This window comes from Methylomagnum ishizawai, from assembly GCF_900155475.1.
GTDB classification, from domain to species: domain Bacteria; phylum Pseudomonadota; class Gammaproteobacteria; order Methylococcales; family Methylococcaceae; genus Methylomagnum; species Methylomagnum ishizawai_A.
Map to the genome: position 1 here is coordinate 579,033 of NZ_FXAM01000001.1, position 110,917 is coordinate 689,949.

Annotated in this window: 110 protein-coding genes and 1 tRNA gene (1 of these 111 running past the window's edge); 42 read left to right on the top strand and 69 right to left on the bottom strand. The window is 63.8% G+C overall.

Annotated features, from left to right (window positions below):
- On the bottom strand, window positions 1–1,121 hold the 5' portion of the coding sequence (tig, locus tag B9N93_RS02505) for a trigger factor (protein ID WP_085210586.1). The gene continues 196 nt to the left of window position 1, outside the view; only the first 1,121 of its 1,317 coding nucleotides appear in the window; the start codon lies at window positions 1,119–1,121; its stop codon lies off the left edge, out of view.
- Window positions 1,122–1,266: 145 nt separating this feature from the next.
- Window positions 1,267–1,351, bottom strand: a tRNA-Leu gene (locus B9N93_RS02510).
- A gap of 224 nt (window positions 1,352–1,575) precedes the next feature.
- Here B9N93_RS02510 and B9N93_RS02515 point away from each other — a divergent pair.
- Genes B9N93_RS02515 through B9N93_RS25280 form a run of 3 tightly spaced genes read left to right on the top strand, consistent with a single transcriptional unit; the run spans window position 1,576 to window position 2,263 of the window.
- Entirely contained in the window at window positions 1,576–1,944 is a 369-nt protein-coding gene (locus B9N93_RS02515; RefSeq protein WP_085210588.1) for a cupin domain-containing protein, read from the top strand.
- The gene (locus tag B9N93_RS25215) at window positions 1,941–2,108 is read left to right on the top strand and encodes a cupin domain-containing protein (RefSeq protein ID WP_139826509.1); all 168 of its coding nucleotides are present in this window, start codon (window positions 1,941–1,943) and stop codon (window positions 2,106–2,108) included. The genes B9N93_RS02515 and B9N93_RS25215 overlap by 4 nt, the downstream gene beginning before the upstream one ends.
- Window positions 2,105–2,263 carry a DUF7230 family protein gene (locus tag B9N93_RS25280; RefSeq protein ID WP_176225100.1) on the top strand — a complete coding sequence of 53 codons (159 nt, stop codon included), beginning with the start codon at window positions 2,105–2,107 and terminating at the stop codon, window positions 2,261–2,263. Before B9N93_RS25215 ends, B9N93_RS25280 begins: the two co-directional genes overlap by 4 nt.
- A 27-nt stretch (window positions 2,264–2,290) precedes the next feature.
- On the opposite strand, the gene B9N93_RS02520 is transcribed toward B9N93_RS25280, so the two are convergent.
- The 3 genes from B9N93_RS02520 to B9N93_RS02530 all read right to left on the bottom strand — a co-directional run bounded on the left by B9N93_RS02520 (window position 2,291) and on the right by B9N93_RS02530 (window position 4,246).
- Window positions 2,291–2,962: an HAD family hydrolase gene (locus B9N93_RS02520; protein ID WP_085210589.1), complete on the bottom strand. Its 672-nt coding sequence runs from the start codon at window positions 2,960–2,962 to the stop codon at window positions 2,291–2,293.
- Window positions 2,959–3,237, bottom strand: a complete 279-nt coding sequence (locus B9N93_RS25285; protein ID WP_085210591.1) for a hypothetical protein — start codon at window positions 3,235–3,237, stop codon at window positions 2,959–2,961. Before B9N93_RS25285 ends, B9N93_RS02520 begins: the two co-directional genes overlap by 4 nt.
- Window positions 3,238–3,301: 64 nt before the next feature.
- Entirely contained in the window at window positions 3,302–4,246 is a 945-nt protein-coding gene (locus tag B9N93_RS02530; protein WP_085210593.1) for a hypothetical protein, read from the bottom strand.
- Window positions 4,247–4,458: 212 nt separating this feature from the next.
- Between B9N93_RS02530 and B9N93_RS02535 the strand changes: the two genes are divergently transcribed.
- Window positions 4,459–6,417: a lytic transglycosylase domain-containing protein gene (locus B9N93_RS02535; protein ID WP_085210595.1), complete on the top strand. Its 1,959-nt coding sequence runs from the start codon at window positions 4,459–4,461 to the stop codon at window positions 6,415–6,417.
- Window positions 6,418–6,483: 66 nt separating this feature from the next.
- Here B9N93_RS02535 and B9N93_RS02540 read toward each other — a convergent pair whose 3' ends face one another.
- Together B9N93_RS02540 and B9N93_RS02545 are read right to left on the bottom strand one after the other, a co-directional pair.
- Window positions 6,484–7,389: an NAD(P)-dependent methylenetetrahydromethanopterin dehydrogenase gene (locus B9N93_RS02540; protein WP_085210597.1), complete on the bottom strand. Its 906-nt coding sequence runs from the start codon at window positions 7,387–7,389 to the stop codon at window positions 6,484–6,486.
- A gap of 148 nt (window positions 7,390–7,537) precedes the next feature.
- Window positions 7,538–8,443: an NAD(P)-dependent methylenetetrahydromethanopterin dehydrogenase gene (locus B9N93_RS02545; RefSeq protein WP_085210599.1), complete on the bottom strand. Its 906-nt coding sequence runs from the start codon at window positions 8,441–8,443 to the stop codon at window positions 7,538–7,540.
- Between the two features lie 183 nt (window positions 8,444–8,626).
- On the opposite strand from B9N93_RS02545, the gene B9N93_RS02550 reads away from it, so the two are divergent.
- A complete protein-coding gene (locus B9N93_RS02550) occupies window positions 8,627–9,631 on the top strand; it encodes a hypothetical protein (protein ID WP_085210601.1) in 1,005 nt (334 codons plus the stop codon).
- Window positions 9,632–9,636: 5 nt separating this feature from the next.
- Here the strand turns inward: B9N93_RS02550 and B9N93_RS02555 are convergent, their stop codons facing one another.
- A complete protein-coding gene (locus B9N93_RS02555; RefSeq protein ID WP_125468804.1) occupies window positions 9,637–10,614 on the bottom strand; it encodes a retropepsin-like aspartic protease family protein in 978 nt (325 codons plus the stop codon).
- A 319-nt stretch (window positions 10,615–10,933) separates the two neighbouring features.
- Between B9N93_RS02555 and B9N93_RS02560 the strand changes: the two genes are divergently transcribed.
- The gene (locus tag B9N93_RS02560; protein ID WP_085210605.1) at window positions 10,934–11,965 is read left to right on the top strand and encodes a cytochrome-c peroxidase; all 1,032 of its coding nucleotides are present in this window, start codon (window positions 10,934–10,936) and stop codon (window positions 11,963–11,965) included.
- A gap of 90 nt (window positions 11,966–12,055) precedes the next feature.
- On the opposite strand, the gene B9N93_RS02565 is transcribed toward B9N93_RS02560, so the two are convergent.
- The 3 genes from B9N93_RS02565 to B9N93_RS02575 all read right to left on the bottom strand — a co-directional run bounded on the left by B9N93_RS02565 (window position 12,056) and on the right by B9N93_RS02575 (window position 15,141).
- Complete coding sequence (locus tag B9N93_RS02565) at window positions 12,056–13,303, bottom strand: alpha/beta hydrolase family protein (protein WP_085210607.1); 1,248 nt, start codon at window positions 13,301–13,303, stop codon at window positions 12,056–12,058.
- Window positions 13,304–13,305: 2 nt separating this feature from the next.
- Entirely contained in the window at window positions 13,306–14,403 is a 1,098-nt protein-coding gene (gene nadA / locus B9N93_RS02570; protein ID WP_085210609.1) for a quinolinate synthase NadA, read from the bottom strand.
- Between the two features lie 93 nt (window positions 14,404–14,496).
- The gene (locus B9N93_RS02575) at window positions 14,497–15,141 is read right to left on the bottom strand and encodes a YceH family protein (protein WP_085210611.1); all 645 of its coding nucleotides are present in this window, start codon (window positions 15,139–15,141) and stop codon (window positions 14,497–14,499) included.
- Between the two features lie 142 nt (window positions 15,142–15,283).
- Between B9N93_RS02575 and B9N93_RS02580 the strand changes: the two genes are divergently transcribed.
- Entirely contained in the window at window positions 15,284–16,831 is a 1,548-nt protein-coding gene (locus tag B9N93_RS02580; protein ID WP_085210613.1) for an alkaline phosphatase D family protein, read from the top strand.
- 115 nt (window positions 16,832–16,946) lie between these two features.
- On the opposite strand, the gene B9N93_RS02585 is transcribed toward B9N93_RS02580, so the two are convergent.
- From B9N93_RS02585 to B9N93_RS02600, 4 genes are read right to left on the bottom strand one after another with little or no spacing between them, the layout of a single operon-like run.
- Window positions 16,947–17,237: a CCDC90 family protein gene (locus B9N93_RS02585; RefSeq protein WP_085210615.1), complete on the bottom strand. Its 291-nt coding sequence runs from the start codon at window positions 17,235–17,237 to the stop codon at window positions 16,947–16,949.
- A 35-nt stretch (window positions 17,238–17,272) separates the two neighbouring features.
- The gene (locus tag B9N93_RS02590; protein WP_085210617.1) at window positions 17,273–18,769 is read right to left on the bottom strand and encodes an FAD-linked oxidase C-terminal domain-containing protein; all 1,497 of its coding nucleotides are present in this window, start codon (window positions 18,767–18,769) and stop codon (window positions 17,273–17,275) included.
- 49 nt (window positions 18,770–18,818) lie between these two features.
- Window positions 18,819–19,541 carry a rhomboid family intramembrane serine protease gene (locus tag B9N93_RS02595; protein WP_085210619.1) on the bottom strand — a complete coding sequence of 241 codons (723 nt, stop codon included), beginning with the start codon at window positions 19,539–19,541 and terminating at the stop codon, window positions 18,819–18,821.
- 30 nt (window positions 19,542–19,571) lie between these two features.
- On the bottom strand, window positions 19,572–20,459 hold the full coding sequence (locus B9N93_RS02600) for a hypothetical protein (protein WP_085210621.1): 888 nt from the start codon (window positions 20,457–20,459) through the stop codon (window positions 19,572–19,574).
- Between the two features lie 313 nt (window positions 20,460–20,772).
- Here B9N93_RS02600 and B9N93_RS02605 point away from each other — a divergent pair, with 313 nt between their 5' ends.
- Window positions 20,773–21,486 (top strand): hypothetical protein, encoded by a 714-nt coding sequence (locus B9N93_RS02605; protein WP_085210623.1) that lies wholly within the window; start codon window positions 20,773–20,775, stop codon window positions 21,484–21,486.
- Complete coding sequence (gene topA, locus B9N93_RS02610; protein WP_085210625.1) at window positions 21,473–23,404, top strand: type I DNA topoisomerase; 1,932 nt, start codon at window positions 21,473–21,475, stop codon at window positions 23,402–23,404. Before B9N93_RS02605 ends, topA begins: the two co-directional genes overlap by 14 nt.
- A gap of 9 nt (window positions 23,405–23,413) precedes the next feature.
- Here the strand turns inward: topA and blaOXA are convergent, their stop codons facing one another.
- From blaOXA to B9N93_RS02720, 22 genes are all read right to left on the bottom strand, one after another.
- A complete protein-coding gene (blaOXA, locus tag B9N93_RS02615) occupies window positions 23,414–24,196 on the bottom strand; it encodes a class D beta-lactamase (protein ID WP_085210627.1) in 783 nt (260 codons plus the stop codon).
- A 15-nt stretch (window positions 24,197–24,211) separates the two neighbouring features.
- Window positions 24,212–25,033 carry a cyclase family protein gene (locus B9N93_RS02620; protein WP_085210629.1) on the bottom strand — a complete coding sequence of 274 codons (822 nt, stop codon included), beginning with the start codon at window positions 25,031–25,033 and terminating at the stop codon, window positions 24,212–24,214.
- Window positions 25,034–25,096: 63 nt separating this feature from the next.
- Window positions 25,097–26,386: a dicarboxylate/amino acid:cation symporter gene (locus tag B9N93_RS02625; RefSeq protein ID WP_085210631.1), complete on the bottom strand. Its 1,290-nt coding sequence runs from the start codon at window positions 26,384–26,386 to the stop codon at window positions 25,097–25,099.
- A 190-nt stretch (window positions 26,387–26,576) separates the two neighbouring features.
- Window positions 26,577–27,359: a ParA family protein gene (locus tag B9N93_RS02630; RefSeq protein ID WP_085210633.1), complete on the bottom strand. Its 783-nt coding sequence runs from the start codon at window positions 27,357–27,359 to the stop codon at window positions 26,577–26,579.
- Window positions 27,360–27,437: 78 nt separating this feature from the next.
- Complete coding sequence (lpxC, locus tag B9N93_RS02635; RefSeq protein WP_085210634.1) at window positions 27,438–28,352, bottom strand: UDP-3-O-acyl-N-acetylglucosamine deacetylase; 915 nt, start codon at window positions 28,350–28,352, stop codon at window positions 27,438–27,440.
- 170 nt (window positions 28,353–28,522) lie between these two features.
- Complete coding sequence (gene ftsZ, locus B9N93_RS02640; RefSeq protein ID WP_085210636.1) at window positions 28,523–29,668, bottom strand: cell division protein FtsZ; 1,146 nt, start codon at window positions 29,666–29,668, stop codon at window positions 28,523–28,525.
- Window positions 29,669–29,697: 29 nt separating this feature from the next.
- On the bottom strand, window positions 29,698–30,933 hold the full coding sequence (ftsA, locus tag B9N93_RS02645) for a cell division protein FtsA (RefSeq protein ID WP_085210637.1): 1,236 nt from the start codon (window positions 30,931–30,933) through the stop codon (window positions 29,698–29,700).
- Window positions 30,906–31,709, bottom strand: a complete 804-nt coding sequence (locus B9N93_RS02650; RefSeq protein ID WP_176225101.1) for a cell division protein FtsQ/DivIB — start codon at window positions 31,707–31,709, stop codon at window positions 30,906–30,908. Before B9N93_RS02650 ends, ftsA begins: the two co-directional genes overlap by 28 nt.
- Before the next feature lie 87 nt (window positions 31,710–31,796).
- Window positions 31,797–32,735, bottom strand: coding sequence for a D-alanine--D-alanine ligase (locus B9N93_RS02655; RefSeq protein WP_085210640.1), 939 nt, complete (start codon window positions 32,733–32,735; stop codon window positions 31,797–31,799).
- Window positions 32,732–33,661 (bottom strand): UDP-N-acetylmuramate dehydrogenase, encoded by a 930-nt coding sequence (gene murB, locus B9N93_RS02660; protein WP_085210642.1) that lies wholly within the window; start codon window positions 33,659–33,661, stop codon window positions 32,732–32,734. Before murB ends, B9N93_RS02655 begins: the two co-directional genes overlap by 4 nt.
- Complete coding sequence (gene murC / locus B9N93_RS02665) at window positions 33,658–35,103, bottom strand: UDP-N-acetylmuramate--L-alanine ligase (protein ID WP_085210643.1); 1,446 nt, start codon at window positions 35,101–35,103, stop codon at window positions 33,658–33,660. Before murC ends, murB begins: the two co-directional genes overlap by 4 nt.
- Window positions 35,100–36,194, bottom strand: a complete 1,095-nt coding sequence (gene murG / locus B9N93_RS02670) for an undecaprenyldiphospho-muramoylpentapeptide beta-N-acetylglucosaminyltransferase (RefSeq protein ID WP_085210645.1) — start codon at window positions 36,192–36,194, stop codon at window positions 35,100–35,102. Before murG ends, murC begins: the two co-directional genes overlap by 4 nt.
- A complete protein-coding gene (ftsW, locus tag B9N93_RS02675) occupies window positions 36,179–37,378 on the bottom strand; it encodes a putative lipid II flippase FtsW (RefSeq protein ID WP_085210646.1) in 1,200 nt (399 codons plus the stop codon). Before ftsW ends, murG begins: the two co-directional genes overlap by 16 nt.
- A complete protein-coding gene (gene murD / locus B9N93_RS02680; RefSeq protein WP_085210648.1) occupies window positions 37,375–38,739 on the bottom strand; it encodes a UDP-N-acetylmuramoyl-L-alanine--D-glutamate ligase in 1,365 nt (454 codons plus the stop codon). Before murD ends, ftsW begins: the two co-directional genes overlap by 4 nt.
- Window positions 38,740–38,746: 7 nt before the next feature.
- Window positions 38,747–39,829 carry a phospho-N-acetylmuramoyl-pentapeptide-transferase gene (gene mraY, locus B9N93_RS02685; RefSeq protein ID WP_085210649.1) on the bottom strand — a complete coding sequence of 361 codons (1,083 nt, stop codon included), beginning with the start codon at window positions 39,827–39,829 and terminating at the stop codon, window positions 38,747–38,749.
- Window positions 39,820–41,190: a UDP-N-acetylmuramoyl-tripeptide--D-alanyl-D-alanine ligase gene (locus B9N93_RS02690; RefSeq protein ID WP_368655803.1), complete on the bottom strand. Its 1,371-nt coding sequence runs from the start codon at window positions 41,188–41,190 to the stop codon at window positions 39,820–39,822. Before B9N93_RS02690 ends, mraY begins: the two co-directional genes overlap by 10 nt.
- A complete protein-coding gene (locus B9N93_RS02695; protein WP_085210652.1) occupies window positions 41,187–42,704 on the bottom strand; it encodes a UDP-N-acetylmuramoyl-L-alanyl-D-glutamate--2,6-diaminopimelate ligase in 1,518 nt (505 codons plus the stop codon). Before B9N93_RS02695 ends, B9N93_RS02690 begins: the two co-directional genes overlap by 4 nt.
- Complete coding sequence (locus B9N93_RS02700; RefSeq protein ID WP_085210654.1) at window positions 42,701–44,428, bottom strand: peptidoglycan D,D-transpeptidase FtsI family protein; 1,728 nt, start codon at window positions 44,426–44,428, stop codon at window positions 42,701–42,703. The genes B9N93_RS02695 and B9N93_RS02700 overlap by 4 nt, the downstream gene beginning before the upstream one ends.
- Before the next feature lie 15 nt (window positions 44,429–44,443).
- On the bottom strand, window positions 44,444–44,701 hold the full coding sequence (ftsL, locus tag B9N93_RS02705) for a cell division protein FtsL (protein WP_085210656.1): 258 nt from the start codon (window positions 44,699–44,701) through the stop codon (window positions 44,444–44,446).
- Window positions 44,698–45,633 (bottom strand): 16S rRNA (cytosine(1402)-N(4))-methyltransferase RsmH, encoded by a 936-nt coding sequence (gene rsmH / locus B9N93_RS02710; protein ID WP_085216145.1) that lies wholly within the window; start codon window positions 45,631–45,633, stop codon window positions 44,698–44,700. Before rsmH ends, ftsL begins: the two co-directional genes overlap by 4 nt.
- A 5-nt stretch (window positions 45,634–45,638) precedes the next feature.
- Window positions 45,639–46,097 (bottom strand): division/cell wall cluster transcriptional repressor MraZ, encoded by a 459-nt coding sequence (mraZ, locus tag B9N93_RS02715; protein WP_085210657.1) that lies wholly within the window; start codon window positions 46,095–46,097, stop codon window positions 45,639–45,641.
- 500 nt (window positions 46,098–46,597) lie between these two features.
- Entirely contained in the window at window positions 46,598–46,855 is a 258-nt protein-coding gene (locus B9N93_RS02720; RefSeq protein ID WP_085210659.1) for a YgaP family membrane protein, read from the bottom strand.
- Between the two features lie 79 nt (window positions 46,856–46,934).
- Here B9N93_RS02720 and uvrD point away from each other — a divergent pair, with 79 nt between their 5' ends.
- A complete protein-coding gene (uvrD, locus tag B9N93_RS02725; protein ID WP_085210660.1) occupies window positions 46,935–49,109 on the top strand; it encodes a DNA helicase II in 2,175 nt (724 codons plus the stop codon).
- 6 nt (window positions 49,110–49,115) lie between these two features.
- On the opposite strand, the gene B9N93_RS02730 is transcribed toward uvrD, so the two are convergent.
- Window positions 49,116–50,387: a PepSY-associated TM helix domain-containing protein gene (locus B9N93_RS02730; RefSeq protein WP_085210662.1), complete on the bottom strand. Its 1,272-nt coding sequence runs from the start codon at window positions 50,385–50,387 to the stop codon at window positions 49,116–49,118.
- Between the two features lie 426 nt (window positions 50,388–50,813).
- On the opposite strand from B9N93_RS02730, the gene B9N93_RS02735 reads away from it, so the two are divergent.
- From B9N93_RS02735 to hxlB, 3 genes are all read left to right on the top strand, one after another.
- The gene (locus B9N93_RS02735) at window positions 50,814–51,404 is read left to right on the top strand and encodes a hypothetical protein (RefSeq protein ID WP_085210663.1); all 591 of its coding nucleotides are present in this window, start codon (window positions 50,814–50,816) and stop codon (window positions 51,402–51,404) included.
- A gap of 466 nt (window positions 51,405–51,870) precedes the next feature.
- On the top strand, window positions 51,871–52,512 hold the full coding sequence (gene hxlA / locus B9N93_RS02740) for a 3-hexulose-6-phosphate synthase (RefSeq protein WP_085210665.1): 642 nt from the start codon (window positions 51,871–51,873) through the stop codon (window positions 52,510–52,512).
- Between the two features lie 9 nt (window positions 52,513–52,521).
- The gene (hxlB, locus tag B9N93_RS02745) at window positions 52,522–53,055 is read left to right on the top strand and encodes a 6-phospho-3-hexuloisomerase (RefSeq protein WP_085210667.1); all 534 of its coding nucleotides are present in this window, start codon (window positions 52,522–52,524) and stop codon (window positions 53,053–53,055) included.
- A 115-nt stretch (window positions 53,056–53,170) separates the two neighbouring features.
- On the opposite strand, the gene B9N93_RS02750 is transcribed toward hxlB, so the two are convergent.
- The 3 genes from B9N93_RS02750 to B9N93_RS02760 all read right to left on the bottom strand — a co-directional run bounded on the left by B9N93_RS02750 (window position 53,171) and on the right by B9N93_RS02760 (window position 55,357).
- Window positions 53,171–53,950 (bottom strand): endonuclease/exonuclease/phosphatase family protein, encoded by a 780-nt coding sequence (locus tag B9N93_RS02750; RefSeq protein ID WP_085210668.1) that lies wholly within the window; start codon window positions 53,948–53,950, stop codon window positions 53,171–53,173.
- Window positions 53,951–54,042: 92 nt separating this feature from the next.
- Window positions 54,043–54,735: a thiol:disulfide interchange protein DsbA/DsbL gene (locus tag B9N93_RS02755; RefSeq protein ID WP_085210670.1), complete on the bottom strand. Its 693-nt coding sequence runs from the start codon at window positions 54,733–54,735 to the stop codon at window positions 54,043–54,045.
- A 43-nt stretch (window positions 54,736–54,778) separates the two neighbouring features.
- Window positions 54,779–55,357, bottom strand: a complete 579-nt coding sequence (locus tag B9N93_RS02760) for a c-type cytochrome (RefSeq protein WP_254899321.1) — start codon at window positions 55,355–55,357, stop codon at window positions 54,779–54,781.
- Window positions 55,358–55,564: 207 nt separating this feature from the next.
- On the opposite strand from B9N93_RS02760, the gene yihA reads away from it, so the two are divergent.
- Together yihA and B9N93_RS02770 are read left to right on the top strand one after the other, a co-directional pair.
- Window positions 55,565–56,194, top strand: coding sequence for a ribosome biogenesis GTP-binding protein YihA/YsxC (gene yihA, locus B9N93_RS02765; protein WP_085210673.1), 630 nt, complete (start codon window positions 55,565–55,567; stop codon window positions 56,192–56,194).
- A gap of 340 nt (window positions 56,195–56,534) precedes the next feature.
- Window positions 56,535–56,954, top strand: coding sequence for a hypothetical protein (locus tag B9N93_RS02770; RefSeq protein ID WP_085210675.1), 420 nt, complete (start codon window positions 56,535–56,537; stop codon window positions 56,952–56,954).
- 3 nt (window positions 56,955–56,957) lie between these two features.
- On the opposite strand, the gene panC is transcribed toward B9N93_RS02770, so the two are convergent.
- The 5 genes from panC to B9N93_RS02795 form a co-directional block, all read right to left on the bottom strand.
- A complete protein-coding gene (gene panC / locus B9N93_RS02775; protein WP_085210676.1) occupies window positions 56,958–57,806 on the bottom strand; it encodes a pantoate--beta-alanine ligase in 849 nt (282 codons plus the stop codon).
- 33 nt (window positions 57,807–57,839) lie between these two features.
- Window positions 57,840–59,342 (bottom strand): AAA family ATPase, encoded by a 1,503-nt coding sequence (locus B9N93_RS02780; protein ID WP_085210678.1) that lies wholly within the window; start codon window positions 59,340–59,342, stop codon window positions 57,840–57,842.
- Between the two features lie 458 nt (window positions 59,343–59,800).
- Window positions 59,801–60,877 carry a DUF4124 domain-containing protein gene (locus B9N93_RS02785; protein ID WP_085210680.1) on the bottom strand — a complete coding sequence of 359 codons (1,077 nt, stop codon included), beginning with the start codon at window positions 60,875–60,877 and terminating at the stop codon, window positions 59,801–59,803.
- Entirely contained in the window at window positions 60,874–61,515 is a 642-nt protein-coding gene (gene pyrE, locus B9N93_RS02790; protein WP_085210682.1) for an orotate phosphoribosyltransferase, read from the bottom strand. Before pyrE ends, B9N93_RS02785 begins: the two co-directional genes overlap by 4 nt.
- A gap of 148 nt (window positions 61,516–61,663) precedes the next feature.
- On the bottom strand, window positions 61,664–62,668 hold the full coding sequence (locus B9N93_RS02795; RefSeq protein WP_085210684.1) for an AAA family ATPase: 1,005 nt from the start codon (window positions 62,666–62,668) through the stop codon (window positions 61,664–61,666).
- A 97-nt stretch (window positions 62,669–62,765) separates the two neighbouring features.
- Here B9N93_RS02795 and B9N93_RS02800 point away from each other — a divergent pair, with 97 nt between their 5' ends.
- Window positions 62,766–63,539 (top strand): hypothetical protein, encoded by a 774-nt coding sequence (locus B9N93_RS02800; RefSeq protein WP_176225102.1) that lies wholly within the window; start codon window positions 62,766–62,768, stop codon window positions 63,537–63,539.
- Between the two features lie 9 nt (window positions 63,540–63,548).
- Here the strand turns inward: B9N93_RS02800 and purD are convergent, their stop codons facing one another.
- The 4 genes from purD to B9N93_RS02820 form a co-directional block, all read right to left on the bottom strand.
- On the bottom strand, window positions 63,549–64,829 hold the full coding sequence (gene purD, locus B9N93_RS02805) for a phosphoribosylamine--glycine ligase (RefSeq protein WP_085210686.1): 1,281 nt from the start codon (window positions 64,827–64,829) through the stop codon (window positions 63,549–63,551).
- 128 nt (window positions 64,830–64,957) lie between these two features.
- Window positions 64,958–65,683: a 6-phosphogluconolactonase gene (pgl, locus tag B9N93_RS02810; RefSeq protein ID WP_085210688.1), complete on the bottom strand. Its 726-nt coding sequence runs from the start codon at window positions 65,681–65,683 to the stop codon at window positions 64,958–64,960.
- The gene (gene pgi, locus B9N93_RS02815; RefSeq protein WP_085210690.1) at window positions 65,683–67,323 is read right to left on the bottom strand and encodes a glucose-6-phosphate isomerase; all 1,641 of its coding nucleotides are present in this window, start codon (window positions 67,321–67,323) and stop codon (window positions 65,683–65,685) included. The genes pgl and pgi overlap by 1 nt, the downstream gene beginning before the upstream one ends.
- Before the next feature lie 152 nt (window positions 67,324–67,475).
- Complete coding sequence (locus B9N93_RS02820; protein ID WP_085210692.1) at window positions 67,476–67,883, bottom strand: bacteriohemerythrin; 408 nt, start codon at window positions 67,881–67,883, stop codon at window positions 67,476–67,478.
- An 837-nt stretch (window positions 67,884–68,720) separates the two neighbouring features.
- Here B9N93_RS02820 and B9N93_RS02825 point away from each other — a divergent pair.
- Complete coding sequence (locus B9N93_RS02825) at window positions 68,721–69,899, top strand: right-handed parallel beta-helix repeat-containing protein (protein ID WP_176225103.1); 1,179 nt, start codon at window positions 68,721–68,723, stop codon at window positions 69,897–69,899.
- A gap of 179 nt (window positions 69,900–70,078) precedes the next feature.
- Window positions 70,079–70,348: a hypothetical protein gene (locus B9N93_RS24390; RefSeq protein ID WP_125468805.1), complete on the top strand. Its 270-nt coding sequence runs from the start codon at window positions 70,079–70,081 to the stop codon at window positions 70,346–70,348.
- On the opposite strand, the gene B9N93_RS02830 is transcribed toward B9N93_RS24390, so the two are convergent.
- Complete coding sequence (locus B9N93_RS02830; RefSeq protein WP_085210696.1) at window positions 70,335–71,843, bottom strand: carbohydrate porin; 1,509 nt, start codon at window positions 71,841–71,843, stop codon at window positions 70,335–70,337. The two genes, B9N93_RS24390 and B9N93_RS02830, sit on opposite strands and share 14 nt — an antisense overlap.
- Before the next feature lie 162 nt (window positions 71,844–72,005).
- Here B9N93_RS02830 and xpt point away from each other — a divergent pair, with 162 nt between their 5' ends.
- The 15 genes from xpt (at window position 72,006) to moaC (ending at window position 86,746) form a co-directional block, all read left to right on the top strand.
- Window positions 72,006–72,575, top strand: coding sequence for a xanthine phosphoribosyltransferase (gene xpt / locus B9N93_RS02835; protein ID WP_085210698.1), 570 nt, complete (start codon window positions 72,006–72,008; stop codon window positions 72,573–72,575).
- A 248-nt stretch (window positions 72,576–72,823) separates the two neighbouring features.
- Window positions 72,824–73,324 carry a nucleoside deaminase gene (locus B9N93_RS02840; RefSeq protein ID WP_085210700.1) on the top strand — a complete coding sequence of 167 codons (501 nt, stop codon included), beginning with the start codon at window positions 72,824–72,826 and terminating at the stop codon, window positions 73,322–73,324.
- Between the two features lie 42 nt (window positions 73,325–73,366).
- Entirely contained in the window at window positions 73,367–74,050 is a 684-nt protein-coding gene (locus tag B9N93_RS02845; RefSeq protein ID WP_217807253.1) for a putative antibiotic biosynthesis monooxygenase, read from the top strand.
- Between the two features lie 133 nt (window positions 74,051–74,183).
- A complete protein-coding gene (argH, locus tag B9N93_RS02850) occupies window positions 74,184–75,581 on the top strand; it encodes an argininosuccinate lyase (RefSeq protein ID WP_085216147.1) in 1,398 nt (465 codons plus the stop codon).
- On the top strand, window positions 75,578–76,195 hold the full coding sequence (locus B9N93_RS02855; protein ID WP_254899322.1) for a histidine phosphatase family protein: 618 nt from the start codon (window positions 75,578–75,580) through the stop codon (window positions 76,193–76,195). Before argH ends, B9N93_RS02855 begins: the two co-directional genes overlap by 4 nt.
- A gap of 33 nt (window positions 76,196–76,228) precedes the next feature.
- Window positions 76,229–76,858 carry a Uma2 family endonuclease gene (locus B9N93_RS02860; protein WP_085210702.1) on the top strand — a complete coding sequence of 210 codons (630 nt, stop codon included), beginning with the start codon at window positions 76,229–76,231 and terminating at the stop codon, window positions 76,856–76,858.
- A gap of 113 nt (window positions 76,859–76,971) precedes the next feature.
- A complete protein-coding gene (locus tag B9N93_RS02865) occupies window positions 76,972–78,729 on the top strand; it encodes an ArnT family glycosyltransferase (RefSeq protein WP_085210704.1) in 1,758 nt (585 codons plus the stop codon).
- 2 nt (window positions 78,730–78,731) lie between these two features.
- A complete protein-coding gene (gene asnB, locus B9N93_RS02870) occupies window positions 78,732–80,585 on the top strand; it encodes an asparagine synthase (glutamine-hydrolyzing) (RefSeq protein ID WP_085210706.1) in 1,854 nt (617 codons plus the stop codon).
- 70 nt (window positions 80,586–80,655) lie between these two features.
- Entirely contained in the window at window positions 80,656–82,074 is a 1,419-nt protein-coding gene (locus tag B9N93_RS02875; RefSeq protein WP_085210708.1) for a DUF6513 domain-containing protein, read from the top strand.
- Complete coding sequence (locus tag B9N93_RS02880; protein WP_085210710.1) at window positions 82,071–82,652, top strand: DUF447 domain-containing protein; 582 nt, start codon at window positions 82,071–82,073, stop codon at window positions 82,650–82,652. Before B9N93_RS02875 ends, B9N93_RS02880 begins: the two co-directional genes overlap by 4 nt.
- Entirely contained in the window at window positions 82,649–83,326 is a 678-nt protein-coding gene (locus tag B9N93_RS02885; protein ID WP_085210712.1) for a (5-formylfuran-3-yl)methyl phosphate synthase, read from the top strand. The genes B9N93_RS02880 and B9N93_RS02885 overlap by 4 nt, the downstream gene beginning before the upstream one ends.
- The gene (locus tag B9N93_RS02890) at window positions 83,323–83,685 is read left to right on the top strand and encodes a hypothetical protein (protein ID WP_085210714.1); all 363 of its coding nucleotides are present in this window, start codon (window positions 83,323–83,325) and stop codon (window positions 83,683–83,685) included. The genes B9N93_RS02885 and B9N93_RS02890 overlap by 4 nt, the downstream gene beginning before the upstream one ends.
- A gap of 76 nt (window positions 83,686–83,761) precedes the next feature.
- Window positions 83,762–84,772 (top strand): quinone-dependent dihydroorotate dehydrogenase, encoded by a 1,011-nt coding sequence (locus B9N93_RS02895; protein ID WP_085210716.1) that lies wholly within the window; start codon window positions 83,762–83,764, stop codon window positions 84,770–84,772.
- A gap of 227 nt (window positions 84,773–84,999) precedes the next feature.
- Window positions 85,000–86,202 (top strand): methyl-accepting chemotaxis protein, encoded by a 1,203-nt coding sequence (locus tag B9N93_RS02900; RefSeq protein ID WP_085210718.1) that lies wholly within the window; start codon window positions 85,000–85,002, stop codon window positions 86,200–86,202.
- A gap of 64 nt (window positions 86,203–86,266) precedes the next feature.
- Window positions 86,267–86,746 (top strand): cyclic pyranopterin monophosphate synthase MoaC, encoded by a 480-nt coding sequence (moaC, locus tag B9N93_RS02905; RefSeq protein WP_085210720.1) that lies wholly within the window; start codon window positions 86,267–86,269, stop codon window positions 86,744–86,746.
- Between the two features lie 62 nt (window positions 86,747–86,808).
- Here moaC and B9N93_RS02910 read toward each other — a convergent pair whose 3' ends face one another.
- From B9N93_RS02910 to B9N93_RS02935, 6 genes are all read right to left on the bottom strand, one after another.
- Entirely contained in the window at window positions 86,809–87,441 is a 633-nt protein-coding gene (locus tag B9N93_RS02910) for an FABP family protein (RefSeq protein WP_085210722.1), read from the bottom strand.
- Between the two features lie 79 nt (window positions 87,442–87,520).
- Window positions 87,521–88,015 (bottom strand): dihydrofolate reductase, encoded by a 495-nt coding sequence (locus B9N93_RS02915; RefSeq protein ID WP_085210724.1) that lies wholly within the window; start codon window positions 88,013–88,015, stop codon window positions 87,521–87,523.
- Window positions 88,016–88,354: 339 nt separating this feature from the next.
- Window positions 88,355–89,263 (bottom strand): acetylglutamate kinase, encoded by a 909-nt coding sequence (gene argB / locus B9N93_RS02920; protein ID WP_085210726.1) that lies wholly within the window; start codon window positions 89,261–89,263, stop codon window positions 88,355–88,357.
- Window positions 89,263–91,794 (bottom strand): phosphomannomutase/phosphoglucomutase, encoded by a 2,532-nt coding sequence (locus tag B9N93_RS02925; RefSeq protein WP_254899323.1) that lies wholly within the window; start codon window positions 91,792–91,794, stop codon window positions 89,263–89,265. The genes argB and B9N93_RS02925 overlap by 1 nt, the downstream gene beginning before the upstream one ends.
- Window positions 91,795–91,925: 131 nt before the next feature.
- Window positions 91,926–92,387, bottom strand: a complete 462-nt coding sequence (gene dut, locus B9N93_RS02930; RefSeq protein ID WP_085210728.1) for a dUTP diphosphatase — start codon at window positions 92,385–92,387, stop codon at window positions 91,926–91,928.
- Window positions 92,388–92,873: 486 nt separating this feature from the next.
- The gene (locus tag B9N93_RS02935; protein ID WP_085210730.1) at window positions 92,874–93,335 is read right to left on the bottom strand and encodes a Spy/CpxP family protein refolding chaperone; all 462 of its coding nucleotides are present in this window, start codon (window positions 93,333–93,335) and stop codon (window positions 92,874–92,876) included.
- Window positions 93,336–93,517: 182 nt separating this feature from the next.
- Between B9N93_RS02935 and B9N93_RS02940 the strand changes: the two genes are divergently transcribed.
- Together B9N93_RS02940 and B9N93_RS02945 are read left to right on the top strand one after the other, a co-directional pair.
- A complete protein-coding gene (locus B9N93_RS02940; RefSeq protein ID WP_085210732.1) occupies window positions 93,518–94,195 on the top strand; it encodes a response regulator transcription factor in 678 nt (225 codons plus the stop codon).
- 4 nt (window positions 94,196–94,199) lie between these two features.
- Complete coding sequence (locus B9N93_RS02945; RefSeq protein ID WP_085210734.1) at window positions 94,200–95,564, top strand: HAMP domain-containing sensor histidine kinase; 1,365 nt, start codon at window positions 94,200–94,202, stop codon at window positions 95,562–95,564.
- Here the strand turns inward: B9N93_RS02945 and coaBC are convergent.
- On the bottom strand, window positions 95,559–96,764 hold the full coding sequence (gene coaBC / locus B9N93_RS02950) for a bifunctional phosphopantothenoylcysteine decarboxylase/phosphopantothenate--cysteine ligase CoaBC (protein WP_085210736.1): 1,206 nt from the start codon (window positions 96,762–96,764) through the stop codon (window positions 95,559–95,561). The two genes, B9N93_RS02945 and coaBC, sit on opposite strands and share 6 nt — an antisense overlap.
- A gap of 102 nt (window positions 96,765–96,866) precedes the next feature.
- On the opposite strand from coaBC, the gene radC reads away from it, so the two are divergent.
- Together radC and B9N93_RS02960 are read left to right on the top strand one after the other, a co-directional pair.
- Window positions 96,867–97,541 carry a RadC family protein gene (radC, locus tag B9N93_RS02955; RefSeq protein ID WP_085216150.1) on the top strand — a complete coding sequence of 225 codons (675 nt, stop codon included), beginning with the start codon at window positions 96,867–96,869 and terminating at the stop codon, window positions 97,539–97,541.
- 27 nt (window positions 97,542–97,568) lie between these two features.
- Window positions 97,569–98,234 (top strand): class I SAM-dependent methyltransferase, encoded by a 666-nt coding sequence (locus B9N93_RS02960; RefSeq protein WP_085210738.1) that lies wholly within the window; start codon window positions 97,569–97,571, stop codon window positions 98,232–98,234.
- Window positions 98,235–98,252: 18 nt separating this feature from the next.
- Here B9N93_RS02960 and B9N93_RS26160 read toward each other — a convergent pair whose 3' ends face one another.
- The 3 genes from B9N93_RS26160 to B9N93_RS02975 all read right to left on the bottom strand — a co-directional run bounded on the left by B9N93_RS26160 (window position 98,253) and on the right by B9N93_RS02975 (window position 99,418).
- Window positions 98,253–98,717, bottom strand: a complete 465-nt coding sequence (locus B9N93_RS26160) for a transposase (protein WP_085216151.1) — start codon at window positions 98,715–98,717, stop codon at window positions 98,253–98,255.
- Window positions 98,645–99,016: a transposase gene (locus B9N93_RS26165; RefSeq protein ID WP_085210740.1), complete on the bottom strand. Its 372-nt coding sequence runs from the start codon at window positions 99,014–99,016 to the stop codon at window positions 98,645–98,647. The genes B9N93_RS26160 and B9N93_RS26165 overlap by 73 nt, the downstream gene beginning before the upstream one ends.
- A gap of 72 nt (window positions 99,017–99,088) precedes the next feature.
- Window positions 99,089–99,418: a PilZ domain-containing protein gene (locus B9N93_RS02975; protein WP_085210742.1), complete on the bottom strand. Its 330-nt coding sequence runs from the start codon at window positions 99,416–99,418 to the stop codon at window positions 99,089–99,091.
- 343 nt (window positions 99,419–99,761) lie between these two features.
- Between B9N93_RS02975 and B9N93_RS02985 the strand changes: the two genes are divergently transcribed.
- Complete coding sequence (locus tag B9N93_RS02985; RefSeq protein WP_085210746.1) at window positions 99,762–101,645, top strand: sodium/proton-translocating pyrophosphatase; 1,884 nt, start codon at window positions 99,762–99,764, stop codon at window positions 101,643–101,645.
- 283 nt (window positions 101,646–101,928) lie between these two features.
- Here the strand turns inward: B9N93_RS02985 and B9N93_RS02990 are convergent, their stop codons facing one another.
- Genes B9N93_RS02990 through B9N93_RS03005 form a run of 4 tightly spaced genes read right to left on the bottom strand, consistent with a single transcriptional unit; the run spans window position 101,929 to window position 104,517 of the window.
- The gene (locus tag B9N93_RS02990) at window positions 101,929–102,519 is read right to left on the bottom strand and encodes a CPBP family intramembrane glutamic endopeptidase (protein ID WP_085210748.1); all 591 of its coding nucleotides are present in this window, start codon (window positions 102,517–102,519) and stop codon (window positions 101,929–101,931) included.
- A 6-nt stretch (window positions 102,520–102,525) separates the two neighbouring features.
- Window positions 102,526–103,071 (bottom strand): SRPBCC family protein, encoded by a 546-nt coding sequence (locus tag B9N93_RS02995; RefSeq protein WP_085210750.1) that lies wholly within the window; start codon window positions 103,069–103,071, stop codon window positions 102,526–102,528.
- A 41-nt stretch (window positions 103,072–103,112) separates the two neighbouring features.
- Window positions 103,113–103,589 (bottom strand): CYTH domain-containing protein, encoded by a 477-nt coding sequence (locus tag B9N93_RS03000; RefSeq protein WP_085210752.1) that lies wholly within the window; start codon window positions 103,587–103,589, stop codon window positions 103,113–103,115.
- 7 nt (window positions 103,590–103,596) lie between these two features.
- Complete coding sequence (locus tag B9N93_RS03005; RefSeq protein WP_085210754.1) at window positions 103,597–104,517, bottom strand: LysR family transcriptional regulator; 921 nt, start codon at window positions 104,515–104,517, stop codon at window positions 103,597–103,599.
- Between the two features lie 120 nt (window positions 104,518–104,637).
- Here B9N93_RS03005 and B9N93_RS03010 point away from each other — a divergent pair, with 120 nt between their 5' ends.
- The 3 genes from B9N93_RS03010 (at window position 104,638) to B9N93_RS03020 (ending at window position 106,967) form a co-directional block, all read left to right on the top strand.
- Complete coding sequence (locus tag B9N93_RS03010; RefSeq protein ID WP_085210756.1) at window positions 104,638–105,093, top strand: YybH family protein; 456 nt, start codon at window positions 104,638–104,640, stop codon at window positions 105,091–105,093.
- A 281-nt stretch (window positions 105,094–105,374) separates the two neighbouring features.
- The gene (locus B9N93_RS03015; protein WP_085210758.1) at window positions 105,375–105,956 is read left to right on the top strand and encodes a superoxide dismutase; all 582 of its coding nucleotides are present in this window, start codon (window positions 105,375–105,377) and stop codon (window positions 105,954–105,956) included.
- Between the two features lie 132 nt (window positions 105,957–106,088).
- Entirely contained in the window at window positions 106,089–106,967 is an 879-nt protein-coding gene (locus B9N93_RS03020) for a hypothetical protein (protein WP_085210760.1), read from the top strand.
- A 25-nt stretch (window positions 106,968–106,992) separates the two neighbouring features.
- On the opposite strand, the gene mepA is transcribed toward B9N93_RS03020, so the two are convergent.
- The 3 genes from mepA to B9N93_RS03035 all read right to left on the bottom strand — a co-directional run bounded on the left by mepA (window position 106,993) and on the right by B9N93_RS03035 (window position 110,202).
- The gene (gene mepA, locus B9N93_RS03025; protein WP_085210762.1) at window positions 106,993–107,811 is read right to left on the bottom strand and encodes a penicillin-insensitive murein endopeptidase; all 819 of its coding nucleotides are present in this window, start codon (window positions 107,809–107,811) and stop codon (window positions 106,993–106,995) included.
- A gap of 80 nt (window positions 107,812–107,891) precedes the next feature.
- Window positions 107,892–108,941: a hypothetical protein gene (locus B9N93_RS03030; protein WP_085210764.1), complete on the bottom strand. Its 1,050-nt coding sequence runs from the start codon at window positions 108,939–108,941 to the stop codon at window positions 107,892–107,894.
- Window positions 108,934–110,202 carry a hypothetical protein gene (locus tag B9N93_RS03035; RefSeq protein WP_176225105.1) on the bottom strand — a complete coding sequence of 423 codons (1,269 nt, stop codon included), beginning with the start codon at window positions 110,200–110,202 and terminating at the stop codon, window positions 108,934–108,936. Before B9N93_RS03035 ends, B9N93_RS03030 begins: the two co-directional genes overlap by 8 nt.
- A 140-nt stretch (window positions 110,203–110,342) precedes the next feature.
- Between B9N93_RS03035 and B9N93_RS25290 the strand changes: the two genes are divergently transcribed.
- The gene (locus tag B9N93_RS25290) at window positions 110,343–110,489 is read left to right on the top strand and encodes a hypothetical protein (RefSeq protein WP_176225060.1); all 147 of its coding nucleotides are present in this window, start codon (window positions 110,343–110,345) and stop codon (window positions 110,487–110,489) included.
- A gap of 7 nt (window positions 110,490–110,496) precedes the next feature.
- On the opposite strand, the gene B9N93_RS03040 is transcribed toward B9N93_RS25290, so the two are convergent.
- Window positions 110,497–110,916 carry a secondary thiamine-phosphate synthase enzyme YjbQ gene (locus tag B9N93_RS03040; protein WP_085210766.1) on the bottom strand — a complete coding sequence of 140 codons (420 nt, stop codon included), beginning with the start codon at window positions 110,914–110,916 and terminating at the stop codon, window positions 110,497–110,499.
- Window position 110,917 lies beyond the last annotated feature (1 nt).

Consider the following 110,917-nt stretch of genomic DNA (forward strand, 5'->3'; position numbering starts at 1 on the left):
TCTTCGACGGCGGCGCGAACGCGGTTGACATCCAGCTTGACGTTATAAGTCTCGATTAGCTTGTTCAGCACCAGGGCCAGGGTCACGCGCCGCCGCGCCACCGGTTCCAGTTGCTCCTTGAGCTTGGCCTCGTCGATGGCTTGCTTGCGTTCCTGGGCGGTTTCCAGATAGGGCCGGGCCAGGTCGTTGACCTCGTCCTTGACCAGCACGCCGGGCAGTTGGATGGGGTTGGCGGCGTAGAGCGCGTCCATGACCGAGGTTTTGGTCTTGGTGTGCAGGGCGCGGCGCATCTCGCGTTCCATGTTGCTGCGGATTTCGGCGCGGAAGGCGTCAAACTCGCCGCCTTCGATCCCGAACAGGCTCATGAAGTCGGCGTCCAATTCCGGCAGGCGGGTCTCTTCGACCTTGGCGACTTCGACCACGAAATGCACGGTTTTACCGGCCAGGTTGGCGGCGGGATAATCTTCCGGGAAGGCTTGGTCGAATTCGAGCTTCGCGCCCGGTGTGGCTCCTTTCAGATTGTCCTCGAAACCCGGCACCATCTGGCCCTCGCCCAGCACCACCGGGAAATCCTCGACCTTGCCGTTGGTGAAGGAGGCTTCGCCGTCGAAGCCCTCGAACGCGATAATCATGCGGTCGCCTTCGACCGAGGAACGTTCCACGGCTTCCCAGGTTTTACGCTGCTCGCGGAGGCGCTGGATCATGGCGTCCACATCTTCGTCGCCGACTTCCGACAGGTAGCGGCGGACTTCCAGGGTTTCCAGCGGCATCGGCACGAATTCCGGCATCACCTCGAAATTGGCCTCGTATTCCAGGCCCTGGCCCTCGTCGGCCTTGTGGGCGGTGATGGTCGGCATCCCGGCGGGGTTCAGCTTCTCGTCGCGCACGGCTTCGTGGAAGGTGTTCTGGATGATTTCGGTCAACACTTCTTCGCGGACCTGCTGGCCGTAGCGCTGTTTGATGACGCTGTGCGGCGCCTTGCCGGGGCGGAAACCGTCGAGCTTGACCTTCTGGGTGAGGGCGTTCAGGCGGGTGGAGACTTCCTTCTGGATTTTTTCTTCGGGAACCTGGACGGTCAGCTTACGGCTCAATTCGGATGTCGTTTCGACAGAAACTTGCATGGGTTACCTCGAGGTAATGGATAGCGATAATCGGGGCTGGTTGGTCGGGTGGTCGTCCGGGGTTGGCGGGGACGGACGGGCGCTCGTGCGGTGGTCGGCGTTCGGGGGCGGGCGCCCAACGCGAAGCATGAGGTCTGAGGGTAGGTGGTGCGAATGGAGAGACTCGAACTCTCAAGGGTTGCCCCACTGGAACCTAAATCCAGCGCGTCTACCAATTTCGCCACATTCGCAAACAATCTTCGGATTATACCCCGTTCGCCCTGGAATGCTGGATGCCACGCCACCGCCTCGAAGGTCGGTGGCCGGAATCCATGCGTGCGAACCATCCGCGTATTATAAATCCCTGTAATATTTTTTCATCTGTCATGTGGCCAATAACGCGGTTGCCAGGGGCCGGGCTTCCGAAAATCCACCGACGGCTGGATAATGGTCCGCTCCACCCTGGCCGTCCGCCATGACCACTTCCGATCCTCCGCTTTTGGCCCGTTTGCTCGCCGACCTGCCGGAAAGCCTGGATGCCGAGCGTTTCGAGACGGTGTTGGAAACGCCCGCGTTCCGCTTGGAGCGCATCCTGTCCTTGGGTCACGCCACGCCACCGGGCGAGTGGTACGACCAAAGCTGGGACGAATGGGTGATGCTGGTGCGGGGCGGCGCGGCGCTGGTGATCGAAGGCCGGGCCGAAGTCCTGGTTTTGAATCCGGGCGATGCGGTGTTATTACCTGCCCATTGCCGCCACCGGGTGGAATGGACCCGGCCCGGCGAGCCGACGGTGTGGTTGGCCCTGCATTTTCCCCATCCCGAACCCACGGGGGCGACGATATGAGCGGTATCATGATCGAACGGTTGGGCCTACACGGCTGGCCGGTGTGGAGCCAGGAACCTTCGGGATTCCCCTGGACCTACGACGAGACCGAATCCAAATCCAATATGGGGTCGGAAGCCCCGGCGCGGGCTAAGCGCCATTTATTGATCAAGAGGCGAATATGAGCAAGAAACCCCGGCCACCGGCCATCCCGGTGAACAATCCCGTCGCCAAGCACGCGGGCAAATTCAACCGCGCCGCCACCTTCCGCGACGCCCGCAGCTACCGGCGCAAGCCGAAACACCCGGGCCGAGAGCCCTTCCCGATCCGCGCCGCCTGATCGGAAAGGGCTTTCGACCTTCCCACCTCATGCCCCCCGCCTCCCCATCATCTCCACCACTTCCAGCAGCGAAGCGCAGGCATGGCGGGCCAAGCCCAGCGCTTGCGCCCGGAGATTGTCGTGGCGCTGCACCAAAACCGTAATCATCCCGGCGGCATTGGCGGCGGCGAGTCCGGTTGGCGAATCCTCCAAGGCGAGGCAAGCCGCCGGGTCCATGCCCAGCCGCCGCGCCGCCTCCAGATAAACATCCGGCGCGGGCTTGCCCAGAGGCACTTGGTCGCGGGTCACGACCACCGTGAAGGCATCCGCCAAGCCGGAGCGTTCCAGGCAGCGCCGGGCGTAGGGTGCATCGCTATTGGTGGCGAGCGCGAACGGAACCCCACGGGCGCGGAGTAGTTCCAGCAGGGTTTCCACGCCCGGCATCCGCGCCATGCCCTGGGTGTGGAGATGGGCGAACCAATGCCGCTCCGCCGCTTGATAGAAACGCTCCCGTTCGAAGCCGGGGCCGAATTCCCGCCACATCGCCGCTTCCACAGCGGAGGCGTGCTGGCCGAACAGGCTGTGGCAAAAGTCTTCCGCCAGCGCATAGCCCAGTTCGGCCGCGGCCAGCCGCCAAGCCGCGCAATAGGTGGATTCGGAATCGAGGACCAAGCCATCCATGTCGAGGATGGCGGCTTGGAACGGCGGCAGGGCGCTCATTGCTGTTGCTTCATGAGGACGCGGTCGCGGAACAGCCCGCAGGCCAGGACGCCTAGCGCCGCGCCGATGATTTCCAGCAAGAAGCCGCCGATCATGCTGCCATGGGTGAAGTTGATGCCCATCAGCGGTTTGAGGAACACGAAGGTCCATGCCGCCTTGGTGCCGTAATAGATGATCAAAGCCCCGACGATCCAGGGCAGGGGATTCAATTTCAGCTTATCCGCCGTCAGGTAGAACCAGACGCACACGAGGAACGCGATGACGCCGCCGAGCATGGGGGCAACTCCTTGGAAAGTGGGGGGAAACGCGGCGCACTGTAGCAAAGCGGGCCGGGCTTGCCTATGCGTCCGGTGCCCGCACGACCTTGATATATTCGCCCGGCGCTTCCCGGCTGGTGCCCACCACCAGATGGCGCGAACCCTGGGCCGTTTCCTCCAGCACGCCCGCGATTTCCACGGTTTCCCCGGCTTCGGCCTGACCGGCGTAGGTTTGCGTATGGGCATGGACTTCGGCGATATCGGGATGGTCCAGCCGGTAGACCGCCGGGCAGTCATAGGCGAAACCGGCGTCGAGGACGCGGGCGCGGAGGCGGGTCCGGCCCAGTTTACGCACCGGGCCGGAGTCGGGCACCGGCGCGTCTTCGCCGATCAAGCTGATATCGAACTTGGTGCCCGCGGCCATGCCTTTATTGAACTTGCGCCGCTCGTGCCACAGGTAGTCCTCGAACCCGAGGGCGCAGCCGCGCCGGGCGTAGGCGTCGCGCCAATCCTCCGGGGTCAAATCGTCCAACGCGCCTTCGGCCAGCGCCCGCCGGACCAGCGCCCTGGCCTGGAAAAACGCCGCCCGCCCATAGATCACCACATCCAAATCGGAAGCCGGATTTTGCGCTCCGATCAAGAGCGAGCCGGTGAGCCCCACTTGGTCCAGGTCCAGTCCCATCCCGGCCAATAGTCGCAGCAGGTGCGCGGCCTTGGCCTCGATGGCGTCGAGGTGCGCCGCGCCGAGCAATTCCCGCACCCGCGTCCGTGGCCGATGATGGCGGGCGATCCGCCCCAAGGGCACGCCGTGCAAAAGCGTGTCCAGCCGCCGCGAGGTGTAGAGGTAGTCCGGGGCGTGGGCGGCGAGATAGTCCTGGGCGGCGGCGGTGCGTAGTTTCTGGCGGCGGCCCTCGACCGGCGCATAGCGCAGCCAGCACAGCAGGCGGCCCGCCTCTATATGTCCGTCCACGACGGCGAAGATGAGCCCTTCCGGGGTTTGGATGAAATCGCGGGGTTGGTAAATCATGGTCGGGAGCGTTGCCGATGGCTGGAGGCGGCACAGGATGCCGGAACCGGGCGTTCCCGGCCAGTCGAAGCCGCGTAAAACTGGGGTCCAAAGCTGGCTTTGGACTCCAATCGCGTCGGATCGATGACGTGGAGCGGCGGGCGGGTAGGCGGGTCCGGGCGATCCTGGCCATAATACCGGCGTGGTGTCCGGGCTAACGGTTGTTAGGGAATATGTTGAAAAGACTGCTGTGGTTTTTCGCCTGGGTGGGCGCGGTGCTGGCCGAACCTGTCGGTCTTGAACCGCAAAGGGCGCTATTCCTCCAGGCCGAGCAAGCCCTGGAACAAGGCCGCATCGACGAAGCCCGCCATCTGCGCGATTCGCTCGAAGGCTATCCGCTCCAGGTTTATCTCGGCTTCCGCCTGCTCGACCACCGGCCCGGCGCGGAAGCCGAAATCCCGGCCTTCCTGGCCCACCATGGTCAAACCCGCTATGCCGCGCCCTTGCGGCGGCAATGGCTGGAATTCCTGGCCCGCAAAGAAGCCTGGGACGATTACGTCCGGGCCTATCAAGCTTCCGACGATCCCCAAGCCCAGTGCGATTATTATTGGGCGCTCCACCGCCTGGGCCGCGCCGCCGAAGCTTATGCCGGTGCGGCCAAACTATGGGATTCCGCCGAGTCCCGCCCGACCAACTGCGACCGCTTGTTCGCCGTCTGGCAAGCCAGCCCCGCCTTTACCCCGGAGCAGGTCTGGAAACGCTTGGGGCTGGCCCTCGACAAGCACCGCCTCCCGCTGGCCCACGCCCTGCGCGATTTGCTGCCCGCCCAGGAGGACCGCGCCACCGCCGATTTCTGGCTCGCGGTCCACGACAATCCCCGGTTGGTCGAGCAATGCGCCGGGTGGAAGCCCGCCGATCCCCGCCAGGGCCGGATTTTCGCCCATGGCATCGACCGGCTGGCGGGGGACGAGCCTTTGCGGGCGCTGGGTGTGTGGAACCTGCGCCGCGGCGAATTCCGTATCGAACCGGGGGAACAGGCCCGGATCGACCGCCGTCTCGCCATCGCGCTCGCCACCCAGCGCTATCCGCAGGCGGCAACCTATCTCGGCACCTTGCCGGACGGCGTGGCCGATGCCCAGACCCGCGCTTGGCGCATCCGCGCCGCCTTGCTGCGGCAGGATTGGCCCGGCGTGCTGCTCGGCCTGGAACAACTCGACGCCTCCGAGCGCAGCCAGAACCTTTGGCGCTATTGGCGGGCGCGGGCCTTGGAAGCCTTGGGCGATAACACCGCCGCCTTGGAGGTGTACAAGGCTTTGGCGGGCGAGCGGGATTTCCACGGTTTCGCGGCGGCGGACCGGGTGGGGGCGAAATATCCCTTGTCGTTCGAGCCGACGCCGGTCGCCGAGGCCGAGGTGCAACGGCTGGCCGCGACCCCGGCTTTCCGCGCCATCCAGGAATTCCGCGCCCTGAACCGGCCCGGCGAAGCGCAAAAGGAATGGTTGTACGCGCTTGATGCGCTGTCCAAACAGGACCGGCTCATCGCCGCCAAGCTGGCCCAGCAATGGGGCTGGGACCGGCTGGCGATCACCGCGCTGGCCAAGTCCGAAAACCAGGGCGATTTGTCCTTGCGCTTCCCCTTGGCCTATGGCGAGGCCATCGCCCAGGAAGCCCGCGAGCGCAATCTGGAGCCGGCGCTGGTTTACGGGCTGGTGCGGCGGGAGAGCGCGTTCGATCCCGGGGCCAAATCTAGCGCCGGGGCTTTGGGGCTGATGCAAATCATGCCCGGCACCGGCCAGGACGTGGCCCGCAGTTTGAACGAGGCGTGGACTTCGGAGCGGATATTGTTGGAACCGCGGGTGAACCTGCGCTATGGCTCGGCTTATTTCCGGGGTTTGTTGGACCGTTTCGGCAACCGTTTCGCCCTGGCCACCGCCGCTTATAACGCCGGGCCGAACCGGGTCGAGCGCTGGTTGCCCGCCTCCGGCCCGTTGCCCGCCGATATCTGGATCGAAACCATCCCCTACAGCGAAACCCGCCAGTATGTGAGCGCGGTCCTGGCCTATGTGGCGATCTACCGGGAGCGGTTGGGCGGGAATGCGGGCCGGATCAGCGGCTTGCTGACCGAGATCCTGCCGGGGAAGCAGGGGGTGGCGAAGCCGGACCGGCCTTTGGGGGTGGCGGTTTGTCCTTGAATAATGCGGCGCACATTATAGGCGGCGGACGGGGCGGGTCTTGACGCCCGCCCCGCGTGGCTGGGATTAAACCAACTCCCGCGCCCGCTCGAACGCCTCCCGGAAATCCAGGAATACCGGCTTTGCCGCCGTGAGCAGGTAGGCCAGCAAGGCGTGTTGCAATTTGTATTTCACATCGCCCACCGCCAGCGAGCCGATACCCACCGCGCCCGGCGAATTCACCGCGTGGACCAGGGGTTCGCCATTGTGCATCCGTTTCACGCCCTCGATGCCCAGGGGCGGCACCGCGTTGATATCGCCCGCCACCTTCAATTGCTTGGCATCGCCCAGGATATCGGCGTTCAACACCTGCACCCCGGCCTTGGCGGTGCAGAATACGATATCGGCATGGGCGATCAAGCGGGCCTTGTCGGCGTCGGAACTGGCGTAGGTGCCTTTCAACTTGGCCCCGCAACGGGCGTTGTATTCGTCGGCCTTTTCCAGGGCGGTGTTGATGTTGAAGGGATCGACGATCTTCACATCCACCCCGGCCAGCGAGGCGATCACGGCGGTGGCGATGCCCACCGGGCCGGTGCCGCCATAGACCACGCCGCACAGCCCCTCCAAGCCGACCCCGTGCTTGATCCGCAACTGCTTCTCGACGCAGGCGACCAGGGCGGCGGCGGTGGTGCAAGCCCCGCTGGGATCGGCCAGCACCGAGACCTCGAACGGCGGCACCATGGCGTTTTTGGCGATGTCCAGCATGTTGAGCGCCAAGCCCAGGTCGCGCCCACCGATAAACAGGCCGGTGCGTTTCACGCCCGCAGGGCCACGGGAAAAGATGGCGTCCTGCACCAGGCCGTTGACTTGTTCCAGGGCCACGTTGTTATAGGTGAAGATCGATTCGAAGCCCGAGTCCACCGCCATGTTGATATCGAAGGGACTGACATGGGGCATGGGGTCGAACATGTGGAGTACGGTGCGTTTTTCCATGGGGAAACCTCTTGCGATAGGGAATCGGGGCGTCCCACGCGGGGGCGCGGGGCTGCTGCGTGGCGACCTTGCGTCGCGGGGCCGTGGGGCGTTCCCGCATGGGCGCGGGAACGGGGCGGGGGGATGGGCGATGTCGCGGGGTCCGGGCTCAAAGCCGGGCGGCGATTGTGCGGGCCAGGGCGAAGGCGTCGTCGAAAGCCAGGTAGACCGGCTGGTCGGTTTCGCGCATCCGGGCCAAAAGGCCGCTTTGGGTCTTGTATTTGACATTGCCGATGGCGAGCGCCCCGACCCCGACCGCGCCGCTGTTCGAGCCTTCGATGGGTGTGCCCTGGTGGAAGGCGTCCAGCCCGGCGATACCGGAGGGCGGTACGGCGTTCACGTCGGCGGCGACCTTCAGCACGGGGGCGGCGGCGACCAGTTCGGCGCTCAAGACCTGGATACCGGCGGCGGCGGTGGCGAACACCACATCGGCGGTTTTGATGAGTTCGCCCTTGTTGGCGTCGGCGTCGCCCTCGATCTGGGTCGCGCCGCCGCCGAATTCGGCGTTGACCAGGGCGGCGACGGACTGGGCTTTTTCCAACTGGCGGCCGATGATCTTGACCTTGGCCCCGGCCTTGGCCGAGAGCGCGGCGGCGATCTGGCCGACCGGGCCGGTGCCGCCCAGGCACAATACATGCTTGCCTTCGAGTCCGGTGTCGAACTTCGTCTGCAACTGCCGCTCGACGCAGGCGACCATCGCCGCCGCCGTGGTGTAGGCGCCGCTGGGATCGGCGAAGGCCGAGACCTCGAACGGTGGCACCATGGATTTCTGGGCGGTCCTGAGCATGTCCACCGCCAGCTTGGCATCGCGCCCGCCGAAGAACAGGCCGGTACGCTTCACGCCCTTGGGGCCACGGGAAAAGATCGAGTCCTGCACCAAGGCTTGCACCTCGCCCAGTTCCACATGGAGGTAGGGGATGGCCGCGGTCCAGCCGGCGTCCAGGGCCATGTTGACATCGAACGGGCTGAGGTTCTTTTCGGGGGTGAACATGTGCAGGATATAAGGCTTTTCCATGGACGGCTCCATTTTGGTTATGGTGTATGGGGCGGAAGGCGATGGGGGGTCCGGTCGCGCGGACGCGCGAAGGATAGCATAGAACGCCTGGTTGCCGACCCGCCGGAATCCCGGTCCCATCAAGCCGCCCGCACCGGGTTTGGGTGCGGCGCGGCCCGTTCAATCCGTCGATAGGAAAACGCCATGTCCTTTAAAAAAGCCTTGTCCGCCGGGGCTGTCCTGGCGCTCCTACTGGGTGCCGATGCTTGCCAAGCTTTCTCGTTCGCCCTGATCGGCGACCAGGAATACGATGATTCCCAAGCCGCCCGCTTCCCGAACCTGCGCGAGGATATCAACGCCGATCCCTCGATAGCCTTCGTGATCCACGATGGCGATATCAAAAGCGGTTCCAGCCCCTGCTCCGACGCCCTGTTCCGAGCCCGCCGCGCCGAATTCGACGCCTTCGCCAAGCCGTTCATCTATGTGTTCGGCGACAACGAATGGACCGATTGCCACCGGGCGGGCGCGGGCCGCTACAACCCGCTGGAACGCCTGGCCAAGCTGCGCGCGATCTTCCATCCCTACGGCTCCCCCAGCTTAGGGGTCGAGTCCCTGTCCTTGGAGCGCCAGGGCCGGGATTATCCCGAAAACCTGCGCTGGACCCAGGGCGGCGCGATGTTCGTGACCCTCAACATCCCCGGTAGCAACGATGGTTTGGCGTCCACCGGCAATGCGGCCTGGGATGCCGCCAACCGCGCCGAGGAAGCTATCCGCAAACGGCGGAACCTCGCTTGGTTGCGGGAGTCGTTCGCGCTGGCGCAACGCGGGGGATTGGCCGGCCTGATGCTGGTCATCCAGGCCAATCCTTGGGATGCGATTCCCACGTCGGGCCTCACCGCCTACCAGGATTTCCTAGCCGCCCTGGCAGCCGAAACCCGCGCCTTCGGCAAGCCGGTGGTGCTGGTCCATGGCGACAGCCATTATTTCCGCATCGACAAGCCGCTGCCCACGGTGCCCTTCGACCCCAAGCTGCCAACCCAGCCCATGCCGTGGGAAAACCCCGCGCCGCGGCTGGAGAATTTCACCCGGGTGGAAACCTTCGGCACCGTCAACGCGCATTGGCTGAAGGTCACGGTGGAGCGGGACGATCCCGGCGTGTTCACCTTCCAGCAGCGCATCGTCCAGAAGAACGTGGTGCCCGCCCCTTAAAGCGGCTATTCCGCCGCCGACTCTCCGTCCTCGCCCCGCATACACCGTAGCACGCGGGCATTGACCACCTTGTCGCCGCCCATGCATTCGCTCACCGATTTCTTCAGCGCGGCGGGCGGCGCGGGCCGGGGGGCCGCCGCCTCGTCCGGGCCGGTGCCGGGCGCGACATCCTGTTGCAGGATCAACTGGCCGTTTTCTTGCTGCATCCGCAGTTCGCGCAGGGCGCTCATGCCCAGCAACACCACGTCGCCGGGCATCGGGGCAGTAATCAGTACCGCCTCGATATTCTTCAAGCGGATCGGGCCGAGTTTCAGGGCATCGACCTTGGCCGCGTACATCCCGGCCACGCCATTGGCGGTCATGGTCTGCACATACTGGCCCCGCGTCAGATTCAGGTTCCAACGCAGCTTGTCCGGGATCGAGACGAAACTGGCCCCGGTGTCCACCACGAAGGTGACAGGCTTCCCGTTGATCTCGCCCGGCGCGTAGAAATTGCCGTTCTTGGCCGGGGTGATCACCACTTCCGCGACTTGTATCGGGGCCGGGGATTCGGGCGCGGCGGGGGTTGATACTGGCGTTTCGGGCGGGGCCGCAGGTTCCGGGGCGGTGGCCGCGGTCGCTTCGGGTTCCGGTGTCGGCGCGGTTTCCGGCGGCGGTTCCAGTGCGGTGGGGGCCGCGGCTTCGACCTTGGCGGCGGGCGGGGACGGGCTGGCGGGCTGGCGGGTGTGCAATTGCTTGAGCAAGGTGGCAACCAGTCCCAGGATCAATAGCCAGGTGCCCGCCGCCACGAGCCGGGTGACGATGGCAAGCCGGTTGCGTTTGGGCGGGTATCCGGGTTTGTGGTAATGCACCACCCGCGAGGCGGCGGACGGGGAATCATCGGCGGTCGGCGGCGGGGCGGCGGGGCGGCGCCGGTTCGGGGGGGCTGGTTCATGGTGTGGCTCGGGCGCGATGGGTGTGCCGTAAAGTTTAAGTGAGTACACGGATTATTGTCCCGGAGCGCGTGAACCGTGCGGGCCATGGACGGTCATAGCAAGTGTTCTTCCTCTCTGTTGACCCACCTTCCGGTGGGTCTTTTTTTAGGGGCGGGCGGGTCGCCGGGGTTGGTTGCAATTGTCGGAGTATTTCACTATAAGGTGTCGCCCTGCCCGGATACGCAGCCTTTCGGGTTGACGCCAACAGCGCGTTTTCCACCATGCTTCCAGGGGCTTTTCCAAGCGAGTAGCGGGCGGTGCCCGCGGATCGACAATAAATCCTATGCCGAACAGCACATCAGCTGACTGATAAGAGGAGCAGCATCCCATGTTCAAAACCAAGCTCTTGATTGGCACGGTCCTCCTGGCGGCATCGCTGGGGACCATGGCCGCCGAATGGCAAGCCCTGCCCGGCAAAGCCCCCGAACCCGCCGACAATCCCACCACTCCCGCCAAGGTGGAACTGGGCAAGATGCTCTACCACGACACCCGCTTGTCCGCCAACGGCGTGTTGTCCTGCAACTCCTGCCACAATGTGATGAACGGCGGCGAGGATAACCGCAGCGGCTCCATCGGCGTCAAGGACCAGCGCGGCGGTCGCAGCGCCCCGACCGTGTGGAATTCCGCCTTCAACTCCGTGCAGTTCTGGGATGGTCGTGCCCCCAGCCTCGAAGCCCAGGCCAAAGGCCCGGTCACCAATCCCATCGAGATGGGCATGAAGAGCTGGGACGATGTGGTCGCCCGCTTGAAGGCCATGCCGGGCTACCAAGCCGCCTTCACCGCCGCCTTCGGTCCCGATTCCATCAGCGCCGACAACGCCGCCAAGGCCATCGCCGCCTATGAGCGCACCTTGATCACCCCGAACAGCCCGTATGACAAATACGTCGGCGGCGACAAGAGCGCCCTGACCGAACAACAGGCCCGCGGGATGCAGACCTTCGCCGACGTGGGTTGCGTGTCCTGCCATTCCGGCCCGGCCTTCAACGGCCCGACCCTGCCGGAAGGCACCGGCTTCTATCAGAAGTTCCCGGCCAACGACAATGGCGCTTTGGAAGCCATGTACAACTTCAGCGCCGACCTGGGTCGCCAGGCCGAGACCAAGAACGCCGCCGACGCGCACCTGTTCAAGGTGCCGACCCTGCGCAATATCGCCCTGACCGCGCCCTATTTCCACAACGGCAAGGTGCAGAACCTGGAGGACGCCGTGAAGATCATGGCCAAGTTGCAACTCAACAAGGACTTGACCGCCGAACAGAGCGCCGACATCGTGGCCTTCCTCAACGGCCTGACCGGCGAGTTCCCCAAGATCGAGATGCCGCGTTTGCCCGCTTACGCGAACAAGGCGTTCCCCGCCGAATAAGACCGCCCCGCTTTGGGGATGCGGAAAAGCCGACCTCCGGGTCGGCTTTTTTGTGGGTGGACGCGAACGATCCCGCCCGGCGATCCCGGTTCACTTGGCCTTCAAATCGCCATAGCGGCCCAACCACCGGGCAGCCCGTCCGCCGTCCAACCACCGCCGCGCGTCGGCATCGGACTTCAGTTGGGTGTCCAGGAATGCCGTGGTGATATCGCGCACCGCCGCCAGGTGTTGCGCTTGTGAACTGGGCCCATCCGGTCGGTGGAATCCGTCCGCCGCGCCGGGAGGACCACCGCCCGGCGGTCCGCCGCGTCCCCCGCCGCCGCCGCCGCCGCCGCCGCTACCACCGAACGCATCGGCCCGGAGCCGGTCGCCGCCATCCCCGGCTGGAAAAGGCCCGCCCCCACCGAAAAAGCCGTCCTGTCCGTCGTCCGGGCCGTCGCCGTCGGCACCTTCGTGCCGCTGTTCCGGCCCGGCCCCGCTTAGCCAACGGTGCGAGCCGTTGCGCAGCAGTAGGAGATATTTGCCTTGGGCGGGCGCGTATTTCCACAGGGCGGTACGGAGCGAGGGGCTGGTGATGCCATAGGGGTCTTCGTCGCCGCTGGCGGTAACGACCAGCAAGGGGGTTTGTATGTCGCTGTAATGGTGTGCCGGATTGCCCGCCGCCAAGTCCACCGAGGGGCTCAGGGTGATGGCGGCGCGGATAGCCAATCCTGGCAGGTCGGGCCGGGCCGCACCCAGTTTTCCACCTACCAGGGCCGTGACGGCCTGGGCACCCAGGTCGTAGCCGACCAGGGCCAACCGTTGCGTATCCGCGTGGGCGAACGGGGCGAGTCCGGCCGCAGCCCGCCGCCGGAATTCCCCCAAGGCCCAGACCAGATGGGGCAAGCGGTTTTCCAAGGCGGTCGCCGCGAAGTATTCCCGACCGATGGCGGGTAAATCGTGGTTCCGGCCTGGGCCGAGCGCCTTGAGCGCGTTGCCCACCGCCGCGGGTTGCGCCGTGAACACCACATAGCCCGCGTTGGCCCAAGCCTGCCGCCAGAGTCCGCCCGCCGTGGCGTCCTCGCCCAGGCCCGGAAAATAAACGACCAGGGGATAACTTCCCGGCTGATCCGGGGATAGCACCGAGATATCCAAGGCGGTCGGCCCATCCTTCCAGGTTTCACGCAGCGAGACCGTGGCGGGCGCGGTGGAATGGATATATCCACCCCGCGCCGAAAACTCCGCCATGGCCGCCTTGATCTCGCCCGGCGAAGGGGCATCCGGGCCGGTGAAGAACGAACAGCCACCGAGGGCGACCAATAGGCTGGCGAGTATCGCCTTGCCCTTGTGGTGGCGCATGGTCAAGTCACCTGCAACATCCGGTTCAAGGCCAGCCGCGCCGCATGGGCATCGCCATCGTTCACCTTGATCCGGTTCACCACGTTGCCCGCCGCCAGGTTTTCCAGCACCCACAACAGGTGCTGCGGGTCGGTGCGAAACATGGTCGAACACATGCACACGGTCGGCGACATGAAATGCACTGCCTTCCCGTGGGGCCGCACCTCGTCCGCCAGTCGGTTGACCATATTGAGTTCGGTGCCGACCAGCCAGCGGGTATTCGGTTCGGCTTCGCGGATGGTCTTGAGGATATATTCGGTGGAGCCGATATATTGGGCTTTCTCGCACACCTCGAACGAACATTCCGGGTGGGCGATGACTTGGGTATCCGGGTGGCGTTCCAGGAAGCGGTCGATCTGCTCGGGCCGGAACATCTGATGCACCGAACAAAAGCCCTTCCACAGGATGATGCGGGCGTTCTTGATTTGCTCGACGGTTAAGCCGCCACGGGGCTGGGTGAAATCCCAAGTGACCATCTGGTCCAGCGGGAGGCCCATGCGGTAGCCGGTGTTGCGCCCCAAGTGCTGGTCCGGGAAGAACAGCACCTTTTCGCGCTGATCGAAGCTCCATTCCAGGATTTTGCGGGCGTTGCTGGAGGTGCAGACGGTGCCGTTATGCCGCCCGCAGAAGGCTTTCAAATCCGCCGCCGAATTGATGTAGGTGACGGGCGTCACGCACTGGTCGGGATCGATGACTTCGGCCAGTTCGCGCCAGCAGCGCTCCACCGCCTTGAGGTTGGCCATATCGGCCATCGAGCAGCCCGCCGCCAAATCCGGCAGGATGGCGATTTGTTCCGGGCGCGACAGGATATCGGCCACTTCCGCCATGAAATGCACGCCGCAGAACACGATATATTCGGCCTCCGACTGGGCGGCTTCCCGCGACAGCTTGAGGGAATCGCCGGTGAGGTCGGCATGGCGGAACACCTCGTCGCGCTGATAATGATGGCCGAGGATCACGCAGCGTTGACCCAAGGCGTGCTTGGCGGCGAGGAGGCGCGCCTCGCATTCGGCGTCGTCGAGCAGGGCGAAATCGGTCAGGGCTAAAGCGGATGCGGACATGGCGGGAACCTAGAAATCAAAGGGATAGCGATCATAACATCGCGCCGGGGTCGGGAATAGGCGCGGGCCGGGGACGGCGGGCCGCCGCGGCCTTCACTCGAACAACTGCCGCAGGCGCTCGACCTCGGCGCGGAGTTCGGCCACCTCTTTTTCCAGCGCGGTGATGCGCTCGCGGTCGGAGCCTGGGTGATGGCCGCTGGCCTGGATTTCCGCCGGGCTGAAGAGATGGCTTGGGTCCGCGTCGCCCAAAAGATGCCGGTAGCGGATTTCGCGTTTGCCCGGTTCGCGGGCCAGGCTTTCCACCATCGGCGGGTCGCGCTGGGCCAGCCGGGCCAGCGCGGTTTCGACCTGGGCCAGATCGTTGATTTTGCACAGGCGTTCGGCATGGGTGCGGAGTTCCCCCGGTGTTTGCGGGCCGCGCAGCAGCAGTTCGCAGATCACGCCGACCTCGACCGGGTTGAGTTGCACATCGCCGAAGGCCGAATTGCAGAAGCGCTGGCGGTATTTGACCACCCGTCCGCCGGTCAGGGTGCTGACCAGATAGCGCTTGATGAGCCCATCGACCGTTTGTTTTACCGTGGTTTCGGCGAGGTCGAGGACGGGGTCGCGGTTGCTTTTCTGGTTGCAGGCGGCGGTCAGGGCGTTGAGCGACAGGGGGTATTGCTCGGGGGTGGTGATTTCCTTTTCGATCAGGGCACCGATGATGCGGGCTTCGTGGGGGGTGAGTTTTTGGTTCATGGTTCGATACCGCGCTGTGGAGTAGGGTTAAGTATCACACAGGCCGGGAGGGTCGATTCATCGACTTGCAACCGGACTTTCACGCGGAAACACACCTGGCCGCGGTTCACTACAACTTCCATATAACTAAGCGAGGATAACGATGAACCCACGCAACTTCCGCCTCGGCACCGCCTTGATCGCCTTGCCTTTGATGATGGGCTGCGCCAGCACCCAAGCCGTCGCCGCCGCCGGTCCCGCGATGGACCAGGGCGTCCAGTTCGGCGATTTGCAAGGCGGCAATGTCATCGTGTGGAGCCGCGCCGACCGCGAAGCCCGCATGATGGTCGAATATGCCTACAACAATAAATTCAAAGGTTCCAAGGTCGTGCGCGGCTCCTATGCCACGGCGGGCGAAGATTTCATCGTGCGCCAGGAACTGACTGGCCTGAAATTGGGCCAGGATGTCTACGTCAAGGTCTGGTTCGAGGACTTGACCAACGCCCGCAATCAGAGCGTGCCGGTGTTGGGCCAGTTCCACACCATCGCGCCCGGCGAGGCCATCCGCTTCGTCTGGGGCGGCGACACCAACGGCCAGGGTTGGGGCATCAACCTCGCCTTCGGCGGCATGAAGATTTACGAGGCCATGCGCCAGGTCAACCCGCAATTCTTCATCCACAGTGGCGACAACATCTATGCCGACGGCGTCATCCTGCCCAGCGCCACCGCCGAGAACGGCAAGACCTGGACCAACATCGTCACCCCGGAAGTCTCCAAGGTGGCCGAGACCCAGGCCGAATTCTGGGGCCGCTACAAATACAACCTCCTGGACGAGAACGTCCGCCGCTTCAACGCCGAGGTGCCGCAAATCTGGCAATGGGACGACCACGAGGTGGTGAACAACTGGTCAGATGCCAAAGACCTGAGCGCCGATCCGCGCTACACCGTCAAGGATATCCCGACCCTGGTGGCGCGGGCCGATATCGCTTTCCACGATTACGCGCCGCTGCGTCCCGAGGGCGCGAACGAGCCGGAGCGGGTCTACCGCAAGATTTCCTATGGTCCCTTGCTGGATGTGTTCGTCCTCGATATGCGGAGCTATCGCGGTCCCAACAGCGCCAACCTCCAGGCCGCGCCCGGCCCGGACACCGCCTTCATGGGCCGCAAGCAGGTGGCGTGGCTGGAAAACGGCCTGAAAAAATCCACCGCCACATGGAAGGTCGTCGCCGCCGACATGCCCATCGGCCTGAACGTCGGCGACGGCACCAATCCCGACGGCACCCCGCGTTGGGAAGCCATCGCCAACGGCAACAACGGCCCGGCCCTGGGGCGCGAACTGGAAATCGCCGGCTTGCTGAGCTTCATCAAGGCCCAGGGCATCAAGAACATCGTGTGGTTGACCGCCGATGTGCATTACGCCGCCGCCCACTACTACGATCCCTCGAAAGCGGCCAGCAATGACTTCCTGCCGTTCTGGGAATTCGTCGCGGGTCCCCTCAACGCGGGCAGCTTCGGCCCGAACACCAAGGACCAAACCTTCGGCATCCAGCCGGTGTTCGAGATCGCCCCGGCGGTCCAGAATTCCTCGCCCTACGCCGGCTACCAGTTCTTCGGCCAGGTCGATATCGACCCGGCCACCCAGGCGCTGACCGTGCAGTTCAAGGACATCAACGGCCAGCCGGTCTATGGCAAGCTGTTGAGCGCCGAGTAGGCCGGAGGCTTGGAGTCCAAAGCTTGCTTTGGACTCCAGCCGGGTGGGATGGATAAAAAGCGGCGCGGCGGGGGAAGCCACTTCCCCCGCCGCGCCGTTTTGGTTTTGGGTGGATTCAAAAATACAGCTTGCCCGCGATGGCCCCGATCCCGGCCACGACCGCCAGCAATAGCAGTTTGATCAGCGTCAATTCGCCCCGCAGCGCTTGCAACCGGGCGTCGATGCGGAATTCCAAATCCCGCACTTCTTGCCGGACCAATTCCAAATCGCGGCGGGTCGCGTGGTCGCGCCCGATTTCCAAGCTCCGCAGCGCATCGGTCAGCCCTTCGGCGTGGCGTTCGTCGAAGCCGGATTCCCTGAGTTTCCGGGCCAGTTTATGCGTGTCGAGCATCGCCACTTTTTTCACTCCCGTGTTTCCGGTCCATTCATGGGTTCACCCGATTAAAACCGCTCCAATTCGGGATGCGGCCAGCATCCGCCGTGGATATGTATGGCCCCGTATTCCGCGCAACGGTTGAGGCTGGGCACGCCCTTGCCGGGATTCAGCAAGCCTTGGGGGTCGAACACCTGTTTCACGGCGTGGAAGCGGGCCAGTTCCGGGCCGGAGAATTGGGCGCACATCGGGTCCAGTTTTTCCATCCCGACGCCATGCTCGCCGGTCACGGTGCCGCCGACTTCCACGCACAATTCCAGGATACGCGCCCCCAGGGCTTCGGCCCGCGCCAATTCGTCGGCGCTGTTGGCATGGTACAGGATAAGTGGATGCAGGTTGCCGTCGCCCGCATGGAAGACATTGGCGACGCCCAACCCGTATTCCCCGGAAAGCTCGCCGATCCGCCGCAGCACCCCGGCCAGATGGCGGCGCGGGATAGTGCCGTCCATGCAGTAATAATCGAAGCCCAGGCGACCCAGCGCCGGGAACGCCGCCTTGCGTCCGGCCCAGAAGCTTTTGCGCTCGGCTTCGCTCTGGGAGCGGCGGACTGCCACGGCGCCACCGGCCCGCAATACCGCCTCGGCTGTTTCAATATCGGCGGCGACTTGTTCCGGCAGCCCGTCAAGCTCGCATAGCACCAGGGCGGCGGCGTCCTCGGGATAGCCGGGATGGAGATAGGCTTCCACGGCGCGGAGGGTGGTGTTGTCCATCAGCTCCAAACCGGCGGGCAACAACCCCGCCGCGATTACTGCCGCCACCGCCGCGCCCGCCGTTTCGATGCTATCGAAGGCCGCCAGCACCGCCTGCGCCCTGGGCGGCAGGGGCAACAGCTTCACGGTGATTTCCACGATCACGCCCAGCAAGCCTTCCGAGCCGCAAACCAGGGCCAGCAGGTCGTAGCCCGGCGCGTCCAGCCCGCCGCCGCCCAGGGTGACGAGTTCGCCGTCCAGGGTGGCGAGCTGCACCGCCAGGAGGTTATGCACGGTCAACCCGTATTTCAGGCAATGCACGCCGCCGGCATTCTCAGCCACGTTGCCGCCAATTGTGCAGGCGATTTGCGAGGACGGGTCCGGCGCGTAATAAAGGCCATAGGGCGCGGCGGCTTCCGAGACCGCCAGATTGCGCACACCCGGTTGGACGCGGGCGCAGCGGTTGTCGGGGTCGATGGCGAGGATGCGGGTGAATTTGGCGAGGCTGAGCAATACCCCGTTTTCGACCGGCAGGGCACCGCCCGATAGCCCCGTACCCGCGCCCCGCGCCACCACCGGCACGCCGTGTTCCCGGCACAGGCGCAGCACGCTCAGCACTTGTTCCACAGTCTCGGGCAGGACCACCAACCAGGGCACGACCCGGTAGGCCGACAGCCCGTCGCATTCATAGGGCCGGAGGTCTTCCGGTTCGGAAAGCACGGCGTCTTCCGGGAAATGGGGCCGCAGCGAATCCAGGAAGCGGGCGCGGTCGGTGTGGTGGGCGATGCGTTCGGCGGGATGGGGCTGGTAGTTCATGGGCGGGTGGGTTCGTCAAATTAGGGGCGGGTGGCGGAATACGCTGTCGCTATTCCGCCCTACGGTCCCAGCGGGTGAAGGGCGAATCTTCCGGTTCGTTGCGCTCCGGCAGCAAGAACAGCCGGTACAACAACATCCCGGCGCTGAAACCGCCCAAATGTCCCCACCAGGCCACATCGGCGATGTGATCGCCCGTGGCGGCGGGCGTGGTGATTTTATAGAACTGGATGATGACCCATACCCCCAGGAAGGCGATGGCCGGCACCCGCACGAATAACGGCAGGAAGAACACCCAAATCACGATGCGGGCATAGGGGAACAGGAAGAAATAAGCCCCCATCACCCCGGCCAAAGCCCCGGAAGCCCCCAAGGTCGGCACCAGGGATTGCGGATTGAAATACACATGCAGCCCGCCCGCCACCAGCCCGCACAAGAGATAGAACGCCAAGAAACGCACCCCGCCCATGCGGTCCTCGACGTTATCGCCGAAAATCCACAGCATCCACATATTCGTCACGATATGCAGCCAACTGCCGTGCATGAAGATGGAGGTCACGAACGGCGTGTAATCCCCCGCCGGAAAACCGGCCTTGCCCGCCCATTCCGGGAAGGTATAGCGGGCCGGCACCAAGCCATGCAGATAGTTGAAATAGTTATGGGCTTCCAGCGGCAACCATTCGCTGTAGGCGAACACCAGGAAGTTCACCAGGATCAAGCCCCAAGTGATCCAGGGCGTATACCGCAGGGGAATCGTATCGCGGTAGGGAATCATGCGGGGCGGCTCCTGGGTGGCGGGATGGGTTCAGGTTGGGGGTGGGGCGGGCTGCTGGGCGCGGAAATCGACGAAGGCATCGATAGCGCCCACCAAGGCCAGCCCCGACAGCGCGAATTGCGGCCAATACACCAGCACGATGTAGACCGGCAAGGCCCAGCCCCGGTTCATGCCGCGCACTTCGATCACCCCATGGATCACGGCCAGCCCCACGAAGAAATACAGCATCATCGCCGCCATGAACAAATCGGCCAGCAAGACGGGGCTGAAATAGCCCGAGAGCCAGATCAGGGCGACGGTCACGAGCAAGGCCAGGCGCGGCAGGCGCAGCCGCCGGAATTCCGGGCCGAAGCCGCCGGGGTTATACATCAGGGATTGCAGCCAGCGGGCGAACAAGAGGCCGAGCATCAGACTGAGCCCGTACAGCACGGCCAGCAGGCCGTTCATGATGCGCAGGGTGTCGTTCTCTTCGAAACCCTTGACGGTCGCGCCCGGCACCGCCGCCACGGCGCGGTGCAGCCAAGCCTTCCAGAACGCGACCACATCCCCGGTCGCGAGGTGCATCGCCAGGATGAACAAGCCCACCCAGAGGCCCACCACCAGGAGGGCAGCGCCTTGGGATTCGGTGCGGCGCAGGGTTCCGGCGGCGAGCAGCAGCGGCGGCCACAGCGCGAACACCAAGGGGAAATCCAAGCCGGGCCGCGAGCCGAGCCAAAACCAGCCGCCCGCGACCACCAGCCCCGCGCCCAGCATGACCAGGACACCGGGCAGCCCGCCCTGGCGCAGGGCGTACAAACCCACCGCCGCCGCCGAGATCAGGGCGAAGGGCGGGATTTTCAAGGCCAGGATGCCGAACAGGCCCGCGATCAACACGGCGGCCAGCGGATGGCGCAGGATGAAATTGGCGAAAGAGCGCATGGACAAGTTTCCGGGAGGAGGTTGGAGGGGAAATCTAGCGTATTGAGGTGGGGGGTGGATAGGGGGCGTTGTAATTCCGGGACCGCATCCGCAGGAGATCGATCATGCCGACCTTGAGTCTTGGAATCCCTGCGGAGACCGCCGATATCTTGACCCAAACGTACCCCGAACAGCAGTGCTTGCTCGGATCGACTCTGTCTGGTAGTGCCGGAGCGCCACGCCTAACCCTTTGGATTGCAACACCGCCCGGCCAGTACCCGCCGCTTCAAGGTAAAATCCCCGCCCCGATTCCCAACCTCCCGGCGAACCCACCATGAAATGGCTGTTCTCTTTCGTTTTCGGCAAGCAAGCCGCCCGCGACGACGACCTCAGCGACCGCTACCAGGAAGTCCGCAAAGCCGCGGTTCAACTCAACTTGGCCCTCGCCAAGGAAGTGCCCAAGGCGGCGGTCCCGGAATGCGGTAAGAAACTGGGCCTGGTCAAGGCCGGCACCTTGATCCTCAACAACGACGATGAAATCGCCATCGTCTACGACTACTGCTTCCACCATTACCGCCGCGCCGACAAGAGCGTCCTCGACCGCCACCGCGAACAACATCCGCCCGCGCCCGGTTCCACCGAGGCCGCGCTGTTGGAAGCCATGGGCCGATCCCGCTATTCCTTGTTCCGGGTGGAAGCCATCCAGCATCGCCGCCGGGGCGCTTCGCTTTGCGACCTCTTGGGCGGCGAGCGCTTCGATTTGATCGATATCGCCTTGAGCGAAACCGCCGAACCGGGCTTGATCGTGGCCGGGCGTTTGTTGCCCTTGCCCGGATTCGCCATGTCCTCCGGCACCTTGATCCCGGTCGCCGAACCCGTGTACGAAGACAAGATGCGCCCGGTGATCCGCAAATATTATCCCGACCCCACCGCCGCCCGCCCGGCGTTCTCGGACGCGCAGGCGGCTTCCTTCGAGGCCCAGATCATCCGCATCGCGCTGCGGGAAGGTGGCGAGGACAACGTGTTCTACACCGATGCCGAACACTGACCGGCTGCTCATCGTCGAAAGCCCCACCAAGACCCGCAAAATCCGCAGCCTCTTGGGGCCGGGCTGGACCGTCGAAGCCAGTTGCGGCCATATCCGCGACCTGCCCGAACGCGAGATGGGCCTGGAACCGCCCGATTTCAAACCGCGCTACGTGGTGCTGGACCGCGCCAAGCCCCAGGTGCAAAAGCTCAAGGCGCTGGCGAAAACCGCCCGCGAGGTTTATCTCGCCACCGACCCCGACCGCGAAGGCGAGGCCATCGCCTGGCATATCCAAATGGCGGTCGGCCTGAAAAACCCGGCGCGGGTCACTTTCCACGAAATCACCGAGAAGGCGGTGCGGGCGGCGGTGCAGGCACCGCGCAAGCTCGACCTCAACTTGGTCGCGGCCCAGGAAACCCGGCGCTCGCTGGATCGCTTGGTGGGGTATTTGGTGTCGCCGGAATTGTGCCGCCGCATGGCGTCGCGGCTGTCGGCGGGGCGGGTGCAATCCCCGGCCTTGCGCTTGGTGGTGGACCGCGAGCGCGAGATCGAGAACTTCAAGCCCATCACCCATTACGGCGTGACCCTATATTTCGACGGGCCGCACGGCGATTGGCGGGCGCATTGGCTGCCCAAGCCGCTGTTGCCGGAAGACCAGGACTATTGGACCGATCTGGCGTTCGCCCAGCGCGTCGCCGCAATCCGCGCGGTGAAGGTGGTCGGCTTCAAGGATGGCGAGCGCCGCGCCGAACCGCCAGCGCCCTTCACCACCTCCACCCTGCAACAAGCCGCCTCGGCCAAGCTCAACCTCAATCCCAAGAAAACCATGGACGTGGCGCAAGCCTTGTTCGAGCAGGGCTGGATCACCTATATGCGCACCGACAGCCCCAATCTTTCGGACGAGGCCATCCGCGATATCCGCGCCTACGCCCAGGGCCAAAACTTGCCGCTAGCCCCGTCCCCGCGCCGCTGGCAGGCTAAAGCCGCCGCCCAGGAAGCCCACGAAGCCATCCGCCCGACTCATATCGAACACCGCGCCGCCGGGGGCGATGCCAGCGAACGGGCTTTGTACCAACTGATTTGGGAACGGGCCGTGGCCTCGCAATTGGCGGCGGCGGTCTACGATGTGCGGCAGGTGGTGCTGGAATCGGTGGAGCCGCTCGACGGCAAGACCATCCGCTTCGGCGGCAAGGGCGAAAAGCTCAAGTCCGCCGGTTGGCTGGCTTTGGCCGGTGGCGATGCCGCTGACGAGTTGGAAGCCGAGAACCGCGACAACCCGATCCCAGTCCTCAAGCCCGGCGATACGCTCATCGCCAAGGATGGGAAACTGATCCAGAAACAGACCGAGCCGCCCAAGCGCTATACCCAGGCCGGTCTGGTCAAGGCGCTGGAACGGCTGGGGATCGGGCGGCCCTCGACCTATGCCGCCATCATGGAAGGCTTGGTGCGGCGCGGCTATGTGGTGTTGAAAGGGAAGATCATGCACCCGACCGATATCGGCAAGGCCGTGGTGGATCTGCTCAAGCTCTCGTTCCGCTTCCTGGAATACGATTTCACCGCCCGCATGGAGGACCAGTTGGACGAGATCGCCCGTGGCGAGCGCCAATACCGCAGCGTGGTCGCGGCCACCTACGACATCCTGCGCCAAGAGATCGGCGCGTTGCCGCCGTCGGAAGGCGCGGCGCGGCGTTCCGGTGTGCCGAAAGCGCAAGTGGACACTACGGCCCCGACCCGCGCCTGCCCCGAGTGCGGCCAGCCGATGCGGCGGATCAATGGGCGCAATGGCTGGTTCTGGGGCTGTTCGGGCTATGCGGCGGGGTGCCGGGCGACCTTGCCGGACGAGGCGGCGGCGCGGGGCGGTATGGATACACCCACCGCGCCCAAGCGGCGGCGGGTCGAATCTTCGCCGAAGCGGAAGAAATCCGGCCCGCGCCGATGAACCGGGGATTCAGTCGGGTTTTTTCAGAATACCCTTCGCCGCCAGAACCTCGCGGGTGATTTTTTGGCGCAAGGGCAAATCCTGTTCCCCATGGATGTTCATATTCAGGGCGAATAACCATACTTCGCTCAGAGTCTCGACATAGCCCACATACCAGCCCACTTGGGGTTGCATCCGCGCCGCCCAGCCGGTTTTGGCGTACAGTTTGAAATCTGGGGTGGCTTCCGCCAGCATGATTTGCCGCAAACCCTCATAAGCCGCCGCGCCGAAAGGTAGGCTGCGCCGGTAGAGTTTTTTCAGGAAGGCGATTTGCTCCAGCGGGCTGATTTGCAAGGAGCCGTCCAGCCAGAATGTGGTGGTCTCGAACGGCGTTTGCAAATGCCCATAATCCATCCGGCGCAGATAATCCCGATATTGCTCCGCGCCCACCCGCCGCGCCAGTTCTTGATAACACCAGACGCAAGACACCTTGAACGCGCTAGCCAAGGTTTGATCGTGGTTCCAATCCGGGAAATCGTAGGTTTGTTCATTCCATTTGAACGTGTCGTCCGGGCCGGTGCTGGCTTTTGTTTCCAGCGCGATCAGGGTGTTGGGGATTTTGAAGGTCGAGGCCGGGGAAAACCGGCGTTCCGCCCGGATATCGTTATGGAGATAGGTTTTCCCGCTGTGCAGGGCGGAGAGGACGAGGGTGCCTTCCGCGTGGTATTGGGCGAAAATCCCGGCGATTTGCCGGTCTTCGGCGCTCGCCGCTAGGGGAAATAGCAGGAATAGGCGGGATAGGATTTTTTTCATCTTTATAAACCGCGATTATGGCGCAGGGTTGACGAGAGCCAAAACCCGCACCGGAAACCCCGTGCCCCGCGCCACATTCGGCCAAACCACCAGCGCTACCGCTCCGGCTTCCGGCACCGCGTCCAGATGGGCCAATAACTCGACCTGATAATGGTTGGTGCCCAGGACATAACTTTCCAGCGAATAATCATCCTTGGACGTCGAAAGCCCCGGATCGGTATCCGTGGTTTCATGGCCGGAGGCGGTGATCTTACGGGTTTCGTAGAGGTATTTCAGGGGTTCCAGCGACCAGCCCGGATAATGTTTGACGCCCTGGGCGTCGGCGTTCAGCATCTTGGCCTGGTCCGGCCAGCGCTTGGACCAGTCGGTGCGCAGGGCGACGAAGCTGCCCGCCGGCACCGGCCCGTGGCGGCGCTCCCAATCGATAATATCGGCCAGTGTCACGGTGTAATCGGGGTTGGCCGCGACTTGCCGATGCACATCGATCACCACCAGGGGCATCAGCATTTCACCGGCGGGGATGGCATCCAGCATCCGCAACTGGGCGAAGAAATGGCCGGGTGGGTCGATATGGGTGCCCCATTGGCCGACATGGCAGTATTGCTCGGCCTTGAAACCGGCCTGGGGATAATCGTACAGCGTGGTGCGGGTGGCGGGCGGAAAGCCGGACCAATGCGGAATATCGACCGCGAAGGGATGGGAAAGATCGACGAGCCGGTGGGTCCGCAAGGTGTCGAGGAGGGTGTGGGGATCATGGGCGCAGGCGGTCAGCGCGAGGCCGGCCAGGCCCGGCACCATGCGGCGGAACAGGGAGGTTGGGAGGATTTTGGGTGTCATGGCGGGTCGGACCTGGATGCCGGGTGGAGGAACGCGGGGGTTTTCCCGCTGTGGTCGGCTCGCTCAGCTTGGGCGGCGGCGTTCCCAGGCGTCGAGCAGGATCGCCACCAGCATATCGCTCAGCACGTTCACGCCCGAGCGTATCCGCGCGATGATCCAATCCACCGGGGCGATCAAGGGGATGGCGGCGGCGACCACCGCTTCCGGCAACCCCGCCGCGCTCAGCACCAAGGGCAGCACGATCAGCCCCGCCTCCGGGATGCCGGCGATGCCCGCCCCGGCCATCAGGGCCGAAAACACGATCACCGCCTGTTGCTCCAAGCCCAGGGCGTAACCCATGGCCTGGGCCAGGAACAGGGCGGCCATGGCTTCGTATAGGGTCACGCCGTCGTTGTTGAGGTTGGTGCCGGCGCAGGCGGCAAGCCGGGCCGAGCGGGCCGAGACGCCCATGGTGTCGAGGCAGCGCAGGGTGATGGGGATGGTGGCGAGGCTGCTATTGGTCGAAAGCCCGGTCAGCACGGCGTCGGCCCCTTGTTTGAGATAGACCTGGGGCGGCTTGCCCCCGGCCAGCCAGGCCATCAGCGGATAATAGACCAGCGCGTGCAGGCACAGTCCCAGGCTGATGATGCCCAGGAAGCCGGCCAGTTGCGCGAAGATGCCGACCCCGGCCTTGCCCACCACCTGCGCCACCAGCCCGAACACCGCGTAGGGCACCAGTTGCACCACCCAGCCTAGCGCCTTCACCAGGATTTGATAAACCGCCGCGATCAGGTTTTCCAGCGGGCGGATATCGGCCACATCGGTTTCGCCCTGGCGCTCTTTCAGCCAGCGCAGGGCCGCGCCGAACAACAGGGCGATCAACACCACCGAAATCACATTGTTGCTGACCAGGGGTTCGACCAGACTTTGCGGGATGTAGCCCGAGAGGTTCTTGAGCGGGTCGAGCGAGGCGTCCGCCGCCGCCTTGGCCTTGTCGGGGGCGCTGGGAACCTGGGCCGTGAGCTGTTCCATATGGCCTTGCCAAGCCCGGCCTGGCTCGAAGCTGTTCATCAGGGTCAGGCCGATGGCGAAGGCCACCGAGACATTGACCAGGCAGATGCCGACCAGCCGCGCGCCGCTCTTGGCGGTGATGGGCGCGTGGGTGAAGGCGTCGAGGATGGCGAACAGGATCAAGGGCACGGCCAGCGCCTTCAGCAGGCGGATGACCAGGAGGCCGAGCTGGCCTAGATGACCGGTGTCCAGCCCCCAGAGGAAAGGCCGGGTGCCGCTCCAAGCCCCGAGCGAAATGCCGAGCGTGACCGCGATCACGACGCGCAGGGAGAGCGGCAGCGGCCAAAGCTTGTTGCGGTGCATGGAAAGGCTCCAGGGGTTGATCGGGCGGGGGATTTGGGGTTCGCTTCCCTGGAGTGCGTGGCCCGGATTCCGTTTCGGTCGGTCCGGGCTAGGGCATGTTCGGTTTGGGTGTACGCTCAGCCGTAGGGTGGGCACGCACTTATGCCCACCGGGATAGCCCTACAGGCAATGTGAAAATGCGCCAGGGAGATCAAGCCTGCTTCTTGTGGATTTCCTTGTGCAAGGCTTTGAATTCCTTGGTCAGCTTGTGGTCCGGCGCGTAATGGATCAAGGGCTGGGATTGGCTGTGGGATTCGCGCACCTTGACCGAGGGGGAGAGCTTGGTTTTCAGCACCGGCTGGCCTTCGGACAGGAGGGCGTTCACCATCTGTCGGGGCAGGGTGGCGCGGCCTTGGTATTGATTGGCGATGATGCCCTCGATCTCTAGGCCGTTGTTGTGGTCGGCCTTGATCTCGGCGATGGCGGCGAGCAGGGTGTAGAGGGCGTCGCGGGAGAATTGGTCGCAATCGAAGGGGATCAGGCAGGCATGGCTGGCGATCAGGGCCGAGCGGCTGAAGAAATTCAGGATCGGCGGCGTGTCGATATAGACGCGCTCATAGCCTTGGAGCTGGTCCAGCGCCTCGCGCAGCTTGTAGATTTTGTAGCGCGATTCCAAACGGCCTTGCAGGGGTTCCATTTCCGGGTGCGAGGGCAGCACGTAGAGGTTGGGGAAGGGCGTGGCGTGGATGTTGTCGTCCAGTCCTTCCTGGCCCTTGCTGAACGGGTTGAGGCTGAGGGTTTCCTTGAAGAAATGCGCCAGGGTAGCGTCGGGGTCGGGCACCTTGTCGCCGAGCAGGTAATGGGTGGAATTGCCCTGGATATCCATGTCGATGACCAGTGTTTTCTTGCCCTCGGCGGCGCTGATGGCGGCGAGGTTACAGGTGATCGTGGACTTACCCACCCCCCCTTTCTGATTGAAAATGACCCTGCGCATGATGGTTTCTTATGGAATGGCTGTGTTGTAAGCGTCGGGGCGGGCGGCCGGGGCCGTCCCGCCGGGAATCACAGGCGGTCAGCGCGCCCCTTGGGCGAGCCGCATGAAATAGATCGGCAGCACTTCGTCGTCGTCGAAAGTGACCGCTTCCCAGGCGTCGGTTTGCAACAGGAGTTCGCGCAGCAATTGGTTGTTGAGGCCGTGGCCGGATTTGTGGCCGGTGAACGAGCCAATCAGGCTATGGCCCAGCAAATACAAATCGCCGATGGCGTCGAGAATCTTGTGCTTGACGAATTCGTCCGCGTAGCGAAGACCGTCTTCGTTAAGCACACGATAATTGTCCACCACCACGGCGTTGTCCATGCTGCCGCCCAGGGCCAAGCGGCGCTTCCTGAGCGCTTCGATATCGCGCATGAAGCCGAAGGTCCGCGCCCGGCTGACTTCTTTCACGAACGAGGTCGAGGAGAAGTCGATGCTGGCGGTCTGGGTGTCCTTGAGGAAGGCGGGGTGGTCGAAATCGATGGTGAAAGTCACCTTGAAGCCGTCGTAAGGCTCGAAGCAGGCCCATTTGTCGCCGTCCTCGACCCGCACCGCCTTCTTGATGCGGATGAAGCGCTTGGGCGAGTTCTGTTCCTCGACCCCGGCGGATTGGATCAGGAAGACGAAGGGACCGGCGCTGCCGTCCATGATCGGCACTTCCGGGGCGCTGACATCGACGTAGGCGTTGTCGATGCCGAGGCCCGCCAGCGCCGATAGCAGATGCTCGACCGTGGAGATTTTCACGCCGTCCTTGACCAGGGTGGTGGACAGCGTGGTTTCGCCGACGTTCTGGGGCCGGGCCTCGATCACCACCGGCTCGGGCAGGTCCACCCGGCGGAACACGATCCCGGTGTTGGCCGCCGCCGGGCGCAGGGTGAGATAAACCTTTTCGCCGGTATGCAAACCCACGCCGGTCGCTCTGATGACATTCTTCAGTGTTCTTTGCCTGATCATCCGGTTCACCTATTGGAAGTATTGGATGGAGTCCGTGTGGGTTAGGCCACCCACAGGGAGGAAGCTGCACGGCCCGTGCCACGTCCGGGCTGGAAAGATAAAGACCGTGCAAGGGGGGAATGGGCGGCGGGTCCTGGCCACCCATTCTGGAAGCGGGGGAAAGCGTCGCTTCAGTCGGCTTGGCGGCGCAGGAAGGCCGGGATGTCCAGATATTCCAGGTCCATATCCTTCTTGGTTTCGTTGCGCCCTTCGGATTTGGCTTCCTTGCGGAATTTGGCCGGGCGTTCGTAGGTGCCGTAATCGACCTCGCCGGAGGTATTGCGCACCAGCTTGATCGGGGCTTCGACCGCTTGGCGCTGGCTGGACAGGCCGGTGGCCACCACGGTCACGCGCACTTCGTCCTCCAGGGTCGGGTCGATGGCGGTGCCGATCACCACCACGGCTTCGTCGGAGGCGAATTCGCGCACGGTTTCGCCTACTTCGCCGAACTCGCCGATGGAGAGGTCTTGGCAGGCGGTGATGTTGACCAGGACGCCGCGGGCACCGCTCAGGCTGATGTCTTCCAGCAGCGGGCTGGCGATGGCCTTTTCGGCGGCTTCGCGGGCGCGGTGGTCGCCGAGGCCGATGCCGGTGCCCATCATGGCGATGCCCATTTCCGACATGACCGTGCGCACGTCGGCGAAGTCCACGTTGATGAGGCCGGGGCGGGTGATGAGGTCGGCGATGCCCTGCACCGCGCCCAGCAACACGTCGTTGGCGGCGGCGAAGGCGCTGATGAGGCTCACGTCCTTGCCCAGCACCGACAGCAGTTTTTCGTTCGGGATGGTGATGAGCGAGTCCACGAACTGGCTGAGTTCGTCGATACCCTTTTCCGCGAGGTCGCGGCGCTTTTTGCCCTCGAACGGGAAGGGCTTGGTGACCACGGCCACGGTCAGGATGCCGGCTTCCTTGGCGATCTCGGCGATGACCGGGGCCGCGCCGGTGCCGGTGCCGCCGCCCATGCCGGCGGTGATGAACACCATGTCCGCGCCTTCCAGCACTTCCATGATGCGGTCGCGGTCGTCGAGCGCGGCCTGGCGGCCGATCTCGGGGTTGGCCCCCGCGCCCAGGCCCTTGGTCAGGGCGTTGCCGAGCTGGATCACCGAACGCGCCCGGATGCTCTTGAGCGCCTGGGCGTCGGTGTTGGCGCAGATGAAATCCACGCCCTCGATGCTGCTGTTGACCATATGGTTGACGGCGTTGCCGCCACCGCCGCCGATGCCGATCACCTTGATGACGGCGCTCTGGCTGTAAGAATCCACGAGTTCGAATTTCATTGTTTCAACCCCACCGTAACTGTCTGTAATCAAAAATTGCCCGTAAACCATTGTTTCATCCGTGCCCACAATCCTTTGAAGCCGGTGCCCACGGCGATGTGCGGTTCGCTCTGGACGTGTTGTTGCTTGCCGAATAGCAACAGACCGACGCCGGTGGCGTAGATCGGATTGCGTACCACTTCGTTGAGTCCGGTCACGTATTGCGGAATGCCGAGACGAACGGGCATATGGAAGATTTCCTCCGCGAGTTCCACCAAGCCCTCCACCTTGGAACTGCCGCCGCTCAGGACGATCCCGGCGGCGATCAAGTCCTCGAAGCCGCTGCGGCGCAACTCCGCTTGCACCAACAACAGCAGTTCCTCGTAGCGCGGCTCCACGATCTCCGCCAAGTTCAGCCGGGAAATCTGCCGCACGGGCCGGTCACCGATGCTGGGTACCTCGATGGTGTCCTCCAGCTTGGCGAGTTGGGTCAGGGCGCAGGCCTGCTTGATCTTGATGTCCTCGGCGAACTGGGTCGGCGTCCTGAGCGCCACTGCAATATCGTTGGTCACTTGGTCGCCCGCGATGGGGATGACCGCCGTATGCCGGATCGCGCCGTGGGTGAACACCGCCATGTCGGTGGTGCCGCCGCCGATATCGACCAGGCAGACGCCCAAATCCTTCTCGTCCTCGGTCAGCACCGCCGCGCAGGAGGCCAACTGTTCCAGGATGATATCCTCGACTTCCAGGCCGCAGCGGCGGATGCATTTGACGATGTTCTGCGCCGCGCTGACCGCGCCGGTCACGATATGCACCCGCGCTTCCAGGCGGATGCCCGACATGCCGATGGGTTCCTTGATGCCTTCCTGCCGGTCGATGACGAATTCCTGGGGCAGGATGTGCAAAATTTTCTGGTCGGCGGGGATGGCGACGGCGCGGGCGGAATCGATCACCCGGTCCACGTCGCTTTGCACCACTTCCTTGTCCTTGATGGCGACAATACCATGCGAATTCATGCTGCTGATATGGCTACCCGCGATGCCGGCGTAAACCGAGTGGATCCGGCAACCCGCCATCAACTCGGCTTCCTCGACCGCCCGTTGGATCGACTGCACGGTGGTTTCCAGGTTCACCACCACGCCTTTCTTGAGGCCGCGGGAAGGATGGCTGCCGATGCCGATCACTTCGATATCGCCGTCCTCGCCGATTTCGCCGACGATGCAGGCGACCTTCGAGGTGCCGATATCCAAGCCCACAATCAGGTTGCGATCCGATTTTCTAGCCATTGAATCGTTGTTTTATCCGTTTGGGTCAGTCGAAACTTCGGTTCGAGGGTTGCTTCAGGTATCCGTGGGGCTTGTTCCAGCGCTCCGCCGGGGGGATTGCCGGTGGGCGGTGGTTCTGGTTCCAAGGGTTTCCAGATGACCGAGAAACCGTTGGGATAACGTAAATCCAATTTCTGGATGGCCGCGATACGATCTTCCCCCAAACGCGGCAGCAGGGATAGGGTGCGTTCCAAGGCCGCCAAGGGGTCTTGATGGCCGAACACGATTTCCACGCTGTTCTCCAGTCGCGCTACCCAGGCCCGGCGTTTGCTCAGGCTCAGGGTGACGATGCGTAGGTTCCGCCGTTCCAGCTTGGCGTTGAGCGCCCGCAAAGTGCCTAGTACCAGTTTTTCCTGGCCTTCCGGGCCGGATAGCCGTGGTAGATGTTGGTAATCCGCCACGCTCGGCGGGGTGAAGCGCTCGCCCCGGTCGTTGAGGAGGCTGTCCCCATCCCAGCGGGCGATGGGTTTTTGCTCTTCGATCCGCACCACCAAAGTATCAGGCCACAGCCGCTCCACCCGTACCCTATCCACCCAGGCGAAGGTTTTGGCCTCCGTTTCGATCCGTTCCATATCGGTCGAGAAATACCCGCTATGGGTATAGGGAGCCAGGGTTTGCTCGAAGGCGTCCATATCCAGGTTCCAAATCGAGCCTTCCACCCGGACATACTTCATGGGTAGATAAGTTTCCAGCCGGTTTTGGCTCAGTTTGGCGGCGACCAGCACCAGTGCGGTCATACTCCCCAACGCGACCAACAACCGGAGTACGGGAAAGCGCCGTGGTTGGGGCCGCGCCCGTGGCCGGGTATACCTGGGCATCCGGGTTTAGCGCCGCGGATCGAAACTGGTTTCCAAAATACGCCAGACCAGGGCGTCGAAATCGAGGCCCGCCGTCCGCGCCGCCATCGGCACCAAGCTATGGTCGGTCATGCCGGGCACGGTATTGACTTCGATCAACCAGGGTTCGCCCACGCCATCGACCAGCAAGTCCACCCGGCCCCAGCCCGTCACGCCCACGGTCGCGCAAGCCCGTACGGCCAGCTCACGTAGCTTGGATTCGGTTTCCGGGAGTAGGCCACAGGGGCAATGGTAGCGCGTGGTGGCGGCGCGGTATTTGGCATCGAAATCGTAGAAAGTATTAGGTGTTTCCAACCGGATCAGGGGCAGCGGCTCGCCGTCCAGGACGGCGGCGGTATATTCGGCCCCGGTCACCCAAGTCTCGGCGAAAACCGCGCAATTATATTGCGAAGCGCGGCGCCATGCTTCTAATAATTCCGCAGAATTTTCGGCCCGGCTCATACCGATACTGGAACCTTCCTCGGCGGGTTTTACGATAACCGGGAAATTCAATGTTTCCGCGCAAATGGTTAAGTCCGCTTCCGAGCGCAACAGCATCCAACGCGGGGTCGGCAGTCCCGCGCCGATCCAGCACAATTTGGTCCTGAGCTTGTCCATGGCCAGGGCCGAAGCCAACACGCCGCTGCCGGTATAGGGCAGCCCCAAGGCTTCCAAGGCACCTTGCAGCACGCCATCCTCGCCGCCCCGGCCATGGATGATGTTGAACACGCGGTCGAAATCCGCGCCCAGCAAGGGTGCCAAGGGCCGCGCCCCGACATCCAGCCCCACGGCATCGACGCCCCGGTTCAACAAAGCCTGCAACACCGCTTTGCCGCTTTTCAGGGAGATTTCTCGTTCCGCCGCCGCGCCGCCCATCAGGACCGCGACCCGTCCGAACGCCTGGGGATTGTCCACTCGCTTGCTCATTCGATTGCTCCGCTGGCCGGTGCCACGCCGACGATTTTGACTTCGGGAATCAGCTCCCGGCCTTGTTGTTGCCGCACGGTGTCCCGTACATGCAGGACCAGCGCTTCGATATCCGCCGCCGTCGCCGCGCCGGTGTTGATGATGAAATTGGCGTGCTTTTCGGAGACGCATGCCCCGCCGATCCTGAAACCCTTGAGCCCCACGGCTTCGATCAACCGCGCCGCGAAGTCGCCTTCCGGGTTCCTGAACACCGAACCGCAACTCGGGAGGTTCGTCGGTTGGGTTTCGTTGCGCCGCGCCAGCAGGGCTTTGATCTTGTCGCGGCCCGCCGAGTCTTCGTTGCGGACCAGCTTGAGTTCGGCGGCAACGAACCATTCGCCTGCGGGGCCGCGCACGCTGCGATAGCCGACGGTGTAATCCGTAGGCGTACGGCGGCGCAGGGTGCCGTGGCGGTCCAGCGTGACCACCCGTTCGACCCAGGGCCAGGTTTCGCCGCCGAACGCCCCGGCGTTCATCGCCAAGGCCCCGCCCAGGGTGCCGGGAATCCCGGCCAGGAATTCCGCGCCGTCCAATTGCCGCTCCGCGCAGAATTTCGCCACATGGCCGCAAGGCACGCCCGCCTCGACATAAATCCGGTCCTCCGCCAGCGCCCGGAGGTTTTTCAGGCGGTTGCGGGTGCAGATCACCGTGCCCCGGATGCCGCCATCCCGCACCAGGAGATTGCTGCCCAGACCGACCCAGAATAACGGTTCATCCGGGGGGAGTTGGCCTAGGAACATTACTAAATCATCCAGGTCGGCGGGTAAATAGAACCGTTCCGCCGGACCGCCCACCCGCCATGAGGTGTGTTCGGCCATGGGTTCGTGCAGGCGCAGTTCGCCGCGCAGGGCTGAAGGCTGGCGGATGGCTTCGCGAGCGGCGCTCATGATGCGGACCCGCTGCTGAGGGCGGCGAATTGCTGGGGCAGTTCCAAGGCGACTTGGCCGACATTGCCCGCGCCCAGGGTCAGCACCAAATCGCCGGCCTCGACGATGCCCGGCAGGATATCGGCGAGTTCGCCGACCTTTTCCACGAACACCGGATCGATCTGGCCGCGCACCCGGATGGCGCGGGACAACGAGCGTCCGTCCGCGCCCAGGATGGGTTTTTCGCCCGCCGGGTAGACATCGAGCAGGACCAGCACATCGGTTTGCGACAGGATTTGCACGAAATCCTCGAACAGGTCGCGGGTGCGGGTATAGCGATGGGGTTGGAACACCAGCACCAAGCGCCGCTCGGGGAAGGCTTGGCGGGCCGAATCCAGGGTGGCGGCGATTTCCCTGGGATGGTGGCCGTAATCGTCCACGAACACCACCGAACCCGCGCCCATGGGGAGTTCGGCGTTGATCTGGAAGCGGCGGCCGATGCCCTTGAAGCTGCTCAAGGCCCGTTGGATGGTGGCTTCGTCGATGCCGAGTTCGCTGGCGACGGCGATCACGGCCAGGGAATTCAGCACGTTATGGCGGCCCGGCAGGTTGACCGTGACCTCGAACGAACCTTCGTGCCCGGCCCGCAGCACGGTGAAGCGGCTCCGCAAGCCCTCTTGCCGCACCTCGACGGCGCGGACATCGGCCTCGGGGCCGAAGCCGTAGGTTTTCATCGGCTTGCTGATGAGGGGCAGGATTTCGCGGACGCCAGGGTCGTCGATGCACAGCACGGCCAGCCCGTAGAACGGCACATGGTGCAAGAATTCGATGAAGGTGTCTTTCAGGCGTCCGAAGTCGCCGCCATAGGTTTCCATGTGGTCGCGGTCGATGTTGGTGACCACGGCGATCATGGGTTGCAGATACAGGAAGGAGGCGTCGCTTTCGTCGGCCTCGGCCACGAGGTAGGAACCCTGGCCCAACTGGGCGTTGGTGCCTGCGCTGTTGAGCCTGCCGCCGATCACGAAGGTGGGGTCGAGCCCGGCTTCGGCCAGCACGCTGGCGGTGAGGCTGGTGGTGGTGGTCTTGCCATGGGTGCCGGCCACGGCGATGCCATAGCGGAAGCGCATCAGCTCGGCCAGCATCTCGGCACGGGAGATGACCGGGATTTTCTGGCGGCAGGCGGCATCGACCTCGACATTGGCGCGGTTGACGGCGCTGGACACCACCACGACCTCGGCGTCGCTGACCTGTCCGGCCGCGTGGCCCTGATAAACCTTGGCTCCCAGGCTGGCGAGGCGGCGGGTGCTGGCGTTCTCGCCCAGGTCGGAGCCGGAGACTGCGTAGCCCAGGTTGAGCAGGACTTCGGCGATACCGCTCATGCCGGTGCCGCCGATGCCTACGAAGTGGATGCGGCGCAGGCGGCTCATGCCGTATTGTCCCGCGATTTGTTCGGTCAGTTTCATCGGGTCGTGGCGCAGGGTTGGGGAGTGTGATGGGTGGCTTCGAGGCAAATCGCGGCGACCACGCGGGCGGCTTCGGGCCGGGCCAGCGCGATGGCTTGGGTTTTCATGGTGGCCAAGCGGGCCGGGTCGTCGAGCAGCGCCTTGAGTTCGGCGGCGAGCCGCTCCGGGTTCAATTCGGTTTGCGGCAATAGGACGGCGGCTCCGGCGTCGGCCAGATAGCGGGCATTCTGGGTTTGATGATCGTCGATGGCGTGGGGATAGGGCACCAGGATCGCCGGTACCCCGGTCGCCGCGAGTTCGCTCACCGTCATCGCGCCTGCCCGGCAAATGGCGAGGTCGGCCCAGACATAGGCCGCGGCCATATCTTCGACGAAGGCATCGACCTGGGCCGGGAGTCCATGGCGGGCATACAGGGCTTGGGTTGCCTCGCGCAGCGCCGCGCCGGTTTGATGGTGGATTGCGACGGGCAGGCCAATTTGGGCCAAGGCTTCCGGCACGGCTTCATTCAGGGCTTTCGCGCCCAGGCTGCCGCCCACGATCAAGATGCGGAGGGCTGCCGCAGCCTCACGCGGCGGCGTTGCCCCGCCCGCCACGATTTCCCGGCGCAAGGGATTGCCGACGCAACGCGCCCTGATCTTGGCGGGGAAGCTGTCCGGGAAGGCTTCCAGCACCACGCTGGCCCGGCGGGCCAGCCAACGGTTGGTGGTGCCGGGGATGCGGTTTTGTTCGTGCAAGACCAAGGGAATGCCCAGCATCCGTGCCAACAATCCGCCCGGTCCCGACACGAAACCGCCCATGCCCAGCACCGCATCCGGTTTGACCCGGCGCAGGATGCCCAGCGCCTGCCGGAACGCCCGCAGCAACATGAACGGCGCGGTCAGCTTGCCGCGCCAGCCCTTGCCCCGGAGGCCCGAGACCGATAGCCATTCCATCGGAATCCCGGCGGCAGGCACCACGCGGGCTTCGAGTCCGGTGCGCGTGCCCATCCACACCACGTCGTGGCCCGCGTCCAACAGCTCGCGGGCCACCGCCAGCGCCGGATAGACATGTCCGCCGGTCCCGCCGGCCAGGATCATTATGCGCGTGCCCATGTGGACCTGACCTTGGGGGTACCGGACCAAGTTTCGATGGCCTCGCTGCGTATCCTGAACAGGATCGCCAGCGCCGAACACATCACCATCATGCTGCCGCCGCCATAGCTCATCAGGGGCAGGGTCAAGCCCTTGGTGGGCAAAAGTCCCATGTTCACGCCCATGTTGATGAAGGCTTGCAGCCCGAACCAGATGCCGATGCCATAGGCCAGGAACGCCGCGAAGCGGATGCCTGCCCGTTCCGCCAACTGGCCGATGACGAAAGCCCGCCACACGATCACCATGAATAGGAAGATCACCGCCGTGGTGCCGACCAAGCCCAGTTCCTCGCCGATCACCGAGAACAGGAAGTCGGTATGAGCTTCGGGCAAATAGAACATCTTCTGGATGCTGGAACCCAGGCCCACGCCGTTCCATTCACCGCGGCCAAAGGCGATGAGCGCCTGGGTTAATTGGAAATCGCTGTTCAAAGGATCGTCCCAGGGATCGACAAAGCTCATCACCCGTTTCAAGCGGTAGGCGGCGGTCATGATGAGCAGGACGCCCGCGCCGACCACGGTGCCGATCAAAAGGCCGAATTGCCAGAGCTTGGCCCCGGCCAGGAACAACATCCCCAAGGCCGTCGCCATCACCACGGCGGTAGCCCCGAAATCGGGTTCTTTCAGCAGCAGCAGGGCGGCGACCGAAAGCAGCCCCAGCGGGCGGATCATGCCCTGGATGGAATTGCGTACCAGGGGCAGATGGCGGTCGATGAAACTCGCCACATAGATGGCGGCGATCAGCTTGAACACTTCCGAGACCTGGATGCGGATTCCGAGCAGGCTGATCCAGCGGTAACTGCCGTTCACCATCTTGCCGATGCCGGGAATCAATACCAGGACCAACAACACCAACCCGAACAAATACAGGAGCATGGAGTTGTTCTTCCAAGTCTCCAGCTTGACGGAGGCGGCGATCAGGCCGGTCGCGAGTCCCATCCCGATATGCAAAAGCTGATGGCGCGGAAAATAAAAGCTGTCCTGGGACATCTTGTCGCCGAGGTGCAGGGAAGCCGAAGCCACCATGACATAGCCGAACAGCAGCAAGCCCAAAGACGCCAGCAGCAACAAGGTATCCAGATAGAAGCGCTTATCGCCCCATTGCAAGACCATGCCTTGGCTACGCACCGCGACCCGTGTTTTCATGGCAGCAAACCTCGCACCGCTTCGGCGAACATCCGCCCGCGTTCTTGATAATCCTTGTACTGGTCCAAGCTGGCGCAGGCCGGGGCCAGCAGGACGGTATCGCCGGGCCGGGCCAAGCCTTGCGCGGCCTTGACCGCTTCGCGCATATTGCCGACCCGCGCCAAGGGGATCACATCATGCAGGGCGGCTTCGAGCCGGGGCGCGTCCTGGCCCATCAGCACGGCGGCGCGGACTTTGTCCGCCACCACGGGCCGCAGTGGGTTGAAATCCGCACCCTTGCCATCGCCGCCCGCGATCAGGATGGCTTTGCGGTCCAGCCCCGCCAAGGCCGCCATGCAGGCACCGACATTGGTGGCTTTGGAATCGTTGATCCAGGCCACGCCGTCGATTTCCGCCACCCATTGCATCCGGTGGTCGAGGCCGGGGAAGCGCTGGAGTTCCGCGATCATCGCCGCGCGGGACACGCCCACGGCCTCGGCCAGGGCCACCGCCGCCAGGGCGTTGGCGAGATTGTGACGGCCTTGGATACGGACTTCCTTGGCTTTCATCAAGGGCTGGCCGTGACTGACCAGCCATTCCTCGCCCTCGATAGGCTGGAGGCTGTAATCCACCGCCGTTGCGCCCAAACCGAACCAGGCGCAACGCCGGGCGGGGTCGGCCATGGCTTCCACCCTGGGATCGTCCCGGTTCAGGACGCACAAGCCCTCGCCCTTGAAGATGCGCTGTTTGGCGGCGGCATAGGCCCGGAGATCGGGATAGCGGTCCATGTGATCGGGGCTGATATTCAGCACGGTGGCGGCGACCGGCTCCAACAGGTCCGAGCGCTCCAACTGGAAGCTGGACAGTTCCAAGATGTACAACTCGGCTGCGTCGTCCAGGAGGTCCAGCATCGGCGTTCCCAGGTTGCCGCCGACCCGGACCTGTTTGCCATCGGTCTCGGCCATCAGCCCGATCAGGGTGGTGACGGTGCTTTTGCCATTGGACCCGGTGATGGCGACCACCGGCGCCTGTGCCAAGCAGGCGAACAGGTCCAAGTCGCCGAACACCGGGATGCCCCGGCGGATGGCGACGGCGATGGCTGGTTCGTCCAAAGGCAGGCCGGGACTGACGACAAGGTGGGTCGCGGCCTGGAAGGCTTCGGTCTGGAACCCGCCCAGGAACAGGCCGACATCCGGCATATTGTCCTGGAATTCGGCCAGGAGCGGCGGTTTTTCGCGGGTATCGGCCACGGCGAACGGAATACCGTGCCGGGCCAGGCACTGGGCTATCGAATAGCCGGTCTTGCCCAGGCCCACGACCAGAACCCGCGAACTGTCCCGGTCCAATCCCAAACGCTGCAAAGGGTGGGTGGGGTGGTCCATGGCCTGACTACCTGAGTTTCAAGGTGGCGAGGCCGAACAAGACCAGGATCACGGTGATGATCCAGAAGCGGACGATGACCCGTGGCTCGGGCCAGCCTTTCAGCTCGAAATGGTGGTGGATCGGGGCCATGCGGAAGATGCGCCGTCCGGTTAGCTTGAAGGAGGCGACTTGTAGCATGACCGACAGGGTTTCCATCACGAACACGCCGCCCATGATCATCAGCACGATTTCCTGCCGCACCAGGATGGCGAGCATTCCCAGTGCCGCGCCCAGGGCCAGCGCCCCCACATCGCCCATGAACACCATGGCCGGGTAGGCGTTGAACCACAGGAACCCGAGCCCCGCGCCTAGCAGGGCACCGCAGAACACCACCAATTCGCCCGCCTTGGGGATGTAGGGAATCCCCAGGTATTCGGCGAACACCGCGTTGCCCGAGGCATAGGCGAAAATCCCCAGGGCGCTGCCGACCAGCACGGTGGGCATGATGGCGAGGCCGTCGAGGCCATCGGTGAGGTTGACCGCGTTGCTGGTGCCGACGATGACGAAGTACGCCATCACCGGATAGAACCAGCCCATGTTCCAGACGATCTGCTTGAAGAAGGGCACGATGAACTGGGTTTCGGCGGGCACGCTGGCGGTGTTGTAGAGGAACAGCGCGGCGGCCATGCCGCAGACCGATTGCCAGAAATATTTGTCCCGCGCCGCCAACCCCTTGCTGTTGCGGAGGATGAGCTTTTTGTAATCGTCCACGAAGCCGATCACGCCATAAGCCAGCGTCACCAGCAGGATGACCCAGATATAGCGGTTGCCGAGGTCGGCCCAGAGCAAGGTGCTGATGGCGATGGAGACCAGGATCAGGGCACCGCCCATGGTCGGGGTGCCGGCCTTGGAAAAATGGCTTTGCGGGCCGTCGTCGCGGACGCTCTGGCCGATCTTGTATTTGCTGAGCTGGCGGATCATGGCCGGTCCCACGATGAACGAAATCACCAGGGCCGTCAGCACGCCCAGGATGCCCCGGAACGTCAGGTAATGGAATACCCGGAAAACGTCGAAATGGCTTTCCAGCAGTTCGGCGATTTTCAGCAGCATGGGGCGTCTCCCACACGCAGGGCCGCGACGATCCGCTCCATGCGCTGGCTGCGCGAACCCTTGACCAGCAGCGCCGCGCCCTGGGGCAGTTCGGTGGCGAGGCGTTCGATCATTTCTTCCTGGGTCTGGCAATAGGTGGCGTCCGCGCCGAAGGCCGCGACCGCCCGTTCGGCGTTCGGCCCGACCGCGAACAGGCGCTTGACGCCCATCTGCTTGGCTTGCTGGCCGATGCCGGCGTGGAGTTCCGGGCTATCCGTGCCCAGTTCGCCCAAAGCGCCCAAAGCGACCCAAGGCTCGCCCGGCAGGTCCACCAAGACCGCCAGCGCCGCGCCGAAGGAACTGGGGTTGGCATTATAGGCGTCGTTGATGAGCAGGCTGCCGCGTGGCCCCGCCACGGGTTCCAGGCGTCCCGGTACCGGGGTCATCCGGGCCAAGCCCTGGGCGATTTGTTCGGGGGTGAGTCCTAGCGCCAAAGCCGCGCCCGTCGCGGCCAATGCATTCGTCACGTTGTGACGGCCGGCTAAAGCCAAAGCCATGGGAAAGCGTTCTCCTTGGTGGATGAGGTCGAAGGTGGTGCGGAACCCGGTCTCGCCGAGACCCATGCGGATGGAAGCGGGATCGGCGCGGACCGCCGCCCGTTCGGACAGGCCGAAGCCCAGCACGCGGCGTCCGTCCGCGAGGCCGCACCAGAAATCGAAGAAGCGGTCGTCGGCGTTCAGCACCGCGACGCCTTGCGCCGACAGCGCAGCGATCAACTCGCCCTTGGCGCGGGCCACGCCTTCCAGCGAGCCGAAGCCTTCCAGATGGGACGCGCCCGCGTTGGTGAGGATGATCACGTCCGGTTGGACGAGTTGGCTGGTATAGGCGATTTCCCCGGCGTGGTTGGCCCCCATTTCGATGACGCCATAGCGATGTTCCGGTGCCAGCTTGAGCAGGGTCAGCGGGACGCCATAATCGTTGTTGAGGTTGCCTTGGGTTTTGAGCGTGGGACCGGCGACGCCCAGCGCCGCCGCCACCATCTCCTTGACCGTGGTCTTGCCGTTGCTGCCGGTGATGCCGACGATTTTCCCCTGCCAGCGCCGACGCCACGCGGCCCCGAGCCGGCCCAGGGCGATGCGGCCATCGGCGACGCGCAATTGCGGGATGGGGAGTTCCGCGAAGCGCTCGACCAGGGCCGCGCCCGCGCCCGCGTCCATCGCCGCCGTTACGAAGTCGTTGCCGTCGAAACGTGCGCCGCGGATGGCGACATAGAGGTCGCCCGGTTTGAGGCTGCGGGTGTCTATGCTGACCGTCGCGAATACGGCGTCTTCGCCGCGCAATTCGCCGCCAACGATGGGTTGGAGTTCGGATAGGCGCATCATAAGGAGCGGGCTGTGGAGGAGGAGGGGAGGATGGATAAGATGTCTTGGACGACCTGCCGGTCGTTGAAAGGATATTTGTGGCCTTGGATTTCCTGGGTGGATTCGTGGCCCTTGCCCGCGACCAGGACCAAATCTTCGGGGGTGGCGTGCTCCAGGGCGTAGGCGATGGCGGCGCGGCGGTCGCGGCGGCATACGAGGTCGTCGCGTCGGCAACCGGCGAGGATGTCGCTGAGGATGGCATCGCCGTCTTCGGAGCGGGGATTGTCGTCGGTCAGCACCACGTGGTCGGCCAGCCGCTCGGCGATGGCTCCCATTTGCGGGCGCTTGCCGCGGTCGCGGTCGCCGCCGCAGCCGAACACCACCCACAAGCGTCCCGCGCAATGGCCGCGCAGGCTGTGCAGCACGCTGGCCAGGGCATCGGGGGTATGGGCGTAATCGACCACGACTTGGCGACCGTGCCCGGCGAAGCTTTCCATGCGCCCCGGTACGGCGCGGACTTGGCCTAGGGCTTTTGCGGCGGGCGTCAACTCCCAACCCAGCGCCAGCAAGACGGCCAGGGTCGCGGCCAGATTCTCGACGTTGTAATCGCCGAACACCGGGGCGCTGATCTGTGCGCTGCTGCCCGCGTAATGGGCCGTGAAGGACACGCCGCCCGTTTCGTGGCGGACTTCCCGGATTGCCAGCAGGGGCACGGCGGAGTCCCGGCTGCTGCCCATTTTGGTGAAGCCGATGGCCCGCACGGCGGCGGGTTTCCGGGCCAGGATGGCCTCGGCGCTGGCGTCGTCGGCGTTGAACACCACGAATTCGAGGCCGGGCCAATCCAGCAGCCGCAGTTTGGCTTCCAGGTAGGCCTCCATGCTGCCGTGGTAATCGAGATGGTCGCGGGTGAAATTGGTATAGAGCGCCCCTTTGAACCGGACGCCGTTAAGCCGGCCTTGTTCCAGGCCGTGGGACGAGGCTTCCATCGCCACCGAGCGGAAGCCCAAGCCGAGCAGTTCGCCAAGGATGCGATGGATTTCGATGGCGTCGGGGGTGGTGTGGGTGGTCGCTTGCAACGCGCCGGGCCGGCCCCAGCCCAAAGTGCCCAGCACGGCGCTATTTTCCAAGGCTTGGGCCAGGAAATGGCTGCACGAGGTTTTGCCGTTGGTGCCGGTGATGCCGATGAGGGCGTCGAAGCCGCGGGAAGGTTCGCCGAAGAAGCGGTCGGCGATGAGACCGATGTTCCCGGCCAGGTCCGCCACCGGGATACAAGGAACCGCCGTGATCGCGCCGGCCAACTCCGTGCCGCCGCCCTGGGGTTCGTAGAGGATGGTCGCGCAGCCGTTCTGGATCGCCTGACCGGCGTGGGCTAGGCCATGGATGCGCTGGCCGCGTAGCGCGACGAACCCATCGCCCGCCCGGATGTGTCGGCTATCGTGGCCCAAGCCGCCGACCGAGATGGCGGGCGGGGCGGTTTCGGTGAAACCGGCCAGCAATCTTGGTAAGTCGAAAGGGTGGGCATCGGCCAGACTCATGCGGGTTCGTCCTGTCGGCCCGCCATCAGGGGGGTGGGTTCGTCGGGGGTGATGTTCAACAGGCGCAACGCGCCTTCCATGACGCTGGAAAACACCGGCGCGGCCACGGCACCGCCATAGTATTCGCCCGCCGAGGGTTCGTCGATCATCACCACCATCACCAAACGCGGCTTGCTGGACGGGGCCAGTCCCGTGAACAAGGACATATATAAGGATTCGGTGTAGCCGTGGGCACCGGATTTCTTCACGGTGCCGGTCTTGCCCGAGACCCGGAAGCCGGGGATGGCGGCTTTTTGCGCGGTGCCACCGGTGGAGACCACGCTTTCCAGCATGGTGCGGACCGTGGTGGCGGTTTTGGCGGACATGATGCGGTGGGCTTCCGGCGGGGTGTCGCGTTTGAGCAGGCTGACCATGGGGATCACGCCGTCGTTGGCCAGGGAGGTATAGGCGCGGGCCAGTTGCGCGGTCGAGGTGGACACGCCATAACCGAAGGACAGGGTGGCTTGCTCGAAGGCGTTCCAGCCTTGGTAATCGGCCAAACGGCCATGGGCTTCGCCGGGGAAACCGCTGTCTAAAGGCTGGCCGAAGCCCAGATTGTTATAAAAGGCCCAGAATTTCTTGGGCGGTACGCTGAGTGCGATCTTGGTCACGCCCACGTTGCTGGATTTTTGCAGAATGCCGGTCACGTCCAGGCTGCCATAGCTATGGACATCCTTGACGATGTTGTGGCCGACCCGCAATTGTCCGCCCGCCGTGCTATAGACGGTATTGGGATGGGTCAGGCCGAGTTCCAGGGCGCAGGCCACGGCGAAAGGTTTCATGGTGGAGCCGGGTTCGTACAAATCGGTGATGGCCCGGTTGCGGGAAGGATTGCCCTTGAGCTTGCCCCGGCTGTTGGGGTTGTAGGAGGGCTGGTTGACCATGGCCAGGACTTCGCCGGTCTGGCTGTCCAGCAAGACCAGGGAGCCCGAGCGGGCGCGGTGCTGCATGACCGCTTTTTTCAGCTCGCGGTAGGCCAGATATTGCAGGCGCTCGTCGATGCTCAGGGTCAAATCCTTCCCCGGCACCGGCAGGCGGATGTTTTCCAGGTCTTCGATGATGCGGCGCTTGCCGTCGCGGATGATGCGTTTCGCGCCATCGGTGCCGCGCAACGAGGCGTCGAAGCCGAGTTCCATACCTTCCTGGCCCTTGTCTTCGATATCGGTGAAACCCAGCAGATGGGCGGTTACTTCGCCGGTCGGGTAATAGCGGCGGTATTCGCGCTCGTCGTAAACGCCGGGGATGCCCAGCGCCATGGCTTGATCGACCAGTTCCGGGTTCATGCGCCGCTTGATGTAGGCGAAACCACGGTGGTCGTCCTGGCCGACGCGCTGCTTAATCTCCTTGACCGACATGCCCACCAGATCGGCCAGGGCCTTCAATTGCCCGTGCGCGACCTCGGCCTTGAGGAATTCCTTGGGGTTGATCCAGATCGATTTCACCGGGGTGCTGACCGCCAGCAATTCGCCGTTGCGGTCGATGATGCGGCCCCGGTGGGCGGGCACGGGCAGGATGCCGACATGGCGCAAATCCCCTTGCTGCTTGAGGAACTGCCGGTCCAGCACTTGCAAAAACACCGCCCGCCCGATCAAGACGGTCATGGCGCACAGGATCAGCATCAGCAAAAAACGCCAGCGACCGCTGTAATCGTCTTCTTTCACCACGTTCGGTTGGATGATTCGCATGTCGGCGCGACTCGTCTAAGGGTTGATGTAAAGGGTCGATTCACGGGCGGGCAGCACCATGCCCAGGCGGGCGCGGGCCATTTTCTCGATGCGGCTGTGCTCGGCGAAGGTGTTTTGTTCCAACTGCAATTGGCCCCATTCCTCGTCGTAGGCGTCGAGGGCTTGCTCCAGCCGCTGGACCTCGGCGAACAACATGCGCGAGCGGTATTTCGTGTACACCACGCCCAGGGCGGAGGCCACGGCGACGGCGACCAGTACCAGCAGGGTTCTCATGCGGAAAGCCGCTCGGCGATCCGTAGTACCGCGCTGCGCGCCCTGGGATTTTCGGCGGTTTCCTCGGCGCTGGGTAGGATGGCTTTGCCGATCCGGGCCAGCCGCGGGGCGCGTTCGTCCGGCGCGGGCCAAGGCATCGGCGTGGAGCCGCCATTTCGCGATTCGTCGCGCATGAAGCGCTTCACGATCCGGTCTTCCAAGGAATGAAATGAAATCACCGCCATGCGCCCCCCCGGTCGCAAGATTTCCAAGGCTTGCCGCAAACCCGCTTCGAGTTCTTCGAGTTCATGGTTGATATGAATCCTGATGGCTTGGAAGCTCCGGGTCGCCGGGTGTTTGCCCTTTTCACGGGTCGGCGCGGCGGCGGCGATCAGGCCGGCCAGTTCCGCCGTGGTCGAGAGCGGCTGATTGGAACGCCGCGCCACGATGGCCTGGGCGATACGCCGGGCATAGCGTTCTTCGCCGTAATCCCGCAACACCCGTATCAGTTCGTTCTCGGAGACATCGGCCAGCCATTCGGCGGCGGTGATGCCCCGGCCCGTGTCCATCCGCATATCGAGCGGGCCATCACGCATGAAGCTGAAGCCCCGCCCGGCCTCGTCGAGTTGGGGCGAGGACACCCCTAGGTCCATGAGGACACCCGCCACTTGTCCAAGACGGCCCCGCTCCGCGATGAATGCCGCGAGTTGGGCGAAACTGCCATGGACCAATTCCAAGCGCGGATCGGCCCGCAAGGCCAGGGCTTCGGACGAAGCCAGCGCGTCCGGGTCTTTGTCCAACGCGAGCAGGCGGTCTTGGTCGCCGAGCCGCGCCAGGAGCGCCGTCGTATGGCCGCCACGCCCGAAGGTGCCGTCGACGAAGTAGCCGCCGCGCTCCGGGGCCAGCCCCGCCACGGCTTCCCGCAACATCACCGGCCTGTGCGGCGCATCCATGGCGCTCACAAGGACAAGGTGCCGAGTTCGGGCGGCAAATCCGCGTTGTCGCCGAGCCGTTCCGTCTCGATCCATTCGTCGCGGCTGCGGTTCCAGGTGTCCTCGTCCCATAGCTCGAATTTGTTGCCCTGGCCGATCAGGGCGACGCGCTTTTCGAGCAGGGCGAACCTACGCAAAGGTTCCGGGATCAAGCACCGCCCTTGGCTATCCAGTTGGCACTCGGCGGCGTGGCCGATCAGTAAGCGTTGCAATCGTTTGGCCTGTTGGTTCAAGGCGGGGAGTTGGACGAGCTTGCGTTCGATGTCTTCGAATTCCGGGAGGGGGTAGAGCAACAGGCACTTATCCAGGCCGACTGTGATGACTAATTGGTTGTCGCAGCATTCGTCCAATTCGGCCCGGTAACGGGTGGGGACGGCCAAGCGCCCCTTGTCGTCCAGGTGGATGGAACTGACGCCACGAAACAAAAAACCCCCTTATCGCCATCCAGCCCCATTTTTCTTCACTTTTCGCCACTCGCACGGGAATATAGAAACCTACCGCAGGCAAGTCAAGACGATGTATGGAATATATTTTCAATGACCGTGTTGTTACGATGGTGTTGGCTGTTTGAGGATGGGGTGGTGATTGAAATTATTTTGGATTCAATGGCTTGCGGATAGGGCGCGGGATTGCGCCAGGGGTCTGGGCGGCGTGTGACGGGGTTGGATCGAACGGTGAACGTTACGTCGGCCTATCGGGGGCGGAGTGGGTTGGCGGTGTCGGACGGGGTTAGGGTTTTAGAATGGGCCACCCATTCCCGGTCGGTTTGTCGCGGGGCCGGCCGGGGGTTTGGGCGGGGTGTGGATGCGATAGATTCCGGCGGGGTGGGCGGGAAAGGTTTCCCAGGTTGGAGGCGGGTTCGGCACCCGGTCGGGGAACGGATGCCGTGGCGGGTGTCCCGTGTGGCTGGGAACGGCGGGTGGCCTCAGTGGTGTCCGCCGCAGCAACCGGCGGCGGGCATTTCTTCGCCCGGCTGCACGGTGCTTTTGCTCATCCCGGAATAGACCGGGCACCAGCGCAGCTTGGCGGTGGCGACCAGGACACCGCCGACGACCAAAAGCGGGATGTTCGCCATGAACACCGATGCCAGCAAAGCGCCGATGCCCACGCCGTAGCGGATTTTCTGTTCTTGCAGGCCGATATTCAGTTCGCGCTGCGTCATGCGTTTGAAATCGAAGTTCATCGCCGGGCTCCTAGATTGAAACACTAGATTTTGCTTGCTCGGGCCGGATGGCGCAAGCCGATTCCGGTAAAATGCTGCGATGAACATTCCAGCGATCATCGATTCCCTGAATCCGGCCCAGCGCGAGGCCGTGACTTCCCCTTGTCCGGCCTTGTTGGTCCTGGCCGGGGCCGGCAGTGGCAAGACCCGCGTGCTGGTGCATCGCATCGCTTGGCTGATGCAAGTGGAGGAAGTTTCCCCCCATGGCGTGCTGGCGGTCACTTTCACCAACAAGGCTGCCAACGAAATGCGTGGCCGCATCGAAGCGATGCTGTCCGCCCCGACCACCGGCATGTGGGTGGGCACGTTCCACGGCTTGGCCCATCGCCTGCTCAGACGGCACGCGCGGGAAGCCAAACTGCCGGAGACCTTCCAGGTTCTCGATTCCGACGACCAATACCGGTTGATCCGCCGCTTGCTCAAGAGCCTGGATTTGGACGAGGCCCGCTGGCCGCCGCGCCAAGTCCAGTGGACCCTCAACGGCCACAAGGAGGAAGGCCGCCGCGCCCGCCACCTGCCCGTGTCCCCGGACCCGTTCGAGCGGCAGATGCTGAGGGTCTATCTGGCCTACGAGGAAGTCTGCGAACGCTCGGGGCTGGTGGATTTCGCCGAGTTATTGCTACGCGCCCATGAGTTCCTGCGCGATACGCCCACGGCGCTGGCGCATTATCAGGAGCGTTTCCAGCACGTCCTGGTCGATGAGTTCCAGGATACCAACCAGATCCAATACGCCTGGCTCAGGCTGCTGACCGAGCGCCACGAAAATCTGTTCGCGGTCGGCGACGACGATCAATCGATTTATAGCTGGCGCGGGGCCAAGGTCGAGAATCTCGCCCGGTTCCAGCAGGATTATCCCCAACACCGTTTGGTGCGGCTGGAGCAGAACTACCGTTCCACCGGCCATATCCTCAAGGCCGCCAATGCCTTGATCGCCCATAACCAAAGCCGTTTGGGCAAAACCCTGTGGACCCAGGGCACCGAGGGCGAGCCGATTGCGGTCTATGCCGCTTTCAACGAGCAGGATGAAGCCTATTTCGTGGTGGAACGCATCCGGCAATGGGCGGCGGAAGGCCATGCCCGCCGCGATGCGGCGATCCTGTATCGTTCCAACGCACAGTCCCGCCAATTCGAGGAAAAGCTAGTGGCCTTGGGCGTGCCCTACCGGGTCTATGGCGGCTTGCGCTTCTTCGAGCGGGCCGAGATCAAGGACGCCTTGGCCTATCTCCGCTTGGTCGCCAACCGCGACGACGATGCTTCCTTCGAGCGGGTGGTGAATACGCCGACCCGCGGCATCGGCACCAAGACCCTGGACTTGATCCGCGATCTGGCCCGCGACCAGCGCCTGCCGCTGTGGCGGGCGGCGGAGCGGTTGTGCGGCGACGCGGCGGCCTTGCCCGCCCGCGCCCGTGCGCTCCTGGCCGGGTTCCTGCAACTGATCGAAAAACTGGCCTACGACACCGCCGAACTGGCGCTGTGGGAGCGGGTACAGCGGGTCGTCCTGGGTTCCGGCCTCAGGGAACATTATGAAAAGGAAAAAGGCGGGCAGGGCGAGGCCCGCTTGGAAAACCTCGACGAATTCATCAACGCCGCCCGCCAGTTCGAGACGGAACCGCACCTGGATTCGGAATTGCCCAAGCTGGACCAATTCCTCGCCCACGCGGCCTTGGAAGCCGGCGATAACCGGGGCGACGCGGACGACGATTGCGTGCAACTCATGACCTTGCATGCCGCCAAGGGCTTGGAGTTCGATCTGGTATTCGTGGTGGGTTTGGAGGAGGGTTTGTTCCCCAGCGTGCAGTCCATCGAGGATGTCGCCCGCTTGGAGGAAGAGCGCCGCCTGTGCTATGTGGGCATCACCCGCGCCAAGCGCAAGTTGTTCCTGACCCACGCCGAAACCCGGCGCCTCTATGGCAAGGAGACCTATCCCCGGCAATCCCGGTTCTTGCGGGAGATTCCCCAGGAATATCGCCATGACGTGAGGATGAAGGGCAAGACCGCCGCGCCCAAAGCCGCCGCGCCCGCCCTGGGCACCCGTCCGGCGGGTCCAAGCGTCGGCGGGTTCAGGGTGGGACAGCGGGTGCGCCATGCCAGTTTCGGCGTGGGCGTCATCCTCAAGTTCAAAGGCGATGGCGACAAGACCAGCGTCGAGGTGAATTTCGCCACGGTGGGCATTAAGGAACTGATGCTGTTGTCCGCCCGTTTGCAGCCGGTTTGAGGGCGGTCAGGCGCATTTCCGCAGCAGGGCTTTGATGGCCGACACCACCCAGGCCGCGCCTTGCCCGCCGTGCTTGAGCAGCCATGCAGCCAGGGGACGCGCCCTGGCCGCGAGATGCCGGATATCTGCCCATAGCGGCCCGAAATCCACCGGCATATCGCGTACCCGGCCCCGCCGGATCAACCAGCCCAATACGCCGCTGGCGAACAGCAAGGCGGGGGCCAGGCCGGCGAGGAACCATAGGAACCGGCCTCCCGTGCCCCAGGTTTCCCCGGTATGCAGCGGCCACAGCCAAGTCATCGCGGTTTCCCCCGCGCCGAACCGGGCGGGATTGCGGACCTCGCGGATTTGGCCGCTGTACTGGTCCACCCAGACCGTGGTGAGCGGATGGCGCTGGTTCACTTCCCAGGGCTGCCGCAGCGAGATGCGGTAGGTGCCGGTTTTCCCCTCGGGCGTCGCCACCCGCCGCACCTCCGCGTGCGGGAACGGGCCACGCGCCAATAGCACCGCCTCGTCCAACCCGACCGGCCTATCGTTGGGCATGGCCGTGCTGCGGATGGCGGGGCCGTCGTCGTCGTGGCCCATGCCGGAGGTTCCCAATAGCGATTCCGGTACCCGCGGGAAGGCTAGGCCGAATCCCGTGCAAGCCTGGGCCAGCAAGGGCAGGGCGATGGCGAGCCCGAATAGCCGGTGCCCGTCCCGGATCAGCCGTCCCAGGCGCTTCCCGCCGCCCGGCGTGAATATCCGCTTGATTCCGACCGGCTCCGATAACCCCAGCCACAGGCCGGAAACCACCGTCAGCACCAGCGCCAGTCCCAGTCCACCCACCCAGTTCCAGCCCGTGCGGCCCAGGCCGAGTTGCGTATGCCAGTCCGAGAGGCGGGTGGCCGCCGTCTCGCCCCAGAAACGGCTGGCGACGATTTCCGCCGTATAAGGATTCACCGACACCATCAACGGCGCGTAGAACCGGCCTTGGGTTTCCTCGGGATTTTCATACCAGGCGGTTAACATGCCGTCCGGGGTGCGGGGGAGTTCCAGCGTCCAGCTTCCGGGCCTCCGGGGGTGCGCGGCCCGTACCGCCGCCAGGATAGGGTCTAGCGCAAGCGGCGGGGCTTTGGGGCGCTCGATGGAGAGCCGGGGGTCCAGCCATAAATCCAAGGCCGGACCATAAAGGGCGAGAGCGCCGCTCAACCCGATCAGCGCGAAGAACAGCCCCAAGGGGAGCGCCAGCCAGCGATGGATTTTCGGACAGGGGCGGTGCGGGGGTTTAGCGTTCATGGCGGGGAGTGGGACGGCGGGAGGGATAGCTTATCGTATCCCCGCCAGGTCCGGTCCAACCAGGGGGATAACAGGCGGTCGGGGACGGCGTTGGAAAAGGTCGCGACCGATGGGCAAGATCGTCCGATACCAGCGGAGTTTGCCGATATTCAAAGGGAAGCGGGCCTGCGGCCGGGCTTCAAACTCATGGTATCTATAAGGCCAACCATCCGTTTATAATGCCTCGATAGCAGGCCGGGTGTAAGAGGGTTCTCCATGAAAGGTGGAGTTGCATCCGCTGGGAATGCCAATGTGTCGCGACAGGAAACTCTCTATTCCATTTGGCGGCATGCCCCCTTATACTACAGGCACTAGCGGCCATCCAGCCCTGATTCGCTTGGGGCTGCACCCACTTCTCAGGACATTAGATAGGGGAAAGACGTGAAAATGAGCAATACGACGACGGGTTTATTGGCGGCGGCGCTGCTGCTGTCCAGTCCCTTGGCTTCGGCGGAGTCCAAATATCCAGCGGCGGATTTCGAGCCGCAGGTCATCACCCGCGATGCCGATCTGATCTCCAAGCACGACCAAGCCGCCAAGGAGCGCGAAGCCGCCGAACAAGCGAAGCAGGCGAAGCGCAGCCAAGTCGTCGCGTCGTCGGCGGTGTCCAAGTCGTCGGAAGCCGAAGCCGATTCCACCCCAGCCAGTGCCGCCGAACCTGTGGTGACCACCGAAGGTGGTTCCTCGATGGATAACTTTCCCGTTGCCTTGGTCGTTTTCGCCTTGGCGGGCTTGGTATTTTGGAGCACCAAACGGCCCAAGGGCCAGGAAGTTCGTTATAGTGCCGCTCCTGTCGCGTCCACAGGTACCGTGGGCGGAGAAACCGGGGTTGCCAAATACCTGAAGGAACTCGAAGCTTCCGCCCGCAAAGCGGCCGGCACCGGGGTTGCCCGCTATCTCAAGAATCTCGAAGCCAACGCCGCTCCCAAAGCCCCCGAAACCGGCGTAGCCAAATATATCAAAAGCAATAAGCTCTAAGTCATAAGACGCGGTACCGAGAAATACCCGGATATCAGGGCTGTTGACAGGTTCCGGCGGTTTCGACTTGAATCGAAATTGTTGATGCGATAACCAGTATCGCGCTTAATCAAAGTTATATCGGAGTACATATTATGGCGGAGCTAAGCGGAGTAGCTAAGTATATTAAAAACCTGGAGTCGTCTGAAAAGAAAGTCGTCGAGACCGGGGTGGCCAAGTATATTAGGGACCTGGAGGCTTCCGCGAAAAAGTCGGCCGAGACGGGAGTTGCTAGGTATATCAAGAATCTTAATAAGGCTGGGTGAAAATTGCTTGCGAGCTTAGGCATCGAAGCGATGTGCCAACAGCTTGATTAAGGCGATGGCCTACGCGCTACACAGTTAGGAGTTGACATTCGTCTGAAATAGGGCGATGCATTTCTAAGCATAAAACCTGTAACCAACCATAACCAATCGGAGCATACACCATGGCAAGACCGTTAATTCAATTGGCACTCGATTCTTTGGATGTTGCCCAGACCCTGAAGCTCGCCAGCCTCGCGGCTCCTTATGTTGACATTTTCGAAATCGGCACCCCGTGCATCAAGCATAACGGCGTGAGCTTGGTCAAGGAATTGCGCAAGCTTTATCCCAACAAGCTGATCCTGGTCGACCTCAAGACCATGGATGCCGGTGAATACGAAGCCACCCCGTTCTATGCGGCGGGCGCTGACATTTGCACCGTGCTGGGTGTTTCCGGTTTGGCGACCATCGCCGGCGTGATCAAGGCTGCCAATGCCCATGGCGCCGAAGTGCAGGTCGATCTGATCAATGTTCCCGACAAGGCCGCGTGCGCCAGGGAATCCGCCAAGCTGGGTGCCCAAATCATCGGTGTCCACACCGGTCTCGACGCCCAGGCCGCCGGTCAGACCCCGTTCGCCGACCTGCAAGCCGTGGCCAAGCTGGGCCTGCCGATGCGTATTTCCGTGGCCGGCGGCATCAAGCAGTCCACCGTGCAGCAAGTCGCCCAGGCCGGCGCGAACATCGTGGTCGTCGGTGCCGCCATCTACGGTGCGCCGTCCCCCGCCGATGCCGCCCGTGAAATTTGCGAACTGGCCAGCGCCGCCTAAGGAACCCATATGCATCAGCAGCTCATCATAGACAAGATTACCAGCATCCTTTCGGCTACCGATGCTAGCTATGAAGAAAAATTAACCGGCATACTCGATAAGGCATCGCGCATATTCATCGCGGGTGCCGGTCGGTCGGCCTTGGTTGCAAGATTCTTTGCAATGAGGTTGATGCATGGCGGTTATGACGTCTATGTCGTCGGTGAGATCGTGACGCCGAGCATCCGTGCGGGGGATTTGTTGATCGTCATCTCCGGTTCCGGGGAAACCGAGACCATGATCGCCTACACGAAGCGGGCCAAGCAATTGGGTGCCGAGATCGTGCTGATTTCGGCCAAGAGCAGCTCGACCATCGCCGACATGGCGGGTTCGGTGCTGCAAATCGGCAGCCCCGAGCAATACGGCAAGGTTGTCGGTATGCCGATGGGCACTGTGTTCGAGCTATCCACGCTGATGCTCCTGGAAGCCACCATTTCGCATATCATCCACGAAAAGGGGATTCCGGAAGAAGAAATGCGGACCCGGCACGCCAATTTGGAATAATCCCCCGCGGGGTGGTTCCAGAAAGTCGCCAGGGCAGGATTCATATCCTGCCCTTTTTTTATGCCTTGGGGATTGCGCGGGCCGGGCGCATACGGGTTGACCCTCCCGATGCGCTTCAGCCGCCGATCGGTAAATGCCTCGGCAGGGCGATTTCCATCGCGACTGGCAAATGGTCCGAGCAGGTGAAATTCAGCGCCCGGACCTTTTCCACCTTCAATTCGGGCGTGACCAGGATGTGGTCCAGCATCCGGTGCGGACGCCAACTCGGGAAGGTGCTGATCTGGCAGGCGGGATCGCACAGCCGGGTGGTCTGGAACAGGAGGTTCAATTCCGGGGAATCGGGTTCGCAATTGAAATCCCCCATTAGCACCACATAGGGCAGGTCGTGGATCAACTCGCCGACGAAGGCCAGTTGCCGAAGCCGGGTCCGTTGCGCCAGGGACAGATGCAGCACGCCAACATACAAGGCATCCTCGCCCGATTGGCCGAACCGTGCCAACAACGCGCCCCGCCCCGGCAAGCCCGGCAGTTTGTAATCGTGGACGGTATCCGGCTTCAGGCGGCTCAGCAGGCCGTTGCTATGCAGGGCGATATTGCCGAAACGGCGGTTGACCTGGTTATGCCAATAAGGGAAGCCCGCGTGTTCGGCCAGATATTCGGCTTGCACGATGTTGTGGCTGCGGGCGCCGCCGCCGTCCACTTCCTGTAGGCCCACCAGGTCGAAGGGTTTGAGGAGTTGGGCGATGCGGTTGAGGTTGGGCAGGCGTTTCCGCGAGGGCAGGATGTGTCGCCAGCCCCCGGTGAGGTAGTCGCGGTAGCTCGAAGTGCTAATGCCGGTCTGGATGTTGAAACTCGCCAGTTTCAGGCGGCGCGGGCGGTCGGGCACGGATGTCATGGGCTGGGGTCTGCGTGGGTTGCGCGTTCCCCGGACGCGGATCCGCCGCCTGGGAGCGGCGGTCCTGTGGGGTCCATACCCTGGGCGGTGGCCTAATGGGCCGCTTTCAGGGCCGGTGCTTCGGGAATCGGCGGGGCGCCATGGGCTTCCGCCACCGGGGGCTTGGCCTCGGTTTCCTTCTTGATGAGCGCGTTGGTGATTTCGATCATGCGGGCGAAGCTTTTGGCCTTGGCGGGACCGACCAGATATTTGCCGTTCACTACGATGCTGGGCGTGCCGGTGACGCCGTAGCGGGCGGCCATGCCCTCGGCCTGGCGCAGTTTGGAATCCACCGCGAAGGACTTGAAGGCCGCTTTGAAGTCGTCCTCCTTCACGCCGTGGGCGGCGAAGAACTTGCCCAGGTCCTTCTCCGATTCCAGGGTCTGGTGCTTGTTCTGGATGGCGTCGAAGAAATCGCTATGGACCTTCTCCACCACGCCCAAGGCCTCGGCGGTGAAGAACGCCTTGGCGTGGTTGCGCCAATGTTCGTTGAACACTGCCGGTTGGCGGATGAACACCACGTTCTGCGGTTTGCTCCTGATCCAGTTGTTCAGGTCGGGCTCGAAGTGGTAGCAATGCGGACAGCCATACCAGAAGAATTCCATCACCTCGACCTTGCTGGGATCGGAAGTGGGTTGGGCCGGGTTGATTGTGTCGTAGTCGGTGCCGGCTTTGAACTCCTCGGCGAAAACCGGCGCGGATAGCAACAGCCAGCCCGCCATGAACCCGAACAGCAGTTTCATCATGATACCTCGTCAAAAATACAGGGAGTGTTATGGGAAGCGTGGATTATTGGAGGCTGGAAATGTAGTCCGCCACCGCCTTGATTTCCGCCTCGTTCATCCGGGCCGCCAGGGCGCGCATCATGCCGTTCATATCGTTGCCGCGTTCCCCGGCCTTGAAATCCCGGAGGGTCTTTTCGACATAGGCGGCGTACTGCCCGTTGAGCTGGGGGAACACCGCGCCCGGATTGCCGTTGCCGCCGAAGCCGTGGCAGCCGGTGCAGGCCGGGACGCCGGTCTTGAGGTTGCCGGTGCGGTAGATGGTTTCGCCGAGGGCGTTGGCTTCCGTCTTCTCGATGGTGATCTTCTGCTGGCTGTAATAGGCCGCGAGATCGTCGATATCCTGGCCGGTGAGGGGTTCGGCCAAGGCGCCCATGGTGGGGTCGCCGCGCTTCTGGGATTTGAAATCGTGGAGTTGCTTGGCGATGTAGGCGGCGTGCTGGCCCGCGATCTTGGGGAAAATCGGGGCGCTGCTATTGCCGTCCTCGCCATGGCAGCCGGCGCAGACCATGGCTTTTTCCTTGCCGGCGGCGGGATTGCCTTGGGCATGGGCGAGGGCGACGCCGCCCGCCAGTAACAGACCCATCCAAAACCTTAGTTTTCCCATTCCCGATACCTCGCTGATAGCCGGATGTTATTGATATGAATGTAAACGGGCCGTCCGGGGCGGTGGCTTGGGGCATGGTCCCGGTGGCGGCGTGGCGCTGAAAAACCCAATGGGCGTGGTCCGCTTCAAACCCGCAATCAAATACGGGTAAACTACAAAAGTCAATTATTTCCCCAACGGCCTATCGTGAAATCCATTTATCATTCCGCCAGTTTCCTGGCGAGCGCCTCGAAGCTGAGCAACGCCCCTCCCGACCAAGGCTTGGAGGTCGCGTTCGCGGGCCGGTCCAACGCCGGGAAGTCCAGCGCCATCAACCTGATCACCCAACAGAAATCCCTCGCCAGGGTCAGCAAGACGCCGGGCCGGACCCAACTGCTCAATTTCTTCCAACTCGACGCGGACCGGCGCCTGGTCGATCTGCCGGGCTACGGCTACGCCGAGGTGCCCGAGGCCATGCGCAAAACATGGGGGGCGATGATAGAGAACTATCTGAGCCAGCGCCAAGCCCTGCGCGGGGTTTTTTTGGTGATGGACATCCGCCGTCCCTTGACCGATTTCGATTGGCGCATGATCGAATGGTGCGCCCATTACCGCCTATCCCTGCATATCGCCCTGACCAAGGCCGACAAGCTCAGTCGGGGCGCGGCCCTCGATACCCTGCACAAGGTCAGGCGGGAGTTGGCCGGATGGCAAGGCCCGGACATCGGCCTGCAATTGTTCTCCGCCCTCAAGCGGGTCGGTGTGGAGGAGGCCCATGCCGTGTTGGACCGCTGGTTCGAATGCGGGCCGGGCGCGGTGCCGGACGGCGGGCTTTGAGGGATCGCCGGGCAAAAAAAACTCCGAAGCAAAAAAGGGGAAAATGCTTCGGAGTCTTGGAGTTCCCGGTTGGGGGGAACCGGGATTGAGAAAACTACCCAAAGAGAGGAGGTGAGTAGTTCGCGTCGTGCCTGAATGGCCCTATGACCCCCTTCCGCCGGAGAAAGTTCCAACCGGCCCCGGCCCTCGTGATACCCAGGAATTCCACCGGTCCCTACCCGGAACTTATCCCCGTCCCGCTGTCTCGAATGAGCGCGGCGCGTTCCCCCCGGAACCGCCGGGCACCGGCCCATCCCGCCTGCCGGAATCCCCTTGAAACCCATCGTCTAGGCCCGCCCACATGAATATCCAAAAACTCGTCAGTTTCAACTTTCACTTCGCCGTCTGGTTATCGATCCTGGGCGGTATCGCCGTGATCAACCATCCCGATTTCATCGTGCCCGACGACGACGGCATGTATGGCCCCTTGCTTAATAACTTCCTGGTCGTCATCGGCTATCTGGTATTCAGCCAATTGGGGCTGTGGTATTTCCGCTATTTGAAGGGCAGCCGCATCGAGGCTTTGATTATGGCCTATACCTTTTTCGCCACGGCGGTGGGGGCCAAGTTCTATGGGATGGTCAACAACCTGCCGGTGTCGGATGCCTTCGTGATGGCCATGGCCTATCTGGCCGTCTCGCATGGATTTTATTATGCCGCCGGTCTCATGGAGGCCGAGACGCGGGCGGCCCAGGCCAAGCATCCCGGCCCGGATGTTTGAGGCTTATAGCTCCACCTGGAGATTATCGATCAAGCGCGCCTTCCCCAGCCGTGCGGCGGTCAGGACGACCCACCGGGTTTCCCCCGGCCCAGGCCGGGCCAGATCGTCCTGGCGGCGGATGGCGAAATAATCGGGCACGAAGCCCTGGTGCCGCAGGGCTTCCGCCCGCTCCCGCTCGATCCTGGCGTAATCGCGCGCGCCGCCGCGCAGTTCCGCCGCCGCCGCGCATAACTGGGCATAGATCGAAGCCGCCCGCGCCTTTTCCTCCGCCGATAGATAGCCATTGCGCGAACTCAGCGCCAAGCCATTTTCCTCCCGTACCGTGGGCACGCCCTGGATGCGTACCGGCACATCCAAATCCGCCACCATGCGGCGGATCACCGTCAATTGCTGGTAATCCTTCGCGCCGAACAGCGCCACATCGGGCCGCACCTGGTTCAACAGCTTGAGAACCACGGTGGCGACGCCCCGGAAATGGCCGGGCCTGAACTGGCCGCATAAATCGTCGGACAAACCCGGCACATCCACGTAGGTCATCCGGGCCGGGTCGGCGGGGTAGATTTCGGCCACGGGCGGCAGGAATAAGAGATCGGTGCCGACGGCGACGAGTTGGGCGCTGTCGGCTTCCGGCGTGCGGGGATAGGCCGCGAAATCCTCGCCGGGGCCGAACTGGCTGGGATTGACGAAGATGCTGACGACCACCCGGTCGGCCAGTTGCTTGGCTTCCTCGACCAGATGGATATGGCCGGCGTGCAGGTTGCCCATGGTGGGCACGAAGGCCACGGAAAGGCTTTGTTCGCGCCAGAGGCGGACGCTGTGGCGCAATTCGGGGATGGCGTGGGCGGTTTTCATCTTGGATGGCTCGGTTTCGGCGAGGGTGCGGGCTTAGGTCGCGAATTCGGACGGCGAGGCCTTCAAGGCCCGGTCCCGCGCCCAGTTGCGGATATGGTCCACCTGCTCCTTCATGGTTTTCGACAAGGGGACGATATTGCCGGTGGCGTACATCAGGTCGTCCTCGTTGAGTTCGCGCTCCTCCAACCGCGCCGTGGTGAGGGCCGACACCACGCATTGCTCGACCTCGGCCCCGGTCCAGCCCTTGGTGAAGCGCTTGAGCCGTTCCAGGTTGAAGCCGCTGGCGTCGATGCCGCGGCGTTCCAGATGGATGCGGAAAATATCGACCCGCTCGTCGTCCAGCGGCAAATCCACGAAGAACACCTCGTCGAAGCGGCCCTTGCGGATCATCTCGGCAGGCAGCAGGTCGATGCGATTGGCGGTGGCGGCGACGAACAGCCCCTTGGTCTTTTCCTGCATCCAGGTCAGGAAGAAGGCGAAGATGCGGCCTTGTTCGCCCGCCGATTCGGTGGAGGTGATGCCCATCTCGATCTCGTCGAACCAGACCACGGCGGGCGAAATCCCTTCCAGCATCCGGCAGGCGCGGGCGAAGGCGCTTTCCGGGGAACCATGGCGGCCCGAGAAGATTTCGCCCATGTCGATGCGGTACAGCGGCAGCTCGAAGCAATTGGCGATAGCCTTGACCGAGAGGCTTTTGCCGCAACCGGAAATCCCCATCACCAAAATACCCTTGGGCACGATATCCGCGCCCAGTTTGTCGCGCTGCTGGAACAGGCGGCGACGTTCGATCAGCCATTGCTTCATGATCTCCAAGCCGCCGATATGGCCGATGTTGTCGCCCTCGGCGATGAACTGGATCATGCCACTGCGGTTCACCAACTGGCGTTTTTCCTGGTAGAGCGCGGGCAGGGCATCGCGGCCCAGGTGCTTGCCGCCCGCGAGGGCGCGGCGCAGGGCGTGGCGGGCTTCGTCCAGGGTCAAGCCTTGCAGGGCGCGGAGGATGAGGGTTTGGGTGGCCTCGTCCTCGTCGAGGGTATAACCGGCGGCCTGGAGGAGGGCGGTTTCGCTGTGTAGGAAGGTTTCCAGTTCCGGTAAGTCCGGCACGCCCAGTTCGAGGTAGGCGAAATCGCGGTCGAGTTCCGGCGGCAGGAATTGCACGGGCGAGGTGATGAACACGAACTTGCCCTGGTCGAAGCAGCCCGCGTACAAATCGCGCAGGCGGCGGCGGATGTCGGCGGAATCGCGCATCGGCTCGTGGAAATCCTTGAGGTGAAACAGGGCCGGACCAGGGTGTTCCGCGATGAAATCCAAGGCGGCGCGGGCGCTGGCGGCTTCGGCGCGGCTGCCGTCGGCTTGTTTCATGCCTTCGGTGAGGCTCCAACTCCACAGTGGCACGGGCGCGGCGAAGAAACTGTTGGCGGCTGCGGCCAGGAGGTTGGAGATGCGCTGTTCCTCGGAGGTTTTGACGTAGGCCAGTGGACGGCCCGAATCAACGATGTCGCGCAGGGCTTGGAGCGATTTGCTGAGGGTGGTCATGGGGTTGGGAATCCGTTGGGGTTGGAGGGTTGGCGGGGGATTCTTGTGGGCGGCGGGGGGGCTGTCAAGGTGGGTGGTGGGCTATGCGGCTACGGGGAAGGTTTCCGCGAGGGTTGCCCCGACGATTTTGGAAAATCACGCAGCCGTTGGAAAGACCTCTGCGGTGATTGTGTAGGTCGGGCAACGGTTGGGAAAGCTTCCCACGACGGTCGTCAGGTATTGTGTAGCATTAAATTGACTAGTAGTCTGTCAAACTTTCCAATAAAAAGACCGAATTGACCATTTTGTGGTCAATTTGGGCGCTTCTACATGAATTTTCGATCATTCGAATTCGATGAGTCGCCAAATATTCGTGTACAAGCGAAGCGCTTCGCGCTTGGAAGTCCGACAGACTCCTAGCACTATTGGTTAATAATGTCTCGTGCCCACCGCGACGGAGCCCGGAAAGGATAGCGGTTTCAACGGGGAACGGATGCGGAACCGCCACCCGCCAGCCCCGCCTCGATATACGGCTTGAAACCCAACCGGACCTCCCGCACCCTGGCCCCGGCGCACAGCGCCTCCCCCACCGAGGAAGGCCGACAACGCACATCGAGGAACAGGATATCCTCGGTCCTGCCGGCGATGCGGGTGACGGTCAGGCCGAATTGGTCGTCGTTCGCGGGCGGGGCGGTTTGCAGGATGCGCTCGGTTTCCAGCGAGAGGGCGTCCATCCCGCCGGACTTCAACACATATTGCTTGGCGAGCCCCCAGGCCCGGTTGCACATCGGCCCGATGGCGCAGGGGATGGCGCTGATCACGATCTCCTGGTTGTCCTGTTTGGAAGTGCCGCCGAAATCGAACAGCCCCGCCCCGAGCGCCTCGGCGGAAGAGTCCTTCTGCTGGGCGGCGATGGCGCGGTAGCGGGCGATGTCCTTGGCGAAGCGCTCGGTGATCTCGCGCTTGTCGGCTTCGAGGCGGCGGATGTGTTCGCCGAACTCGGCCAATTGGCGGCGGGTGGCGGCGATGTTGTCGCGCAAGGTCTGGGGCACGGGCTGCCCTTGCCGCTCCAGGTCGGCGGCGCGTTGCTCGTGGCCGCGGAGCAGGTCTTGCTGGCGTTGGCGGTTGGTCTCGTTGATCTTGACCAGACCGTCGAGAGTATCAAGCTTACTCTGCAAGGCCCGGTACATTTCCTGTTCGCTGCGGTAGGTCCTGAGCAAGGACAGGTCGCGGTCGCGCTGCTCGGCCAGGATTTTATCCTGCTGGGTCCGCAACTGCCGGAGTTGCTGCTCGCGGCGCAATTGCTCCGGGGTCTTGGCGGCCTCGACCACACCCACCTCGCGGCCCTGGGCGTCGAGCTTGGTGCGGCGCTGCTTGACCTCTTCGGGCGGTACCTGGTCGGAATAGTGGACATCGCCCTGTTCGTCCACCCAGCGGTAGGTCGGCGTAGACGAGGTAGACGGGGTAGGCTTGCTACCGGGTGGCGCGCCCATCCCGGCCATGGGCACCGCCCAGGCCAACCATAAGACCCACACCCAATGGCGAGAACGGCTCATAACGAACCGAATTCGGCGCGGTAACGGCGTATGGCTTCGAGTTCGACCGCCTGCCCGGCCTGGGCCAGATAGTCCACGATATCGCCCAGTCCGATGATGGCGTGGACCGGGATGCCATATTGCTCGACGACCTCCTGCACCGCCGACAGTTCGCCCCGGCCCTTCTCCTGGCGGTCCAGCGAGATCAGGACGCCGGAAGGCGTGGCCCCGGCGGCGCGGATGATGTCCACCGATTCCCGCACCGACGTCCCCGCCGTGATCACATCGTCCAGGATCAACACCGAACCCCGCAACGGCGCGCCGACCAAGGCGCCGCCCTCGCCATGGTCCTTGGCTTCCTTGCGGTTGAAAGCGAAGGGCACTTCCGCGCCGGTGGCCCCGGCCAAGGCGATGGCGGTGGCACAGGCCAAAGGGATGCCCTTATAGGCCGGGCCGTACAGCACGTCGGCCTGGATGCCCCGGTCCAGCAGGGTTTCGGCGTAGAACCGGCCCAGTTGGGCCAGCCGCGCCCCGCTGTCGAACAGGCCGGTATTGAAGAAATAAGGGCTGCGCCGCCCCGATTTGAGGGTGAAGTCGCCGAAGCGCAACACCCCGCACTGGATCGCGTATTGGATGAATGCTTCCTGGTATGCCTGCATGAGAACCTCTGGAATCAACTTCGCCCTTGGACTGCCGTCCGCTTGTCCCTGGGCCACTACAATATCCTTGGATTATATCGCCGCCATCAACGGAAAAACGCCGCCGACCCCGCATCCGTGACGGAACCAGCCCCAGCCGCCTTGCGGTTCAAGGCACGGCGACATGGCGCAGCAGTTCCCCGATCAAACGGTCGGCGGTGACGCCCTCCGCCTCGGCCTCATAGGCCATGATCAGGCGGTGGCGCAACACATCGGGCGCGATGCCTTGGATATCCTCGGGCGTCACGAAATCCCGGCCATCGAGCCAAGCGCGGGCGCGGGCGCACCGATCCAGGGCGATGGTGGCGCGGGGGCTGGCCCCGTATTGCAGCCAACGGGCGAAATCCGCGCCGTAGGCACCGGGTTCGCGGGTCGCGAGGACCAATTGCAGCAGATAGTGTTCCAAAGGCTCGGCCATATAAACCCCGAGGACTTCCTCGCGGGCCTGGAACAACACCGCCTGGCCGACCGGCTCGAACGCCGGGGACCGGACCGCGCCGGTGCGCTTGGCCTCGCCGCGCACCAGCCTCAGGATTTCGCGCTCGTGCTGGGCTTCCGGGTAGCCGATGCGGACGTAGAGCATGAAACGGTCGAGCTGGGCCTCGGGCAAAGGATAGGTACCTTCCTGCTCGATAGGGTTCTGGGTCGCCATCACCAGGAACAACTCCGGCAGCTGATACGTCACCCGGCCCACGGTGATCTGGCGTTCGGCCATGGCCTCCAGCAGGGCCGATTGCACCTTGGCGGGCGAGCGGTTGATCTCGTCGGCCAGCACTAGGTTATGGAACAGCGGTCCCTGCTGGAAATGGAAGCTGCCGTCCTGGGGCCGGTAGATTTCGGTGCCGGTGAGGTCGGCGGGCAATAAGTCGGGTGTGAACTGCACCCGGTGGAAATCGCCCTCGATGCCCCGGCTCAACACATTGATGGCGCGGGTCTTGGCCAGCCCCGGCGCACCCTCGACCAGGATATGGCCATCGGCCAGGAGGGCGACCAGCATCCGCTCGATCAACCGGTCCTGGCCGACGACCTGGGTGGCGACGAATTGGCGTAGGCGTTGCAAAGCTTGCTGGGCGGGGGTCGGGGCTGGAAAGGCGGGATCGTTTCCTATGCTCATGCTGGACCAGGGATTGGGGAACGGATGGAATGGACGGAATTATAAGCCGAATCGGGGTTATGCTTATGCTCCTCCCCTGCACGATCCAGAGCAACCCATGAACGCGCACCGCCCGCCCCGGACCGGCCAGACCCCGGCCCGCCTCGCCATCGTCCTGCTCCTGACCGGGATGCTCGCCTGCTCGACCTATCACCAGAAGATTCCGCCCGTGCCTCTGCCCGGCTTCAGCCCCAACAGCGTCGAGGTCGAGGGTGCCCAGATGGCGGCGCGGGCCTATCCCGAACCCAAGGAGGCGGAACAGGCGTTCGGCTTCGATATCCGGGGCGCGGGACTGCTGCCGGTGCGGCTGGTGATCGACAACCGGGGCCGCGATGTCATCAAGATCAATCCGCAGCAGACCTTCCTCATCGACCGGCAGGGCATGGCCTGGCCTTTGCTGACCGCCGAACAGGCGCAAAGCCGGGTGGTGGCGGCGGTGGGCACGGGGGAAGCCTTGAAGGGTGGAGCCCTCTCGGTCCTGTGGGGCGGGGCCACGGCGGCGCTCAGCGGTTTCGCCATCGGCTTGATCCTCCAAAACGGCTACGGGCCGATGCTCAACACCACCGGGGTGGGCGCGGGTGCGGGGGCGTTCCTGGGCGGCGGCGATGGCCAGGCCCTGCAAAACCGCATCCGCCAAGACTTGAACGGCAAATCCCTACGCAACCAGCGTCTACAACCGGGAGAATTGGCCCAGGGCTATTTGTTCTTCCCCGGCCAGGACGAAGCCCGCAGCGCCAATCTCCTGCGCCTGGGCTTGGAGATGGACGGTTATCCCTACGTGGTGAACCTGCCCCTGAATCCGCCGCCGACCACGGCGGCCAAAGCCAAGTAGAATCCGCGCCTATCCCCTGGCGATGGCGCGGTGGCCAATATCCTTGCGGTAATAGACCCCGTCCCAATGGATGCCGTCCAAACCCTCGTAAGCCTTGCGCTGGGCCTCCGCCACCGTGCCGCCCAGGGCGCACACGCATAGCACCCGCCCGCCCGCCGTCACCACCTGCCCACTCTGCAACCGGGTACCGGCGTGGAACACCTTGGTTTCGGTCCCGCCCGCCGGTGGCAACCCTTGGACGACCTCGCCCTTGGCATAATCGCCGGGATAACCGTCCGCCGCCAGCACCACGCCCAAGGCCGGGCGCGGGTCCCACACGCATTCGACCTTGTCCAAACACCCATCGAGCGCCGCGAGGCACAGGCTGGGCAAATCGCTCTTGAGGCGCAGCATGATGGGCTGGGTTTCGGGGTCGCCAAAGCGGCAATTGAATTCCAGCACCTTGGGCGCACCATCCGGGCCGATCATCAATCCGGCGTAGAGGAAGCCGGTATAGGGCAGGCCATCGGTGGCCATGCCGAGCAAGGTCGGCATGATCACCTCGTCCATCACCCGGCGGTGGATGGCCGGCGTCACCACCGGCGCGGGCGAATACGCCCCCATGCCGCCGGTATTGGGACCGAGGTCGCCATCGTCGCGGGCCTTGTGGTCTTGGGACGAAGCCATCGGCAGGGCGTGGATGCCATCGGCGATCACGATGAAGCTGGCTTCTTCCCCCGGCAGGAATTCCTCGATCACCACCCGCCGCCCGGCCGCGCCGAAGGCATCGCCCGCCAGCATATCGCGCACCGCCGCCTCGGCCTCGGCCTCGGTCTGGGCCACGACCACGCCTTTGCCCGCCGCGAGGCCGTCGGCCTTGACCACGATGGGCGCGCCCTGCTGGCGGAGATAGGCCAGGGCCGGTTCGACCTCGGTGAAGGTGGCGTAGGCGGCGGTGGGAATCCGGTGGCGGGCCAGGAAATCCTTGCAGAAAGCCTTGGAACCTTCGAGTTGGGCGGCGGCGCGGGTCGGGCCGAAGCATTTGAGCCCTTGGGCCTGGAACGCATCGACGATGCCCAACACCAAGGGCACTTCCGGCCCGACGATGGCCAGATCGATGCCCTTGGCCTTGGCGAAATTCACAAGCCCCGGAATGTCGTCGGCGGCGATGGGCACGTTTTCCAGACCGGGCTCCAGCGCCGTGCCGGCGTTGCCGGGGGCGACATAGACTTTTTCGGCCCGCGGGGAGGCGGCGGCTTTCCAAGCCAGGGCGTGTTCGCGGCCACCGCCGCCGACGATGAGGATTTTCATGGGGTTACTCGAAGCAATGATCGATGGGGTTGAACGGCGTAGGCTGGATGCGGCGCGGCGGAATCCGGGACATTGGGCGCTCCGCCCAACCCCCCGGATTCCGCGCACGCTCCATCCAGGCTACGGGATTAGATCAAGGCGCTCCCGGCCTCTGGGTCCACCAGCCAAGCCGTGCCCGCGGCCTTGATCCGCGCGGCGGGCAGGGAATCCGCCGTCGGGGCGGGATCGGCGAACACCGCCCGCAAGGTTTCGGCCTTGTCCGCGCCCGTGACCAGGAACAGGATGCGCTCGGCTTGGTTGATGGCGTCCAGGGTCAAGGTCAGGCGGGTGGGCGGCGGCTTGGGGGAACCATGGACGGCGGCGACACTGCCGGGATAATCCGGGAAACCCGGAAACAGCGAGGCCGTGTGCCCATCCGGTCCCATCCCGAGCAGGATCAGGTCGAAGCGGGGCAAAGGCGCGGCGAAGAACTCCGCCAGGGTTGCCGCGTATTCGGCGGCGGCTTGTTCCGGGGCCAAGCCCACGGTGGGCATGGGGAAGAGATTGGCGGGCGGGAGCGGGACGTGGTCGAACAAGGTTTCCCGCGCCAGCAGCATGGTGCTGTCGGGATCGTCGTGCGGCACGAAACGCTCGTCGGCGAAGAACATGAACACCTTCGACCACTCCACCGCGTAGAGATAAGGCGGCTGGGCCAGCAGCCGGTACAGTCGCTTGGGCGTGCTGCCCCCGGACAAGGCCACGGCGCAGCGGCCCCGCTCGGCGATGGACTTCTGGGCGGCGTCCAGGAACCTGACGGCGGCTTCCCGCGCCAGGTCGTCGGCATCGCCCGCGATGAACAATTCACGTTCCGACATCAGCGCAACCTCTTGTAATGTTCCAACAGCCCGGTGGTGGAGCTATCGTGGATGATGGCTTCCTGTTCCCCGGCCAGTTCGGCCAGGATGGTCTTGGCCAGTTGTTTGCCCAATTCCACGCCCATCTGGTCGAAGGAATTGATATTCCAAATCGCGCCCTGCACGAAAATCTTATGTTCGTACAAGGCGATCAAGGAACCCAGGGTCTCCGGCGTCAGCTTCTTATAAAGGAAGGAGTTGGAAGGCCGGTTGCCGGTGAAGGTCTTGGCGGCGGCCAGTTCCTCCAAACGTTCGCCGGTCACGCCCTCGGCCATCAACTCGGCCTTGGCCTCCTCGTAGGTCTTGCCGCGCATCAGGGCTTCGGGCTGGGCCAGGAAGTTGGAAATCAGGATTTCATGGTGCCGGCCCAGGCCGTGATGGCTTTTCGCCGCCGCCAGGAAATCGCAGGGAATCAACTCGCTGCCCTGGTGCATCAATTGATAAAAAGCGTGCTGGCCGTTGGTGCCGGGCTGGCCGAAGATGATGGGGCCGGTGGTGTAGTCCACCCGGCGGCCTTCGAGGTCCACGGTCTTGCCGTTGCTCTCCATATCGCCCTGCTGGAGATAACTGGGCAGGAATTCCAAATGCTGGTCGTAGGGCAGGATGGCGTAGGAATCGGTATGGAAAAAGTTGTCGTACCAAATCCCGATCAAGCCCATCAGCACCGGGATATTGCGCTCGAACGGCTCGTTGCGGAAATGCTCGTCCACCCGGAACGCCCCGGTCAGCATGGCCTCGAACCGGGTCATCCCAATCGCCAGCGCGATGGACAGGCCCACCGCCGACCACAAGGAATAACGCCCGCCCACCCAATCCCAGAACTCGAACATGTTCTTGGTATCGATGCCGAACTCGGCGACCTTCTTGGCGTTGGTGGAAATAGCGATGAAATGCCGGGCCACGGCGGCGGGGTCCTTGGCATGGCTCAGCAGCCAATCCCGCGCCGATTGGGCGTTGGTCATGGTCTCCTGGGTGGTGAAGGTCTTGGAGACGATGGAAAACAAGGTGGTTTCGGGGTCCAGCCCTTGCAAGACCTGCATCAGGTCGGCCTCGTCCACATTGGACACGAAATGGACCCGGAGCGCGGGTGTGGTATAGGGCGTCAGCGCCTGCACCACCATCCGGGGGCCGAGATCGGAACCGCCGATGCCGATATTGACCACATCGGTCATGGGCTTGCCGGTGCAGCCGCGCCATTGGCAGGAGCGCACCTGCTCCACGAAAGCCCGCATCTTGGCCAGCACCCGGTTGACCTCGGGCATCACATCCTCGCCGTCGAGCAGGATGGGCCGGTTGGCGCGGTTGCGCAGGGCCACATGCAGCACGGCGCGGCTCTCGGTGACATTGATCCTATCGCCGCGGAACATGGCGGCGATCTTGTCGGCCAGTTGGGTCTGGCGGGCGAGATCGAGCAACAACCCCAGGGTTTCCCCGGTAATGCGGTTTTTGGAGTAATCGAACAGGAAATCGCCGAAACACAGCGAGAATTTCTCGAAACGCTGGGGGTCCTGGGCGAACAAATCGCGCATATGGACATCGGCGACGTCCCGCTGGTGCTGGACCAGCGCTTGCCAAGCAGGGAGTTGGTTGGGTCGAGTCATCTAGGGTGTCCCGCGGGTGGTTTTTCAAGGATGCTACTACAGGGCGCTTGGGGAATAAACCGGGGGCAAAACGGAATAAGGCCGGGGAAAAACGGGGCGGGCATAAAAAAGGGGCCGTCGCGGCCCCTTTGCGGTCGTGGCGTGGCGGGGATTTAGCCGACGCCTTTCTCGTTGAGATAGGGTCCGTAGTGCTTATCGTGGTTGGGGATATGGTTGTAGAGCCAGTCCTTGACGAAGACGCAGGTATCGCCGGTGATGTCGATTGCGCCGACGTGGAATTTCTTCTGCACGTCGAGGCAGGTATTGACCAGCTCGGCATGGAGCTTCTTGTGGGCGTCGGCGCCCGGATAGCCGTGGGCGTCGAACAGGTCTTCCTCGGTCTTGAAGTGGCCGGCCACGTAGGCGATCAACCCGTCCAACTGCTTGCCGATTTCGGCGCGGTCGCCACTGTCCACGGTGTCGTTGAGGGTGTTGACCATATCGAAGATCACCTTGTGTTCTTCGTCGGCGGCGGTGATGTGGGTGCCGAAAGCTTCCGCGGTCCAGTTCAAAAGTGCCATGGGGTTTCCTCCTTCGGTCGTTGCCGGTTTGGGTCTTTTTGTTGACGGTTTGTTGCCCGGTGAGGGCCGCGCCACTCTATACCGGCGGCGGCGGGGGGCGTTTGAGGAAAATCAAGGTTTTGGGGGATTGGTTTGGGAGGCTGGACACGGGGCAATCATGCCGCCGTGGAGATGATGGGCGACGAGGGCTTGGGCGAAGAGGAAGTTAATCCGGCCATATCCTGGGCCATTCACCATGAGGCGACGATGCCCATCGACCGGGGAAAACCCGCCCGGCACCGGCCGGGGGTCGATGGGCCTGTCCTCCATACCGCCGACGCTCACGGCCCTGTCGGCGCTTGCGCGGGATCGCCAGCGAAAAACCCAATTAGCTGCTCCAGCCGACCCATCAATACCCCAGAAAAACCTATTACAGCGGTTTCAGTCCAAGCAAATCAAACGGTCAAGCGCAAACCATCGTTTTCTGATTGAAATTTTTGCGATCCGGCTTGTTTTTTAACTCGCCGATATAGAAACCGCCGCGCTACCCATCAATACACCCCCCACCCAGCTTAACAATAAACCGACTCAACCGAGATGTACCATTAATCGCGGCATTCTCAATCACAAAAACCCACCAAAATGCCTTGTTGAAAACGCCTCCCTTTTAGTGTATTAAATAGCGCGGTCGCCGGTATTAAACTTAAACCCACCGCAAGGCGGGAATGGAAGCCATGGTTCTTGAGTCAAGGCCACCCAGACCATCCAAAGCGATTGCAGCGAGCTTCGCTCCGGCAGTCCGGGTTCATATTAATCAACCTCTGCCGCCATAATTAACTCATGGATGAGGATAATGACATGATCACGCAATATATCCACAAAATATCCCTCCAAGCTTTGGTGATGTACGCCTCCGCCTTGGCATTCCCCCTTCCCACGCACGCGGCCACCAACACCCCCTTGGACTGCAAAGGGGTTATTGCCGTGAAAGGCGGCTATAAGCTCACCCATGACACCACCTGCACGACCATACTGAACGAGAACCACAAATTCCTCGACCTTAACGGATTCAAGCTCACGACAGCAAGGTTGAGCCCACAAGGCAATGGTGTCACCATCCGCAATGGAAACCTTGTGATGGACCAAGCGTGGTGGATAGGCGACGCGGGGCGTCTAATCAACCTCCATATCTCTACCCGCTCCACGAGTCCCGGTTTCTTCATTGAAACCGCTTCCAATTTTACCGTGGACAAATGCAACTTCACCAATATTCCTGGGGTGGCCCTGAGCTTCTATTTCGGGTACGGCGGGATGGTGCGGAATTCATCGTTCACTGGTAATACAAAGGGCATCAGTATCCAAAGGAATTGGTCAACGGACAATCCGACCTTAGGTGTGAACATCCATAATAATAAATTTATAGGCAATATCACAGGAATCAACCTCTGGAATGAAAACTTTGGCGGGGTCAATGGCAACAAAATTACTTCCAACCAATTCCTGAATAACGGATCGGGAATCTGGATGGAGGCAAGGCCGGGGATGGGAGCGCAATTCCCCGGAATGCAGGGCAACCAATTCGTGAACAACCAGTTCCTCCACAATAGCCATGTGGGGATATATATCAAAACCGCATGCTGGCAATCCTCGCCTACGGAATGCGGCGGCAAGGATACCTTGGTGGCCGGGAATTATTTCATCCACAACGGCTACACGGTTGCGGCGGACTTCCCCGATATCGATGACGGCATGAAAGCCCTGGGGAGGTGGATGGAGAACGGCGCTAGCTCTCCATCCGCCCTCGTCGGCGTGAAGGTCTCCAACAACAGGGCCAACCTGAACGCCGATCTTGGCTTGGACGTGGACGGGGTCACGGACGGCGGCGGCAATAAAGCCAACCTCAACCGAGACCCCATGCAATGCCTGGGCGTGTATTGCGCTTCCACATTAGGCGCGACCCCCCGTCGCAGCGAGAAAGACCGGAGCGAAACCGTGATACCACTTGATGAAACCCAGTTCCGTCACGCACCTGATTGAGATTCGCCCCCGGACCCTGGATACGAGTCGCTCCCTGGCGAGCCCCGAAACCAGAATAGGACTGGGGCATCGCCAGGGACCAATGAACAGGTCCTCCTTCCGCGTAGATTCCTGTCCGCATGACGCACCATGCGCGGCTGGTTGATGCCCAAGAACGGTCGATATCGAAACTTTTCCCCATGAGCAGCGAATCAAAACCCTGGGCCCGCCGCACACCGTTTCCCGCCATTTGGCTCAAGGCCAAGGACCATTTCGCCCGCATGAAAAAGAGTCATACCGATTCGACGGAATACCACATATTCAGCGAACGACCAAACGTCAACTGCTCCTTCGGCCAAGCCGTATTGCCGCAATTCCCGCCCGCTCTCAGCACCATCATCAATTTTCGCAACCTCAATAGACCTTACACATTGACGGGAATCTTGACAAAACCAATCAAAATAATGTGACGATCTGAAAGATCATGGAAGTAGCCGCAGGATACTGGCCACCATCATTCGTGGGCTTGCCTGGGTTTGGGACATAAGTGAATGTAGGCTGAAAGAAAATATCCCCTACCACATGGGCCTGATAGTACATTTGCGTAAGAATTTCGGTCTCGCCACCCCTGGGAGGATTATTAAGCCACGATACCCCGAGACCAAGCCCCATGGAGTCCTTTGGACGGCTAGGCAATAGGTTGATGCCCGTCACGCCAAAACCTACATACTGGTTCGCGAGCATGGTCTTAGAATTATTGATACCGTATTGGACATAGCCCAGCAATACGCCGGTGGTGCCTTCCTCGACATTCAGGTTAAGCAACCGGTTCGTGGCGGTCGCAAACACGCCTTGGGCTCCGCTCTCGCGATGAGGGGACGCCCCCATCCAACCACTTTGCCCCCAACCGCCGACCGCCGCCTTGCCTGGATAGCGGCCGTCCCAAGAAATTCCCGCCTCGCCGATATTGAAATAATAACTATCGAAAGTCGGCCAAGCATGGGTGCCGGTTTGCCGACCCCGAGCCAAACTGCCATCATAAATGCCGTAGGATAAATAGCCATGGGCGGATGGCGTCGCCGTAACAGTCATACCCCAAGCCGAATTATAATAACCCGGCAGCACGCCAAGTACCGACGGATTGACAAAAATCGGCGTGAAAAGCAAGCCACTAACCGCCGCGACAAAGGGTTTCTCATCGGGGATGGGCAGCCTCCGGCTGACATTATTGAAATCGAAAGTCGGCACGCTTTTTCCGACCCGGACTATCAAGTGTTCGTCGAACAACGTTTGCCGCCACCACATTTCATAGAGTTCGCTGCGGTTCAAAGGGGCCACTCCGGTCAGTCCATTGTAGCCAGTCAGCACGCCCGCCCTGCCATTGCTAGGCTGGCCGTCAAACTGTAGAAACGTCGCCGAAAATGTTCCGCCATGAATTCCAGCCAGGGTTTTCATATCCAGTAGCAGGTCAATAATCCCCAGGCTATTGAAACTCGCACTCCCGGACAGGCGTCCCGACATTTGTATATCCGCATTCCCCACCCACAGCCCACCTAAGCGAACTCCAGAATCCTCCGCCAGACCGAGTTGCTGACCAAGCCAACCCGTGCCAGTAAGGATATTATCCGCGCCTGGATTGCCCGAAATACTTGTAGGGTCTTGATCTTCCAATGACTGGCGACGGTAGGTCAGTTTTGGCGCTTTGGTAGTTTCGCCCCCCGGACTACAAGGGCCACCCGTTTCCTGGACTTTGGGCTTATCTTTGGAAAGATATTCGATACAGGGGTTCCTCTCCTGGATCGGCGGGTCTTTTGGGGGAGGAGCCTCGGCTTGGGCAATCCGTATATTTGCCATCAACACCAACAGGGCTATACCTACCATACCTGGCCCGGAAAAATCATCGCCCGGAGGATTATAAAAACCCTGCATCATCGGATAAAAGCCTATTCTGGGCTTGTCGATCATCGCGCTCGCCCCATATTATTCTTGCCTTGGCGCGGCATATATAGATACAATCGCTGCTTAGAATAACCACGACTCAACCAACCCTGGATTAAAAGGGTTTAAATTTCGTGGAACGCTCCAAAATCCGATACCAATGCCCTATTGACCGGATCAAGAAACCCTATGCAGCCCCTTAAGCTTCGCATATCCCAGAGTGCGCGAAATCTCGGCAACGGCATCCTCAGCGTCAGTGGATTCATCAATCATCAGGTTGATCCAGAACTCATGGACCTCTGTGGACGCGAACTCGCCCGCCGTTTTTCCAGGGCGGGCGCGACCAAGGTTCTAACCGCCGAAACCTCGGGCATCGCCCCCGCGTTGACCACCGCCCTCCATCTCCGGGTGCCTATGGTCTTCGCCCGCAAGACAAGGCCAGTCACATTGCCGACCCCGGTCTTCGAGATGGCCGCGCCTTCCCATACCCAGCAGAAAACAGAGCGCCTGATCGTATCGGCGGAGTATCTTTGCCCGGACGACCGGGTCTTGATCGTGGACGATTTCCTCGCCTTCGGCCACACCATCTTGGCCCTTTCCAGCCTCGCCCATCTGTCGGGAGCCGCGGTGGTGGGCATCGGGGTGTTGATTGAAAAGTCATTCGAGGGAGGACGCTCGCTTTGCCGAGGACTGGGAGTTCCCATCGAAGCGCTGGCGATGGTCAACGGGATGCCGGACGGCGAAATCTTGCTTGAGTGAACGCACCCGCCGCCCATTGCAACACGCGCCCGGACCTTTGCCAAACAATCTTCGGACCCCGTTTGCCGGTCAAGCGCCCGGTTCTTGCGTCCCGCGAATAGCCCGTCCCTAAGCTGTACCTAATATATTGGACAATTGTTGTACCCACCCATCCCCCATGTTAGGCTGGAACGCCGCCAGCCCAGGCGAGACCAAGCCGGATACGGCAATTGAGACCACCGTTTCTGATGTTTCACCGGAGAGCGTCGATGTCTAATAGCACCCTTGATCATGCCGAACATGAGAAATTCCTCCGCCGCGCCATCGCATTGTCGGCGCGGGCATCGCTCGAATATTCCACAGGCGGCGTCTTCGGCGCCGTGGTCGTCAAGGATGGCAAGATTGTTTCCGAAGGTATGAACCGCGTGGTGGCCAGCCATGATCCGACCTGGCACGCGGAAATGGAGGCCATCCGCCTGGCCTGCATCACCCTCCAAAGCTTCAAACTGACCGGTTGCACCCTTTACACCTCCGCCGAGCCCTGCCCCATGTGCCTCGCCACCTCGTACTGGGCGGGCCTCGATCACATCTATTTCGCCGCCACCGTGGAGGACGCCCTCAAGTACGGCGACTTCGACGACAGCTTCATCTACAAGGAACTCGCCCTGCCCAAGGAACAACGCTCGATCACCATAACGGGCATGCTGCGCGAAGAAGCGGTCGAAGTCTGGAAGCAATACCATGAAAAGGCGGACAGGGTTCCCTATTAAGGCCGCACACCCCAGCGTGCCCCAACCCGTGGAGGAGGATAGATGGACGCCCAGTCTCCAAGCACCGCCCCTTCCCCGGTGGAAATCCATATGGCCTGGGCCTCGTCGGTCATCATGCACCGTATCCCGCCCGAGCGTTCGGACGATTTTTTAGAGTGGCAGCGTGGCGTCACCCTGGCGGCACAGGATTTTCCCGGTTACCGTTCCACCGTTATCTATCCCCCGGTGGAATCGGGTTCGCAGGAGTGGGTAACCGTCGTTGAGTTCGACAGCCAGGAATCGCTCAGGAACTGGCTGGATTCGACGGTGCGCGAGGAGTGGGTTTCCCGGCTTCCACGGGAAATCGCGGACTTCCGCCTCAAGACCTTGCTAAATGGATTCGGCCCCTGGTTCGGCAGTTTGGTCCAGGGCGCGGACGAAGCGTTGCCGCCTAGTTGGAAGATGTTCCTGACCGTGCTGCTGGGACTCTATCCGACGGTGATGCTGCTGACCCTATGGGTCGGACCCTACACATCGCCATTGGGACTTTCCTTATCCATGCTGATCGGCAACGCCTTGAGCGTCGCCATCCTCCAATGGGCCGTGGTTCCGGCGCTTACGGCCCTGTTGGCTCCTTGGCTCGGTGCGCCCGGATCGAAGAGCCAATGGCTCGCGGCGGGGGGTGCCGTGTTCATCCTTCTGCTCCTGGGAGGAATAGCGGCCCTGTTCCACGCATTCATGGGCTAACCACACCGGCCTTTCCCGGATCGCCCCACCGTGCCAACCCATGGTACGGATGGAGTCCCGCCCGCGCTTCCGCTCGGGAAGCACCCGCCTCGGTTATAATCCCGCCCTTCCCAGCCGCACCGAGATTTCCCCCATGAGCAGCGAATCAAAACCCTGGGCCGGCCGCTTCACCCAAGCTACCGACGCCTTCGTCGAAGCCTTCACCGCCTCGGTCGGCTTCGACCAGCGCCTCGCCCGGCACGATATCCAAGGCTCCATCGCCCACGCCACCATGCTGGCCCGCATCGGCGTGTTATCGCAAAAAGACCTGCACACCATCGTTGGAGGCCTGGAAACCATCCTGGCCGAGATCGAACGCGGCGATTTCTTCTGGTCGGTGGAACTGGAAGACGTGCATATGAACATCGAAGCCCGCCTCACCGACCGTATCGGCGAAGCCGGGAAGAAACTCCACACCGGGCGCTCCCGCAACGACCAGGTCGCCACCGACATCCGCCTCTACCTGCGCGACGAAATCGATGGGCTCTGCCAGCAACTCGCGACCCTCCGCGCCGCTTTGATCGACTTGGCCGAGCGCGAAGCCGACACCATCCTGCCCGGCTTCACCCATCTGCAAGTGGCCCAGCCGGTCAGCTTCGGCCATCACCTCATGGCTTGGCACGAAATGCTGGCCCGCGATCAGGACCGCCTGCGCGATTGCCGCAAGCGCCTCAACGTCATGCCGCTGGGCGCGGCGGCGCTGGCCGGGACTACCTTCCCGCTGGACCGCCATTACACGGCGGAGCTTTTAGGCTTCGACCGCCCGGCGGCCAATTCCCTGGACGCCGTGAGCGATCGGGATTTCGCCATCGAATTCACCGCCTGCGCCAGCCTGGTGATGATGCATTTGTCGCGGTTCTCGGAGGAATTGATCCTGTGGACTTCGGCGCAATTCGCCTTCGTCGATCTGCCGGACGCCTTCTGCACCGGCTCCTCGATCATGCCGCAGAAGAAAAACCCGGACGTGCCGGAACTGGTGCGCGGCAAAGCGGGCCGGGTGTTCGGCCATCTGGTCGGCCTCCTGACCCTGATGAAAAGCCAGCCCCTGGCCTACAACAAGGACAACCAGGAAGACAAGGAACCCTTGTTCGACACCCTCGACACCCTGAAAGCCTGCCTCCGCGCCTACACCGACATGGTGCCGCACCTCGCGCCCAACCGCGAAGCCATGCGCTTGGCGGCGCTCAAGGGCTACGCCACCGCCACCGATTTGGCCGATTATCTGGTGCGCAAGGGCATTGCCTTCCGCGATGCCCATGAAGTGGTCGGTAAGGCGGTACGCCTGGGCATCGACAGCGGACGCGACCTCTCGCAATTGACCTTGGACGAACTCAAGGCGCTGTCGCCCCGGATCGAGGCCGATGTGTTCGGCATCCTGACCCTGGAAGGCTCGCTGCAAGCCCGCGACCACTTCGGCGGCACCGCCCCGAACCAAGTCCGGCAAGCCGTGGCCCGCGCCCGCGCCCAACTCGCCGAGGAAGCCCAGCCGTGAGTACCGAAGAGCGCGTCACCACCCTCATCGACCTGATGCGCCACGGCGAACCCGTGGGCGGTAGCCGCTACCGGGGCCAGATCGACGACCCGCTCAGCGACACCGGCTGGCGGCAGATGCGGGCGGCGGTGGGCCCACACGCGCCTTGGGACGCCATCGTCAGTTCGCCCTTGCGGCGGTGTTTCGATTTTGCCGAGGATTTGGCCGGACGGCTCAACTTGCCGCTGGAAAGCGACGACCGGCTGATGGAAATCGGCTTCGGCGTCTGGCAAGGCAAAACCCAGGAGGAAGTGACCCAATTCGATCCGGGGCTGCAACAGCGCTTCTACCGCGACCCCATGAGCCACCGCCCGGAAGGGGCGGAAGGCTTGGGCGATTTCCGGGTGCGGGTGGTCGCGGCCTGGAACGATATCCTCAACCGCCACGCCGGCCAGCATGTGTTGATCGTCTGCCATGCCGGGGTCATCCGCATGGTGCTGGCCCATATCCTCGAAATCCCCCTGTCCAACCTGTTCCGCATCAAGGTCGGCAGCGCCGCGCTGACCCGCATCGAATGCGCCGAACAGGGCGAGGAATTCCTGGGGCAATTGGTGTTCCACGACGGCGCGTTGTAGCTTTCACACCGCCCAAAGCTTCGGAGGATTGCCATGGCCACCGTTCCATCCACGCTGTTCCACACCGCCGAGGATTATCTCGGCCTCGAACGCCAATCGGACCAGCGCCACCAATTCATCGACGGGCAAATCTACGCCATGGCCGGGGAATCGCTGGCGCATAGTACGATTTGCTGCAACCTGTTGAGCCTCCTGGTTTCCCAGCTACGGGGAACGCCGTGCCGGGGTTTATCGCCCAACATGAAAATCCGCAGCGGCCCGGCCCAGAAGCACTCCCGCAAAGGACTGTTTTCCTACGCCGATGCCAGCGTGGTGTGCGGCGAACCGCGTTTCCACGATGAACACCGCGATGTGTTGCTGAATCCCACCCTCATCGTCGAAGTGCTGTCGCCTAGCACCGAAGCCTTCGACCGCGGCGAGAAATTCCACCGCTATAGCGCCCACCTCGACAGCCTGCGCGATTACCTGCTGGTTTCCAGCGAAAGCGCCGTGATCGACCATTTGCGCCGCAACGCCGCCGGGGAATGGCTGTTCACTTCGGTCGAGGGTTTGGAGGCCGAATTGCTGGTCGAGTCCATCGGTTGCCGCTTGCCACTGGCGGAAGTCTACGAACGGGTGGAATTCCCATTGGAAGAAGAAAATCCTCTCACCGACGCGCCTTAATCCCACCGGCAACACGCCTTTCCGGGCCGCATCCCACCCGGCAGCGCCTCCCGATGTAAAATAACGGCCCCGAGCCTTCCGCTCCCATCCTCATAATCATTCCAATCCCATCCATGGCGTTCTCCCCGCACAGCGAGGCGCAAGCCTCGGCCGGCGCTGGCTTGTCCTGCGCCACCCGGCATTGGTTTTCCATCCTGGCCTTCCTGGTCGCCGCCTGGGCCGTGTTCGGCCATTTGGGCGATTTTCCTCTGCTCGCACCCGACGAAGGCCGTAATGCCGAAGTCGCCCGCGAAATGAAGACAGCCGGGGCTTGGCTGGTCCCGACCTACAACGGGGCCACTTATCTCGACAAACCGGCGTTTTTCTTCAGGGCCGTGGCGATCTCGCTGGACCTGTTCGGCGAATCGGAATTCACGGCGCGGCTGCCTTCGGCGCTGTTCGGTTTCGGGCTGTTGACCGCGTTGTTCGCGTTCTGCCGCCGGGTTTATGACGAGCGCACCGCCGCGCTGGCCTTGCTGGTGGTGGCGGCGACCCCGCTGTATATCGCCTTCTCGCGCATCGTCATCTTCGATATGACCTTGGCTTTTTTCGTCTGCACCTCGATCTTCGCGGCCTATCTGGCGGAGGAACACGAAGGCACATCCCGGAACCGCTGGTCTCTGCTGGCGGCGTTCCTGGGCGGGGTCGCCACCTTGGTGAAGGGGCCGGTGGGTTTCATCATCCCTTTGTTGGTGATGCTGGTGTTCCATGGCAGCCTCAAGCGCTTCGATGCCATGAAGCGGCTATTCAGGCCGGTGCATGTCCTGGTGTTTTTCGCGGTGGTGTTGCCGTGGTTCGTGGGCTTGTCGCTGGCCTGCCCGGATTTCCCCTACTACGGCATCATGCGGGAATCCATCGCCCGCTTCACCACGCCGGTGTTCCGCCGGACCCAGCCGTTTTATTACTACGGGCTGATCATCGCCAGTTGCTGTTTCGCCTGGAGCCTGCTGCTGCCGGAAGCCATCGCCGCCGCCTGGCGCAAACGCGCCGCGCTGTCCCGGCCCGACCGGCTGTTCATCGTCTGGGCGCTGGTCGTGGTGGTGTTTTTCTCACTGTCGAAATCGAAGCTGCCGGGCTACATCCTGACCGGGGTGGTGGCTTTGGGCGTGGTGGCGGCACGGGTGTTTGCTGCGGCTATCTTGGACCGGGCGGGACTTGCCGCCGCCGTGGTGCGTCGGGCCAGTCTCGCCTTGCTGGTGTTCATGCTGCCCGCCGCCGTGGTGATGGCGGTTATCGCGGCACGGCCCGAACTGTTGGAACAACGCCTGAAATTCCCGCATGAAATTTTCGCGCTGTTCATCCCGCTGATGCCGGCGGCGGCGTTTTCGCTGGGCGCGACGGCTTTGCTCGCGGGCGTGGCCTGGGTCCGCCGCGATGCGCGTTGGGGCATGGCCGCCGCGCTGGCCTTGCCGCTGTTGATCCTGACCGTCAATTTCGAAGTCTTGCCGCGCTATGCCGATACCCGGTCTTCCCGCGCCCTGGCGGCACGCCTGCCCAAGCTGCCGGACACCACCGAATACGCCTGCATGAGCTGTTTCCCGCCAGGATTGCCGTTCTACCTCAAGCGGCTGGTCACGCTCATCAGCGAGGATGGCCGGGAATTGACCAGCAATTACGTGTTGTTCTCGCTGGCTTCCGGCAAGCCCTGGCCGGAACACGTCGTCGCAACTGCGCGGATGGACGCTTGGCTACAAAGCCGGAATCATCCGGTCTACCTCATCGCCAAATACGACAAGCGCCCCGCGCTCGAAGCCATCGCCGCCGCCCGCGGCGTTCCTGTCACGGATATCGGCGCGGGCCATTGGGCCGCGCTCCTGCCTGCCCAACAATAGCCATGTGTGGAATCTGCGGTATCGCCGTCCTCGGGGCGGCACAACACGATGTGAATTTCGAACCCGTCGCGGCCATGGTCGCCCGTCTGAGCCATCGCGGCCCGGACGGCGAATGGACCACGGGCGACGCTTCCGCCCATTTCGGGATGGCCCGTTTGGCGATCCGGGGTTTGGACAGCGGCGTGCAGCCCATCGTCGAGCCGGACAGCGGCGTGATGGTGGTGTGCAATGGCGAAATCGACAATCACCAGGCACTCCGCGCCTTCCTCGAAGAGCGCGGCCACAGGATCGAGCAAGACACCGATGTGGCGGTATTGCCGGGCTTGTATCTGGAACTGGGCGAGGCGTTCGTCGAACGGCTGGCCGGTGCCTACGCCCTGGCGGTTTGGGACCCCCGCGAACGCAAAATCCTGTTGGCGCGGGACCGTTCCGGGGAAAGACCGCTGTTTTTCCGGTATGAACACGGCGTGGTGCGTTTCGCCTCGCAAATCGCGGCGCTGACCGCAAGTCTGCCGGACGGCTTGGCCTGGGACGGCGCGGCTTTGCGGCGTTATCTGCAACTCGGGCATTTTCCGGCCCCGGACAGCCCCTATACCGGCATCCACAAGGTCGGTCCCGCCGAAACCATTGTCATCGACGCCGATGGCCTGCGCCGCGAACGCTATTGGCGCTGGCCCCGCGCCGTGCCGGTACCAACCGATACCTCGCTGGACGCCTTCGACGCTGTGTTCCGCGCCGCCGTGTTCCGGCAAACCGAGGTCGATGTGCCGTTCGGGCTGTTCCTGAGCGGCGGGGTGGATTCCTCGCTCATCAGCGCGGTGGCGAAAAGCCTCAGGCCGGATAAGCCGCTGACGGCCTATGGCCTCCGGTTCAGCGAAGATTCCTATGACGAAGGCCAGTTCGCTGAGCAGGTCGCCCGGCAACTGGACATCGACTACGTGCCGGTCTGGGTGAAACCGGAGGATGTGCCGGGACTCCTGGCCGAATTGATCGCAACGGCGGGCGAACCCCTGGCCGATCCGGCCTGGGTGCCGACCGCGCTGTTATCGCGGCGGGCGGCGCGGGATATTCGGATTTCGCTGTCGGGCGAAGGCGCGGACGAGTTGTTCGCGGGCTATCCGACCTATTTCGGGGCCGGGATCGCCGAGGGGTATAGCCGTTTGCCCGGCGGCCTCCGGCGCGTGATCCGCCAAGCCGTGGACCGCTGGCCGCCGAGCGACAAAAAAGTCACCCTGTCCTTCCTGCTCAAGCGCTTCGTGCAGGGCGACGAGTTGGACGGGCTGGCGCGGCATGTGTTGTGGACTTCCAGCGTGCCGCCCGCGCTGCTAAAGCGGCTGGGCCTCGAACCGGAACCCTGGGCCTGGACCGCGCCCACCGGGGAAAACACCTTGCTCGACCGGCTCCAGCACTACGATTTGGAACGCCCGCTGGCCGAAGGCTTGTTGACCAAGGCCGACCGGGCCAGCATGTTGTCGGCGCTGGAACTCCGCGCCCCGTTCCTCGATCCCGAGGTGATGGATTTCGCCGCCGCGCTGCCGCCGAAGGAGCGGGTCCAGGGCATCGAGACCAAGGTGTTCCTCAAGCGCTATGCCGAGCGCTACCTGCCCAAGGACATCGTCTACCGCAAGAAACGCGGCTTGTCGGTGCCTATCGGGGCTTGGCTGCGCGGCCCCTTGCGGGCGTGGGCGGAAACCACCCTGGCCCATCCCGGTTTCGGGCGGCTGGGGGTGGATACGCGGGCTTTGCGGGAAGTGTTCGACGAACACCAGCGGCGGACGGCGGACCATGCGCGGGCGCTGTGGGCTTTGCTGGTGTTGGGGGAATGGTTGGCTTGGGCGGAACGGCGGGGGGAATGAACGACGCGACCAAGGATCAAGTCCCAGTGATTATCCTATAATCCCGGCCTTTTCCACCCGGAAGCCCCCCATGTCCGAACACATCCTCTTCCTCACCGGCAAACTGGCGGAACCGCAACTCCGCCGCGTCCTGGAGGAGATGAACCCCGAGTTCGGCTACACCGTCCACCAACTCGGGCTCACCGTCGCCGCCCTGATGACCGCCGACATGATCCGGCGGCGGCTCAAGGACACGTTCGGCGCGACCCGCATCCTGGTGCCGGGACGCTGCCGGGGCGACCTCGCCGCCTTGGCCCAGGATTTGGGCCTGCCGGTCGAGCGCGGCCCGGACGAATTGCACGACCTGCCGGAATTCTTCGGCAAGGGCAAGCAGAAGCCCGATATCAGCCGCTACGATCTGCTGATCTTCGCCGAGATCGTCGAAGCCCCGCAGTTGGACATCGACGGCATCCTGCGGCGGGCGCGGGATTACCGGAAAGACGGGGCCGACGTGATCGACCTGGGTTGCCTCCCGGCCACGCCGTTCCCGCACATGGAAGACGCGGTGCGGGCGCTCAAGGCCGAGGGTTTCCGGGTCAGCGTCGATTCGCTGGACAACGATGATTTGGTGAAGGGCGGTCAGGCCGGGGCGGATTTCCTGTTGAGCCTCACCGAGGAGTCGCTGTGGATCGCCGACCAAGTGGCCGCGACCCCGATCCTGATTCCGGCCCGGCATGGCGATTTGGATTCGCTGGACCGCGCCATCGCCGCGCTTGAAGCCAAGGGCCGGGCCTTCATCGTCGATCCGATCCTCGACCCGATCCATTTCGGCTTCACCGACTCGATCCTGCGCTACCACGAAACCCGCCGCCGCCATCCCAGCGTGGAAATCATGATGGGCGTCGGCAACCTGACCGAGCTGACCCACGCCGATACCGCCGGTATCAACGCCACGTTGTTGGGCATCTGCTCGGAACTCGGCATCCGCCATATCCTCGCTACCCAGGTCAGCAAGCACGCCCGCAAGGCGGTACGGGAAGCCGATTTGGCCCGGCGCGTGCTGTTCGCCGCCCGCGCAGCCAACCGTTTGCCCAAGCATATCGACGATGGCCTGATGGCCCTGCACGAACGCGCTCCGTTTCCCTTGAGCCGGGCCGAAATCGAAGCGCTCTACCAGCAGGTGAAAGACCCGAGCTACCGCATTTTCATCAGCCCGGAAGGCGTGCATATCTTCAACCGCGAGGGGTTCCACAGCGCCGAAAATCCGTTTGATCTTTATCCCAAGCTGGGCGTGGAACAAGATGGCGGCCATGCCTTTTATCTGGGCGTGGAATTGGCGCGGGCCGAAATCGCCCAGAAATTGGGCAAGCGTTATGCCCAGGACGAGCCTTTGCGCTGGGGTTGCCAAGTCGATGCGCCGGAACAGCAGACGGTCGATCCCCATGCCTATAAGCCCGCCGGAACCACCTTGCAGAAAGCCCCCTCCCCCGAACCCGACACCACCGAATGATCCGCGAAACCCTCATCACCAGCCTTTCACCCGAAGGCGTCGCCCACATCGCGCCCATGGGCGTGCATGTGCTGGACGACGGCACCCTCGTCATCCTGCCGTTCCGGCCCTCGACCACCCTCGACAACCTTTCCGCCAGCCGCCACGCGGTCGTGAACTATTGCGACGATGTGCGGATATTCGCGGGCTGTTTGACCGGGCGGCGCGATTGGCCCTTGCTGGCGGCGGAACGGGTGCCGGGTCAACGCTTGGCCGCGGCCCTGGCCCATGCCGAATTGGAATTGATCGAGATAGCAGACGACCCGACCCGGCCCCGGCTGCGTTACCGGGTCATCCACGAGGCCAACCATGCGCCGTTCCGGGGGTTCAACCGCGCCCAATCCGCGGTGCTGGAAACGGCCATCCTGGTCAGCCGCTTGCACATGCTGCCGTGGCATAAGATCGAGGCGGAATTGGCCTACCTCCGCATCGGCCTCGACAAAACCGCCGGTCCCCACGAACTCGAAGCCTGGGGTTGGTTGATGGAAAAGATCGAGGCGTTCCGGCGCGCAGCTTCGGCGCAAGGGGAATCCGCATGACCGGGATGCTCGCCAGCGTCGCCAGCTTGGACGAAGCCCGGCTCATCGCGGGCCTGGGCGTGGATATCATCGACCTGAAACAACCGGCGGCGGGCGCTTTGGGCGCGTTGCCGGTGGCGGACGTGGCGCGGATCGTGGCGGAATTCGGCGAACACCACACACTCAGCGCCACCGTCGGCGATTTGCCGATGGCGGCGGAGCACGTGGTCCCGGCGGTCGCGGCCATGGCGGCCACCGGGGTCGATTACGTCAAGATCGGTTTTTTTCCCGGCGGCGATTGGGCCGGGGTGATCGAAGCCTTGCGGCCCCACACGGCGGCGGGCGGGCGCTTGGTGGCGGTGCTGTTCGGCGATGGCGGCCCGGAACTGGCTTGGGTAGCACGTCTGGCGGAAGCGGGTTTCGCCGGGGCCATGCTGGATACGGCGGACAAGAGCCGGGGTTCGCTCAGGACGGTGTGCGAGCCCGGTTTCCTGCGCGGCTTCGTGGCGGAGACGCGGCGGCATGGGCTGTTGTGCGGCTTGGCGGGTTCGCTGCGGGCGGTGGATATCGCGCCCTTGCGGGCTTTGGGACCGGATTATCTGGGCTTCCGCGGCGCCCTGTGCGGCGGCAACCGGGTCGGAACCCTCGACGTGGACGCGACCCGGCGCATCATCGACCAAGTCCACGCGCCATGAACCGCACCCAAGTCCAATGCCTCGCCGTCCTCGTCGCCTTTTTCATCATTGATTTCGGGCCGATTTCACCGGTCTGCCTGATCGGCCTCTACGCGGTGATCGCCCGGCCCCGCTGGCTGTTGCGACTGGTCCGGGCGGTCTATCGCCGCGCCGGACATCTCCCCTCCCCGGTGCCCCCGCTCCGACCGGGCGAGGCGACACCGACCCGCGTACGCTGCTTCCTGGGCCTGCTGGGCCTATTCTTGCTGGACGTGGTGCCTATTCCGGTCACTTCCAGCGTGGCCCTCTTCATCCTGCTGACGCGGCCCGCGTGGTTTTACCGGAAGGTGGAAGCGATCTACGCCGACCGGGCGGCTTGATGCCGCGCCGTATCCGGGCGACCCGTCGATTGGCCTTGCTATACTGCTTTCCCCTAGCAACCCCCGACCATCCGCCATGTTCTATCCACTCATCCGCCCCGCCCTGTTCCGCCTGCAACCGGAAACCGCCCATCACCTCACCCTAGTAGGACTCCAAGCCCTGACCCGCCTGGGCCGGTTCAACCCGCTGGCACGCTGCCCCAAGGGCCGACCGCGCAGCGTGATGGGCCTCGAATTCCCCAATCCCGTGGGACTCGCCGCCGGACTCGACAAGAACGGCGCTTGCCTGGAAGGCTTGGGCGCTTTGGGCTTCGGCTTCCTGGAAATCGGCACGGTGACGCCACGTCCGCAACCGGGGAACCTGCCACCCCGGCTGTTCCGCCTGCCGGAAGCCGAGGCCCTCATCAACCGCATGGGCTTCAATAACAAAGGCGTGGATTATCTGGTGGAGCGGGTCAAGGCCACCCGCTACACCGGCATTGTCGGCATCAACATCGGCAAGAACCGCGATACCGCCGTCGAGAACGCGCTGGAGGATTATCTGGCCTGTTTGCGCAAGGTCTACGCCGTGGCGGCCTATGTCACGGTGAATATTTCCTCGCCCAACACGCCGGGGCTCCGCAGTCTGCAAACCGGCGAAAACCTCGATCATTTGCTGGCTGGGCTGGCCGCCGAGCGCGAAACCTTGGCCCAGCAATATCAGAAGCGCGTGCCGCTCGCGGTGAAGATCGCCCCCGACCTGGAACCCGCGGATATCGAGTCCATCGCCGACGCCTTGCTCCGCCACGGCATCGACGCGGTGATCGCCACCAATACCACGGCTTCCCGCGCCGGCGTGGAAGGACTGCCTCATGCGGAGGAAACCGGCGGACTCAGCGGCAAGCCGGTGTTCGAGCGTTCCACCCAAGTGGTGCGCCAGTTCGCCGCCGTCCTGGATGGCAAGTTGCCCATCATCGCCTGTGGCGGCATCGCCAGCGCCGACGACGCCCGCCAAAAGTTGGACGCCGGGGCCAGCCTGGTCCAAATCTACACCGGGTTGATCTATCGCGGCCCCGGCCTCGTGTCCGCCATCGTGCGCGGGCTTTGACCCCACGCCCGCCCGCCGCCGCGAAACCCCGATGGAACCGAATGGAATCCGGGCCATCGGTTCCGGGACCAAGCCGGGTGTTCCGCCCCCGATCCACCGCCCCAACTAATACGGGTTAAGAAATCGTGACTACACTTCTCGACAGTTAAAGCGGAACTCCCTGGATCGCTTGGCTTCGCCGCCGGTGGATTCCGCCCACCCCCTCCCCAGCGCCGCGGAGCAACCCCATGTTCAAATTCATCACAGAAAGCCTCAGCCTCGCCCGCCAGATGTACCTGAACACGGTGGTGGGCATCATCGGTATCGCCGCCATGGCGACGGTGGATGTCTACCACCCCAACGACGACGGCACCAATAGCTCGATCATCGTCGGCATCGCGGTGGCCACTTCCCTGCTGATGCTGTCGCTCGCCACCTTCCTGGGCAACTCCGCCAACCGCCGGGCCGAAACCCTGGTGAACGGACTCAACGCCATCGCCGAGGGTGATTTCACCCACCGCATCCGCCTCTCGGGCCAGGACGAATTCGCCTGGATGGCCGACCGCGGCAACACCGTCTCCAAAAACCTCGCCAAGACTATCCGCGATATCCTCGACGGGGCCGGACAGCTTTCCCAAGCGGCGGAACACCTGTCGAACATCACCACGCAAAGCCGCCAGCGGGTGTTCAACCAGAACATGCAGACCGAGCAAGTGGCCTCGGCCATGACCGAGATGTCCACCACCGTGCATCAGGTGGCACAGAACGCCTCCCGTGCCGCCGAAGCCGCCCAGGACGCCGACCAACAGGCCAAGAGCGGTATGTCGGTGGTGAAATCCACCATCCAGAGCATCGATTCCCTGGCCTCGGAAGTGGGCCGCACCTCGGAAGCCATCAACAAGCTCAAGGAAGACAGCGTCAGCATCGGCGCGGTGCTGGATGTGATCCGCGGCATCGCCGAGCAAACCAACCTCCTGGCACTCAACGCCGCCATCGAAGCCGCCAGGGCCGGCGAGCAAGGCCGCGGCTTTGCGGTGGTGGCGGACGAGGTGCGCACCCTCGCCAGCCGCACCCAGCAATCCACCCAGGAAATCCAGGGCATGATCGAGCGCCTGCAAACCGGGGCCAACCAAGCGGTGGCGGCGATGGCCCAGGGCAAAACCGCCGCCATGAACAGCGTGGACCAGGCGGTGAACGCGGGCCGCTCGCTGGAAACCATCAACCGCTACATCGACACCATCAAGGATATGAACACCCAGATCGCGGCGGCGGCGGAAGAACAAAGCGTGACCGCCGAGGAAATCAACCGCAACGTGGTCAATATCAGCGGTATTTCCCGTGACACCGCCGACGGGGCCGAGCAGACCGCCAACGCCAGCGGGCAACTGGCGCGGCTGGCCTCGCAGTTGCAAGACCAAGTGGGCCGCTTCCGCATCGGTCTGGCGCGATAACCCCGGCACGTCCGGGCAAGGCGTGGCTTTATAATGGCCCGCCTTTCCACCCCGGACGCCCGCCATGACCGAACTCACCCATTTCAACGCCCAAGGTGCCGCCCACATGGTGGACGTGGGCGACAAACCCAGCACCCAGCGCAGCGCCGTGGCCGAAGGCTATATCGAGATGCGCCCGGAAACCCTGGCCCTCATCCTGTCCGGCAGCCATAAAAAAGGCGATGTGCTGGGTATCGCCCGCATCGCCGGCCTCATGGCGAGCAAGAAAACCGCCGATCTGATTCCGCTCTGCCATCCCATCGCCCTCACCCACGCCAGCCTGGACCTCGAACCCCAGCCGGAACACCAGCGCGTGCGCTGCGTCGCCACCGTGAAAACGGCGGGCCAGACCGGCGTGGAAATGGAAGCCCTGACCGCCGTGCAAGTGGCGCTGTTGACGATCTACGACATGTGCAAGGCGGTGGACCGGGGCATGACCCTACAGGCCATCCGGCTGCTGGAAAAGGCAGGCGGGAAATCGGGGGAATGGCGGCGGGAGGAATGACAGCGGTGGGCATGGGTACATGCCCACCCTATGGCTGGGCGCAAACCCAAACCGGAAATGCGCTAACGGCGGGCCAAGGGATTCGGGGTCGGCTCCCCGATCTTGACCAAGGTGTTGCTGTCGCGGTGGTGGAAAGGCTCGGCCCGGCCCCGGATGAGCAGCACGGTATCCTCGTCGTAAGACCACGTACCGTCGTCATGGACATCCACCTTGATGCGGAATTCGGCGGTTTTGAACCCATGGTTCAGGAACGGCGTCCCCAGGATGCCATAGGCTTCCGCCCCCTCGGTCGCGACCAGTTCGAAGCTTTTGGCGTCGGCCCCGGCCCGGCCCACCGCCAGCGCGACCAAACCGCGGGGAATGGTCAAGGTCTGGATCAGCGTGCCGGTGGCGGGTTCCCATAGCCAATAACCGACTTGGTCGTGATAGGTCTTCACCTGCCCCGGCTTGACGATATGGGTGTGGTAGCGCAGGCCGTATAGCAACTGCGGGCCGTTGGTCTGCGGATCGATGGGTTGAAGTTCCATGCGCTCGACGAACGCCTGTTGCTTGCCGCCTTCCGGTTTGGGCCGGATATCGATCCCGTCCGCGCCCTGCCAGATGCCCGCCAACGCGGCCAGCGGGCCGAGATTGCCCAGGGTGTCGATATCGATGTCGGAAGCTTCGGTGTAGATGTCTTCGGGGAAATCGGCCATGGGTATCCTCGTGCGGTGGTGGCGGTGGGTGGCCCGATGATAGGAAAATCCGTCCAGCCTGGAACCGGTCCGGCGGTTATCAATCCGCCCGTTCCAGCGTCACGAAACTATAGCCCAGGCCGCTGTCGGGGTCGCGTTCGATATCCTCCCGCGCCGTTTCCCGCCAGGGGCCGGGATCGAACTCCGGGAAAAAGGTATCGCCCGCGAACTCCCGCTGGATCAAGGTGAGATAGAGCCGGTCGGCCCTGGGCAGGCATTCCCGGTACAGCGCAGCCCCGCCAATCACCATCAATTCATCCGCGCCCGCCTGCTCCGCCGCCCGCAAAGCGGCCTCCAGACTGTGGACCACCACGCACCCCGCCGCCGTATAGGCTGGATTGGCGGTCAGCACGAGATTGGTGCGCCCCGGCAAGGGTCGGCCTATCGATTCGTGGGTCTTGCGGCCCATGAGGATGGGCTTGCCCAGGGTGATTTGGCGGAAGCGCTTGAGATCGGCGGACAAATGCCAGGGCATCCGCTTGTCCACGCCGATGACGCGGTTCGCGCCCATGGCGACGATCAGGGAGATTTTCATAGCGTTTCGCATCTTTCCGTCAAGGCAACGCAAAGGGATTCACAAGGGTCAGGCGGTTTTCGATGGTTTGACCATGCTGCATGTCCTCGCTGTAAGGATTTGGTCGGAAATAACTTCCCGAAATCAGATAGCCATGGGAATGGCGCGATAGTTCCATCGTGGCAGGAAATCGTCGAAGATGATCGTCATGGTTTGGAGGAGGTCGGCGGAACACTTCTTCACCGTGGCTTAGACCCCGTCCAGGATATCCACCGTCACCTTCAATCCGGTGGAGGTCTTGGCCCGTTCCATGGATTGCTTGGCGATGGCGACGGAATGGAACACCACGCCCTACAGATACTAACGCCGCAGCAGCAAGGTGCCGATCCCCCGGTCGGTCAGCAGTTCCAGCAGCACAGCGTGATCGACCCGGCCATCGATGATGTGGGCGCTGGCGACTCCGCCGTTCAGCGCGTCGGTGGCGCAACGCACCTTGGGGATCATCCCGCCGCTGATGGTGCCGTCGGTGATCAAGTCCTCCACCTCCGCCAGCGACAGCCCGGTCAGCAAGCCGCCCTGTTTGTCCAGGATGCCCGCCGTGTTGGTCAGCAGCATCAGCTTCTCGGCCTTCAACACCTCGGCCATCTTGCCCGCCACCAGGTCGGCGTTGATGTTGTAGGAGAAACCGTCGTCGCCGACCCCGATGGGCGCGATCACCGGGATGAAATCGCCGCGCACCAGGGTATCGACGACGCGGGGGTCGATGCTCTTGACCCGGCCCACATGGCCCATATCGATGATCTCCGGCTCGTCGGCTCCCGGCGCGAGCTGGGTCAGGGCGATCTTCTCCGCCCGCACCAAATCGCCGTCCTTGCCGGTCAGGCCCACCGCCCGGCCGCCGTGCTGGTTGATGAGGTTGACGATCTCCTTGTTGACCAAACCGCCCAGCACCATTTCCACCACGTCCATGGTCTCGGCGTCGGTCACCCGCATCCCCTGCACGAATTCGCTGGTCTTGCCCAGCCGTTGCAGGAGGTTCCCGATCTGCGGCCCGCCGCCGTGGACCACCACCGGGTTGATGCCCACCAGCTTGAGCAGCACGATGTCGCGGGCGAAGCTCTGCTTCAGGCGCTCGTCGGTCATGGCGTTGCCGCCGTATTTCACCACCAGGGTCTTGCCCTTGAAGCGCTTGATATAGGGTAGCGCCTCGATTAGGACGTGGGCGATTTGGGATGCGGACGCGGTTTCCAGGGCGGATTGCAGTTTCATCAGGGGTCGAGCCTCTCCGAGAGCGATAAGGGGAAGGAAAGCTTGGGTTTGACCTTTTGCAATAGGGTTTTGAATTCGCCCTGGATGCGCAGGAGGGTATCGGGATTGTCGGCTTCGAAGCGCAGCGCCAGGGTCGGGCTGTCGGGATCGTCGCGCACCAAGCCCCAGCCGTCGGCGAAATCGACCCGCAGCCCGTCGATATCGGTGATCCGCGCATCGGCGAAATCGGCCTGGGCGCGGACCTGTTCCAGGAACCGGGGTTTCTCCGCGTGGGACATGTTGATGCGCAGTTCCGGGAGCTTGACGTTCTCGGGCAGTTCCGCGAACACCTGGGCGGTGGGGCGCGGGTCGCCGGACAGGATTTCGAGCAAACGGGCGGCGGCGTACAGTCCGTCCTCGAAGCCGGACCAGCGCTCCTTGAAGAAGAAATGCCCGGCCAAATCCCCGGCTAGCAGCGCCCCGGTCTCCTTGAGCTTGGTGTGGAGCGGCACCGCGCCGACCTTCCACATCAAAGGCCGTCCGCCGTTGCGCACGATGTGGCTGGCGAGGTGGCGGGTGCATTGGGCGTCGAACACGATGTCCGAGCCGGGCTGGCGCGACAGCACGTCGGCGGCGAACAGCATCATCTGCTGGTCGGGCCAGATGATCTTGCCGGAGGAATCCACCACGCCCAGCCGGTCGCCGTCGCTGTCGAAGGCCAGTCCCAGGTCGGCCCGTTCCTGGCGCACGGCGCGGATCACGGTGGCGAGGTTGGCGGTTTGGCTGGGATCGGGGAAATGGTTGGGGAAAGCGCCATCGACCTCGGTGTAGAGCGGCAATACCTGGCAGCCGATTTCCTGGAACAAATCCGGGGCGAAGGGGCCGGTGACGCCGTTGCCGCAATCGATCACGACCTTCATCTCGCGGCCCAACTGGGTGTCGTGGACGATGCTCTCGGCGTAATCCTGGAGGATGTTCTGTGCCTCCAACATCCCGTTGCCGCTGGCGAAATGATCGTGTTCGATGCGTTCCTTGAGCTTCAGGAGTCCGTCGCGGTCCGGGCGCTCGCCGCCGATGAGCAGCTTCAGGCCGTTCTGGTCGGGGGGCGCGTCGCCGCCGGTGAGCATGACGCCCGATTCCAACCCCAGCGCGTGCAGGGCGAAATACAAGGCCGGGGTCGGCACCCGCCCCACGTCGATTACCGAGCAACCGCTGGCGGTCAAGCCCCGGCCCAGGGCCTGGGCCAGTTCCAGGCTGGAGGCGCGGCCATCGCGGCCCATGGCCACCGTATATTCGCCGCGCTCGCGGATTTCGCTGCCGATGGCCCGGCCCAGCAGTTGCATCGTCTCGGCGGTCAGGTTCGCGCCCACCGTGCCCAGGATGTCGTAGGCGCGGAACAGGGCGGGGTCGAGGCTGACGGCGGGAGCCGTTGGCGGGGTGGCGGCGGTGGGGATTTCGACCGCGGGCAATTCGGTGATCTCGGGTTCCGCCAGCACGATACTGAAGGGATTGTATGGGCCTTCGGCGGGAAGGCCCGGCAGCGGGGCCGGGACGCTAGGTTCGGACGCGGTGGGGGACGCGGGCGGCGGTCCTTTCAATTGCTCCAGTTGCAGCGCCAGCCGTAGCGTATCCCCGAGCTGGAGCGGATAACGCCGCGGTCCCTTGCCGGAAAGGGCATCGCGCACCATCAGGACGATATTGTCCTGGTCGTGGCGCAGGGCGGCGGTGGCCCAGCGCTGGGCGAGATAAGCCCCGGCCGCGATGAGCAAGGCCGCCAAACCGGCGTAACCCAGGAACCAAGGCAACTCCGCCCCATCGGAACGCGCTCCCCAATAGGCCAGGGTCCAGGGCGTGCCGGGCACCGGCACCGTGCCGTCCGGCGGCGTGGACTTGAGCGCCGTTTCACCCTGGAAGGCGAAGCTGAGGTTTTGCTGCTTGAGTTCCAGGCCGCCCCGGTCGAGCTTGGGCAGGGCGGCGGTGGCGAGTTTGGGGGTGAGGCTGGCCAGGACGACCCCATTGCCTCCGGCCAGGGGCTTGGCCAGGGCGATATGGGCATCCGGCGTGTTGGCGGCGTGCAGGGTGGGCGGCATCGGCTGGGAACCCGCCTGCCGCACCGCGTCCAGGTCGGCATAGCCCATGCGCGGCGTGCGTTGCTCGTCCGGCACGTCGAGGCTGTCGGGCAACAGCCGCACCAGCAGGGCTTCGGGCAAGGCGCGGGTCAGCCGTTCTTCCGCGGCCCGGATGCGGTCGGGTTCCCCGCCGCCGAGGATGCGGGCGTAATCGGGGTCTTGGGCCTGCTGTTCGAGGACGCCGCCGCTCAGGGCCAGGACGTGGGAAAGATGGGCGGCAGCGGTTTCGGCGACCCAGCGCGAACCTTGCAGGCTGGCCGTTGCCTGCCCCTGGATGGCGAGCGTGTAAAGCCCCCAGGCGCTCCCCACCAGGCCGAGCAAGGACAAGCCGCCGAGACCCGCGAACAACCGGGCGAGGTTGAGGCGCGGCCCGCTTTCGGAATCGTGCTTGGACTTGAGCGTGAATTTGAGCTTGGGTTTCATCGGATACCGTCCGGTCCGGCCTGGGCGGGTGTGGACGGGAGCGCTGCGCAGGGTCTCATCGGGTCTCCTCAAATCGGCACGGGGCTGGAATCGGGTGGTATCCGCAGCGGTTCGGGTCCGGGCGGCGGCGCTTACGACTGGCCGGTATGGCCGAATCCGCCCGCACCCCGTCCGGTGGTGGTCGAGAAACCGGCGACGAAGCCCAGTTCGACCTGTACCACGGGTTGAAACAGGAGTTGGGCGATACGGTCGCCCGGCCGCACGGTATAGGGTTCGCCGCCATCGTTGGCCAGGATCACGCCGATCTCGCCATGGTAGTCGGCGTCGATCACGCCGATGCCTTGGGCGACGCGGACGCCGTGCTTCAAGGATAGCCCCGAACGCGAGGCCACGATGGCGACCAGACCGGGGTCCATCATATTGAGCGCCAGCCCGCTGCCGATCAAACAGCGGCCACCCGGCGCGAGGGTCACGGGTTCGGCGATACAGGCGCGGAGGTCGATGGCGGCCGATCCGTCCGTGGCGTAGGTGGGCAGCGGGACGCTATCGCCCAGCAGGTCGTTGACGATGCGGGCTTCGATCATTCTTCGCATAAAAGGTCCGTGGTGTTGAAGTGTGCGCCGTCCCGGCCCGCCGCGGGACGGAAGGTGCGGGGGACGGGGATTCCGGGCCGGGATTGGCGTGGGGACGGGAAACGGGCGGGGGCATGATGGTTCGGGGGGCTGTCAGCTTGGGCTGCTTCTGTCCTGGATCGGGCCGGGGCGGAAAAATCCGTGGCCCGCCACGCCCATACCGGACCCGAAGTCCGGTTTCGCGGGGGAGTTTAATCTGGATGGGGAAGGCTTCACAACCCGGCGGGAAGCGGGGGCGGGAGCCGGTTCGACCGGACCCGCCCGGATTGCGGGGGGATGGTTGGGATGGGGTATTTCGCCGACGGGTCCGGGGTCCGGTCAGGGGCGCTGGATGCGCTCACGCCGGGCCAAATTGACCGACCACACCAGCAGTCCTACGAGCACGGTGCCGTTGACCAGCAGCCAGAGGTGGATCAAACGTTCCATGGGGAACTCCGGGACCGGACCTTAGGGTTTGCCGAAGCGCTCCTTGAAATTCGCCAGGTTCTCCTGGGCTTGGCGCCGCTGGTCCGTAGTCAGCAATTCGAAGATCGCGTGGTCCAGGCGGGCGTGGCCTATCGCCACTTCCATCAGGGCCGGGGCGTCGGCTTCGACCAGGGTCTTGGCCTTGTCGTCGCTGTAATCGGACGAGAACGCCAATTCCATCAGTTTCTTGCGGGCTTGGTGGCCGGTTTCGGCCTTGCCGCGGAGCGCTTCGCCCTGGGTCTTGAGCAACTCGGTGATCTTGGTTTTCTGGGCCTCGTCGAGGCTGATGCCATTCAGGAACGGGGGCAGCCGGTCCGGGGCGAAGCCGGGTTTGCCGCCGTGGCCCTCGAACGCGCAATTGGGCGGATTGGCCGACGCGGCCCAGGGCAGGCCGAGCAGGCAGGCGGACAGGAAAATGCGGCGTAGGATAGGACGGTATTTCATGGGGATTGCCTCGTGGCGGATAGGGGTTCGCGGTATGCCTCCCCTGTGGCGGTAAGTATTCCAGCAGCCCACGTAAACGGGGGTTAAGCCCAATGTAAAACTATGTAAAACCCAGGGTCCGCGACCTCCGGGCCGGTGGGCTTTGGCTATCATCGGGGCGGCCATCCACGGGAAGACGAACCATGAACCTGTTGTTGATCGATGACGATGAGGAACTGGCGGGGATGCTGGCGGAATACCTGCGGGGCGAGGGCTTCGCGGTGACGGCGCTGCACGACGGGGTTAGCGGGGTGGAGGCGGCTTTGTCGGGCCGCTACGCCCTGGTGGTGCTGGACGTGATGATGCCCGGCATGAACGGCATCGAGGCGCTCAGCCGGATCCGCCTGCACAGCCGCTTGCCGGTCTTGATGCTTACCGCCAAGGGCGACGATTTGGACCGCATCCTCGGCCTGGAACTCGGGGCCGACGACTACGTGCCCAAGCCCTGCACGCCCAGGGAATTGGCCGCCCGCGTCCGCGCCATCCTGCGCCGCACCCAGAACGCCCCGGAAACCGACGCCGCGCTCGCGGTCGGTCCCCTGGCCCTGTATCCGCATAAACGCGCCGCGTCCTGGGAGGGCCGTCCCTTGGACCTGACCAGCACCGAATTCAGCCTGCTCGAAATCCTGGCCCGCCAGGCCGGCCAGGTGGTGGGCAAGGGCGAATTGTCCGAAGCCGCCCTGGGCCGGCCCCTGGTCCGCTTCGACCGCAGCATCGATGTCCATATGAGCAGCATCCGCCAGAAGCTCGGCGCGAGGCCGGACGGCGAATCTTGGATTCAGACGGTGCGGGGCCGGGGCTATTTGTTCGTGAAGGAGTGAAGCCATGGGCCAACTGTTCTGGAAACTGTTCCTGGCGATCTGGCTGGCCCAGGTCACGGCGGCGGCGGGAGTCGGGGCGCTGGTATCCTGGCACCATCGCAGCGAGCGCGAGGCCATGGGCGGGGTATTGGTGCGCGGGCACGCCACCCTGGGCGTGGGGGCCGCGGCCGATGTGCTGCGCTGGGGCGGGCTGGCGGCGCTGCGGGATTTCCTAGCCGAGGCCGGGGACGGGCGGGGGCCGCCGGTCTACGCGGTGGATGAACAGGGCCGCGACCTCCTGGGGCGGGTTTTACCCCCGGAGCCGCTGGAACAAGCCCGGCTCTGGGCGCGGACCGGAGATTATCCCCGGCAAATCCGGGAAATCCCGGCCCAGGACGGCCATCGCTACTTGTTGTTCATGCCCGTGCCCGAGGCGCTCCCCGGCGAACCGCCGCCGCCGCCGCCTCCGCCGCATCGGTATGGCAGGCCGCCGCCCTGGCTGGTGCTGGGCGCGGCGGGGTTCTTGACCAGCCTGTTGTTTAGCGCGTGGCTGGCGTGGTATCTGTCCAAGCCGATCCGGCATCTGCGCTCGGCCTTCGCCGCGCTGTCGCAGGGCCGTTTGGAAACCCGCGCCGGGCCGGACATGGGCCGCCGCCGCGACGAACTGGCCGACCTGGGACGGCATTTCGACCATATGGCCGAGCGCATCGGCCAGTTGGTGCAAGCCCAGCGGCGCTTGCTGCACGATGTGTCCCACGAGTTGCGCTCGCCCCTGGCCCGCTTGCAAGCGGCGGTGGGTTTGGGTCGCCAGCGGCCGGAACAGGCCGCTGCCAGCCTGGACCGCATCGAACGCGAGGCCGGGCGGCTCGACGCCCTGGTCGGCGAGGTGCTGACCCTGTCGCGGCTGGAGGCCGGGATGCCGGGGGCCAGGGTGGAAGAGGTCGATCTGGGCGAGTTGGTCGAGTCTATCGTCGAGGACGCCCGTTTCGAGGCCGCGGCCAAGGATGTGGCCGTGGTCTGTCCCGAACTGGGCGAAATCCCGATCCGTGGCTACGGCGAATTGATCTACCGGGCCATCGAGAACATCGTGCGCAACGCGATCAAGCACACCCTGCCCGGTGGCCGCGTCACCCTGGAAATCGACGCGGCCAGTGATGCGCGGCGGGTGCGGCTGGCGGTGCTGGACCAGGGACCGGGCGTGCCCGAGGAGCGCTTGGCCGCGATTTTCGAGCCGTTTTTCCGTAACGCCGATGGCGGTGGGCCGGAGGGCTTCGGCTTGGGACTCGCCATCGCCCGGCGGGCGGTCGAGGCACATGGGGGTTCGATCAGCGCCCGTAATCGGCCGGAGGGCGGGTTCCGGGTCGATCTGGCGTGGTGCCGGGAGCTATGAGCCGGTGGCGCGGTAGCGCTCGGCGATCAGGCGGACCAGTTGTTCGGCCAGCCGCCGCTTGGGGGCGAAGGGCAGCCGGGTGTCGCCGCCCGGCCAGCATACGAACAAGGCGTTGTCCTCGGCATCGAAGCCCAAGCCCTGGCCGACCTGGTTGGCGGCGACCATATCTAGCGCCTTGCCCGCGAGCTTCTGGCGGGCATAGTTTTCCAGGTCGTGGGTTTCGGCGGCGAAGCCCACCGTGAAGGGACGCCGCGCCAAGCCCGCCACGGTGCCGAGGATGTCCGGGGTCCGGGTCAGGGCGATCTGGGTTTCGGCCAGGGTTTTCTTGATCTTTTGCGGTGCCGCCGCGACCGGGGTGTAATCGGCCACCGCCGCCGTCCCGATATAAATGCCGCAACTTTCCGCCCGCGCCATCACCGCCGCGTACATCTCGGCGGCGCTTTCCACCGTCACGAACTCATGGACCTGCGGCGGCGGCAGCGCCGTGGGACCGCTGACCAGGACCACTTCAGCGCCTTCCGCCAACGCGGCTGCGGCCACGGCATAGCCCATCTTGCCGGAACTGCGGTTGCTGATGTAGCGCACCGGGTCGATGGGTTCCCGCGTGGGACCGGCGGTGATGAGGACGCGGATTCCGGCCAAAAGCCCGGTACCACCCCGCCCCGCCGCCAGCGCGGCCAGGATCGCGGCGGGTTCCAGCATCCGTCCCGGCCCGGTTTCGCCGCAAGCCTGCGCCCCGCTGGCCGGGCCGAGGACGCGCACGCCGCGCCGTTCCAGGCAGGCGATGTTGTCGCGGGTGGCGGGGTGGTCCCACATGGCGTGGTTCATGGCCGGGGCGATGGCCAGGGGCACGGTGGCGGCAAGGCACAGGGTCGAGAGCAGGTCGTCGGCCAGCCCGGCCCGGAGCTTGGCGATGAAATCGGCGCTGGCCGGGGCGATCAAGACCGTGTCGGCCCACCGTGCCAGTTGGATATGGCCCATGGCCGCTTCCTGGGCGGGATCGAGCAGTTCGAGGTGGACCGGGTGGCCCGACAGGGCTTGGAAGGTGAGCGGGGCGACGAAGCCGGTGGCGGCCTGGGTCATCGCCACTTGGACCTCGGCCCCGGCCCCGGTCAGGAGGCGGGTCAGTTCCGCCGCCTTGTAGGCCGCGATGCCGCCAGTGACGCCCAGGAGTATCTTGTGTGAGGCTAGGGGATGCATGGGGTTTGTGTTTGGAACGGGATGGAATGGCTCGGGCTTATGGCAATTTTGCGGGTGGCGCTCTATCCTTGGTCGCGTTTTGTTGGCATCCGCGAGCTTCCCATGCCCATCACCGATTGGCCCGACGACGAGCGGCCCCGCGAAAAGCTCTTGCTGCGCGGGCCGGGCGTGCTTTCCGACGCCGAATTGCTGGCGATTTTCTTGCGTACCGGCGTCAAGGGCAAGACCGCCGTCGATTTGGCGCGGGAGTTGTTGGTGCGCTTCGGTTCCTTGCGGGCCTTGCTGGAAAGCGATTTCGAGAGCTTCAGCCGCAGCCCCGGCCTCGGCAGCGCCAAATACGCCCAGTTGCAGGCGGTGTTGGAGATGGCGCGGCGGCATCTCAAGGAGGGCCTCAAGCGCGAAAGCGCCCTGACCAGCCCGGACCTGACCCGCCGCTATCTGTCCTCGCAGTTGCGCGGCTATCCGCACGAGGTGTTCGCCTGCTTGTTCCTCGACAACCAGCACCGGGCCATCGGCTTCGAGGAGTTGTTCCGGGGCACCATCGACGGGGCCAGTGTCTATCCGCGCGAGGTGGTGAAGCAGGCGCTGGCCTTCAACGCCGCCGCAGTGATCTTTGCGCATAACCATCCCTCGGGTGTGGCCGAGCCGAGCGACGCTGATAAATTCATCACGGTGAAGCTCAAACAGGCTTTGTCGCTGGTCGATATCCGGGTGCTGGACCATTTCATCGTGGGCGAGGGCGATCCCTATTCATTCGCCGAACATGGCTTGATTTAACCGATTGGAACCGATGGACCCCATAAAATGCAGCGTATCCCCGAACCCGAATTGATGGACGACACGGCCCAGGCCCGCGCCTATGCCGAAGCCGATTTCTCCGAGCCGCACCAGCGTTTCGTGACCCTGTTCCAGGAGGCTTTCCCAGGGGAAACCCTGGCCGGGACGGTGCTGGACCTGGGCTGCGGTCCGGCGGATGTTACCCTGCGCCTGGCTCGCGCCTATCCCCTGTGCCGAATCGACGGCCTGGACGGGGCGGCGGCGATGCTGGAATGCGGGCGCGAGGCGGTGCGGCGGGCGGGTTTGGACGACCGGGTGCGCTTGGTCGAAGGCTATCTGCCCGGCGCGGTGCCGCCCTTGGCGACTTACGATGCCGTGGTGTCGAATTCCTTGCTGCACCATCTGGCCGATCCCAGGGTGTTGTGGGCGTCGATCCGGCGTTGGGGCGGGCCGGGCGCTCCGGTGCTGGTGATGGATTTGATGCGGCCGGACGGTCCCGCTGCGGTGGACGCCTTGGTCCTGCGTTACGCGGCGGACGCGCCGGCGGTGTTGCGGCGGGATTTTGAGCATTCGCTGCGGGCCGCCTACCGGGTGGAGGAGGTCCGGGCGCAGTTGGTGGAGGCGGGGCTGCCGACCTTGGCGGTGCGCCCGGTGGACGACCACCATCTCGCGGTGTGGGGCCGGTTGGATTAGAAGCTGTCTGGCAAAAGCTCAGACACATTTTGCAAGGGTGGTCCTCAGCATGGCGATGCGGATAACGTTCTCGGCGGTGGCGGTAAGGGTTTCGAAATCCTTGCTCAACCGGCGGAACGAGCCGAACCAGGCGAACGTCCGCTCGACGATCCAGCGTTTCGGCAGGACGGCGAAGCCGTCCACGATCCTTTGCGAGATGTGCAGGACCAAGCCCAGCTTTTCCTCCACGTATTCGACCGCCGTGCCGCGATAGCCCGCGTCGCCGGAGAATGCCTCGATGCCGGGATGCTTCTCCGCCGCCCGGCGCATGACTTCGCAGCCGCGTACGGTGTCGCTCAGGTTGGCGGCGTGGACCTCGACATGCAGCAGGTGGCCCAGGACGTCCACGACGATGTGCCGCTTGTGCCCCTTCACGCGCTTGCCGCCGTCGATCCCCCGCTCCTCGCTGGCGTACTGGGTCTTGACGCTCTGCGAGTCGATGATGGCGTAGCTCGGGGAACCGGCCCGATGCTTTTTTTTCGATGCCGCGCGTTGATCTCGTCCAGGGCCGTTTCCCAGACCCCGGCCTTGTTCCAACGGCTGAAATGGTCGTACACGGTCTGCCAGGGCGGGAAGTCCTTCGGCAGCATCCGCCATTTGATGCCGCCCTCCACCACGTACAGGATGGCGTCCACCACCCGCTTGCGCGGGTGCTTGCTGGCATTGCCACGCCGGTCCTTCGGGCGGAAGTGGTGTTCGATCAACGACCATTCTTCGTCGCTCAGGTCGCTCGGATAGCTCATGTCGGGGAACCTTGGAAAATCAACGGGGGCTTGACTCTACATGAATTCCTTTTTGCCAGACAGTTTCTTAGCTCAAAACAGGGCGACCAGTTGGCGCAGACGTTCCTGGTTGGCGGGGGAAATATCGATGATGTGGAAACCGACCCAATACCGGCCCGGTTCCAGGCTGGTTTCGGTCCATAGGCTTTCGGCCCCGAATTCGGCCTGGGCGCCCTGGCCGAGTTCTCCAGGCAGGTCCAGGGCCAAGGCATAGACCCGGCTGGCGGGCACCACCTCCGGGCATAGCAGCATCAGGCCGTCCAGGCCGATATCGGCCAGATGGCCCAGTGCTACGCCGCGGTTGAGGTCGCGGACTTCCAGGGGGTGGGTCACCATTTTTCTCGGGTTTTTCCTTCTATCCATCGTCGCCGTTCGCTTTTGGGTTATTGTTGTCAAGCACGCGCCCAGGTTCCACGCGGAGGTTTGAACAGCGTCTGGGACATAAGGGTATCCGTGGCGTAGGCGGTCTTCAATCCCGCGCCCCGCGCCTTGTGCTGGAATGGCAATTGCTCTAAGGTACGCCGCTTTGCGAAAGGGCGGAAATCAAGGGGTTGGGGGCTGACGGGGGCGCTTTCCGGCCACCCTGGCCCATCGCCGATGGGATTCCGCCAGGCTTCCAGGGCGGCGCGGATGCGCCCGTCCACCCTCCGGGCCACGCGCCCAATTCCCCGCACCGCTTCCAGAATTCCATCCTAAGGAGATCATCATGGCCTTATCTCTCATGGCCTATGCGCACGAGGGGGCGCGGGCGGTCCTCGGCGACCGCCGCGCCAAGACCCTTGTTTTGTTGGGACTCGCCGAAGCCTTGTGCGCGGGCGGGGTCTTGGGTTGGGGCATGGCCCTGGCCTTCGTGGCGGGTTTGGCCGCCGTGGTCTATGGCGTGCTCGCCCTGCGTTGGATCGGCGCCAAACCCCAAGGCGACGACCGGCTGCGGCAAGCCGCTTCCGGGCCGGGGCGGGCGATTCGTTCTTGTTGGGAGTCCCGCTACCCTGGGCTGGCCAAGTTCGGCGGGGCCGGGTTCGTCCTGATTGCCTTGACCCTGGGCTGGGCCGTGGCCTGGGGTTGTGCCCTGGGTGTGGCCTTGGCCGGGTGGCTGGTTTGGGCGGGGGTGGAGGTTCCGGCCTTGGCCCGGCACCGTGCCGTCGAAGCCGCCCGTTCGGGGGCGGGACCGGCTTTCGCCGTGGTGTTGCGGGGTGGGGCGGCGCTGGGCGGATTGGCGCTCGGTTTGGGCGTGTTGGGGCTGGCCGGGTATTACAGCCTGCTCATGGCTGCGGATGCCCAGGAAGCATTGCGGCCCCTGGTGGGCGTGGCCTTCGGGGTTTCCCTGGTGGCCTTGGCGGCGCGGCTGGAAGCTTGGGCCGGAGGCGGCGCGGCGGTGGTGCTGGATTTGTGCGAGACCTATATCGCCACCCTGGTCGCCACCATGTTGCTGGGCGGATCGCTGGCGGCGGAGGCGGGCCGGGCCTATCCCTTGGTGCTGGCCGGTGTCGGCTTGGCCGCGGCCTTGGCGGCGGTCGCGGTCGCCCGCCTCGACAAGGGCCGCAAGATCGTCGAGACCTTGTATCAGACCGCGTTGCTGGCGGTGGGTTTGGCGCTGGTTGTGGATTATCCGGCGACCCTGGCGGCTTTCGCCGGTGTCGGCGCGGAGGTGTCGGCCCATGGCGTGTTCTTCGCCGCCGTGTTGGGCGGGGCGCTGACCCTCTTGCTGGCGGTACTGGCCGAATACCATGCGGACAACGGGCGGGGGCCGGTGCGGCGGATCGTCGAAGCCGACGCCATCGGTCCCGCCGCCCGGATCGGGGCCGGGTTCGCGGTGGTTTTGCGCTCGACCACGGGGCCGGTGTTGGCGGTTTGCGCTTGCCTGTGGGGTGCCCACCAAGCGGCGGGCTTGTATGGCATCGCCGTCGCCGCCACGGCCTTGGTGTCCCTGGCCGGGGTGTTTGTCATGCTGGATGCCTATGGGAGCGGATTGGACGGATTGGCCGCACAGGCCGGTTTGCCCAAAACCGCCCGCGACGCCACCGCCACCCTGGATGCGGCGGGCGCGGCGGTGCGGCCCGTGGTCCGGGCTTACACCGTCGGCGCGGCGGGCTTGGCGGCCTTGGCCTTGTTTTTCGCCTATGCCCGCGGGCCGGGGGGCGCGGTGGCGCTCGATCTCGGCGATTACCGGGTTGTCATCGGTGTGTTCGTCGGCGGTTTGTTGCCGTATTTGTTCGGGGGTTTGTTGATGGAAGCGGCGGGCCGCGCGGGCCGCGATATCCAGGAGTCGCTGGTGCCCGCCGCTTTGCCGCTGGCCGTGCCGGTCCTGGTCGGCGTGGCCTTGGGCAAGGCGGCGTTGGGCGGGTTGATGGTCGGCGTGATCGTGACCGGCCTGTTCCTGGCGGTCGCGATGCTGATCGGCGGCGCGGCCTGGGAAAGTGCCAAGCGCTATTTTGGCAACAGCGTCCGCGCCAAGTCCGGCCCGGAATCGGGGGCCGATCCGGTGGGCGGGGGCGAGGATGGCTTCTACCAAGCCGTGGTCGGCCCGGCTCTGCCGCCCCTGATGAAACTGGTCAACCTGGTGGCGTTGTTGATTGTGTCCTGGTTGTAGGCCGACCCGTCCGCGCCCAAGGCCGACCGGGGGGTCGGCCTTTTTTTATGGGCAAAAAAAACTCCGCCCGGTGGCGGAGTCAACTACTCAAGGGGGAGGTAAAGAGAAATGGGTGCGCCAACCGGGTTGAGGTGTCCCGGCCTGGCCGGGAGCTTGTTGCGCTTGGTGGATAGTATTGCGGAATCATGCAAATCAGAAAAATCGATAAATTTTATTCGATACATAAGGCGGCTTTATCTATCGGGGCGGGGATGAGCCCGTGCATAAACCCGAACCGGAGATGCTAGGCGCTCTGGCGGCGGATATAGGTCTGGGCCACGGCCAGGAAGGCTAGGAAATCGTAGATGGCGTGGATGAGGATCGGTATTACGAGGTTGCGCTCGCCGCCGAAATCCAGGGTCCAGCCGAGATAGGCTCCGGTCAACCCCGCCAGCAGGCCATATAGCGGCGTCACCCAATGCACCAGGGCGAATACCATATTGCTGAACACCAAGCCGCCGATCCAGCCCCAATCCTGCTCGAACCAGGGTTGCAGGAAACCCCGGAACAGGATTTCCTCCGACACCCCGGCCAGGAAGCCCAGGTATAGCAATTCGGTCCAATGGCAACGGCACAGCAGCGGCCCTAGCTTGCTGACCAGGAATTCCTTGATCTCGCGCATCCCGGCGATGGGGAAGCGGTAGCTGAGGGCGAACAGCAGGTACAGCGGCAACGTGCCCAGCAGCCCTAGCAGCAGGCTGCCGGGATCGAGGCTCCAGGCGGACAGGGGATCGATGGCGGCCAGCCAGCCCAGGCCATAGGCCAGGACGATCAAGCCACCCTCGAAGCCGGTGGCCAGCCAAAGGAATTGGGTCTTGGTGGGAAGATAGGGCATGGGGGTTCAGGCGTCGTCCAGTTTCAGGCTGAGGTGTTGGGGGTGGGCGGGATCGCCCAGTTTGCGGGCCAGGGCGGTCAGGTAGACATCCATCACGCCATGGTAGGACAACACGAAACGGTCGAAAAACCGCAACAGGGGGTGGTGGATGCTTTCCCATTCGGTGAGGGTGAGCAAGGTGCCCGTGCCGTCCGGCTCGAATTCGTAGGTCCAAGCGCCCGCCAGCGGCAGGCCATCGTTGTCGATCTGGGTGACGAGGCGGCGCGGTGCCGCGCATTCCACCACCTGGAAATGCACCCGGCCCAAGCGGCCGCAGACCTCGAACCAACTCGGCAAACCCCCGCATTCCGGTCCCAATTCGACCCGGTCCAGGCCCGGTCGCCATTCGGGGTAGGCCGTGAAATCCAGGATGACCGCCCAGACTTGTTCCGGGGTGGCGCTGAGCCGGATGCGGCTGACCGCATGGTGGGTTTTGGGCAGGCGCGCGCCGATAAAGGCCGCGGCCATGGCGGCGAGGACGAGGATCGAGAGCAGGCTCAGGAACAGGTTCATGGGGGGGTGCGCGGGGGGATGGGCGCGGATGCGCCCTGGGGTCATGAAACCCGCCAGAGCTTATAGGGGTGGCTGGCGAGGCAGGTGTTGTAATAGCGGGGGTCGTGGGTGACTTCCGCGCCCGCCCAGGCCGGTTTCTCGAAAACCTCGTCGGGGCTGCCCAACTCGATTTCCGCCACCACCAAGCCGGCGTTGTCACCCTCGAACACATCGATTTCCCAGGTGTGCGGGCCGTTGTCCAGGTAGTGGCGGGTTTTCTCGATGATGGGCTTGCAACTCAGCAGGTCCAGCATTTGGTGGGCGTCCCGGACCGGAATCTCATATTCGAACTCGTGGCGCTGCGCCCCGACGGTGACGCTCTTGAGATTCAGCCAAGCCCGCCCACCCGCGACACGCACCCGCACCGAGCAATGCTTTTCGTCGTTGAGGTAGCCCTGGCGGAAATGGGCCGGATCGCGGGCCGCGCTCCGCCAGCTATCGTCCACGACCAGGAATTTGCGTTCGATTTCCAGGTTCATGCGCGGCTCAGTCGTTCTGCGCCCATTCTTCCCAATAGGGCTTGGGATGGAAGCGCTCGTGCAGGAAGTCCACGAAGGTGCGCACCTTGGCCGAGAGGTGTTTGCGGTGCGGATAGACCGCGTGGATTTCCAAGGGGGCCGGGATGTAGTCGGTCAAGACGGCTTGCAGGCGGTTCTTGCGGATATCCTGGCCCACCATATAGGTCGGCAGCAAGACCAGCCCCAAGGCGCTCAAGGCCGCCATGCGCAGGGCGTCGGCCACGTTGGATTGCATGGTGCCGCCGACCTTGATCACGGTGGTTTCGCCGCCCGGCACGCTGAACTGCCATTGGTCGCGCGGCGGCAGGCTGGAATTGACCAGGCAATTGTGCTTGCGCAGGTCGTCCGGGGTTTTGGGCGAGCCGTGCTTCTTGAAATAAGCGGGCGAACCGCACACCACCCGCTGCGAACTACCGAGCTTGCGCGCGATCAGGCTGGAATCCCTGAGTTCGTCCAAATGGATGGCGAGGTCGAAGCCTTCCTCGATCAAGTCCACATAGGAGGCTTGCAGGATCATCTCGACGTTCACGTCCGGGTAGATTTCGGTATAGGCGGCGACCGCCGGGGCCAGATGGTAGGCCCCGAAGAACGGCGTGGCGTTCACCTTCAAGGTGCCGCGCGGCTCGGTTTGCAGCCGGGTGACGGCGATTTCCATCTCCTCCATCTCGTCGAGGATCTGGAGGCAGCGTTCCAGATATACCATCCCGACTTCGGTGAGGCTGAGGTTACGGGTGGTGCGGTTCAACAGCCTGATCCCCAGGCCGTTTTCGAGTTGCATCACATGTTTGGTCGCCATGGCCCGCGACAGGCCGAGTTCCTTCGCTGCCGAGGCGAAACTGCCGGCTTTGGCAACCTTGGTGAAGACCAGCATGCTGGTGAGTTTGTCCATAGGGCTGGGGGCTTGTGGTTATGGAAACAATTAGTAGAGTTTATTGGGCATTGTAAACGAAATATGGTTTCCTATAATCCGCCTCGCTTCTATCCTGCTTGGATTTTTCGGAGAACCACAATGAAACGTAGCTTAGGGCTATTGCTAGCTTTAGTCACTAGCGCCGGAACGGCGCGGGCGCAGGGCGACGACGCCCGCCAAATCGCCGAAACCAGCGCCGCGCAATGGAACGCCGCCTTCGCCAAAGGCAAGGTCGATGCCATCGTCTCGCTCTACGCCGACAACGCCATGCTGCTGCGTCCGGACGGGGCGGTGTCGAGGGGGGCGGGCGAAATCCGCGCCTTCTGGCAGAACGTCATCCAACGCGGCGAATACGCCATGGATATCGTCAGCGTGACCGAGGACCACAAGGACACCATCGTCGCCACCGCCGAACTGTCCGGCGTCCAGACCCAGGGCGGGCAGCCGGTGACCAAGCACCGCTACGGGGCCGTGCTGTACAGCGTCCTCAAGCGCCAGCCGGACGGCACTTGGAAGGCCAAGGTGCAGAAATGGAACGACGACCATAGGATCTAAGCCCATGCCCGCTGGTGCGCGCCGCCCAGGAGGTTGTCCATGACCTCGGCTGATCGATTCCGATGAAAGAGCTTCCGTCGAAGCTCTTTTTTTTGCCCAAAGTTTCAAGGGCTTGCAAGGATTCCGCGAGATTTCCGCCACAGTCTGTCCACCTGGGAATGCTTTATCCGCTTCCGAGGCCGATGGTAGACTAGATTCCCTACTGTTTTGCTTGGAATTGCAGGCCCGTCCATGAACGGGTCGGCCTTAGTCAAAAACAACCTATGAAAGGAGTATGAGAGATGACCCACGAACTTCCCCCGCTGCCTTACGAGAAGAACGCCCTGGAGCCTTACATCTCCGCGGAAACCCTGGAATACCACTACGGCAAGCACCACCAGACCTACGTCACCAACCTGAACAACCTGATCGCGGGCACCGAGTTCGCCGATCTGTCCTTGGAAGACATCGTCCGCAAGTCTTCCGGCGGCCTTTTCAACAACGCCGCCCAGGTGTGGAACCACACTTTCTATTGGAACGGCCTGAAGCCGGGCGGCGGTGGCGAACCCACCGGGGCGCTGGCCGAGGCCATCAACCAAGCGTTCGGTTCCTTCGCCAAGTTCAAGGAAGACTTCGCCAAGACCGCCGTGACCACCTTCGGCTCCGGCTGGGCCTGGCTGGTCAAGAATGCCGATGGCGGCTTGGCCCTGGTCAGCACCACCGGTGCCGGTTGTCCCTTGACCGCTGGCCAGACCCCGCTGTTGACTTGCGATGTCTGGGAACACGCCTATTACATCGACTACCGCAACGCCCGTCCCAAGTATGTCGAGGAGTTCTGGAACCTGGTGAACTGGGATTTCGTCGCGGCCAATTTCGCGGCTTGATGCCACGCCAGCCGCCGCGGTCGGCTTGACCGCGGCCAAGAAGCCGCCGGGCTGTCCGCGAGGAAACCGGCGGCTTTTTCGTCGGCGGGCGCTTGGCGGACAATAGCCGTTTTCGCCCGCCGAGTTCCGCCCGTGACGCCCGATCCCGCCCTTGCCGATTGCCTGCCCCGTTTGGCCGAGCGCCACCGCTCCGGGGAATTGGGCGATGCCGTCTATGCCGCCGCCTATTTCCTGGCGTGGCAGATCGCCCTGCATGGCCGCCGCTATGCTTCCCGCCAATCCAAAGCCGATCCCAAGCCCGAGGCCGATGTGTGGTTGCCGCGCTTCGCCGGGGACGGCGATACGGGGTTGCGGACCGCGCTGGTCGAGGCGTTCGAACGCCAGTATTTCCTGGGCGTGATTCCCAATGTGCCGGTGGCGCTCGCGGCGTGGCTGCGCGGCGACTGGCCCTTGACCCTGACGACCGCCATTCCCAGCCCAGAAACCGTGCTGGACATGCAGGTAGCGGGCACCCGTCCGGTCACGGTCGTGGCCGATTATGCCAGGGCGCTGAATCCGGTGCTGACCCATGCCAATGGTTTCGCCTTCCTGGTCCACGATCTGGAACACGCCTATAAATTCTTCCACGATCCGCGTTCGCACCGGGCGCAGCGGCGGTTTTTCGGGTTGCTACGGGAGGCGGTGCGGGCGGGCCGGTTCGATGCCTACCGCCGCGATCCCGTGTTCGACGAGCGTTTCGATTATCTGATGAGCGATATGAATACCCATGTGGTGCATAGCCTTAGGTTCCTGGGCGCGGTGTTGATCGAGTGCCTGTTGCGCCGCGAGGGCAAGGGTGGCAAGGAGGCGCTGTCGGTGGAAGCCGAGGCGGAATTGGTCGGTTTCCTGCGCGGTTTGGGCGGATTGTGGCGTTTTCCGGCGGGGGCGGGCGTGGCCTTGGGGCGCTTGGTGCGGGGCGGGTTCGGGGAAGAAGAAGCGCGGTTGATCGAGGCGGCGGTGTTGGCCAATTAGCCCGGATTCCGCCGCCGCATCCGGGCTATGGGTCCGCCAGTACCGTCCGGCAGGCGGAGGGCAGGGCCGGTTTCGGCTCCGAAGGCTTGCTGGGCAGGGCCGGATGCTGGTGCAACCACCAATCCAGGCTGGAATCGCAGCCTTCGCCCAAGGGGATGGGTTCCTGGCGCACGCAGGCCGGGCTGTCGGGCGGGCAGGCGAGGCGCATATGGAAATGGTCGTCGTGGTGGTACCAGGGGCGAATTTTACGCAGCCAATCGCGGTCGCCCGCCACCGTGCGGCACAGTTCCCGTTTGATATAGGCGTTGACGAAGATGCGGTCCACGCCCGGCAGGTGGGCGGCGGCTTGCAGGACGCGGATATGGCGGTCGCTCCACAGTTCGTAATCCAGCCCACGGGCCGCGCTGTTCAACAGGCTGGGCGCAGGGATGTTGGAACGCATCCGGTCGGCGCGGGCATGCAGGCCGGGGTTCAGGTCGAACCACACATCCACGTCCAGCCCCGATTGGTGGCTGCGGTGGCCGAACGGCATGGGACCGCCCCGCGCCAGCCCCAAATCCCCCACATGCAACAGGCCGATGCCCTGGGCGGCTTTCTCGCCCAGTTCGCGCACGGCGTGGACCAGCGAGGGGTGGCCGTAATTGCGCCGCCGTTCCAGATGCATGACCACATAGCCCCGGCCTTCGGTGGGCAGGGCGGCGGCACCGTCGATGCAGCCGGCGCTGGTCTCGCCGATGGAGCGGGGCATGCCTTCGCTGGGACCGGGAACTTCCGACCAGGGGTTGGCGTGGCCGGGGCTGGATGCCAGGAACAAGGATAGGAGCGCGATACGGATGGCGTGCATGGGAATAGGGCCGTGGGAAGGAAGGATTCGCGCCCCCGCGTCCGGGGGCTGGGTGAAAGTGTAGCGGCGGTCCGGGAAGTTCAGCGCCGCGCCGTTTCGGGGTCTTCGCCTTCGCCCAGGGACAGGCGGCGCTTGGCGTTCGAGACCCAGCCTTTGGCGCGGGCGACCTTCACGTCGTGGATTTCCTCTTCCAGCATCAAGCGCTGGCGTTCCAGGGCCAGGAGTTCGATTTCCCGGCGCAGGTGATGCTCCACGTCGGTCAGGGCTTCGGTGCGCAGGTTTTTTTCGGCGAGGTCGGCTTCCAGTTCCATCTGCCGCAACCGGGCCTCGTGGCGGATGCGCTCCTCGCGCAGACGGACCTCGCTGTCGATTTGCTCGGTGTAGCGTAATTCGTCCGCCGACAAATCGGTCCGCACCTGCTCGGTTTCGTGGGCTTGTTTCTGGCGGCGCAGTTCGGCTTCCTGCTTGTGCAGTTCCAGCATTTTCGCCTCGTGTTCCAGCTTGAGCTGGTGTTCGTGGAGTTGGCGGTCGTAATGCTCGCGGGCGAGGCGCTCGGCGCTTTCGCGGCGGCGGCGCAGGAGTTCGAGATAGACCTCTTTGTGCTTGGCGTCGCCGCTCAGGGTGTGTTCGTCCAGACTGTCGGGACTGGCGAACACGATATCGATGGCGCAGCGGGCGCGGCACTGGATTTCCCGTAGCGCCAAGAGTTCGTGGACGATGTCCTCGATGCGGCGCTCGACCTGGACGGCGTCCTCTTCCATTCGCCCGGTGGGTTCCAGCGTCCTGAGTTCCTGCTCGGCGGCATCCAGCAACAGGGTTGCGTAGCTGGATTTGATCAAGCCCCCCAGGTCGGCGATATGTTCGAGATGCTCGCGGGCGAATTTGAGGGTGGGTTGGAACCGCACCGACAGCCGGGATTCGACGGTGCAGAACGGTCCGAGGCGCAGGGGTTCCACCGGGATCGGCCAATCCTCGATGTTGAGTTCGTGGACTTGGTGGAAGAAGCGCCGGGTGTATTGCTTGGGGCGGGCGTAGACCTTGAGGAACGGCCCGAGCTTGGACACCACGATGCGGCGGTCGCCCTCGAAACCGGCTTCCCAGCGGGGTTCCGGCGCGTTGTATTCATCCATGGCCTTTCCTCCGTAGGGCTTCGGCCAGTTTGTCTTCCGGGCCGGGCAAGACTTTCAGCTCGGGGCTTTTGCGGGCGTTCAGGTTCATGCGTTCGGCGATCAAGGGATAGAGGTTGGGGGCGAATTCCACGGCGCGGTCGCTCATTTTGCGGAGATAGCCGCGGTTGAGCAGGAAAGCCACGGCGAACATGCGCGACCAATCGGACACGCGCCGCGCCCGTTCCAGTTCGGTACGCTCGATGACGAATTCGAGTTCGTCGTTTTTGTTGATGGTGAATTCGCCGAATTGCCGCAATCCTTGGTAGGCGAGGTCTTTTTCCTCTTCGGTGAGGGGGCCGGGTGCGGTGAATTCCAGCCGGTAGGACAGGACCAGCACGAAGAAATCCACCATCGAGGCACAGGCCAGGGCGAACCAGGACACGTTGTCCCACATGGCGAAGGAAGGTGTGACGCCCTGGGTGAATTCGGCGTGGGAACCCAGCCGGGGCGGGACGATGGGGGACAGGCCGTGTTCGGACACCAGGGTTTCGGCACTGGTTTGGAGGGTCTGGAAATCGAGCAGCAGGCGGGCATAGCGGGCTTCGTCGTCCATCTTGGCGGCGAACGCCTTGAGGCTACCACGCAGCGCGGTCGAATCGGCTTCCAGTTGTTGGAAGCGGGATTCGAGTTGCTTGAGCTTGGCCTGTTCGACCTGGAGGATTTCGTTGTAATGGCCCCAAACCGGGCCTTTGCCAATGGGATGCCGCGAACCGCGCATGGCGGGCAGCGAACCCAGGTAGGCTTGGGTAGCTTGTTCCGCCGCCTGTTCGATGCGCTGGCGCTGGACGGCGGTGATCTGGCTCTTGAGTCCGACCACGGCAGTCATATAGGTGTCGACCGCGGCTTCGAGCTGGCTTTGCCGCTGGATCAGCATCGAATCGCGCTGCGAGAATTCGTAGAACTTGAAATAGGAGAACGACACCGACACCGTCAGCGCCACTAGCAGGGAAAGGACCACCATCAGGAACCGCGGCGGATTGGCCCGCCAATGCATCCCGGCCAGTTCCAGGGTGCAGATGACCACGATGGATTGCACCGCGATGGTGATGACCAGGGCGATCCAGGCGGTGATGAAATGGGACAGTCCGTAATAGGTGGTATAGCCCGAGGCGAAACTGAGCAGCAACACGATGGGTACCGACCAGACCCGGAGCAGTCCCACGAAGGTGGATTGCACCGTGTTCAGCCATTGGCCGATATGCCATGCGGCGGCGGTACTCATGGACCGGCTCCCGCCGAGGACGTTGGCGCTAGGGAAGGGGTGACGCGGTGGGGCATGGGCATTTTTTGGATAATGTGGTGATGGCGGAGGCTGGGCGGTATGCTAGTGTCTTACCAATCGATTTGGGAAGATGCGCCGCCATGGCAATGTTTTGGTTGTTTTTGACGCTTGTGATCGTGCTGGTGGTCGGCAACGCCCTGACCCTGTTGCGGACGGCGAAAAAGCCGAAAATCCCCGGAGGCGTCCGGCCCAAGCCCTACCAGGACGACGACGAAGCTGGCTGGTGAGGCGGCTTTATTCGCCGATGATTTTCACCAGCACCCGTTTTTTGCGCTTGCCGTCGAATTCGCCGTAGAAAATCTGCTCCCACGGCCCGAAGTCCAGCCGGCCCTCGGTGATGGCGACCACCACTTCCCGGCCCATCACCTGGCGCTTGAGGTGGGAATCGCCATTGTCCTCGCCGGTGCGGTTGTGCTGGTAGCGGCCGAGGGGGGCGTGTGGGGCCAGTTGTTCCAGCCAGGACTCGAAATCGCGGTGCAGGCCGGACTCATCGTCGTTGATGAACACCGAGGCGGTGATGTGCATGGCGTTCACCAGCACCAAACCTTCCCGCACGCCGCTTTCGAGCAGGCAGGTTTCGATCTGCGGGGTGATGTTGAGGAAGGCGATCCGGCTCGGGGTGTCGAACCAGAGTTCTTTGCGATAGCTTTTCATG

Bases quoted from the DNA above. Each gene is read 5' to 3' on its own strand.
- B9N93_RS02515 (WP_085210588.1), top strand. From the start codon at position 1,576: ATGACCACTTCCGATCCTCCGCTTTTGGCCCGTTTGCTCGCCGACCTG.
- B9N93_RS25215 (WP_139826509.1), top strand. From the start codon at position 1,941: ATGAGCGGTATCATGATCGAACGGTTGGGCCTACACGGCTGGCCGGTG.
- B9N93_RS25280 (WP_176225100.1), top strand. From the start codon at position 2,105: ATGAGCAAGAAACCCCGGCCACCGGCCATCCCGGTGAACAATCCCGTC.
- B9N93_RS02520 (WP_085210589.1), bottom strand. From the start codon at position 2,962: ATGAGCGCCCTGCCGCCGTTCCAAGCCGCCATCCTCGACATGGATGGC.
- B9N93_RS25285 (WP_085210591.1), bottom strand. From the start codon at position 3,237: ATGCTCGGCGGCGTCATCGCGTTCCTCGTGTGCGTCTGGTTCTACCTG.
- B9N93_RS02530 (WP_085210593.1), bottom strand. From the start codon at position 4,246: ATGATTTACCAACCCCGCGATTTCATCCAAACCCCGGAAGGGCTCATC.
- B9N93_RS02535 (WP_085210595.1), top strand. From the start codon at position 4,459: ATGTTGAAAAGACTGCTGTGGTTTTTCGCCTGGGTGGGCGCGGTGCTG.
- B9N93_RS02540 (WP_085210597.1), bottom strand. From the start codon at position 7,389: ATGGAAAAACGCACCGTACTCCACATGTTCGACCCCATGCCCCATGTC.
- B9N93_RS02545 (WP_085210599.1), bottom strand. From the start codon at position 8,443: ATGGAAAAGCCTTATATCCTGCACATGTTCACCCCCGAAAAGAACCTC.
- B9N93_RS02550 (WP_085210601.1), top strand. From the start codon at position 8,627: ATGTCCTTTAAAAAAGCCTTGTCCGCCGGGGCTGTCCTGGCGCTCCTA.
- B9N93_RS02560 (WP_085210605.1), top strand. From the start codon at position 10,934: ATGTTCAAAACCAAGCTCTTGATTGGCACGGTCCTCCTGGCGGCATCG.
- B9N93_RS02565 (WP_085210607.1), bottom strand. From the start codon at position 13,303: ATGCGCCACCACAAGGGCAAGGCGATACTCGCCAGCCTATTGGTCGCC.
- nadA (WP_085210609.1), bottom strand. From the start codon at position 14,403: ATGTCCGCATCCGCTTTAGCCCTGACCGATTTCGCCCTGCTCGACGAC.
- B9N93_RS02575 (WP_085210611.1), bottom strand. From the start codon at position 15,141: ATGAACCAAAAACTCACCCCCCACGAAGCCCGCATCATCGGTGCCCTG.
- B9N93_RS02580 (WP_085210613.1), top strand. From the start codon at position 15,284: ATGAACCCACGCAACTTCCGCCTCGGCACCGCCTTGATCGCCTTGCCT.
- B9N93_RS02590 (WP_085210617.1), bottom strand. From the start codon at position 18,769: ATGAACTACCAGCCCCATCCCGCCGAACGCATCGCCCACCACACCGAC.
- B9N93_RS02595 (WP_085210619.1), bottom strand. From the start codon at position 19,541: ATGATTCCCTACCGCGATACGATTCCCCTGCGGTATACGCCCTGGATC.
- B9N93_RS02600 (WP_085210621.1), bottom strand. From the start codon at position 20,459: ATGCGCTCTTTCGCCAATTTCATCCTGCGCCATCCGCTGGCCGCCGTG.
- B9N93_RS02605 (WP_085210623.1), top strand. From the start codon at position 20,773: ATGAAATGGCTGTTCTCTTTCGTTTTCGGCAAGCAAGCCGCCCGCGAC.
- topA (WP_085210625.1), top strand. From the start codon at position 21,473: ATGCCGAACACTGACCGGCTGCTCATCGTCGAAAGCCCCACCAAGACC.
- blaOXA (WP_085210627.1), bottom strand. From the start codon at position 24,196: ATGAAAAAAATCCTATCCCGCCTATTCCTGCTATTTCCCCTAGCGGCG.
- B9N93_RS02620 (WP_085210629.1), bottom strand. From the start codon at position 25,033: ATGACACCCAAAATCCTCCCAACCTCCCTGTTCCGCCGCATGGTGCCG.
- B9N93_RS02625 (WP_085210631.1), bottom strand. From the start codon at position 26,386: ATGCACCGCAACAAGCTTTGGCCGCTGCCGCTCTCCCTGCGCGTCGTG.
- B9N93_RS02630 (WP_085210633.1), bottom strand. From the start codon at position 27,359: ATGCGCAGGGTCATTTTCAATCAGAAAGGGGGGGTGGGTAAGTCCACG.
- lpxC (WP_085210634.1), bottom strand. From the start codon at position 28,352: ATGATCAGGCAAAGAACACTGAAGAATGTCATCAGAGCGACCGGCGTG.
- ftsZ (WP_085210636.1), bottom strand. From the start codon at position 29,668: ATGAAATTCGAACTCGTGGATTCTTACAGCCAGAGCGCCGTCATCAAG.
- ftsA (WP_085210637.1), bottom strand. From the start codon at position 30,933: ATGGCTAGAAAATCGGATCGCAACCTGATTGTGGGCTTGGATATCGGC.
- B9N93_RS02650 (WP_176225101.1), bottom strand. From the start codon at position 31,709: ATGACCGCACTGGTGCTGGTCGCCGCCAAACTGAGCCAAAACCGGCTG.
- B9N93_RS02655 (WP_085210640.1), bottom strand. From the start codon at position 32,735: ATGAGCAAGCGAGTGGACAATCCCCAGGCGTTCGGACGGGTCGCGGTC.
- murB (WP_085210642.1), bottom strand. From the start codon at position 33,661: ATGAGCGCCGCTCGCGAAGCCATCCGCCAGCCTTCAGCCCTGCGCGGC.
- murC (WP_085210643.1), bottom strand. From the start codon at position 35,103: ATGAAACTGACCGAACAAATCGCGGGACAATACGGCATGAGCCGCCTG.
- murG (WP_085210645.1), bottom strand. From the start codon at position 36,194: ATGGGCACGCGCATAATGATCCTGGCCGGCGGGACCGGCGGACATGTC.
- ftsW (WP_085210646.1), bottom strand. From the start codon at position 37,378: ATGAAAACACGGGTCGCGGTGCGTAGCCAAGGCATGGTCTTGCAATGG.
- murD (WP_085210648.1), bottom strand. From the start codon at position 38,739: ATGGACCACCCCACCCACCCTTTGCAGCGTTTGGGATTGGACCGGGAC.
- mraY (WP_085210649.1), bottom strand. From the start codon at position 39,829: ATGCTGCTGAAAATCGCCGAACTGCTGGAAAGCCATTTCGACGTTTTC.
- B9N93_RS02690 (WP_368655803.1), bottom strand. From the start codon at position 41,190: ATGATGCGCCTATCCGAACTCCAACCCATCGTTGGCGGCGAATTGCGC.
- B9N93_RS02695 (WP_085210652.1), bottom strand. From the start codon at position 42,704: ATGAGTCTGGCCGATGCCCACCCTTTCGACTTACCAAGATTGCTGGCC.
- B9N93_RS02700 (WP_085210654.1), bottom strand. From the start codon at position 44,428: ATGCGAATCATCCAACCGAACGTGGTGAAAGAAGACGATTACAGCGGT.
- ftsL (WP_085210656.1), bottom strand. From the start codon at position 44,701: ATGAGAACCCTGCTGGTACTGGTCGCCGTCGCCGTGGCCTCCGCCCTG.
- rsmH (WP_085216145.1), bottom strand. From the start codon at position 45,633: ATGGATGCGCCGCACAGGCCGGTGATGTTGCGGGAAGCCGTGGCGGGG.
- B9N93_RS02720 (WP_085210659.1), bottom strand. From the start codon at position 46,855: ATGAACTTCGATTTCAAACGCATGACGCAGCGCGAACTGAATATCGGC.
- uvrD (WP_085210660.1), top strand. From the start codon at position 46,935: ATGAACATTCCAGCGATCATCGATTCCCTGAATCCGGCCCAGCGCGAG.
- B9N93_RS02730 (WP_085210662.1), bottom strand. From the start codon at position 50,387: ATGAACGCTAAACCCCCGCACCGCCCCTGTCCGAAAATCCATCGCTGG.
- B9N93_RS02735 (WP_085210663.1), top strand. From the start codon at position 50,814: ATGAGCAATACGACGACGGGTTTATTGGCGGCGGCGCTGCTGCTGTCC.
- hxlA (WP_085210665.1), top strand. From the start codon at position 51,871: ATGGCAAGACCGTTAATTCAATTGGCACTCGATTCTTTGGATGTTGCC.
- hxlB (WP_085210667.1), top strand. From the start codon at position 52,522: ATGCATCAGCAGCTCATCATAGACAAGATTACCAGCATCCTTTCGGCT.
- B9N93_RS02750 (WP_085210668.1), bottom strand. From the start codon at position 53,950: ATGACATCCGTGCCCGACCGCCCGCGCCGCCTGAAACTGGCGAGTTTC.
- B9N93_RS02755 (WP_085210670.1), bottom strand. From the start codon at position 54,735: ATGATGAAACTGCTGTTCGGGTTCATGGCGGGCTGGCTGTTGCTATCC.
- B9N93_RS02760 (WP_254899321.1), bottom strand. From the start codon at position 55,357: ATGGGTCTGTTACTGGCGGGCGGCGTCGCCCTCGCCCATGCCCAAGGC.
- B9N93_RS02770 (WP_085210675.1), top strand. From the start codon at position 56,535: ATGAATATCCAAAAACTCGTCAGTTTCAACTTTCACTTCGCCGTCTGG.
- panC (WP_085210676.1), bottom strand. From the start codon at position 57,806: ATGAAAACCGCCCACGCCATCCCCGAATTGCGCCACAGCGTCCGCCTC.
- B9N93_RS02780 (WP_085210678.1), bottom strand. From the start codon at position 59,342: ATGACCACCCTCAGCAAATCGCTCCAAGCCCTGCGCGACATCGTTGAT.
- B9N93_RS02785 (WP_085210680.1), bottom strand. From the start codon at position 60,877: ATGAGCCGTTCTCGCCATTGGGTGTGGGTCTTATGGTTGGCCTGGGCG.
- pyrE (WP_085210682.1), bottom strand. From the start codon at position 61,515: ATGCAGGCATACCAGGAAGCATTCATCCAATACGCGATCCAGTGCGGG.
- B9N93_RS02795 (WP_085210684.1), bottom strand. From the start codon at position 62,668: ATGAGCATAGGAAACGATCCCGCCTTTCCAGCCCCGACCCCCGCCCAG.
- B9N93_RS02800 (WP_176225102.1), top strand. From the start codon at position 62,766: ATGAACGCGCACCGCCCGCCCCGGACCGGCCAGACCCCGGCCCGCCTC.
- purD (WP_085210686.1), bottom strand. From the start codon at position 64,829: ATGAAAATCCTCATCGTCGGCGGCGGTGGCCGCGAACACGCCCTGGCT.
- pgl (WP_085210688.1), bottom strand. From the start codon at position 65,683: ATGTCGGAACGTGAATTGTTCATCGCGGGCGATGCCGACGACCTGGCG.
- pgi (WP_085210690.1), bottom strand. From the start codon at position 67,323: ATGACTCGACCCAACCAACTCCCTGCTTGGCAAGCGCTGGTCCAGCAC.
- B9N93_RS02820 (WP_085210692.1), bottom strand. From the start codon at position 67,883: ATGGCACTTTTGAACTGGACCGCGGAAGCTTTCGGCACCCACATCACC.
- B9N93_RS02825 (WP_176225103.1), top strand. From the start codon at position 68,721: ATGATCACGCAATATATCCACAAAATATCCCTCCAAGCTTTGGTGATG.
- B9N93_RS24390 (WP_125468805.1), top strand. From the start codon at position 70,079: ATGAGCAGCGAATCAAAACCCTGGGCCCGCCGCACACCGTTTCCCGCC.
- B9N93_RS02830 (WP_085210696.1), bottom strand. From the start codon at position 71,843: ATGATCGACAAGCCCAGAATAGGCTTTTATCCGATGATGCAGGGTTTT.
- xpt (WP_085210698.1), top strand. From the start codon at position 72,006: ATGCAGCCCCTTAAGCTTCGCATATCCCAGAGTGCGCGAAATCTCGGC.
- B9N93_RS02840 (WP_085210700.1), top strand. From the start codon at position 72,824: ATGTCTAATAGCACCCTTGATCATGCCGAACATGAGAAATTCCTCCGC.
- B9N93_RS02845 (WP_217807253.1), top strand. From the start codon at position 73,367: ATGGACGCCCAGTCTCCAAGCACCGCCCCTTCCCCGGTGGAAATCCAT.
- argH (WP_085216147.1), top strand. From the start codon at position 74,184: ATGAGCAGCGAATCAAAACCCTGGGCCGGCCGCTTCACCCAAGCTACC.
- B9N93_RS02860 (WP_085210702.1), top strand. From the start codon at position 76,229: ATGGCCACCGTTCCATCCACGCTGTTCCACACCGCCGAGGATTATCTC.
- B9N93_RS02865 (WP_085210704.1), top strand. From the start codon at position 76,972: ATGGCGTTCTCCCCGCACAGCGAGGCGCAAGCCTCGGCCGGCGCTGGC.
- asnB (WP_085210706.1), top strand. From the start codon at position 78,732: ATGTGTGGAATCTGCGGTATCGCCGTCCTCGGGGCGGCACAACACGAT.
- B9N93_RS02875 (WP_085210708.1), top strand. From the start codon at position 80,656: ATGTCCGAACACATCCTCTTCCTCACCGGCAAACTGGCGGAACCGCAA.
- B9N93_RS02880 (WP_085210710.1), top strand. From the start codon at position 82,071: ATGATCCGCGAAACCCTCATCACCAGCCTTTCACCCGAAGGCGTCGCC.
- B9N93_RS02885 (WP_085210712.1), top strand. From the start codon at position 82,649: ATGACCGGGATGCTCGCCAGCGTCGCCAGCTTGGACGAAGCCCGGCTC.
- B9N93_RS02890 (WP_085210714.1), top strand. From the start codon at position 83,323: ATGAACCGCACCCAAGTCCAATGCCTCGCCGTCCTCGTCGCCTTTTTC.
- B9N93_RS02895 (WP_085210716.1), top strand. From the start codon at position 83,762: ATGTTCTATCCACTCATCCGCCCCGCCCTGTTCCGCCTGCAACCGGAA.
- B9N93_RS02900 (WP_085210718.1), top strand. From the start codon at position 85,000: ATGTTCAAATTCATCACAGAAAGCCTCAGCCTCGCCCGCCAGATGTAC.
- moaC (WP_085210720.1), top strand. From the start codon at position 86,267: ATGACCGAACTCACCCATTTCAACGCCCAAGGTGCCGCCCACATGGTG.
- B9N93_RS02910 (WP_085210722.1), bottom strand. From the start codon at position 87,441: ATGGCCGATTTCCCCGAAGACATCTACACCGAAGCTTCCGACATCGAT.
- B9N93_RS02915 (WP_085210724.1), bottom strand. From the start codon at position 88,015: ATGAAAATCTCCCTGATCGTCGCCATGGGCGCGAACCGCGTCATCGGC.
- argB (WP_085210726.1), bottom strand. From the start codon at position 89,263: ATGAAACTGCAATCCGCCCTGGAAACCGCGTCCGCATCCCAAATCGCC.
- B9N93_RS02925 (WP_254899323.1), bottom strand. From the start codon at position 91,794: ATGAAACCCAAGCTCAAATTCACGCTCAAGTCCAAGCACGATTCCGAA.
- dut (WP_085210728.1), bottom strand. From the start codon at position 92,387: ATGCGAAGAATGATCGAAGCCCGCATCGTCAACGACCTGCTGGGCGAT.
- B9N93_RS02935 (WP_085210730.1), bottom strand. From the start codon at position 93,335: ATGAAATACCGTCCTATCCTACGCCGCATTTTCCTGTCCGCCTGCCTG.
- B9N93_RS02940 (WP_085210732.1), top strand. From the start codon at position 93,518: ATGAACCTGTTGTTGATCGATGACGATGAGGAACTGGCGGGGATGCTG.
- B9N93_RS02945 (WP_085210734.1), top strand. From the start codon at position 94,200: ATGGGCCAACTGTTCTGGAAACTGTTCCTGGCGATCTGGCTGGCCCAG.
- coaBC (WP_085210736.1), bottom strand. From the start codon at position 96,764: ATGCATCCCCTAGCCTCACACAAGATACTCCTGGGCGTCACTGGCGGC.
- radC (WP_085216150.1), top strand. From the start codon at position 96,867: ATGCCCATCACCGATTGGCCCGACGACGAGCGGCCCCGCGAAAAGCTC.
- B9N93_RS02960 (WP_085210738.1), top strand. From the start codon at position 97,569: ATGCAGCGTATCCCCGAACCCGAATTGATGGACGACACGGCCCAGGCC.
- B9N93_RS26165 (WP_085210740.1), bottom strand. From the start codon at position 99,016: ATGAGCTATCCGAGCGACCTGAGCGACGAAGAATGGTCGTTGATCGAA.
- B9N93_RS02975 (WP_085210742.1), bottom strand. From the start codon at position 99,418: ATGGATAGAAGGAAAAACCCGAGAAAAATGGTGACCCACCCCCTGGAA.
- B9N93_RS02985 (WP_085210746.1), top strand. From the start codon at position 99,762: ATGGCCTTATCTCTCATGGCCTATGCGCACGAGGGGGCGCGGGCGGTC.
- B9N93_RS02990 (WP_085210748.1), bottom strand. From the start codon at position 102,519: ATGCCCTATCTTCCCACCAAGACCCAATTCCTTTGGCTGGCCACCGGC.
- B9N93_RS02995 (WP_085210750.1), bottom strand. From the start codon at position 103,071: ATGAACCTGTTCCTGAGCCTGCTCTCGATCCTCGTCCTCGCCGCCATG.
- B9N93_RS03000 (WP_085210752.1), bottom strand. From the start codon at position 103,589: ATGAACCTGGAAATCGAACGCAAATTCCTGGTCGTGGACGATAGCTGG.
- B9N93_RS03005 (WP_085210754.1), bottom strand. From the start codon at position 104,517: ATGGACAAACTCACCAGCATGCTGGTCTTCACCAAGGTTGCCAAAGCC.
- B9N93_RS03010 (WP_085210756.1), top strand. From the start codon at position 104,638: ATGAAACGTAGCTTAGGGCTATTGCTAGCTTTAGTCACTAGCGCCGGA.
- B9N93_RS03015 (WP_085210758.1), top strand. From the start codon at position 105,375: ATGACCCACGAACTTCCCCCGCTGCCTTACGAGAAGAACGCCCTGGAG.
- mepA (WP_085210762.1), bottom strand. From the start codon at position 107,811: ATGCACGCCATCCGTATCGCGCTCCTATCCTTGTTCCTGGCATCCAGC.
- B9N93_RS03030 (WP_085210764.1), bottom strand. From the start codon at position 108,941: ATGGATGAATACAACGCGCCGGAACCCCGCTGGGAAGCCGGTTTCGAG.
- B9N93_RS03035 (WP_176225105.1), bottom strand. From the start codon at position 110,202: ATGAGTACCGCCGCCGCATGGCATATCGGCCAATGGCTGAACACGGTG.
- B9N93_RS25290 (WP_176225060.1), top strand. From the start codon at position 110,343: ATGGCAATGTTTTGGTTGTTTTTGACGCTTGTGATCGTGCTGGTGGTC.
- B9N93_RS03040 (WP_085210766.1), bottom strand. From the start codon at position 110,916: ATGAAAAGCTATCGCAAAGAACTCTGGTTCGACACCCCGAGCCGGATC.